Consider the following 92,430-nt stretch of genomic DNA (forward strand, 5'->3'; position numbering starts at 1 on the left):
GCCGGGTGCAACCTCACCGTCACCGTCGGCTTCCTGCTCGCGGACACGACGAAGGCAGCGGCGGAAGCCAACACCGATGCCAACTTCGCGATCGTCGACGACAACTCGATCGACCTGCCGAACGTCAAGCCGATCATCTACGACACGGCGCAGGCCGCGTTCCTCGCCGGCTACGCAGCGGCGGCGACCAGCGAGTCCGGCAAGGTGGCCACCTACGGCGGCATCAACATCCCGACCGTGACCATCTTCATGGACGGCTTCGCCGAGGGCGTGGACTACTTCAACGAGGAGACCGGCGGCGACGTGCAGCTCCTCGGCTGGGACAAGGAGAGCCAGAACGGCACGTTCGTGGGTAACTTCGAGGATGCCGCCGCAGGCAAGACCAACACCCAGAACTTCATCAACGAGGGTGCCGACATCATCATGCCGGTCGCCGGTCCGGTCGGCTCGGGCACGCTCGACGCCGTCATCGAGGCGAACGCGGGCGGCAAGGACGTCAAGGCGATCTGGGTCGACTCGGACGGCTACGAGACCGCAGGCAAGGGCGAGGAGTTCATCCTCACCTCCGTCATGAAGCTCATGGGCGACGCCGTCGAGGACGTCATCAGCACCGATGTCGAGGGCAACTTCGACAACACCCCGTACGTCGGCACCCTGGAGAACGGTGGCGTGGCACTGGCGCCGTTCCACGACCAGGAGGCCAGCGTCCCCGCCGATCTTCAGACCACGCTCGACGAGCTGAAGGAACAGATCATCTCCGGCGATATCGCGGTCGATTCGGCCGCCAGCCCGAAGTAACAGCGCACCGCACGAGAACCGCCTTCCTCCCGGGGCTTTCCGCCGGGAGGAGGGCGGTTTGCGTTCGCCGCGGGTGCATGCCCCGGAGCCGTGGCCGGTATCCTTTCCGGTGACGTCCACCGACGACAACAGAACAGAACAGGCTGGGTTGTGAAACTCGAACTGATCGGCATCACGAAGCGTTTCGGATCGCTCGTCGCCAACGACTCCATCGATCTCGTCGTGGAACCAGGACAGGTCCACAGCCTGCTCGGCGAGAACGGGGCCGGCAAGTCCACGCTCATGAACGTGCTGTACGGCCTCTACGACCCCACCGAGGGCGAGATCCGCGTCAATGACAAGCCGGTGACCTTCAAGGGACCGGGCGACGCGATGGCCGCGGGGATCGGCATGGTGCACCAGCACTTCATGCTGGTGCCGGTGTTCACCGTCGCGGAGAACGTGGCACTGGGCAACGAGGCCACCAAGGCCGGCGGGATGCTCAACCTGCAGGAGACCCGGACGCGCATCCGGCAGATCTCGGACCAGTACGGGTTCGACGTCGACCCCGACGCGGTCGTCGAGGACCTGCCGGTCGGCGTCCAGCAGCGCGTCGAGATCATCAAGGCGCTCGTCCGCGACGCCGAGGTCCTCATCCTCGACGAGCCGACAGCCGTCCTGACGCCCAAGGAGACCGACGAACTGCTCGGGATCATGGCGCAGCTCAAGGCGAACGGCACATCCATCGTCTTCATCTCGCACAAGCTCCGCGAGGTCAAGGCCGTCTCCGACGTGATCACCGTGGTCCGCCGCGGCAAGGTCGTCGGAACCGCCGACCCCAGCGCCCCGACCACGGAACTCGCGTCCCTCATGGTGGGGCGCGCCGTCAGCCTGACCCTGGACAAGAAGCCGGCCGCGCCGGGCGAGGTGACCTTCCGGGTCCGGGACCTCACCGTCCAGGCCCCCAACGGGCAGCGAGTGGTGGACGGCCTGAGCTTCGAGGTCGCCGAGGGCGAGATCCTCGCCGTCGCGGGTGTCCAGGGCAACGGCCAGACCGAACTCACGGAGGCGATCATGGGCCTCCAGGACCACGTCACCGGATCGATCACCCTCGGCGGGAACGAGCTCCTGGGCCGCAGCGTCAAGGACGTCATCCGCGCCGGCGTCGGCTTCGTCCCCGAGGACCGCAGCGTCGAGGGGCTCGTCGGGACGTTCTCCGTCGCCGAGAACCTCATCCTCAACCGGTACGACGACGCGCCCTTCGCGAAGGGACTCTCCATGTCCCCGTCGGCCATCGAGAAGAACGCCGACGAGAAGATCGCCGAGTACGACGTGCGCACGCAGTCCGCGTCCGCCGCCGCGGGCACCCTCTCCGGCGGCAACCAGCAGAAGGTCGTCATGGCCCGCGAGTTCTCGCGGCCCCTCAAACTGTTCATCGCCTCGCAGCCCACGCGCGGCGTCGACGTCGGTTCCATCGAGTTCCTGCACCGCAGGATCGTCGCGGAGCGCGACGGCGGCACGCCCGTCATCATCGTCTCCACCGAACTCGACGAGGTCCTCGAGCTCGCCGACCGGATCGCGGTCCTCTACCGCGGCCGCCTCATGGGGATCGTGCCCGGGTCCGTGTCACGCGACGTGCTCGGCCTGATGATGGCCGGCATGCCCGCCGAGGAAGCCCTGGCGCAGACACACGACATCCAAGGAGGAAACCTGTGAGCCCGCAGGACGACCGGCCGGTATCCCCGGCTCCCGACGGCGGCGCCCCGCCGACCCGCCGGGAAGCGAAGGAGGCCGCACGCCAGGACGAGGTGCGCCTCGAGAACGCCGTCGAGACGGCAGGCGGGGAGGTACCCCCTCCGGCGGTACCCGCGACGGCGGCGAGCCGCGGACCCGCGCCGGAGTCGCCCCTCCTACAGCGCATCATGACGGGGAACGCGCTCGTCGCCTTCCTGTCGGTGGTGCTGTCCCTGATCCTCGGTGGAGTGCTCATCGCGGTCACCGACCAGAACGTGGCGCGGGCGTCGTCGTACTTCTTCAGCCGCCCGCAGGACACCCTCGGTGCTGCCTGGACGGCGGCGTCGAGCGCCTACATCGCGCTCTTCCAGGGCTCCGTCTTCAACTTCGGCGGAGATTCCTTCTCCCGCATGATCTACCCCCTGACGCAGACCCTGACCGTCGCGACCCCGCTGATCTGCGCGGGGCTCGGCGTGGCCCTCGCCTTCCGGGCCGGCCTCTTCAACATCGGTGCCCAGGGACAGATCCTGATCGGCGCCACGTTCGCGGGCTGGATCGGCTTCACGCTCCATCTGCCCGTCGGCCTCCACCTGCTGCTCGTGATCCTCGCGGGCATGGTCGGCGGCGCCGTCTGGGCCGGTCTCGTGGGCCTCCTGAAGGCTCGGACCGGTGCGCACGAGGTCATCCTGACGATCATGTTCAACTACATCGCGACGAACCTGGTGCTGTACTTCCTGAGCACCCCGGCGTTCCAGCGGCCGGGTTCCACGAACCCGATCAGCCCGCAGCTCGACGCGAGCGCCCTGTACCCGCCGCTGCTCGGTCCCGCGTTCCGCCTGCACTGGGGCTTCGTCGTCGCCGTCCTGGCCACCGTCTTCGTGTGGTGGCTGCTCAACCGGTCGACCGTCGGGTTCGAGCTCCGTGCCGTCGGCGCCAACGCGAGCGCGGCCCGCACCGCCGGTGTCAACGTCAGCAGGGGCTACATCCTCGCGATGGCCATCGCCGGGGCCCTCGCCGGCCTCGCCGGCGTGGCCCAGGTCTCCGGGACCGAGAAGGTCCTCACCTCGGGCGTCGCCGCGAGCTTCGGCTTCGACGCGATCACGGTGGCACTCCTCGGCCGGTCCTCGCCGTGGGGCACCTTCGCGGCGGGCATCCTCTTCGGCGCCTTCCGCGCCGGGGGAGTGGCCATGCAGGCCTCGACGGGCACGAGCATCGACATCGTCCTCGTCGTGCAGTCGCTGATCGTCCTCTTCATCGCGGCGCCGCCACTCGTCCGTGCGCTCTTCCGCCTCCCGGCACCGGGCGCCGCGCGCACGGGCAAGGGCGGCACCCCTCACCGCAGGCCAGCCTCGACCGGAGCAGCAGCATGAGCACAGCAACCACCGCTCGCGACGAGCGCCAGAACGCAGCCGGCGACGCGGCCGTGCGGAGCTGGAAGAACCCGATCATCCTCTCCGTCGTCGCCCTCTTCGCCCTCCTCGTCTTCGCACTCGGAGCGCCGGGCAACGACGTCACGTTCAGGCTGTCGGAGGAGAACGACCCGATCGTCCTGCCGTCCATCGTGGTGTCCGCCCCGGTGATCGGCTGGATCGCGGCACTCGCGATGATCGCCCTCGCCGTCCTCGCGATCCTGCGCACGCGCTCGGGGCGGAAGATCCCCGCCTGGCTGCTGGCCGTCTTCGCCGTCCTGTTCCTCGTCGCGTTCCTGACGTGGGTCGTCGGCAGCGCCCGCACCCCCAACGTCGCCCTCTACGGTCTCCTCGCCGGATCCGTCACCCTGGCCGTGCCGCTGATCTTCGGCTCGCTCTCGGGCGTGCTGTGCGAGCGCTCCGGCGTCGTGAACATCGCGATCGAGGGCCAGCTGCTGTTCGGCGCGTTCGCGGCCGCGGTCGCGGCGTCGCTGTCCGGGAGTGCCTTCGTCGGCCTCCTCGCCGCGGCGGTGGCAGGCGTCCTCGTGTCCCTCGTCCTCGCCGTCTTCAGCATCCGCTACGTCGTGAACCAGGTGATCGTCGGCGTCGTGCTGAACGTCCTGGTCTCCGGGCTGACCGGCTTCCTGTTCTCCGCCGTGCTGAGCGAGGACGCGGAGCGGTGGAACTCGCCGCCGCGCCTGCCCGTGATCGAGATCCCGCTGCTCGCGGACATCCCGGTGATCGGCCCGATCCTCTTCCAGCAGACCATCGTGGGCTACCTCATGTACGTCGCGGTGGCCGTCGTCTACGTGGCGCTCTACCACTCGCGCTGGGGCCTGCGCACGCGCGCCGTCGGCGAACACCCCAAGGCCGCCGACACCCTCGGCGTCAACGTCAACCGCATGCGCTTCACCAACGTGCTGCTCGCGGGCGTCGTCGCGGGCGTCGGAGGATCCTTCTTCACGCTCGTCGCCGTCTCGGGCTTCGGCCGCGACATGACCGCGGGCCAGGGCTACATCGCGCTCGCCGCCCTGATCTTCGGTCGCTGGAACCCGATCGGGGCCTTCTTCGCGGCGCTGCTGTTCGGCTTCGCCACGAACCTGTCCAACGTGCTCAGCCTGCTCGGCACGCCCGTGCCGGACCAGTTCCTGCGCATGCTGCCGTACGTGGTGACGGTCTTCGCGGTCGCGGGGCTCGTCGGCCGCTCGCGGGCACCGGGCGCCAGCGGTATCCCGTACATCAAGGGCTAGGAGGCTCAGCAGCATGACCGACGACGAGATCCCCTGGGACTCCCTGGCCGCCACGGCGAGGGACGCCATGGAACGCGCCTACGTCCCCTATTCGAAGTACCCCGTGGGGGCCGCGGCCCTGCTCGAGGACGGCCGGATCATCTCCGGCTGCAACGTGGAGAACGCCTCCTACGGTCTGACCCTGTGCGCGGAGTGTGCGCTCGTGAGCGCGCTGGCCATGAGCGGCGGCGGGCGCATCCGGGCGTTCAGCTGCGTGGACGGCGAGGGCAGCACCCTCATGCCGTGCGGGCGCTGCCGCCAGCTGCTGTACGAGTTCCGGGCGCCGGACATGGTGCTCATGACCGTCAGCGGCATCCGCACCATGGACGAGGTCCTGCCGGACGCCTTCGGGCCGCAGCACCTCGCCTGATCCAGGGGCGCGGCCGGACAGGCCGCGCCCCTCCTCTTCCCCTTCCCATTCCACGGCTCCTGCCAGGAGCCGCACCACGATCCGAGGATCCCCATGACCGAAGCCTTCGACGCCGTCGACATCATCCGTACCAAGCGCGACCGGGGCACGCTCTCGCCCGAGCAGATCGACTGGACCATCGACGCCTACACGCGCGGCGTCATCGCCGACGAGCAGATGGCCGCCCTCAACATGGCGATCCTGCTCAACGGCATGGACCGCGCCGAGATCTCGCGCTGGACCGCCGCGATGATCGCCTCCGGCGAGCGCATGGACTTCTCCTCGCTCGGCCGCCCCACCAGCGACAAGCACTCCACCGGGGGCGTCGGCGACAAGATCACCCTGCCGCTGGCCCCGCTCGTCGCCGTCTTCGGGGTCGCCGTGCCGCAGCTCTCCGGACGCGGCCTCGGCCACACGGGGGGCACCCTGGACAAGCTGGAATCCATCCCCGGCTGGCGTGCGCACCTCAGCAACGAGGACATGCTGCGCCAGCTCGCCGAGGTGGGCGCGGTCATCTGCGCCGCCGGGACGGGACTGGCCCCCGCGGACAAGAAGCTCTATGCCCTGCGCGACGTCACGGGGACCGTCGAGGCCATCCCGCTCATCGCGTCCTCGATCATGAGCAAGAAGATCGCCGAGGGGACCGGGTCGCTGGTCCTGGACGTGAAGGTGGGCAGCGGGGCCTTCATGAAGGACGTCGACCAGGCACGCGAGCTCGCCGAGACCATGGTGGCCCTCGGCAAGGACGCCGGCGTGAACACCGTGGCGCTCCTCACCGACATGAGCACACCCCTCGGACTGACGGCCGGCAACGCCATCGAGGTCGAGGAGTCGGTGGAGGTCCTCGCCGGCGGCGGACCGGCCGACGTCGTCGAGCTCACCGTGCGCCTCGCGGAGGAGATGCTCGCGTGCGCGGGCGTGCACGACGCCGACCCGGCGGCCGCGCTGAAGGACGGACGCGCGATGGACGTCTGGAACAGGATGATCGAGGCGCAGGGCGGAGACCCCCGCGCGACCCTGCCCGTGGCGAAGGAGTCCGAGGTCGTCCTGGCGCCGGCCGACGGCGTGCTCGTGGGCCTCGACGCGCTCTCGGTGGGCGTCGCCGCCTGGCGGCTCGGAGCCGGCCGTGCCCGCAAGGAGGACCAGGTGCAGGCGGGGGCCGGCGTGCGGCTGCACGCGAAGCCGGGAGCCTCCGTGCGTGCGGGGGAGCCCCTGATGACCCTGCTCACGGACACCCCGGAGAAGTTCGACCGTGCACGGGACGCGCTGGCCGACGCCGTCGTGATCGCACCGGAGGGTTCCCGCCCGGCGCAGCAGCTCATCATCGACCGCATCGCCTGAGGTCCGCATCGCCTGAGTCCGGATCGCCTGAGTCCGGATCGCCTGGGTCCGGATCGCGTGAGTCCGGATCGCCTGGGTCCGGATCGCCTGGGTCCGGATCGCCTGGGTCCGGATCGCCTGAGTCCGGATCGCCTGAGTCCGGATCGCCTGAGGTCCGGATCGCCTGAGGTCCGGATCGGGCCACCTCCGGTGCGACCCCTAGGGGAACGGGCGCCGGCCTCATCCCTGGGGGTGAGGCCGGCCGCGGGCCGGATCGCCCGCAAGGGCGACGACCCGGGACGGCTGCCGCGGGTAGCGTCGACGGCAGACGCGCGGCAGCGGTTCCCGGTTCCCCCCGGCACCGCGACGGCGTCGTCCGGCCCCGTTCCGACGACCGCCTCCACCCCTGGTGGCGGGTCGCACGGGGTGTACCGGCGGAGGAGCCCCAGGATGGATGCGATCACCAGTGCCCTCGACGGCATCAGCGACGTCGTGCTGGCCGCCGCGGAGCAGCCCTGGGTGTACCTCCTGGTGCTCGTGTGCTGCGTCGTGGACGGTTTCTTCCCGCCGTTCCCCAGCGAGTCCGTCGTCGTCGGCCTCGCGTCGCTCGTCCTCACCCAGGGCGTGCCGAACCCCTGGCTGCTGATCCTGGTCGCGGCCGCGGGCGCGTTCCTCGGCGACAACATCGCCTTCCGCTTCGGCCGGGGGATCGGCACCACGCGCTTCCGGTGGATGAGGCGACCGCGCATGCAGCGGTCCTTCACCTGGGCGGGGAACGAACTCGCGAAGCGGGCCGCGTCACTGATCCTGGTGGCGCGCTTCATCCCGATCGGCCGCGTGGCGGTCAACCTCACGGCGGGGGCCACCGGGTACTCGCAGCGCCGGTTCGTCGCCCTCACGGCCCTCTCCGGTGTGGTGTGGGCCGGCTACTCCGTGGGTATCGGCGCGGTCGCGGGGACCTGGTTCCAGCACAACCATCTGCTGGGCGTCGCGGTGGCCGTCGGGATCGCCGTCGTCCTCGGGTTCCTCGTGGACCGCGTGATCGCCCTCGTCCGCGGCTCGACGCCGCTCCAGGCCGCCGTCGAGGAGCCCCAGGACTCTCCCGAGCCGGCCCGGGAGACGAGCCCTCCCTGAGGCGCATCGCGTAGGCTTGACGGCGTGACCCAGACCCAGAACGACGCTGCCATCGACATCCGGACCCTGCCGAAGGTCTCCCTCCACGACCACCTCGACGGCGGCCTGCGGCCGGCCACCATCCTCGAGCTCGCCGCCGACATCGGGCACGAGCTCCCGGCACCGGACGCCGAGTCCCTCGGGACCTGGTTCCGCGAGTCCGCGGACTCGGGATCGCTCGAGCGGTACCTCGAGACCTTCGACCACACCATCGCGGTCATGCAGACGCGGGAGGGGCTCACGCGGGTCGCCCGGGAGTTCGTCGAGGACCTGGCGCTGGACGGCGTGGTCTACGGGGAAGTGCGGTGGGCGCCGGAGCAGCACACGCAGAAGGGCCTGACTCTCGACGAGGCCGTCGAGGCGGTCCAGGAAGGCCTCGAGGCGGGTGCCGCGGCGGCCATCGCCGCGGGGCGCGTCATCCAGGTGGGCCAGCTCATCACGGCGATGCGGCACGCCGACCGCGGCCAGGAGATCGCCGAGCTCGCCGTCCGCCACCGCGACCGCGGCGCCGTCGGCTTCGACATCGCCGGGGCGGAGAACGGCTTCCTGCCCTCGCGCTTCGCCGACGCCTTCACGTACCTCGCCTCCGAGCAGTTCCCGGCGACCGTGCACGCGGGCGAGGCGGCCGGGCTGGACAGCATCCAGGACGCCCTCGTCGCGGGACGTGCGCTGCGCCTCGGCCACGGCGTCCGCATCGCCGAGGACATCGAGATCGAGGAGTCGGCGGACGACGACGCCGCCGACGGCGAGGAGGTCGGCATCGCCAACCTGGGCCGTATCGCCTCCTGGGTCCGCGACCGCGGCATCCCGCTCGAGCTGTGCCCGTCGTCGAACCTGCAGACCGGCGCCATCGCGGCCTTCGGCGACACGATCGACGCCCACCCCTTCGACCTGCTGTACCAGCTGGGCTTCAAGGTCACCGTGAACACCGACAACCGCCTGATGAGCGGCGTGACCCTGACGGGCGAGTTCGAACTCCTCGTCGGCACGTTCGGCTACGACCTCGGCGACCTGCTCGAACTGACCCTCAACGCGGTGGACGCCGCGTTCCTGCCGCTCGAGGACCGCGAAGCCCTGGCCGAGCACATCACCGCGAGCTTCGACAGGGCCGCGGGCCGGGCCGCCGCCTAGCCGCTCCGGTGACGGACGCAGCAGCGGCACGGCCAGGAGCCGCGCCCGGAAGGCCTCCGGGCGCCGCGGTCGGCCGCCTGGTGGAGGTGGTGGACCTCCTCCGCCGGCACTGCCCCTGGACGGCTGCGCTGGAGCCGGCGTCGCTGCTCGAGTACCTCGTCGAGGAGACGTACGAGCTCTACGAAGCGGTCGACGACGTCGCCCGCGCCGAGCGGCCGTCGCAGGAGCTCCTGGACGAACTGCGCGGGGAGCTGGGGGACGTGCTCTTCCAGGTGGTCCTCCACGCACAGCTGCAGGCCGAGGTCGGATCCTTCGGGCTCGCCGAGGTTGCTGAGGGGCTGACCGCCAAGCTCGTGCGGCGGAATCCCCACGTGTTCTCGCCCGACGGAGCCCTGCGCGGCGGACCGGCCGGATCGGTCGCGGACATCGTCGCCACGTGGCAGGCCGTCAAGCAGCAGGAACGCCCGGCCCGCACGTCCCCCTTCGACGGCATCCCGCACCACCTTCCTGCTCTCGCCTTCGCCGCCAAGACGCTCGCACGGGCGGGAGAGCGGGGCGACGGCGGGCCCGACCCTGCGGGCGAAGCCGGGCTGGGCCGGGAACTGCTGGAGCTGGTGCGGCGCGCCGTGGCGAGCGGCGTGGATCCCGAGCGCGCACTGCGCCGGGCCGTACTGGACTACCAGCAGGACGTCGTCGGCGGTGCGTGAGCCCTGCGACGGCGCCGCCCGCGTCACACGCGGGTGATCCACCCCACGTGCAGGACGGACGTGAACTAGGGTGGGAGCAACACCTCCGTTGCTCCGACAAAGACGTCCCAACATGATGTGAACCCCTACACTCCAACGAAGAGGAGCAAATCCATGGCCATCATCGACGCCATCCACGCGAGGGAGATCCTCGATTCCCGCGGCAACCCCACGGTCGAGGTCGAGGTCCTGCTCGACGACGACACCTTCGGCCGCGCGGCCGTCCCCTCCGGTGCCTCCACCGGCGCCTTCGAGGCCAACGAGCGCCGCGACGGCGAGAAGGACCGCTACCTCGGCAAGGGCGTCCTCCAGGCCGTCGAGGCCGTCATCGAGCAGATCCAGCCGGCACTCCTCGGGTTCGACGCCGCGGACCAGCGTGCCATCGACCAGGCGATGATCGACCTGGACGGTACGGAGAACAAGTCCAACCTGGGCGCCAACGCGATGCTGGGCGTCTCCCTCGCCATCGCCCGCGCCGCCGCCGAGTCCTCGGCCCTGCCGCTCTACCGCTACCTCGGCGGCCCGAACGCGCACGTCCTGCCGGTACCCCTGATGAACATCCTCAACGGCGGTTCGCACGCCGACTCGGACGTCGACATCCAGGAATTCATGATCGTCCCGCTCGGCGCGCAGTCCTACTCCGAGGGACTCCGCTGGGGCGTCGAGGTCTACCACGAACTGAAGTCCGTGCTGAAGGAGAAGGGCCTCGCCACCGGCCTCGGCGACGAGGGCGGGTTCGCCCCGAACCTGCCGTCCAACCGCGACGCACTGGATCTCATCACCACCGCCGTCGAGCGCGCGGGCTACACCCCGGGGACCGACATCGCGTTCGCCCTCGACGTCGCCGCCTCCGAGTTCTACAAGGACGGCGCCTACCAGTTCGAGGGCAAGGCCCTCAGCACGGAGGAGATGAGCGCCTACTACGTGGAGCTCGTCCGCGACTACCCGCTGGTCTCCATCGAGGACCCCCTCGACGAGGACGACTGGGAGGGCTGGAAGCACCTCACGGACTCGATCGGCGACAAGGTCCAGCTGGTCGGCGACGACCTGTTCGTCACGAACCCCGTGCGCCTGGCCAAGGGGATCTCGAACCAGACCGCCAACTCGCTGCTGGTGAAGGTCAACCAGATCGGCACCCTCACGGAGACGCTCGACGCCATCTCCATGGCGCAGCGTGCCGGCTACACGACGATCACCTCGCACCGTTCGGGTGAGACCGAGGACACCACGATCGCCGACATCTGCGTGGCCACCAATGCGGGCCAGATCAAGACGGGTGCTCCTGCACGGAGCGAGCGGGTGGCCAAGTACAACCAGCTGCTGCGCATCGAGGAGGAGCTCGACGACGCCGCCCGCTACGCCGGACGCAGCGCCTTCCCGCGTTTCACGGCCTAGTTGATCCGCAGTTGATCGGCAGGGCGGTTACCCTCGTTAAGCGGGTCCCGCGAGGGACCCGACGCGACCACACGCGAAAGCATTGACGAGGAGCTTCATGACTGCCCGCCGCCCCAACGTGCCGCGAGCCGGCCGTCCGACGCCTGTGGCGGAGGAACGGCCGGCTCCCGGGACGGCCAGGGGCCAGACCCCTGCCCACGGCCCGCGGACGTCCGGCTCCGCAACCCCGGCCGGTCCGGGATCGGCCGGTCGTGGCCATGTGCCGTCCCCGGGCCGACCGCGACCCTCGGGATCCGCACTGCCCGGGACCGCCGCACCGCGGACCGCAGGACCCTCCGCGACGAAGGATCCCCGCGGGGCCGGCGGAACGGCGGGAACGACGCCTGCGCGCTCTGTGCGCCAGGCCGCGGCCTCCACTCCGCCCGGAGCCTCGAAGCCGTCATCCCCGTCCGAGGCGCGGGCCGCCGAACGGTCCCAGCTCGCCGGCAGCATCCGCCGCGGCAGGCTCGGTGCCAGTCGTGCCGAGACCGCCATCCAGCCGGCGGAGGAGGCGACGCCGATCCCCGCGAAGTCCTTCTCCGGTCGCCTGCTGGCGCTCGCCGTCGTGCTCATCGCCGTGATCGTGCTGCTGGCGCCGTCCGTGAGCAGGTACCTGCAGCAGCAGGCGGAGCTCGACGCGCTCCGTGCGGACATCGCCCGGCAGCAGCAGGAGCAGGCGGACTACCGGTCGGAGCTCGCCCGCTGGGACGACCCGGCCTTCGTCCGGCAGCAGGCGCGCGAGCGCATCTTCCTCGTGATGCCGGGCGAGACCCGGTACCTGGTCAAGGGCGCCGACGGGATCGAGGACAGCACGGGCGAGGGCTCGGCCGCCGACCCGGCCGACCTGCCCTGGGTCGACTCCCTCTGGAGCTCGGTCGCCCGCGCAGCGACAGATTGAGCGGGCCGGGCGCCCCCGCGAACCGTACGCCCCGGAGCGTCCAGGAAGGAACAGCGTGACCCACCACGACCAGCATGACGAGCGCGACGAGCGCGGTCCCGAGGGACAGGATCCCCGGACCCCCAGCGCACGCGACCTCGACGTCCTCAGCCGCCAGCTCGGCCGCCCCGTGCGGGACGTCGTCGAGATCGGGGCGCGGTGCGTCTGCGGCAACCCGCTCGTCGCCACCACCGCACCCCGCCTCTCGAACGGCATCCCGTTCCCCACCACCTACTACCTCAGCCATCCCGTGGTCACCTCCGCCGTGTCGCGGCTCGAGGCCGACGGCGTCATGACCGAGATGAGCGACCGGCTGACCGCCGACGCCGGCCTCGCCGAGCGCTACCGGGCCGCCCACGAGGCGTACCTCGCCGCGCGCGACGCCGTCGGGCAGCGGGCCGGGACCGGCCCGGTCCCCGAGATCGACGGTGTCTCGGCCGGAGGCATGCCCACCCGCGTCAAGTGCCTGCACGTCCTCGTGGGCCACTCGCTCGCGGCGGGACCCGGGGTCAATCCGCTGGGCGACGAGGCGATCGCACGGATAGCGCCGTGGTGGACGCCGGAGCACTGCTCCTGCGACGGGGCCTGGGACACCACGGGGCAGGCACCCCACGCCGACCTCAGCCGGCACACCAGGACCCAGGGCCTGAGCCCCGAGGAGCTTGAGGCGAAGCGGGCGGCGCGCCGCCGCGGAGCGGAGCCGGACGGCACGGCAGACGCGAGCACGCCGGTCGACGGGGCCCATGCGGCTTCCACCACGGCTTCCACCCCGGCTTCCACCACCGCTTCAGCCCCCAGCGGCGCCACCGAGGAGAAGTAATGCGTACAGCTGCCATCGACTGCGGCACCAATTCCATCCGACTCCTGATCGCGGACATCGCGGACGGGGTCCTCATCGACGTCGAACGACTCATGCGCGTGGTGCGCCTCGGCGAGGGGGTCGACGCGACCGGCCGACTCTCGGAGGCGGCGCTCACGCGGACCTTCGCCGCGACCGAGGAGTATGCGGAGCTCATCGACCGGCACGGCAACCCGCCGGTGCGCTTCGTCGCGACGTCGGCGTCCCGCGACGCCGAGAACCGCCAGGACTTCGTCGACGGCATCCGGGCACGGCTGGGCGTCGAGCCGGAGGTCGTCTCCGGCGACGAGGAGGCGAGGCTGTCCTTCGCCGGCGCCGTGAGCGTCCTCGAGGCTGCCCGCGACGAGACGGTCCTGGTGATCGACCTCGGCGGCGGGAGCACGGAGTTCGTGGCCGGGACGGCCGGCGGCCTCATCGCCGCGCGGAGCACCGACATGGGGTGCGTCCGCTACACGGAGCGCTTCCTCAAGGACAACCCCCCGACGCCGGACCAGATCGCGGCAATGGAGGCGGAGGTCGGCCGCATGATGGACGACGCCGCGGCGCAGGTCCCCCTGGACAGGATCACGAAGATCGTCGGCGTCGCCGGGAGCGTCACCACGGTCACCGCGCACGCCCTCGGTCTCCCGTCCTACCAGCCGGAGCGGATCCACGGCGCGGAGCTGCCGATCCCGGTGGTCTCGGCGGCGGCAGCGGACCTCCTGCACATGACGCGGCAGGGCAGGGCCGCACTGCCCTACATGCACCCCGGCCGCGTCGACGTGATCGGTGCGGGAGCGCTCATCTGGAGGTCGATCGTGGAGCGCGTCGCCGACGTCACGGACGGCCGGGTCTCGACGGCGGTCACGAGCGAGCACGACATCCTCGACGGGATAGCCCTCGGCATCGCGGAGCGGGAACGGTGAGATGATGCGCACCCGACGGCGCCTCGCCGTGCGGACGGGCGCCGCCGTCGTCGTCGGCCTGGTGGCCCTGCTGCCGGCCGCGGTGCCCGCCGCGGCGGACGAGGTGCGTGCCAAGGAGTACTGGCTCGAGGACTACGGCATCGCCGAGGCCTGGAGGAGCACGCAGGGTGAGGGCGTCACGGTGGCCGTGATCGACAGCGGGATCGACGGGAACCATCCGGATCTGGCCGGTGCCGTGGTGGGCGGCACGGACGCCTCCGGCGCGGGAGATCCGCGGGGGCAGCGCGGCATCGGGGAGGTGCCCGGCCACGGCACCCTCGTCGGGACCCTCCTGGCCGGACGCGGGCACACCGACGGACCGGAGCAGGCGGGACCGTCGGCCCGGCCGTCCGGCGGCAGCACGGCGAAGGCCACGCCCGCGCGGGACCCCTTCGGCCAGTACGGCGAGGGGCCGGACGGCATCGTGGGGGTGGCCCCGAAGGCCGACCTGCTCGCCGTCTCGGTGTGGATCGAGGGGCAGAACAGCGGCCCCAACCCCGCAGGCGTGACGGTGGACGAGCAGGTACCGGCCGCCGTCCGCTGGGCCGTCGACAACGGCGCCGACGTCATCAACATGTCCCTCGGCAGTACCAGTACCGCCTGGCCGGAGAGCTGGGACGAGGCCTTCCTGTACGCGGAGCAGAACGACGTCGTCATCGTCGCCGCCGCAGGCAACCGGGCCGGGGGACTGACCCAGGTCGGCGCGCCCGCCACGATCCCCGGCGTCCTCGCGGTCGCAGGACTCGACCGGTCCGGCGTCGCGAGCGCCGAGGCGTCCTCGGAGGGCATCAGCATCGCGGTCGCCGCTCCGTCCGAGAATCTCGTCGGAGGCCTGCCCGGTGGTTTCTACGCCGACTGGTCCGGCACCTCCGGCGCGGCACCCCTCGTGTCCGGCGTCGCCGCGCTCATCCGGTCCAGGTACCCCGAGCTCTCGGCAGCGCAGGTCGTCAACCGCATCGTCGGCACCGCGCGCGATGCAGGCCGCCCGGGGTTCGACACGCTCTACGGCTACGGCGTGCTCGACGTCGCCGCCGCTGTCGGGGAGGACCTCGCGGTGCCGGAGGAGAACAGGCTCGGCAGCATGGCGGAGTGGATCCAGCTCTACCGCCGCGGGGGCACGGCGCCCACACCCCTGCCCACGCCGCCGGATCTCCCCGCGGCAGAGGTGATCCCTCCACCGCCGGTACCGACGGCCGAGGATCCGCTCGCGTCGGTCCACACCGTACCCGCCGTCGTCGTCCTCGGATCCGGCGCCCTGATGCTCGCCGTGCTGGCGGGCGGGGGGCTGCACGTGACCCGCGTGAGGAGGCGCCGGACCGGGTCCGCCGGGGACGAACCGGGCCCGGTCGTGGCGGTCCCGGGACGCGGGAACGAGCGGGGAGCGCCAGGGGTTCCGCGTCCGCCACGGAGTTAGTGAAGATTTTCACAAAGTCCGGTAGCATCGGGGACATGGCATCGAACCCACACTTCTCGGACCGCCCGCGCATCCTCGTCGTCGGCGGCGGTTACGTAGGCCTCTACGTCGCGCACAGGCTGCAGAAAAAGGTCAAGGACCACGGCGGGATCGTCACGCTGGTCGATCCGCTGCCCTACATGACCTACCAGCCGTTCCTCCCCGAGGTCGCCGCCGGCAGCATCGAACCGCGCCACGCGATCGTGTCCCACCGCAAGCACCTGCGGAAGACGGAGCTCATCTCGGGCAAGGTCACCTCGATCGACCACGCAGGCCGCAAGGCCACGATCGCCCCCACGGGCGGCGGTGACCCGTTCGACCTCGGCTACACCGACGTCGTCGTCGCTGCCGGTTCCATCACGCGTACCTTCCCGATCGACGGGCTCAAGGACCAGGGCATCGGCCTCAAGACCATCGAGGAGGCCGTGGCGCTCCGCGACCGGATGCTCGAGCGCATCGAGACGGCCTCCGTCCTGCCCGAGGGTCCCGAGCGCGATAGCGCCCTGACCTTCGTCGTCGTCGGCGGCGGATTCGCCGGGATCGAGACCATCACGGAGATGGAGGACGCGGCCCGCGACGCCGTGAAGGCCAACGGACGCCTCAGCCGCTCCGATCTGCGCTTCGTCCTCGTCGAGGCCATGGGACGCATCATGCCCGAGGTCACCGCCGAGCAGGCCGAGTGGGTCGTCGGCCACCTCCGCTCCCGCCAGATCGAGGTCCTGCTGAACACGTCGCTCTCCAGCGCCGTCGACGGCACCCTCAAGCTCATCAACATGCCGGACAAGACGCCCGCCGACGAGTTCGAGACCGACACCCTCATCTGGACCGCCGGTGTGCAGGCCAACCCCGTGGTCCGCTCCACCGACTTCCCGGTCGACGAGCGCGGCCGCGTCCGTGCCACCCCCGAGCTGCGCATCACGGGTGACGACGGACCCATCGAGCACGCCTGGACCGCCGGCGACGTCGCTGCCGTGCCGGACCTCACCGGTGGGGGAGTCGGCGGCTTCTGCGTCCCGAACGCCCAGCACGCCGTGCGCCAGGCCAAGCTCCTCGCCGCCAACATCCTGGCGGCGAACTACGGGCTGGGTGAGGTCAAGGAGTACCGCCACACCAACCTCGGCGCCGTGGCCGGATTCGGCCAGTTCAAGGGTGTCGCGAACATCATGGGCTTCGGCATGAAGGGCTTCCCGGCCTGGCTCGCACACCGCGGCTACCACGGCTTCGCGATGCCCATGTACGAGCGCAAGGCCCGCGTGATCGTCAACTGGAGCATGAGCTTCCTGTTCGGCCGCGACCTGGCCCCGATCTCGGACCTCCAGACGCCCCAGCGCCAGTTCCGCGAGGCGGCCACCCCGCCGCCGAAGAAGGACACGGCGCTGCAGAGCCAGCCGCCCACGCCGGCAGGCAAGGCCGCATCCGCGAAGGCTTCCGCCTGACGTAGCGCAGCACAGCACGAAGAACGACGGCGACCGCCTCCCCGGGGTCGCCGTCGTTCTTCGTGGAGCGTGTCCGGGAGGTCCGCGTGTCCGCGGTACGCTTGACCGGCCGGCCGGCCCCAGTAGCCCAATGGCAGAGGCAGCAGACTTAAAATCTGTTCAGTCAGGGTTCGAGTCCCTGCTGGGGCACTCCCCGTCCACGGCCCACCGTCCTGTTTCGAACCGCACGGCTGCCGTCCGTCGATAGGCAGTGGACTGAGTAGCGCCCGCTGTCAAGAGTGCGTTCCACCTCCTGTGATGAGCGTTACAAGGATGTAACCCGATTCCCTTATCTCAGACACAAAATTGCATTAGTTTTTCCTACAAGCCAGGAACACCTGGCAATCGCGTCAAAGGCGGCAAGAGCCTTTCGGTCGAGGAGACTAATTAATGACTGCATCACGCAACTCCGCGCGGTTCGGCATCGGGGAGAATGCCCCGCGCGCGGCAAAGGTCGCTGCCCTGAGCCTGGGCATCGCGCTCTTTGCCTCCGGCTGCGGTGGCGGCGGGACCACGGGTTCCGAGGCCGAGGGTGGCGACACCGAGACCACCGCTGCTGCCGGCACTTCTGCACTGGCCTGTCCCGAGAGCGAGGGCGGCACCGGTGAGGAGCAGGGCGAGAAGGGTGATCCCGCAGCCGTACCGGCCAGCAAGACCACGAGCCCGGAGCCGCTCAAGATCGGCTCCATCCTGCCGACCACCGGCACCCTCGCGTTCCTCGGCCCGCCCGAGATCGCCGGCGTCAACCTCGCCGTCGAGGAAGTCAACGCCGCAGGCGGTGTGCTGGGCCAGGACATCTCGATCACGCACCGTGATTCCGGTGACACCACCACCGACATCGCGACCCAGTCCGTGACCGATCTGCTCTCGCAGAACGTCAGCGCCATCGTCGGTGCCGCATCGTCGGGCGTCTCGAAGACCGTCATCAACCAGATCACCGGTGCCGGCGTGGTGCAGTTCTCGCCCGCCAACACCGCCGCCGAGTTCACGACCTGGGACGACCAGGGACTGTACTTCCGCACCGCTCCCTCGGACGTCCTCCAGGGCCGCACGCTCGGCAACTACATCATGACCTGTGGCGCCCAGACCGTCGGCATGATCACCCTGAACGACGCGTACGGCACCGGCCTGCAGGGCACCATCCAGGAGACCGTCGAGTCGGCGGGCGGCCAGGTCGTCGCCAACGAGATGTTCAACACGGGTGACTCGCAGTTCTCGAGCCAGGTGGACGCGATCGCCGCGGCGAAGCCGGATGCGATCGTCCTCATCAGCTTCGACGAGGCCAAGAGCATCGTCCCGCTGCTCGTCGCCAAGGGCATCGATGCCAGCACGCTGTTCATGGTCGACGGCAACACCTCCGACTACAGCGCGGACCTCGACGCAGGAACCCTCGAAGGAGCCCAGGGCACCATCCCCGGCCCCTTCACCGGAACCGGCTTCCAGGAGAGCCTCGCGACGATCGACCCGAACCTCACCAGCTACGCCTACGCCGGCGAGAGCTACGACGCCGTGAACCTCATCTCGCTCGCCTCCGAGGCCGCGGGAAGCGTCGAGGGCACGGAGATCGCGAAGCAGCTCGAGTCCGTCTCGAAGGACGGTACCAAGTGCTTCGACTTCGCGGGCTGCGTCACGCTCCTGCGCGAGGGCGAGGACATCGACTACGACGGAGTGTCCGGTCCCGTGACCTTCGACGAGAACGGTGACCCCACCGAGGCCGCCATCGGTATCTACAAGTACGACGCCGAGAACAAGCCCCAGCCGAGCCGTTCCGAGGTCGGAAAGCTCTAGTCCGGGATTCCACCCCGATCGGAAGACACACGCAGAAGGCCCCGGCCACCCTTCCCAGGAAGGCGTGGACGGGGCCTTCTCCGTGCACGGCGTGAGCCGAGGAGGCGCGGCGTCGACCGCGCGGCCCTGGGCAGGGCGGTGCAGGGTCAGGCGTCCCCCGGCCGGCGCCTGGAGAGGGCGTAGGAGGGCTCGCGGACCCTGCGGGCCCAGTCGTAGGTCCCGGCGCCGGCCAGGGGGTGCAGCACGGCGTCGAAGCGCAGGTCCTTCTCCTCACCCTGCAGGTCCAGGCGGAGCGTCAGGGTGCCGAAGTGCTGCCAGGGACCGCGCGGCGTCGCGAAGTACAGGCCGAGCTGCCACGGAGCAGCCCCCAGCGCCCGCTGGAACGCCCGCAGCGAGGAGGGCAGGCCCGAGGGGGTGAGCGTCCGGGCACCGAGCAGCACGGGGCCGTCCTCGCCGCGGTACGGCATCATCGTGGTCAGGGGAGCCCGTGAGGTGCGGAGCCGGGGGACCAGGGCGAAACGCGCAGGGAAGGACCACCCGGTCGAGGACAGCAGGACGTCCGAGAACGTCGACGGTGCCGGCGCGGTCTCCGGATGATGGATCCGCACCGCGAGGCCGACGATGTCCGGCAGCCCGTCCGGGGTCCCCACCGACCGCGAGAGGCGCGCCGTGGCCGGGCCCGTGCTCGGCTGGTCGATCCATGGGATCCCGCTGCGGAGGCCGTGGTCGTGCACCACGACGTCGCCGTCGAGCCTCAGACCGCGCGCATGGATGGGGCGGTGCCGGCGTACGTGCTTGATGCCGCGGAACAGGACCTCGAACCCCTTGCCGATCGTGGTGCTGGCCAGTCCTGCCATGTGTCCGGGGTCCCTCCGTCGTCCTGCCCGTCTCTCTTCCCCAACCTAGCGGCCATTAAACGGCTGTGGGCGGAGCCGCTGCCGGCTCCGCCCACCCCTTGCGCTCTGCGCCCGGATCACTCCCGCGCCCGGTGGATCACCGGACCCCGCTCAGGCGGTGTCCGCGAGCGTGCCGAGGTACAGCTGGATGACCTTCGGGTCCTTCATCAGTTCCCGGCCTGTCCCCGTGTACGCGTCCTTGCCCTGGTCCAGCACGTAGGCGCGGTCGCAGATCTGGAGGCAGCGGCGCGCGTTCTGCTCCACCATGATCACGGAGACCCCGGCCCGGTTGATCTCGTGGACCCGGAGGAACGTCTCGTCCTGCTTGACGGGGGAGAGGCCCGCCGAGGGCTCGTCCAGCAGCAGGACGGCCGGGTCCATCATGAGCGCGCGGCCCATGGCGACCATCTGGCGTTCGCCGCCCGACAGCGAGCCGGCCCGCTGCGCCTTGCGCTTGCCCAGTTCGGGGAAGAGTCCCGCCACGAAGTCGAAGCGTTCCTTGAAGTCCTTGGGCCGCTGGTACATGCCCATCTGGAGGTTCTCCTCGATGGTCAGCGTGCCGAAGACGTTGTTGTTCTGCGGCACGAAGCCGACGCCCCGGCTGACGAGCCGGTTCGCCTTCAGGCCCGTGAGGTCCTGTCCACGCACCACGACGGTGCCGGAGTGGACCTTCACGAGGCCGAACATCGCCTTCAGGAGTGTGGACTTGCCCGCTCCGTTGGGGCCGATGATGCCGATCAGCTCACCGCGCCGTGCCTCGATGCTGCAGCCGTTCAGGATGTTCACGCCGGGGATGTAGCCCGCGACGAGGTCGGTGACCTTGACCACCGAGTCGCCCTCGAATTCCTCTCTCACTTCGTCTCCTCATCCTTGTGCGAGCCCGCAGCGTGTGCGCCGCCGACCTCCGTGACGCCGTGGCCGAGGATTCCCTCGTCCTCCGTGCCGACGACCGACTCCTCGTCCTGCGCGAGCTCCTCCTCGAGGCGTTCGATGCCCGTGGAGTCCCCGAGGTCGACGTCGTGGTGGGCGCCGAGGTACGCGTCGATGACGGCCTGGTCCTTCATGACGATGTCCGGCGGACCCTCGGCGACGACCTTGCCCTCGGCCATGACCACGACCCAGTCGGCGATGTGGCGCACCATGTGCATGTCGTGCTCGACGAAGAGGACGGTCATCCCCTCCGACTTCAGGTTCTTGATGTGGTCGAGGAGCGACTGCGTGAGCGCCGGGTTGACGCCCGCCATCGGCTCGTCGAGCATCACGAGCCGAGGCCGGACCATGAGCGCCCGGGCCATCTCGAGGAGCTTGCGCTGCCCGCCGGAGAGCGAGGCGGCGTAGTCGTCCCGCTTCGTGTCGAGCTTGAACTTCGTGAGCAGCACCTCGGCCTGCTGAGTGATCTCGCGTTCACGCCCGCCCCAGATCCCCTTGAAGAGGGCGCGGGCCAGGCTCTCGCCCGGCTGGTCCGTCGCGCCGAGCCGCATGTTCTCCATGACGGTGAGCTTGCCCATGACCTTGGTGAGCTGGAACGTGCGGACCATGCCCATCCGTGCCACCTTGTGCGAGGCGACCTTCGCCAGGGGCTTCCCGTCGAACTCCCAGTCGCCGCTGTTCGGCACGTCGAAGCCCGTCAGCAGGTTGAACAGGGTGGTCTTCCCGGCGCCGTTGGGACCGATCAGGGCCGTGATCCTGTGCCGGGGGATCTCGAGGTGCTCGACGTCGACGGCGTTGATGCCGCCGAAGCTGCGCGTGACGTTGCGGGCGACGACGATGGGGTCGCGCTTGCGGCACCCGGGGCCGGCCGCCTCGGTGGTGATCGGCTCGGAGTCCGTCATGTGGTCGTGCGGGGCTCCCGCCGCGGGGGCCGGACCGCCACCGTCCGCCGGGACGCCTGCCGCGTGGGCACCGCCCGGACCGTCGGGGAGCCCGGCGGTGCTGCCCGTCGCGCCGTTGCTGTTGCTGTCGCCGTGGTTGCCGGTCATGCGAACGCCAACTCCTTCTTGTTACCCAGGACGCCCTGCGGCCTGAAGACCATGAGCAGCATCAGTGCGACACCCACGAGGATGTAGCGCAGCTGACCCGCCTGCGAATTGGACAGGAACGTGATGGCGCCGACCTCGATCGCGCCGTACAGGAGTCCCTGCGTCAACGACAGCACCACCCAGAAGATCATCGCCCCGATGACCGGGCCGAGGACAGTGGCCATGCCGCCGAGGAGGAGGCAGGTGTAGAGGAAGAACGTCAGCTCGGTCGCGTAGTTCGCGGGCTGGACGGCACCGCGGGGCAGGGTGAAGATGATGCCGGCGAGCGAACCGAGGACACCGCCGATCACGAGTGCCTGCATCTTGTAGGCGTAGACGTTCTTGCCGAGCGAGCGCACCGCGTTCTCGTCCTCGCGGATCCCCTTGAGGACGCGGCCCCAGGGGCTGCGCATCAGGAGCCAGACGACGAGGCACGCGAGGATCACGACGGCCCAGCCGACGACGCGGATCCACAGGTCCCGTCCGCTCATGTCGAGGGGGCCGACCGCGTAGCTGTCGTTCCTGAACGGGTTGAGCGAGTAGAACCCGCCCTCGAACGCCGCGAGTCCGTTCGCGGATCCCGTGATGTCCGTGAGGCCGTTGGTCGTGACGATGTACCGGATGATCTCGGCCGCGGCGATGGTGACGATGGCCAGGTAGTCGGCGCGGAGGCGCAGGGTGGGGATGCCGAGCACGATCGCGAAGACGACCGATGCCAGCAGCGCCACCAGGACGGCCACGGGAAGCGGAGCGTTGAAGCTGAGCGTCGAGATGGCGTACCCGTAGGCTCCGACGGCCATGAAACCGGCCTGGCCGAAGTTCAGCAGGCCCGAGTAGCCGAAGTGGACGGCGAGGCCGAGAGCGGCGAGCGCGTAGGCGGCCGTCGTCGGGCTGATCAGTTCGCCGAACGCGTTGATGAGGATGTTTCCGAAGTCCATGGGGAGCCCCTAACCTATGCGCTCTCGGCGGCCGAGGATACCCTGCGGCCGGAACAGGAGCACGAGAATCATGATCAGCAGCGCTCCCACGTATTTGAGGTCTGCCTCGAGCCAGATGGTGGAGATCTCCACGAACAGCCCGACGATGATGGAGCCGACCAGTGCACCGAAGACGGTGCCCAGGCCACCGAGCGTGACGCCGGCGAAGATGAGCAGCAGGATCTGCTGCCCCATGTTGTAGGAGACGCCGGGACGGTAGTAGGCCCAGAGGATCCCGCCGAGGGCGGCGAGCATGCCGCCCATGACCCACACGATCCGGATGACGCGGTCCACGTCGATGCCTGATGCGGCCGCGAGGGCGGGGTTGTCGGCGACCGCGCGGGTCGCCTTGCCGATGCGTGTCCGCAGGAGCAGGAACGCGACCGCCAGGATGATCACGAGGCTCACGATCAGCGACGTCAGGTTGTTGCGCGAGATCGAGATGGAGCCGAGATCGATGATCTGGCTCTGCGAGCCGGGCAGCTGCTGCGTGGCGCCACCGAAGAAGAACTGGATGATGTACCGCAGTGCCAGCGCGAAGCCGATGCTGACGATCATCATCGGGACGAGTCCCGTGCCGCGCCGGCGGAGGGGCTTCCACAGCCCGGCGTCCTGGACGTAGCCGAGGAGTCCACCGCCGAGGACCGCGAGGACGATGGCGACGGCGATCGGGAGGCCGGCGGCCGCGAAGGCGAAGGCCAGGACCGCGCCGAGGGTGACCATCTCGCCGTGGGCGAAGTTGGTGAGCCCCGTGGTGCCGAAGATCAGGGACAGTCCGACGGCGCTCAGGGCGAGCAGCAGGCCGAAGCTGAATCCGGCGAGTGCGCGTTCGGCGAGTGTCTCCAGGAACGAGGTCTGCTGGGCGACGATGCCCTCGCCGAAGAGGAACAGCGTGGTGGCGCTGGAGGTGTTGGCGAAGGTGACCTGGCGGGGATTCTCCTGCCCCTCGGCCAGGGCGATGCCCTCGGGAAGGGTGTCCTCGTCGATGGCGACCTCGTAGGTGCCCTGCTCGGGCACCCCGATGCTCCAGGCGCCGTTGGGGCCCGATGTGGCCTCCCCTTCGAATCCGTTGCCGGTGGCGGTGACGGTGACGTCGGCGATCGGACCGTCGGCACCGCGGAGCACGCCGCCGATCCGGTTGTCGAACTCCTGGGCCTGGACGGTGCCGGCGGTCCGGACCTGGTGCAGTGCCTGGTCGGGCAGCTGGGGAGACGCCTGCGCCGCAGGGGCGCCGAGCAGCACGGTGGCCAGGAGTCCGAGCACCAGCAGCAGGGACCTCCTGATCCGTGCAGGCGTCGATAGGGGAATCAAAATGGGAACCTCCACGGTGGGGGCAGGCCCGGCGGCGAGCCGACGGGATCAAGAGTTGTGACGAGTGTCACGGGCGTGGGGATCATGTTACTAGCGGCATGTTTCGTGATTTCGCAAAAGCATCGCGACGAGGTAGCGATTCGGTAACGAAAGTTTTACCAAGGGACCTTGGTGTTGTAATTCCGGCTGCCATTCCTCCCGTCCGGCCGGGTGCCCGGGAACAAAACCCCGGCCGGACCGTTGGAATTGGTAGGGTTTCAACAACACTCAGCCCCCTATTGGAGGACTACAGAAATGGCACTTGGCGGTAATCCGGTTTTCAACGGGAAGAATTTCCGTTCCGCTACCCGGGGCAACGCGGCTGCAGGCTTCGGCACCACGACCTACGCGGGTCAGACCGTCGCGAACCAGCAGCAGTTGGAGCACATGTACAACCAGCCGTCCGCCGGACCCGCGCAGACGGGCCGGATGACGTTCGACGACGTGATCGTCAAGACGCTCCTGTCCCTGGGAGTCGTCCTGGTGGGAGCCGCGATCCCTGCGTTCCTCGTTCCGGGCCTCGCCCTTCCCCTCATGGTGCTGGGTGCGCTCGGCGGTTTCGTGCTCGGCCTCGTCAACTCCTTCAAGCGTGAGCCGTCGCCCGCGCTGATCCTGGCCTACGCGGGTCTCGAGGGCCTCTTCCTCGGCGGCCTGACCATGTTCTTCGAGAGCATGTTCCCGGGCATCGCGCTGCAGGCGCTGCTCGGAACGCTGATCGTCTTCGGTGTCACCCTCGCCCTCTTCAAGAGCGGTAAGGTCCGTGCCACCCCGAAGGCCATGAAGTTCTTTCTGATCGCTATCATCAGCTACGCGGCCTTCTCCCTGCTGAACCTCGGCCTCATGGTCTTCGGTGCCACCGATGGCATGTTCGGACTCCGCAGTGCTGACATCCCGGGGACCAACATCCCCTTCGGTCTGGTCATCGGGCTCCTCGCCATCGGGCTGGCTGCCTTCTCGCTCATCGTCGACTTCACCTCGATCAGCGAGGGTGTCCGGCAGGGTGCTCCCCAGAAGTACTCGTGGACGGCCGCTTTCGGCCTCACCGTCACGCTCGTATGGCTCTACGTGGAGATCCTCCGACTCCTCGCGATCCTTCGGGGCGACGAGTAGCATCCGGACGCCCGGCCTGCCGGCCGGCTGAGGCGGATCACGAGCAGAGGGGCCCGCAACCGGGAGGTTGCGGGCCCCTCTGCTTTCCTGGAAGCTCTCAGGCGATCCGGGCCGCACCCGCACCGGGCAGGACGCTGAAGATGACCGGTGCCCGGAAACCGGCCGCGGTGAAGGCGGCTTCGACGGCGTCCCGGATGGCCGGGACGTCACCGACCCGCGCCAGGGCGATCGCGGCACCGCCGAAACCGCCACCGGTCATGCGGGCACCGATGGCTCCCGCGTCGAGCGCCGCGTCCACCGCCGTGTCGAGTTCTGCACAGGAGATCTCGAAGTCGTCGCGCATCGAGGCGTGGCTCGCCACGAGGAGCGGGCCGATCTCCGCGGGTCCCTTCTCGGTGAGCACCTTCACGGTGTCCTCCACCCGGGCGTTCTCGGTCAGGATGTGCCGGACGCGCCGGAACGTCTCCTCGTCCAGCACGCCCGCGGCCTCGGCCAGGTCCCCGACCGACAGGTCCCGGAGCGCCGGGACCCCCATGAGCTCGGCACCGAGTTCGCAGGAGCGGCGGCGCGCCGCGTATCCACCCGTGGAGTGGGAGTGGCTGACGCGCGTGTCGATGACCATGAGCTCCAGTCCGGCGCCCTCCAGGTCGAGCGGCACGAGCCTCGACTCCGTGGTGCGGCAGTCGAGGAAGACCGCATGCCCGGCCTCGCCGAGCAGTGATGCGGACTGGTCCATGATGCCGGTGGGTGCGCCCACCATGCGGTTCTCGGCGAGCTGTCCTATCGCTGCGAGCTCACGCCGGGAGACCCCGGCACCCGACAGTTCGTTCGCGGCGACGGCGACGGAGCACTCGAGCGCGGCGGACGAGGAGAGCCCGGCGCCGACCGGCACGGACGAATCCACGAGCAGGTCCATCCCGGGGCAGCGGTGACCCGACTGCTCCAGTGCCCAGAGGACGCCGAGCGGATAGGCGGCCCAGCCCTGGACGCCACCCTCCTCCAGCGAGTCGAGATCGGCCGTCACCGGAGCGTCATCGGGCGCGAACGTCGACGCGACCCGCACGATCCGGTCCGGACGCACCGCGGCCGCGACCGTCGTCGAGTGCTTGATGGCGAACGGCAGCACGAAGCCGTCGTTGTAGTCGGTGTGCTCGCCGATCACGTTCACGCGTCCCGGAGCGGACCAGAGGCCGTCCGGTTCGCCGCCGAAGCGGTCCGTGAAGGCTGCTGCGAGGTCGGTGGGGGAGTTCATGCGGGATCCTTCCGGGTGGCGGGAGTGGCGCTGCGCAGTGCTTCCGCGACCTTCTCCGGGGTGGTGTCGTTGATGAAAGCCCCCATGGCGGCTTCCGAGCCTGCCAGGAACTTCAGCTTGTCGGCGGCGCGCCGGGGCGAGGTCAGCTGGAGGTGCAGATAGCTCGCGGGCCGGAGGGCGTCGTCGATCGGAGCCTGCTGCCACGCCGCGATGTACGGCGTGGGGGTGGGGTAGAGGGCGTCCAGCCTGCCCAGGAGCTCCAGGTAGACCGTGGTGAGCTCGTCCCGCTCCTCGCCGGTCAGACCCGCGATGTCGGCCACCCGGCGGTGGGGGACCAAATGCACCTCGAGCGGCCAGCGCGCCGCGAAGGGGACGAAGGCGCTGAAGTGCTTCCCCTCGATCACCATGCGGTCCCCGGAGGCCCGCTCGGCGGCCAGGGCGTGGCCCAGGAGCGTCTGCTTCCCGCCGGAGGCCTCGAAGAACTCGGCCGCCCGGGCCGCGAGGGTCGCGGCGCGGGGCGGGATGAACGGGTAGGCGTAGATCTGGCCGTGGGGGTGCAGCAGGGTCACGCCGATGTCCGCGCCGCGGTTCTCGAAGCAGAAGACCTGCTTGATCCCGGGCATGGCGGACAGTGCCTCCGTGCGGTGGGCCCAGGCGTCGATGACGGTCCTGGCACGCTGGGGGCTGAGGGAACCGAAGGAGCCCTCGTGCGCGGAGTCGAAGGCGACCACCTCGCACCGGCCGTACGCCGGCGCCGTCGTACCCCACTCGGACGTGGCCGGGAGGTCGCCGAGATCCGGGCCGAAGGAGGAGAAGCGGTTCTCGAACACCACGACCTCGTAGTCGGTGGGGATCTCCGACAGGTTCGAGGGCGTCGTGGGGCACAGCGGGCACTGGTCCGCCGGTGGCAGGTGCGTCCGGGACTGGCGGTGCGCCGCGACGGCGATCCACTCGCCGGTCAGGGCGTCGTAGCGCGCGGTCCCGGCCGGCCCGCGCGGCGGGAGCCCGCGGGTGTCATGGGTGGCCGCCGCGTCGCGGTGCAGGGCGGCGCTGCCCTCGAGCGCATCGAAGTAGATCAGCTCTCGCCCGTCGGACAGGCGAGTCGGGGTGATGGAGGTCATGGGCGCTCTTCCAGGTGGGGGTCGGGGACGGGATCGCAGAGGATGCGGGTCAGGGCGGCGTAGTCGTCGTCGGGCTGCCGATCGGTGACCAGCACGGCAGCGGCATCGAGCGCGGAGACGCGGGCGAGGCTCACCACGCCGAGCTTGGTGGAGTCCGCGAGGATCACGAGCTTGCCGCAGGTGCGCGCGAACGCCCGGTTCGTGTCGGCTTCGGCGAGGTTGGGGGTGGTGATGCCGGCGGCGGTGTCGACGCCGTGGGCTCCCATGAAGCACAGGTCCGCGTGGAGGGACGCGATGGTGCTGGTGGCGAGGGGGCCGACGAGCGCCTTGGACGGGGTGAGCTGGCCGCCCGAGAGGAGGACCTGCGGGGCCTCGGCGGGCGAGGCCGCGTGCAGGCGGTGGAGCTCGTCCGCCAGGGGGAGCGAGTTGGTGATGACGGTCAGGCCCTGTACGCGCGACAGCAGGGGCGCCAGGGCATACGTGGTGGTCCCGCCCGTGATGGACACCGTCATGCCGGGGACCAGGAGCGAGACCGCCGCCGCCGCGATCTGCTCCTTCGCCCGTCCGCCCCTCGTGCGGTTGACGTCGAAGCCGGCCTCGACCGAGCTCAGGCTGCCGGGCCTGACCGCGCCGCCATGGACGCGGATCAGGGCGCCGCGGGCCTCGAGGGTGTCGATGTCACGCCGGACCGTCATCTCCGAGACGCCGAGTGCGAGCGCGAGTCCGCTGACCCGGACCGCGGGCTGGTGCGTGAGGCGCTCGAGGATGGCTGCGTGCCGTTCCGCTGCGAGCATGGTCCTCCTGCCTCACCCCGAGGACTCGAACGAGTCCGAACTAAAACGAACAAAACTTATCATAGGGGGAGATGCCAGTGCCGGGAACCGATCGGAGGTCGCGACAACCGGCGGTAGCATCGCAGCATGACGCACTCCCGGCTCGCCAGCGGCACCAACCACATCCTGCGGGCCGGCTCCTCGACGGTCGTCGTCGCCAGCCTCGCCGCCGCCCTGCGGTCCTACGAGCGCGACGGCGTCGCCCTCACGGAGACCTGGGGCGACGGCGACATCCCGGCCGGGGGCGGAGGAATCCTCCTGGCGCCCTGGCCCAACCGCATCGCCGGAGGCCGCTGGACCCTCCACGGCAAGGAGCAGCAGCTCGACATCACCGAACCCTCGAAGGGCAACGCCAGCCATGGGCTCCTGCGCAACACGGGCTACCGGGCCGTCGATGCCGCTCCGTCGCGCGTGGTCCTGGAGGCGGAGGTGTTCCCCCAGCACGGCTACCCGTTCCACCTGGTGCACCGGGCCACCTACGAGCTCACCCAGGAGCAGCTCACCGTCACCCAGGAGCTCACCAACCTCTCGGACGACGCCGCCCCGTTCGCGCTCGGTGCCCATCCCTACCTCAGGATCTCCGGTGTCGCGACGGAGGAGCTCACCCTGACGGTGAAGGCGCACGAGATGTTCGAAGCGGACGACCGGTCCATCCCGACGGGGAAGGTCGCCGTCTCCGGGGACTCCGACCTGCGCGAGGGCCGGCGCGTCGGGGACCTCGGCATCGACACGGCCTTCACCGCCCTGGAGCAGGTCGGCGGCCGGCACGAGCATGTTCTCGCCGCGCCGGACGGCCGGCGCGTGACGCTGTGGGCCGACGCGTCGTTCACCTACGCGCACATCTTCGTGAGCACGGTCTACCCGGGTGTGAGCACGGCCGTCGCGATCGAGCCGATGACGGCGCCGGCCGATGCCTTCAACTCGGGGGAGGGTCTTCGCTGGCTCGACCCGGGCGCGTCGTTCTCCGCCGAATGGGGCATACTGCCAGGTCTCGGATAGGGAGCGCCAGGGCCTTCTATGGAAAGATTGGCCCATGCAGCGTCTCCCCGGAGCGAATCCCCAGCGCGCCATCCAGCGCGCCGTGAGCCGCGGCGCCGCCGCGCTGCCCGACCCGCTGCCACGGCAGCCTGCTGAGCTCCGGCAACGCCCGCGACCCGACGACCGCAACGACGTCCCCTTCGCGCTGCGCGTGGCCGCGTCCTGGTCCTGGCGGCTGGGGCTCGTCATCGTCATCGGGGGCGTGCTGATCTACCTGCTCGGCAGGGTCTCCCTGCTCGTCATCCCGCTCATGATCGCAGGGCTCCTCGCCGCGCTCCTCCTGCCGCTGAAGAAGGCGCTCCAACGACGACGGGTGCCGGACGGCCTGGCCGTGGCGATCACCCTCGTCGGCTTCTTCGGACTCATCACGGCCGCACTCCTCCTCGTCGGACGGCAGCTGGCGCTGGGGTTCGGCAGTCTGTGGGGCGAGGCCCGCGCCGGCATCCAGCAGATGCTGGACTGGCTGGCGCAGGGACCCCTGCAGCTCACGGCATCGCAGATCGACCGGTACCTGCAGGACCTCGGCGACGCAGCTCAGAACAACAGCGCCTCGATCCTCAGCGGCGCGCTGTCCTTCGGGACCACGGCGGGCCACGTCGCCGCGGGCTCGCTGCTCACGGTGTTCGCCCTCATCTTCTTCCTGCTCGACGGCGGGCGCATCTGGCGCTTCGTCGTCGGACTCGCACCCGTCCGCGCCCGGGCGGCCGTCGACGGCGCGGGGCGCAGGGGCTGGACGTCCATGGCCGGCTACGTCCGGGTCCAGATGCTCGTGGCCGGCGTCGATGCGATCGGTATCGGCGTCGGTGCGGCGATCATCGGTGTCCCGCTGGCCCTGCCGCTCAGCGTCCTCGTGTTCCTCGGGTCCTTCATCCCCATCGTCGGCGCGCTCGCCACGGGGTCCGTCGCCGTCCTGCTCGCCCTGGTCGCGAACGGCTGGGTCAACGCCCTCGTGATGCTCGCGATCGTCCTCCTGGTCCAGCAGCTCGAGGGGCACGTCCTGCAGCCCCTGATCATGGGACCGGCCGTCGCACTGCACCCGCTCGCCGTCGTCCTCGCGGTGGCCGGCGGCACGCTCCTCGCGGGCATCCCGGGTGCCCTCTTCTCCGTCCCGATCCTCGCGGTCCTCAACACCTCGGTGCGCTACATCGCCCAGCGGGCGTGGGAGTACGATCCGGTCGTCGCCCCGGGTGCCCTGCCGCGCAGCGGAGGGTCCGGCATTAGCAGGCCGGCGACGACGGAGGACATGCTCCCGTCGTCACCGGCCAGCACCCCGGAACCTCCCGCCGCCCAGCCGGCGACAGCCCTCCAGGAAGAGATCTCCCAGTGACCGAGCAGACCGTAGCAACCACCCCCACCGCGACCACCGTGCTGGACTTCCCCGACGGCACCGACCTCCCGGTGACCCTCGCCGACGTCGAGGCCGCCCAGCGTACCCTCGAGGGCGTCATCGCCCGCACGCCCATCGAGCAGTCACGGGCACTCGGACGGATCACGGGATCCAGCGTCTCGTTCAAGTGCGAGAACCTCCAGCGGGCGGGGTCCTTCAAGGTCCGCGGCGCGTACAACCGGATGGCGCAGCTCACCGAGGCGGAGCGCGCCCGCGGCGTCGTCGCCGCGTCCGCAGGCAACCACGCGCAGGGCGTCGCCGTGGCCGCCGCCCGGCTCGGCATCGCCGCCCGGATCTACATGCCCCTCGGGGTGGCCCTGCCCAAGCTCGCCGCGACGCGCGGGCACGGCGCAGAAGTGGTGCTGCACGGGCACAACGTCGACGAGGCGCTCGCCGAGGCCAAGAAGTACGCCGACGAGACCGGCGCCGTCTTCGTCCATCCGTTCGACAACGTGGATGTCGTGGCGGGGCAGGGGACGCTCGGTCTCGAGATCCTGGAGCAGGTGCCCGACGTCGACACCATCCTGATGGGTGTCGGCGGTGGCGGCCTCCTCGCCGGCGTCGCCGTGGCCGTCAAGGCGCGTGCGAAAGAGCTCGGCCGGGAGATCCGCATCATCGGCGTGCAGGCCGAGAACGCGGCGGCCTATCCGCCCTCCCTGGCCGCCGATGCCCTCGTCCCCCTGACCAAGGTCTCGACGATCGCGGACGGTATCGCGGTCGGCCGCCCCGGCCAGCTGCCCTTCTCGATCATCCGGGAACTCGTGGACGACGTCGTGACCGTCAGCGAGGACTCCCTCGCGCGGGCGCTGATCTTCCTGCTGGAGCGTTCGAAGATGGTCGTCGAGCCCGCGGGCGCCGTGGGGGTGGCGGCCCTGCTCGACGGGAAGCTCACCGAGAACGGCGCACGACCCGGCAACACCGTCGTCGTGCTCTCGGGCGGCAACATCGATCCGATGCTCATGCTGAAGGTGATCCAGCGCGGACTCGCCGCGGCGGGCCGCTACCTCGTGGTGCGCATGCTGCTCGACGACCGGCCCGGCTCCCTGGCCACCATCTCCCGGATCATCGCCGAGTCGGACGCCAACGTCACCGGCGTGGACCACACCCGGGTGGGCGGATCCATCAGCATGGGCGACGTCGCGATCACCATCAACATGGAGACCAAGGGCGACGAGCACTGCGAACAGGTCCTCAGCAACCTGCGCGCGGAAGGCTTCCAGCCCCAGGTCATCCAGGGCTGAGGAGCCTCGGCGATGACACCCCTCGCCCGGCGGGCCCGGACGGGGCTGGTCACCGTGGCCGGCCTCGTCGCCGTGATGTGGGCGGCACTCCTCCTGGACGCGGTCCTCGGGAACGGCCTCGTGCGCACCCTCGGGATCGCACCGCGGCGGCTGGAGGGTCTCGACGGCGTGGTGTTCGCTCCACTGCTGCACTCCGGCGCGGGGCACCTGGCCGGCAACACCCTCCCGCTGCTCGTCCTCGGGTTCCTGGCCTTCCTCGAGGGCGCACGCCGCTTCCTCGTGGCGATCGGCGTCAGCTGGATGGCCTCGGGCCTCGGCACGTGGCTCTTCGGCGGAGGACTGACGATCGGGGCGTCGGGCGTCGTCTTCGGCCTCTTCACCTACCTCGTCACGCGCGGGTTCTACAACCGGGACTGGAAGCAGATCCTCCTCGCCGTCGTCCTGTTCGCCGCGTACGGATCCATCCTGTGGGGCATCCTGCCGGTCGTCGGTACGAACATCTCGTGGCAGGCGCACCTCTTCGGCGCGCTCGGCGGCGTACTGGCGGCGTTCCTGCTCAGACGGGAGCGGCCCGCCCCCGGAGGGACGGACCGCTCCTGGTCCGGGCAGGGCTAGCCGGCCTCAGCCGACGTACGGTGTCGCCGAGATGATCTCGACGGTGATCTGCTTGCCGTTGGGCGCGGTGTAGGTGACGGTGTCCCCGGCCTTCGTGCCCTGGATCGCGGCGCCCAGCGGGGACTTCTCGCTGTAGACGTCGATATCGGTGTCGCCGGCCACCTCGCGGCTGCCGAGGAGGAAGTTCTCGACGTCGCCCGCGATCTTCGCGGACACCATCATGCCGGGCTCGACGACGCCGTCGTCGGCGGGTGCCTCGCCCACGTGCGCGTTGTTCAGCAGATGGGTGAGCTGCCGGATGCGTGCCTCGGCCTTGCCCTGCTCCTCCTTGGCGGCGTGGTAGCCGCCGTTCTCCTTGAGGTCGCCCTCGGAGCGGGCCTGCTCGATGCGGGCCACGATCTCGGTGCGGCCGGGACCGGACAGGTGCTCCAGCTCGCTCTTGAGTCGGTTGTAGGACTCCTGTGTGAGCCAGGCGACGGGTGCGCTGTGAGTGGACACGGGATATCTCCTTCGGTACGGCCTCCACCGGTCGGGGCGGGGCGTGTGGTCGCTTCACCGGGGAAGGGCGGGGCCGTCACCACCGGCAAGCAAACACCCCGCCTCCTGGGACCGGAAGGCCGGTGCACCGGTGAAGCGGGGCGATACGTATCCCTCCAGTCTAGAGGGGGGAGGGCCATAACCCAAGAAGGTCGGCTCCCGGGCTCAGTCCCCGACGATCCAGCAGGCGTTGACGCCACCCGAGACGGCAGGCGAATCGGTGCGGACATCGACGCGATGAGCGGTGGTGCCGCCGTCGTTCACGCCCTCGTCGGCGCTGTTCGGACCGATGGTGACCACCTTCCAGCCGACCACCGCGTAGTTCTCGCTCAGCACCTGGACGGCGCACTGTGCCGTGTCCGAGCGGTCCTTCGTCACTTCGAAGTCGACGCCGGCCCGGCCCTCCGAGGAGAGGGAGAACCCGACGTCCTTGGAGGAGACGGCGGGGCTCCCGGTGGTCAGGGCGACGGCGGCGACCGCGGCCACGGCCGCCAGGACCGCCGCGACGACCAGCATCCGCACGCGGCCCATCGGCTTCTTCGGCTTGGGGGTGCCGTAGCGATTGGCTACTCTTGGTGTTGGCGTATCGGCGGAGCTCACGCTCCCATTTTACCGTCCCCACGGCGGCCCCTCCGGCCGTCCCCTTCCCGCATCGAGCCAGGAGCACGTGTTGTCGAGCCAGGACCATCCCCGCGTGTCCCAGAAGGGCTTCCGCCTCCTCGCGGTCCATGCCCACCCCGACGACGAGTCGAGCAAGGGCGCGGCCATGATGGCCCGCTACGTCGCGGCAGGAGCGGAGGTGCTGGTCGCGACCTGCACGGGAGGCGAGCGCGGCGACATCCTCAACGCGGCGATGGACGACGACCCGCATGGCAAGCGCGACCTCCCCGGCCTGCGCCGGATCGAGATGGCGCGGGCCGTCGCCGAGCTCGGCGTGCAGCAGCGGTGGCTCGGCTTCACCGACTCCGGGCTGCCCGAGGGCGATCCGCTGCCCGACCTGCCCTTCGGCTGCTTCGCGCTCCAGCCCCTCGAACGCGCGGCGGCTCCGCTCGTGAAGCTCGTCCGCGAGTTCCGTCCGCACGTGATCATCAGCTACGACGAGAACGGCGGCTACCCGCACCCCGACCACATCATGGCGCACCGCGTGGCGGTCGAGGCGTTCGACGCCGCGGGTGATCCGGAGCGGTATCCCGGGACGGGTGAGCCGTGGGCGCCGGCCAAGCTCTACTACGACCGCGCCTTCAACCCCGAGCGCTTCCGTGCGCTGCACTTCGCGCTCGAGGAGGCGGGCCTGCAGTCGCCGTACGCCGAGCGGCTCGCGCAGTGGCTGGAGGCGGACGCCGAAGGCCACCAGCCTCCCGCCCCCGTGCACCCCACCACCACCCAGATCGACTGCGGCGACTTCTTCGGGCACCGGGAGCGGGCTCTCCTCGCGCATCGGACGCAGGTCGACCCGGAGGGCTTCTTCTTCGCCGTGTCGGTCGAGCTGCAGCAGAAGGTGTGGCCGTGGGAGGACTACTCCCTCATCACGTCGCGGGTCGGGTCCTCCCTGCCCGAGGACGACTTCTTCGCGGGCATCACGCCGGAGTCCTAGGTCCGCGGTCGACTTCTATCCCGCGTAGAATTGCTGGCGGCGGGCTGCTCGGCCCGCCGCGAGCTCCGAAAGTGGTGGATGCGTGTTCCCTTCCCTCAGCCTGGCTGCAGCGACGACGCCGTCGGGCGACCCGACGCTGAAACCGGGGCTGGATCCGTCCTCGGTGACGCCCGGCACACTGGGTTTCCTCGCGACGCTGTTCGTCGTCGTCCTCGTGATCTTCCTGATCCGGGACATGGTCAAGCGCATCCGGCGCGTCCGCTACACCGCGGAGGTGGAGCAGGCCCGTGCGGAGCGGGGGATGACGGACGGTACGCCCGACGGGGAGGGTCGGTTCCGGGGCCCGGACGACATCGGCCGTCCAGGGCCGGGCGGGAAGCACGGCCCGGACAACCGCTGACGACGCTCGGGCAGGGCTGCGTGCCGGTCAGCCCCGGATCGGGTCCGTCACGGCGAGCATGATCGCGATGAAGTGGGCCGCGAAGGCCGCCACCGTGAAGGCATGGAAGAGTTCGTGGAAGCCGAAGACGCGCACCGAGAAGTTGGGGCGCTTGATCCCGTAGAACACCGCCCCGGCGATGTACAGGACGCCGCCGACGCAGATCAGGACGGCCGCGGGCACGTTCGCGGCGAAGAAGTCGGGCATGTAGAACACGGACGCCAGGCCCAGGGCCACGTAGACCGGCACGTAGAGCCAGCGCGGTGCGTGGACCCACAGGTTGCGGAACAGGACGCCGGCGATCGCGCCGCTCCAGATGATCCACAGCAGCGTCCCGGCCTTGCCGCGCTCGAGCAGCGCCCAGGCCAGCGGCGTGTAGGAACCGGCGATCACGAGCATGATGTTCGTGTGGTCCAGCCGCTTCAGGACCACCTTGACGCCGGGACTCCAGCTGCCGCGGTGGTACACCGCGCTCACGCCGAAGAGCAGCACCCCGGTCAGCGCGTAGACGGCGGAGGCGATCCGGAGTCCCGGGGTCGGGGCCAGGACCACGAGGACGATCCCGGCCGCGACGGCCAGGGGGGTGGCGACGGCATGGATCCAGCCTCGCCAGAGCGGCTTGGTCGCGATCGCGTCCGCGAGGGGACCGGCCACCGCGTCCACCGCATTCCCGAGGGCCGTGTCAGGGCTGCCGGCGGGATCCGGCGGGCCCGGGACGGGGGCGGGACGGCGCGGGGTCATGCCTCGGATTCTAGCCGATCCGGAGCTAGGTTACCCGCGGGTAACCTCGGGTCCACGGGCTCCGAACGTCCCTGGTCGGCCTGGTGTCAGGCAACTGCCGGTACGGTAGGAGGGGGCACAGGGAGCCCGCATCGAGAATCTCCTCCGGCCGGGCCGGAGCCGACCAGGGGAGGCAGCCGGGCGTGACGTGGAAGTTCCCCGAGGTCGGCTACAGCTTCTACGAGCGCAGGCTGCAGCGACACCTCGCGCCCGAGCGCATCCCGCACCACATCGGCGTCATGGTGGACGGCAACCGTCGGTGGGCGAAGCTCGCGGGTGCGCCGACGAGCCACGGGCACCAGGCCGGTGCGGACAAGATCCACGAGTTCCTGGGCTGGTGCGAGGAACTCGGCGTCGACGTCGTGACGCTGTACATGCTCTCGACGGACAACATGGGCAGGCCCCAGGAGGAGATCGACCAGCTCCTCGACATCATCGCGAACACCCTAGACCGGCTCGGCGAGAGCAACCGGGTGCGGGTGCAGCCCGTGGGCGCCCTCGACCTCCTGCCCGACGACCTCGCGGAAAAACTCGTGGGCCTCGCGGCATCGACCGAGAAGATCGACGGCCTCCACGTCAACGTCGCCGTGGGGTACGGGGGCCGGCGGGAGATCGTCGACGCCGTGAAGGAACTGATGCGCGACGCCGCGGCGAAGGGCATGTCCCTCGAGACCCTCGCCGAGGAGCTGACGGACCAGCACATCTCGTCCTTCCTCTATACGCGCGGCCAGCAGGATCCGGACCTGGTGATCCGGACGTCCGGCGAGCAGCGGCTCTCCGGGTTCCTGATGTGGCAGAGCGCGTACAGCGAGTTCTACTTCTGCGAGGCGCTGTGGCCCGATTTCAGGCGCGTCGACTTCCTACGGGCGCTGCGGGACTTCGGCCGCCGCCAGCGCAGGTTCGGGTCCTGAGAGTTCACCGGACCGTAATGATCGACATGCCGGAGAGACCTGCGCCGCGTCTCCGGACGGCGTAGGGTCTAGCCATCGGGTGGCGTTCAGATCCCCCGATGGAAGGCCGCTGATGACGCCGACGGTGCTGACAGGCATCTCGTACGAGTCGGGGAGGCCGCGACCGGCCTCCGGGCCGGATCGTCCACCCCACCCTACGAATTCGGGGTGTGCGCACCCCGGAGCGGAGTTTCTGTGGCTACAACCACCACGTCCCACCAGGACGCGACCACCGGGACCATCGACACGGCCGCGGCGGCCGGCCGTCACAGCTTCGTCCTCGACACATCGGTCCTGCTGTCCGACCCCCGCGCGATCCTGCGGTTCGCCGAACACGAGGTGATCCTGCCCGTCGTCGTCATCTCCGAACTGGAGGGGAAGCGCCACGACCCCGAGCTCGGGTACTTCGCACGGAAGGCCCTTCGGCTGCTGGACGACCTCCGGGTGGAGAACGACGGACTCGACAGGGCGATCCCCATCGGGGACGAGGGCGGGACGCTGCGCGTCGAACTCAACCACGTCTCGCCCGAGGTGCTGCCCGTGGGCTTCCGGAGCGGTGACAACGACTCGCGGATCCTCGCCGTGGCCAAGAACCTCGCCGTCGAGGGGCGGGACGTCACGGTGGTCTCGAAGGACCTGCCGATGCGCGTCAAGGCGTCCGCGATGGGCCTGCGGGCCGACGAGTACCGCAACGAATTCGTGAAGGACTCCGGCTGGACGGGCGTGGCGGAACTCGAGGCGACGGTCGAGGAGGTCAACGCCCTGTACGACCACGCAGCCGTCTTCACCCCGGGAGCGGCCGAACAGCCGGTGAACACGGGCGTGATCATGCTCTCCCCGCGCGGCTCCGCGCTGGGACGGGTCGGGACGGACAAGCAGGTACGGCTCGTCCGGGGCGACCGTGACGTCTTCGGGCTGCACGGGCGTTCCGCCGAGCAGCGCCTCGCGATCGACCTGCTGATGGACCCCGAGGTGGGGATCGTCTCCCTGGGCGGCCGGGCGGGTACCGGCAAGTCCGCCCTGGCCCTGTGCGCGGGCCTCGAAGCGGTCCTCGAACGGCGGGAGCACCGCAAGGTGGTGGTCTTCCGCCCCCTCTACGCCGTGGGCGGCCAGGAACTCGGGTACCTGCCGGGCAGCGAGAACGAGAAGATGAACCCCTGGGCGCAGGCGGTCTTCGACACGCTCGGGGCCCTGGTGTCGCAGGAGGTCGTCGAGGAGGTGATGGACCGCGGCATGCTCGAGGTGCTGCCGCTCACCCACATCCGGGGCCGTAGCCTGCACGACTCCTTCGTGATCGTCGACGAGGCGCAGTCCCTCGAGAAGAACGTGCTGCTCACGGTGATGAGCCGTATCGGGCAGAACTCGAAGATCGTCCTGACCCACGACGTCGCGCAGCGCGACAACCTGCGCGTGGGACGGCACGACGGCATCGCCGCCGTCGTCGAGATCCTCAAGGGCCACCCCCTCTTCGGGCACGTCACCCTGACGCGGTCCGAGCGTTCACCGATCGCGGCCCTCGTCACCGAGCTGCTGGAGGGTGCGGAGATCTAGGCACGCAGGACCGGGCATCCGCCGGCGTCGTCCCGCCGGCGGACGGAGGTCCGGTCCGGGCAGGGGAACCGGTGTGGACCCCGGAAGGGGTTCAGCCGACGACCCAGGGGACGTGCCGGCTCACGTCGCTGAGCTCCGGGGGCGCGGCGCGGAAGTAGTCGTCCGTCAGGTACTCGTCCACCCCGAGGATCTGGAGGTCGTGGCCGGCGCCCCACGCCGGTCCGTCGAGGGCCGTCGTCGAGACGCAGACCGCCGTGCCGAGGTCGATGGCGACACGCGTCGCGCCCGGCCCCACGAGCGGCCTGCCCGGAGCGGCGGACACGTACGAGGCGTTCGGCCGGACGGCGGCGGTGAGGACGGGCCGGCCGGCGAAGCTCCCCTCGGCGAGGTCCTGCACCTCCACGCGCTCGGCGCCGGGGAACGCCATGGCCACCGGGGCGTTGCCGGCGAGCTCGACGGGATCGAGCATCGACGACCAGCGCGGATCGGCGAACACCGCCTCGCCGTAGGCCGCCTCGGGCCGGCGCCGCACCAGCCCGGCGTCGTCGTACACGGGTGTCACGAGGCGCGGCGCCAGGAGCCACGACTTCCGGGTCGCGCTGACGTAGAGCGCGTCGCGGGAGGTCTCGTTGCCCGTCGTCGAATGCAGCAGCGAGCCGTCCGCGGCTTCCACGCGGAGCGCCGCGGGCCGGCGGAGCCAGGCCTTCAGGGGTGCGGGGGTGTCGAGGCCCTGCTCCGACGGCGCGCGCCACGTGATGGTGAACCGGAGGGTCTCCCAGCGCCAGGGGGAGGAGCGGCAGAGCGAGCGGAACGTCTCCTCGGAACTGGAACTGTGCTGGGCCGACATTGCCACAGTCTAACCGGCTGCCCCTCCCGGGATCAGGGGGTCGCGTAGCGTGGGGGCGTGATCGTCGTGCTCAGCGGATACCTGGGGGAGGAGCCCGTCGCCTTCGCGTTCCTGGCCCTCGCACTCGCGGCCTTCGTCGTCGTCGGCCTGCGGCTGGGCGTGATCGACTGGCGCACGCACAGGCTCCCGGACCGGATCGTCCTGCCCGCCTATCCCGCGGCCGTCGCCCTGCTCGGGGCAGCGGCGGGGACGGCAGGGGAGTGGTACCGGATCATCGGGATGGGAGCGGGCGGAGCCCTGCTGTGGGCCGCCTTCGCAGCGCTGCACCTGCTCTTCCGGCGGGGGCTGGGTCTCGGCGACGTGAAGCTCGCCGGACTGCTGGGCCTCTACCTGGGGTTCGCGGGCTGGCCGGGACTGTGGTGGGGACCCGTCGTCGCCGTCGTGCTGGCCGGGGCCTGGAGCCTCGCGCTCGTGGCGTCGCGCCGGGCGACCCTCCGCAGCTCCGTGCCGTTCGGGCCCTTCCTCATCACGGGAGCGGCCCTGGCGCTCGCCGTACTACGCTGAAACCCGTGGCCACCCCGGAATTCGTCCTCGCCCTGCGCAGCAAGATCGGCCACGACCCGTTGTGGCTGCCCGGCGTCGGCGGCGTGGTGTTCGACGACGCAGGGCAGGTGCTCCTCGGCCGGCGCGCGGACAACGGCCGGTGGGCCATCATCACGGGCATGGTCGATCCGGGCGAGCAGCCGGCCGTCGCGCTGCGCCGGGAGGTGGAGGAGGAGACCGGCGTCGTGGTCGAGGTCGAGCACCTGCTCGCCACCGGCGTCGACGGTCCCGTCACCTTCCCCAACGGCGACGTGTGCACCTTCCTGACCCTCGACTTCCGGTGCCGGTGGGTGAGCGGCACCGCGCGTGTCAACGACGACGAGTCCCTCGACGTCCGCTGGTTCCCGCCGGACGCGCTGCCGCCCCTCACGCCACGGCACCTCGCGCTGATCCGGCAGGCGGAGGCGTTCGACGGGCTGACCCGCTTCGTCCGCTGACGCCGCTGACGACGCCGGCCCGGCAGCCCTCCGTCCGAGGGGCTGCCGGGCCGGTGAGGGGCTCGGGTGCGTGCGCGGGGTCAGGACCCGGGCCGCTCCGAGGAGGTGTCGCGAGGCACCCCGAACTGCGGGTCCGACGGCGTGGCGGCGACGGCCACCCCTGACGAGCGTCCAGCGGACGCCGCCGCGGCACGCTCCCGCTCCAGGCGGTCCGCTTCCTCCCCGCCGATCGCCTCCCCGCGGGCGACCATGCCCGAGGTCTCGGACAGCGGGATCTCCCGCAGCAGGAGCGCGAGCACCAGGGCGATCACGAGGAACGGCACGAGATAGAGGAACACGGGGGCCAGGGACTCCGCGTAGTCGCTCACGACGGCTTCCCGCAGCTGGGCGGGCAGTGCGTTCAGGGCGGCCGGGTCGAGGGTCGAGGTCGCCTCGCCGGCGGCCTCGGGGCTCGCGCCGGATGCCGCGAACGTCTCCCGCAGCCGCTCGGAGAGGCGGCTGGTGAAGATCGCCCCGAAGACGGCGACGCCGAGCGACGCACCGACCTCGCGGAAGTAGTTGTTGGTGCTCGTCGCGACACCGACCATGGTCGGCGCCACCGAGTTCTGCACCACGAGGACGATGACCTGCATGATGAGGCCGAGCCCCGCACCGAAGAAGAACAGCATGGTGCAGATGACCCAGATCGGGGTGTCGGCGATGAGCGTGGACATCCAGAGCAGCGTTCCGAGCGTCAGCGAGACACCGATGATCGGGTACTTCCGGTACCGGCCGGTGCGGGAGATCGCGATGCCCGAGAAGATCGACGTTCCCATGAGACCGACGATCATCGGGACGAGGAGCAGGCCGGAGACGGCCGCCGAGGTGCCGGACGCCATCTGGAGGAAGGTCGGCATGAAGGCCAGGGCGGCGAACATGCCGAGGCCGAGGGTGAGCCCGATCCCGGTGCTGGTGACGAAGGTGCGGTTGCGGAAGAGCCCGAGCGGGATGATGGGATCCTCCGCGCGGCGTTCCACCAGGACGAAGCCGACCGCCGCGAGGACCATGCCGGCGCCGAACGTCCACGTGAGCGGTGAGGTCCAGCCCTCGGCGGCGTCTCCGCCGAAGTCCGTGAAGAAGATGAGGCAGGTCGTGGCGACGGACAGCAGGACGACGCCGGGGATGTCGATCCGCCGGGTGGCCTTCTTCGACGGCAGTCGCAGGGTGAACCAGGCGATGGCGAAGGCGGCGATCCCGACCGGGATGTTGATGTAGAAGGCCCAGTTCCAGGTGAGGTGGTCCACGAAGTAGCCGCCGAGGAGGGGGCCGGCGACGGCACTGAGGCCGAAGATGCCGCCGAGGGGTCCCATGTACTTGCCACGCTCGTTGGCGGGGACGATGTCGGCGATGATCGCCTGGGAGAGGATCATCAGGCCGCCACCGCCGAGGCCCTGGATGGCACGGAAGACCACGAAGGCCCAGAAGTCGGTGGCGAAGGCGCATCCGACGGAGGCGATCGTGAAGAGTGCGATGGCGAAGAGGAAGAGGTTGCGCCGTCCGAGGACGTCGCCGAACTTCCCGTAGATCGGCATCACGATGGTGGTGGCCAGCAGGTACGCCGTCGTGATCCACGTCTGGTGCTCGACGCCGCCGAGCTGGCCCACGATGGTGGGCATGGCCGTGGAGACGATGGTCTGGTCGAGGCTGGAGAGCAGCATCCCGGCGATGAGCGCCGAGAAGATGATCCAGATGCGCTTCTGCGTCAGGAGGAGCGGGCCGTCCGGCGCCGTCGTTGTACTCATGCTGGTTCCTGGTTCTGCGAGAGATCGGGAGTGGGGTCAGGAGAGGGGAAGAGGTAGCGCAGGCCGTCGACCATGCGGGAGAACACCTGCGCGTAGGTCGACTCGTTGCCCTCGGCGAAGAACTCGTCGAGGGACCGGCGGGCGAGCTCGCCGAGGACGACGGTCGCGACACGGGCGGTGGGATGACCGGCGGGCAGGCCCTCGCGCGTGGCGATGAGCTCGGTCAGGAGCTGGGACTTCGACTCCGCCCGCGCGAACATCCGCGCCAGGAGCTGTGGCTCCCGATGGAGCACGGCGGACATCGTCGCGTACTCCTCGCGCGAGATGCTGATGCGGCTGCCGAAATCCACGAACAGGGTGGTGAGGGCCTCGAGGAGGGGGACCGGCGGGGTGGTCCGGCCGGAGTCGACGAAGTCCGCCAGCAGCTCCTCCGACAAGCCCTCGTCCGCATGCCCGAGGACGGCGTCCTCCTTGGAGGGGAAGTAGTTGAAGAACGTCCGGCGGGAGATGCCGATCTCCTCGCACAGCTGTTCGACGGTGAACCCGTTGAGGCCGTGCTCGAGGGTCAGGCGGCGGGCGGTGGCGACGAGCGATGCCCGGGTCCGGCGGCGCTTGCGCTCCCGCAGTCCCAACCCGTCACTTCTTGCACTGACACTCATGGAGTACATATTTGCACTCATGCTTGCATGGTGCAAATTGACGGCGGGCAAGGAAAAGGGGGCGCACCACTGCGTGGTACGCCCCCGGTCCTCCGGCCTGCTGCGGGTCAGGCCTGCGGCGGCCGCGTCATCGACAGCACGTCGAGGGCCGAGTCCAGCTGCTCCTCGGTGAGCTCGCCGCGCTCCACGAAGCCGAGCGCGACCACGGCCTCACGCACCGTGAGCCCCTCGGCGACGGCCTTCTTCGCGATCTTGGCCGCGTTCTCGTACCCGATGTGCTTGTTGAGCGGTGTGACGATCGACGGCGACGCCTCGGCCAGGAAACGGGCCCGCTCGACGTTCGCGGTGATGCCGTCGATCATGCGGTCGGCGGAGACCCGCGTCGAGTTGCTGAGCAGGCGGATGGACTCGAGCACGTTGCGGGCGATCACGGGGATGCCGACGTTCAGCTCGAAGGCGCCGTTGGTGCCGGACCAGGCCACCGTGGCGTCGTTGCCGACGACCTGGGCGCAGACCATGAGCACCGCTTCGGCGATGACCGGGTTGACCTTGCCGGGCATGATCGAGGAGCCGGGCTGCAGGTCGGGGAGGGCGATCTCGCCGAGGCCCGTGTTGGGCCCGGACCCGAGCCAGCGCAGGTCGTTGTGGATCTTGGTGAGCGAGACGGCGATGGTCCGCAGCATGCCCGAGACCTCGACGAGGGCATCGCGGTTCGCCTGGGCCTCGAAGTGGTCGCGGGCCTCGGTGAGCGGCAGCCCGGTGTCCTCGGCGAGGAGCTCGATGACGCGCGCCGAGAACCCCGCGGGGGTGTTGATGCCGGTCCCGACGGCGGTGCCGCCCAGGGGCACCTCGGCGACGCGGGGCAGCGATGCCTGGATACGTTCGATCCCGTAGCGCACCTGCGCCGCGTAGCCGCCGAACTCCTGGCCGAGCGTGACCGGCGTGGCGTCCATGAGGTGCGTCCGGCCGGACTTCACGACGGTGCTGAACTCCTCGGCCTTACGCTCCAGCGCTTCGGCGAGGTGCGCCAGGGACGGGATGAGGTCCTTGACCAGTGCGGAGGTCGCCGCGACGTGGACCGAGGTCGGGAAGACGTCGTTGGAGGACTGCGACGCGTTGACGTGGTCGTTCGGGTGGACCGACGTGGTGCTGCCGGCCGCTTCCAGCGCCCGGGTCGCAAGGGTCGCGATGACCTCGTTGGCATTCATGTTCGACGACGTGCCGGAACCGGTCTGGTAGATGTCGACGGGGAAGTCGCCGTCGTACCTGCCGGAGACCACGTCCTCCGCTGCCGCCTCGATGGCCCGGGCGCGCTCCTCGTCGAGCACGCCGAGTTCGGCGTTCGCCGTCGCCGCGGCCTTCTTGATGCGGGCGAGGGCCTCGATGTGGGCCCGCTCGAGCGTGGTGCCGGAGATCGGGAAGTTCTCGACGGCACGCTGCGTCTGTGCGCGGTACAGGGCGTCGACCGGGACGCGCACCTCGCCCATCGTGTCGTGTTCGATGCGGTACTGCGCATCCTCCGTGCCGGGCGTCGCGCCGGTCGTGGAGCTGGAATCAGGGCTGGCTGCAGGCGTTGGAGTCATGCGGCAATTCTCGCCTTCTCCGCTACAGTGCGCCAAATCCCGACACGAGCACGGCCTTGCCCTCGTCGAGGCGGTAGGAGACGCCGATGACGGCGACGGAACCGTTCTCCACGGCCTCCGCGATGACCCGCGAGCTGTCGACGAGCCGCCCCGAGGTCTGCTTCGTGTGCTCGATGACCGTCGCGTTGATGTCGGTGATGCCCTCCCTGCGCGCCGTGAGGACGGACGGCGTGATGCGCTCCACGAGGTCGCGGATGAATCCGACGGGCATGTCCCCGGTCTCGACGGCGTTCATGGTCGCCGTGACCGCCCCGCAGCTGTCGTGGCCGAGGATGACGATCAGCGGCACGCCCAGGACGCTGACGCTGTACTCGAGCGAACCGAGGACGGCGTCGTCGATCACCTGGCCGGCCGTCCGCACCACGAAGACGTCGCCGAGGCCGAGGTCGAAGATGATCTCCGCCGCCAGGCGCGAGTCCGAGCAGCCGAAGATGACGGCGAACGGGTTCTGGTCGTTCACGAGGGCCGTGCGGCGGGAGGCGTCCTGGTTGGGATGGGAGACGTCGGAGGCGACGAAGCGCGCGTTGCCCTCCTGGAGTCGGAGCCAGGCCGCGGCGGGCGTCAGTTGCTGAGTCACGCCGCCCACTGTACTGGTCCGGTCCGTCACGATCCGTCCGTGTCGGAAGATGACAGGCGCTCGGCCTCCTCGACCGCGTTCTGCCGCACGTCCTCGATCACCGCACCGCCGAGGGTGTCGAACTCGGTGAGGGACGCCTCGCCGTTCAGGACCACCGTGGCGCCGTCGACCTCGGACGTGAGCACGGTGTCGCCGTCCGGCGCGTCGAGGAGTTCCCACTCCAGCCCGCCGATGGACCGCGTGCCCGACACCTGGGCGTCGCCCACGCGCTGCGCCAGCCAGGTGGGGTTGGCGTCGTCGGTCTGGGTCAGCTGGATGAAGCCGCTGTCCGCCGTGAGGAAGCCGACCTCCCAGAAGTCGACACCGTCGCTGCGGCCGGTCACCCAGCGGGCGTAGTTCGAGGACCAGCCGTCCGGGAGCCCCGGCGAGGCCGGCAGGTAGCCGGCGTCACCCGCGGCCTGCCTCGCGACGGTCGCGACGTCGACGTCGCGCCGGTACGTCTCGGCCGTGTAGGTCGGATTCAGGAAGTAGACGGGCAGGACGACGGCGATGGTCGCCCCGGTCGCGATCAGCATGCCGCGGGCCGTCGAGCTGGCACGCTTCGCCTGGTTCGGCGTCAGGGTGATCGGGGGGGCGTCGTCGTCCAGGTCCTCGTCGGACCGCGCGTCGCCGCCGGGCCGCGGCCCGCCCGGTACGGCCGCCTGCGCGCCGGAGGGGCGGGTCTCGGGGTCCGGGGTCGTCCGCTCATCGCTCGAATCGCTCACCCGTCCATTTTCGCTGATGCCCGGCGCCCCGCCTAACCGGAAGGGCCCGCGCGGACGCGTACGTATGCAGCGTCACAGGTCCGGGGGCGCCGGGCCAGCCTATGATGACAGCACGGAACTGATACGTCCGCGTACTGCCTGACCACCTTCGACGATGAGGATAGCCGTGTCCCAGAACGCAACGAATGCCCAGTACTCCACACTGTCTCCGGCGCTGGCCGTCGGGGACGACGAACCGGACCGGAACCTCGCGCTGGAACTCGTCCGCGTGACGGAGGCCGCGGCGATCGCGGGCGGCCACTGGGTCGGCTTCGGGGACAAGAACCTCGCCGACGGCGCGGCGGTGGACGCCATGCGCTCCCTGCTGCAGACCGTCCACTTCAACGGCGTCGTGGTGATCGGCGAGGGCGAGAAGGACGAGGCGCCCATGCTCTTCAACGGTGAGCGCGTGGGTGACGGCAGCGGACCCGAGTGCGACGTCGCCGTCGACCCCATCGACGGCACCCGCCTGACGGCGCTCGGCATCAACAATGCGCTGGCCGTGCTCGCGGTCGCCGAGCGTGGCTCGATGTTCGACCCCTCGGCCGTGTTCTACATGGAGAAGCTCGTCACCGGCCCGGAGGCCGCGGACATGGTGGACCTGCGCCTGCCGGTCAAGCAGAACCTGCACCTCATCGCGAAGGCGAACGGCAAGAAGGTCAGCCAGCTCAACGTCATGATCCTGGACCGGGACCGCCACAAGCCGCTCGTGGAGGAGATCCGCGCCGCCGGTGCGCGCACGAAGTTCATCATGGACGGCGACGTCGCCGGGGCCATCGCGGCCGCCCGGGAGGGCACCGACGTCGACGCCCTCATGGGCATCGGCGGCACTCCGGAGGGCATCGTGGCGGCGTGTGCCATCAAGTCCCTCGGCGGCGTCATCCAGGGCAGGCTCTGGCCCACCAGCGACGAGGAGAAGCAGAAGGCCCTCGACGCCGGCCACGACCTCGACCGGGTGCTCTCGACCAACGACCTCGTCACGAGCGACAACTGCTACTTCGCCGCCACCGGCATCACCGACGGCGACCTGCTGCGCGGCGTGCGCTACAGCAAGGACAAGGTCCTCACGCAGTCCATGGTCATGCGCTCCAAGTCCGGCACCATCCGCGTGGTCGACGGCGAACACCAGGCCCACAAGTGGGAGACCTACGCCCGCATCAAGGACTAGCGCCGCGGGCGCGCGGCCGGAGCGGGAACCGCCCGTGCGCCCCTATAGGCTGGTCGGATGAGCCTTTCCGTAACGCCCTGCTCCGACCGCGCCCTGTGGGACACCACCGTCGAACGGCTGGGAGGCCATCCCCAGCAGCTGTGGGGCTGGGGCCAGACGAAGGCGGCGCACGGCTGGAGCGTCGACCGGGTGCTCGTCGCCGAGGACGGTGCGGTCATCGCTGCAGCGCAGATCGTCCTCAAGACCCTGCCGCTCCCGCTGCGGAACCTGGCCTACATCCCGCGCGGTCCCCAGACCGGTCCGGGGCGGGAGGTCGAGGTCCTCGAGGCCGTCGCCGGGTACGTGCGTGCTGCCCACCGTTCCGTCGCGCTCTCCATCGAACCGGACTGGGACGCCACGAGCGGCGCCGTCCTCGCCCTGCCCGCCGCAGGCTGGAGGCCGAGCACGAACACCATCCTCATCGGGCGCACGCTCATCCTCGACCTGCACCGGTCGGAGGAGGAACTCCTGGCGGACATGAGCAAGAAGCACCGCCAGTACATCCGCAAGTCCGGGCGGGAGGGCCTCGAGATCCGGCGGGTCGTCCGCAGCGAGATCGCTGCCTGCCTCGACGTCTACCGGCTGACGGCGGAGCGCGCGGGGTTCGGGATCCACGAGGACTCCTACTACCTGGACATCTTCGACAATCTCGGCGACGCCTCGCCGGTGTACGCTGCCTTCCACGGCGAGGACGTCGTCGCGTTCCTGTGGCTCTCCTCGACGGACACCACGAGCTTCGAGCTCTACGGCGGCATGACGGACGAGGGCGAGCGGCTGCGCGCGAACTACGCGCTGAAGTGGTTCGCGATCTCCGAGATGAAGGCGTGCGGGGTCCGGCGCTACGACTTCAACGGACTGCTGAACGACGGCGTCTCCCGCTTCAAGATGGGCTGGGCGCACCACGAGGACCAGCTCGCCGGCACCTGGGACCTGCCGCTCTCGCCGTTCTACCCCCTGTTCAGCCGTGCGCTGCCGCTGGCGAAGCGCGGCATGCAGGTGGCGCGCCGGCAGGGCGGTCGCCTCCTCGGCAGGGTGCGGCAGGTGCGGGCGGGGCGCTCCTAGCGGGCAGGCGTCCCGCCGGCCGTCACGGCGAAGGCCAGGACGGGGCCGCCGGTGGCCCCGCGGGCGTCGGCCGCAGGGCGGACGACGAGCGGCGCCTCCGATGCGGCGACGAAGGCGCTGCCCCCGCGGGGGACCGACAGGGTCGAGTTCGGGGTGTCCAGCAGGATCGGTCCACTGACCGCGAGGACCACCACGGGCCCGTTCTGGACCACCGGCACATGGGCGGGAGCGACACTCGCGCCGGCCGGCAGTGGGCTGTCCCCCCGGTCGTCGTCGCCCCCTGATCCGCCCGCGGGATCCGCAGCGGGGTCCGCCAGGACGATCCGCTGGAGCTGGAACTCGTCGAAGGGCGGGCGGTACAGCTCCTGGTCGAGCAGCGAGTACTCGGGGGACAGGGACGGCGGGGCGAGGGGCTCGAACACCACGGTGGACAGCAGTTCCGCGGCGTCGACGTGCTTGGGCGTGAGTCCTCCGCGGAGGACGTTGTCCGACGACGCCATGACCTCGATGCCCAGTCCGCCGAGATAGGCGTGGATGTTGCCGGCCGGCAGGTAGAGGGCTTCCCCGGGCCGGAGCACCACGCGGTTGAGCAGCAGCGCCACGAGCACACCCGGATCTCCGGGGTACTGGGCCGACAGCTCGCGGACGGTGGCGATGTCGCCGTCGAACCCGTCGGCCCCGTCGGCCCCGGCCGGCCCTCCGCTCGCCCGGTCGGCCACCGCCGCCTCGACGTCCGCCACCACCTCCTGCGGCGCCTCGAGCAGCAGTGTGAAGGCCGTCCGCAGAGCCTCGCCGCTTCCTGCTGCGAGCTGCGCGGCCACCGTGTCGAGCAGGTCCTGCGCGGCAGAGCCGGGTCCGACGGCCGCGGCCAGGAACGTGAAGATCCCCACCGCCTCCGGCAGGGGGCGGAAGCCGCAGAGCGCGTCGAAGGACGTCAGCGCGAAGATCAGCTCCGGCTTGTGGTTCCGGTCGCGGTAGTTGCGGTGCGGAGCATCCTGCGGGACGCCGGCGGCCTCCTCGGCGTCGTACCCCGCCGCAGCCTGCGCCAGACTCGGGTGCACCTGCAGGGACAGCGCGGAACCGGCCGCGAGCACCTTGAGGAGGAAGGGCAGCCGCCCGTCGAAGCGTGCGGCAACGGCCTCGCCCAGGAGCCTGTCCGGGTCGTCGGCGATCAGGTCGTGGAGGCTGGTCCGGCCCCCGTCGGGCTGTACCACCTGCGACGGCGAGTCCGGGTGGGCACCGACCCAGAGCTCGGCCTCGGGTCCGCCCGAGGGTTCCCTGCCGAGCAGGTCCGCGATGGCGCGTTCCGAGCCCCAGGCATACGGGCGGAGGGTGTTCTCCAGGAGGTACATCGTCTTCCGTCCTTCGGCTCGGGGTGGTCGTCGGGCTCGCCGCAGTGGGTCAGGCGGGGGAGCACTCGCCGTTGTCCGACAGCAGCTCACCGAGGGTGAGGTCGTCGCCGATCGTCGCGAGTTCCTGCAGGTATTCCTCCGTGATGCCGTCGTCCGTGGTCTGCGCCGGGACCCGGACCGGAGTGTGCGCGGTGCTGTGCACGGGGGTCCGCGAGACGACGCCGGCGCGGTCGAGCTGCAGCACGCCCGCTGCCGCGGGGTCCGCGGCGCCCTGGGCGAACATGTCCTGGACGCGGCTGTGGATGACGTCGAACTCCGGGTAGGTGACGAAGTTCTCGGCGGGCGTGCCGAAGTCCGGCGGGCCGATGGTCAGGCGCCGGGTCTCCTGGTCCTTCGCCTTCAGCCCGAGGTCCACGAAGCTCGCCAGCTGGTCCTGGGGGATGTCCGTCTCGACGATCTGCGTCCCCGCCGCGGCGATCGACTCGAAGCGGGTGAGCACGGTCGCGGGATCGAGCTGGGCGATCATGGCCTGCTGGACGCACTGCTGCCGTGCGATGCGGTCGTAGTCGGTGACGAATTCCCGCGACCTCGCGTACCAGAGCGCGTGGTACCCGTCGAGGGTCTGGACGCCGGGGCGGATCCAGCCGTCGGGCGGGTAGTGGCGGATGGGATCCGTCCCGGGGATCTCCGCGGCGGTGATCGGCACCCAGCCGCCGGCGTCGATCCTGATGCCGCCCATGGCGTCCACGAGCTGCTCGAACCCGCCCATGTCGACGAGGAGGTAGGCCTGCACCTCGATGCCCAGGACCCCGCTCGCGGCATCCATCATCGCCTCGGCTCCTGGATCCTCGGCGTCGGGGTACAGATCCGCATAGTTCTGCGTCACGTCCGTGTACAGGCTGTTGATGATGCAGGGATCACCGCAGTTGTACCCGTCCGGGTAGACCTCCCAGAGCGGGGAGTCCTCGGAGAACAGGGCGTTCTGGAAGTTGCGCGGGATGCTGAACGTCACGGTCGCGCCGGTCTCGGCGTCCACGCTGATCACGGAGATACTGTCGGGCCGCCGGCCGGTGCGGTCCTCGCCGGCGTCGCCCCCCATGAGGAGGAAGTTGTAGCGCCCGTCCACGGGGTCGAAGGCCGGACCGGACTGGAAGATGGCCCCGACCGTGGAGCGGCCGACGCCGAGGACGTAGGCGCCGTAAGCGAGGGACCCGCTGGTGAGAACCATGAGGAGCGCCAGGGCGCCGGCGACCAGGGGACGGACGCCGCGATCCAGGAGGGGCATCCGGATCAGCCGCAGGGTGTTGACGAACAGCAGCGCCCAGGCGAGCGCGATACCGAGCAACGCCGCGATGAGGACGAGGGACCACCAGCGGTGGGTCAGGACGCCGACCACGAGGGTGCGGTTGGTCAGGGCCAGGACCAGGCCGGCGAGGACGAGCGCCCAGCAGGCGAAGGTGGTCCGCAGCGCACGGCGCCCGAGCCGGCGGTCACCCGCGACGACCTGCGCGGAACCCGGCAGGACGAGCGTCATGGCCAGCAGGACGAAGGCGCGCTTGGTGCGCACCGCGGGCGGCGCCACCTGCGGGTACCGCACCGGATCGGTGAGCTCGGGAGCCTGCCGGCCACCGCGGACGTGCGCGCCGGTCGTCATGCGTCGCCCGCCGTCGACGCCGCGATCCGGGACCGGAGGGCGGCGCCCTTGTCCTCGGCCGTCTCGCGCAGCGCGTCCGCGAACTCCACGAGCCGGCGGCGTAGTTCCTGCGCCTGCGGGTCGGTGCCCGCCGCGAGCATGCGGACCGCGAGGAGGCCCGCGTTCCGTGCGCCGCCGATGGACACGGTCGCGACCGGGACGCCCGCGGGCATCTGGACGATCGACAGCAGGGAGTCCATGCCGTCGAGGTAGCGCAGGGGCACCGGGACCCCGATCACGGGCAGGGGTGTGACCGATGCGAGCATCCCGGGAAGGTGCGCCGCACCGCCCGCGCCGGCGATGATGACCCGCAAGCCACGCTCGTGCGCGGTCCGCCCGTAGTCGATCATGGCCGCGGGCATCCGGTGGGCGGACACGACGTCGGCCTCGTAGGGGATGGAGAACTCGGCCAGGGCCGCAGCGGCGGCCTCCATGACCGGCCAGTCCGAGTCCGAGCCCATCACAAGGCCTACCTGGGCGTTCGTCACTGCGTTCCCTTCGGTGATTCCTGGTCGGCGGAGGGCTGGTCGGTGCCGTTCCGGAGTATCGCGGCAACCCTCGAGGCCCGGGCGCGGACGTCGGCGAGGAGCTCCCCCGGAGCTGCCAGCGCGTTCACGTGGCCGATCTTGCGGCCCGGACGCACGTCCTTGCCGTAGAAGTGCACTTTAGCCGATGGGCCTGAGGACAGCGCCGACCGGTAGGCGCCGTAGATGTCGGTGTTCGAGCCTCCGAGGACGTTCTTCATGACGGTGGAACGGCTCACGGGGTCGGTGGCACCGAGGGGGAGATCGAGGACGGCCCGCAGATGCTGCTCGAACTGGCCGGTGATGGCCCCGTCCATGGTCCAGTGCCCCGAGTTGTGGGGGCGCATCGCGAGTTCGTTGACCAGGTAGCCTGCTCCGGCTCCGGGGGTCTCGAACAGCTCCACCGCCATCACGCCGGTCACGCCCAGCGCCTCGGCGAGGCGCAGGGCCGCAGCGGTGACGGCGTCGGCGAGGTCGTCGGACAGCTCCGGCGCCGGCGCGATCACCTCGTCGCACACGCTGTCCACCTGGATGGACTCCACGACGGGCCAGGCAGCGGCTTCCCCGGACGGGCGCCGGGCCACCAGCACCGAGAGCTCCCGGCTGAAGGGCACGAACTGCTCCACCAGCAGCTCCCCGCCCGTGAACCAGGTGTCCGCGGCGGCAAGGGCGGCGGCGTCGCGCAGGACCAGGACGCCCTTGCCGTCGTACCCGCCGCGGGGGGTCTTGAGCACCACGGGCCAGCCCGTCCCGGCCGCGAAGTCCTCGACCTCGGCAGGGTTCCTGACCGCCCGCCAGCGGGGATTGGGCAGGCCCAGGTCCTCGACGGCCCGCCGCATCACCAGCTTGTCCTGGGCGTGGCGGAGCGCCGCCGGTGCGGGATGGAGGGACACGCCCTCGCGGGCGAGCTCCACGAGGAGCTCGCCCGGAACGTGCTCGTGGTCGAACGTGACGACGTCGACGCCCGCTGCGAAGGCGCGCAGCACCTGCGGGTCGCGGTAGTCACCCACCTGAGCATGGGCCACGGCGGCCACCGCGGAGACGTCGGGTCCCTCCGCCAGGACGCGGAGCTCGAGTCCGAGTTCCACTGCTGGTCCGGCCATCATGCGAGCGAGTTGGCCGCCGCCGACGACGCCTATCACGGGAAAAGTCACCATCACAGGGTACCTACGGCCCGGGCGGACCCGGTCATCGGTGTACGTACGGGTCCCCGTCGACGGTGGTCCGGGGACCGGGGAGGGGCGGCGCGATCAGCCCACGTCCAGGCGTCCTGCCAGCGGGCCACCAGGGGTTTAACAGGACGGCGTCGGTCCCGAGACCGTAAAATGGGTCGAAACACGCCATGCAAAGGTCAGCCGGGGTGGCTCGCTCTGCCGGCCGCTGTCGCGGTCGGTCTTGGAACCGCGGGGAATCCGGTCCCGCGGTGCACGGTGTCCATCCCCAGACCGCGGAGGTTGCAGTGGCAGGACTCATGGATCGGATTCGGGGCCTCGCATCCCTCTTCTGGCGCGAAGTCGCGAAGTTCGGCGCGGTCGGTGGAGTGGCGTTCGTCATAGACAACGGGCTGTACTGGTACCTGATCCACGGACCGATGAGCGGTAGCGAGGTCAAGGCACGCTTCGTCTCCGCCGGTATCGCCACGGTCTTCGCCTGGGTCGCCAACCGTTACTGGACCTTCCGGCACCGGCGGCAGCCGAATGCCGCCCGCGAACTCGTCATGTTCGTGTTCATCAACGTGATCGGCATGGGCATCGCGGCGGGCTGCGTCTGGGTCGCCAAGTACGTGTTCGACATCACCGAGCCGAGTCCGCTGTTCCTCGTCGGGATCTTCGGCACCGTGCTCGCCACCTTCGTCCGGTTCGTCGCCTACCGGTTCTGGGTGTTCAACGTGGAGCTCGACGACGAGCCCGAGTTCAGCCACGACCAGGAGCTCCTCCACCCGCGGAGCACTCCCGCAGAACCCGACGGGCAGGGGAGCCGCATGTCCGGTGGGGGCGGCGAACCGGTCAGGCAGTCCCCAGCCGGCCCGTGACGCGCTCGCCGGCCAGCAGGCGCTCCGTCACCGGGACACCCTCCTCCACGAGGACCAGCGTGCCGTCCTGCTGCCAGACGGCAAGGGCAGCAGCGAGGGCGCGGAGGAGATCCGCTCCCGGTTCGAGCAGCACCGTCGGCGCCTGACCGGCACCGGCGGGCAGGACCACCGACCGGTCCAGGTCGTCGCCCGTCAGGGCCCGCCCGTCGGCCCGCAGGAGAGGCGCGGCCGCGTCGGCGTCCGCGCCGAAGAAGGCATCACCCTGCGAGCGCACCTCCGCGGCGAAGTCGACGGCGCCACGCGGCAGCGGGCCGTCCCACCCGAGGGCGAGGGACCCGAGTGCCACGCACACGAGCTGTCGTGGCGGTTCCACCGGCGCGGAGGCGTCGGCGGACAGGACGATGTCGGCGTCGTCGGTGCCGAGGCCCGTCGCCGGGCCGCCCCCCGGCAGGACGACGAGGCAGCCGGTCCGCCAGCAGGCGAAGGCGAGGGCGAGCGACTTCCAGTGGACCGGCAGGTCGACGGCGACCGTGGTCCCGTCGGTCGCATCGAGTTCGTCCGCCAGCAGGTTGGCGCTCTTGGCCACCCAGTTGTCGAAGACACGGCCCGAGAGCTCGATCCGACCCTCCTGTCCGTGCCAGACGAGGCGGGGGGAGGAGGAGCTGACCGAGCGCATGCGGGCGAGGATCCCTGCAGGTGTCTGTGGCATGATGCTTCTTCCGGTTCCGGGGGCGGTACTCGCGACGCGCCGATGAAGACAGGTAGTCGGCGCGGCGTGGCGCACGTGCTTGTGCGTCTCCGACTGTATAAGATCCCCGCCCCCGCTTGACGTTCCTCGACTTACACCGGTGTAATTAGGCATCGGATTTGTTCCAGCAGCGGGGCGCGAGGGTCGACCCATGCTGATGTTGGAACGGCAACACCGGGAAGGCTCACCATGGGGCAGGCAGAACGCATTCAGGAACAACCGGACATCGCAGCGCAGGCCTCGGCCCGCTACGGTTCGCGGGGCGTGCCCGCGGACTGGTTCCTGGATCCTGCCGACCCCCTCGCGGGGGAGCGGTATCGCGAGCGGACCTCCTCGGCCCTCGAGGACCAGGCGACCGCCTTCCTCGCCGCCCACGAGGCCCTCGCCGGTCTCCCCGATGTCGAGGAGCGCCCGAGCAGCCTCCTCGTCCTTCCCGCCCTGAACCCCGACCTCCCGGGCGTCCTGCCGGACGTGCAGGACGATGGACGGCACCAGTCGGCGTCGACCCAGCCCGTGTGGATCGGTCTGCCGCTGGCGCCGGGGAACGTCGACGACGACGGCGAACTGTCCTGGCAGGCCGACGCACTCTGCGCCCAGACCGATCCCGAGGCCTTCTTCCCCGAGAAGGGCGGCTCCACCCGCGACGCGAAGAAGGTCTGCGGCGCGTGCATGGTGAAGTCGGAGTGCCTCGAGTACGCGCTGGAGAACGACGAGCGGTTCGGCATCTGGGGTGGGCTCTCCGAGCGCGAGCGGCGCAGGTTGCGGAAGCGAGCGGTCTGATTCCGCCCCACCTCCGCGTCACCGCCGTCGTCGTAGCCCACAACGGCGCCGAGTACCTTCCACGCACCCTCGAAGCCCTCGCACGCCAGACCCGCCCGGCTGATTCCTGCGTCGGTGTCGACACCGGCTCCTCCGACGACTCCGCATCCATCCTCCAGCTCCGGCTGCCGGCGGGAAGTCCCGTGGTGGGGGCTCCCGCCCGTGCCGGGTTCGGGGCGGCCGTGCGCGCCGCCGTGGCGGAGATCCCCGCCGTACGGGACCCCCGGGCCGGCAGCGGCCAGGACTGGCTGTGGCTGCTCCACGACGATTCCGCGCCCGAGCCGGAAGCGCTCGCCGAGATGCTCCTCGCCGTCGAGCGTGCTCCCTCGGTCACCGTGGCGGGCACGAAGCAGGTGGCCTGGGACGACCGCCGCGAACTCGTGGACGTCGGGCTCTCCATCAGCAGGTGGGCCGAGCGGCTGACCCTCATCGACCTGAACGAGCACGACCAGGGCCAGTACGACGCCCGGAGCGACGTGTTCGCCGTCAACTCCGCCGGCATGCTCGTGCGCCGCGACGTGTGGGATGCCCTCGGCGGCTTCGACCCGGCCCTTCACGGCGTGGGCGACGATGTCGACCTGTGCTGGCGGAACCGCCTGGCCGGCCACCGCGTGGTGGTGGTCCCGGGCGCCGTCCTCCGCCACGCCGGATCGAGGCCGCATCCGCTCTCCACGCCGCATGCCGCGCGTGCCGCCGAGGTGTACCTGAGGCTCAAGCACGCCGCTCCATGGAACGTCCCCCTGCTCGCCGTCGGCGCGGTGCTGGGCGGATTCGCCCGCCTGCTCCTCGGACTCCTGGCGAAGGACCCCGGCCATGGCACCGGCCAGCTGCTCGGCAGCCTCGCCGGGGTGGCCCGCCCCCTGCAGCTGTGGCGCTCCCGCCGCTCCGTCGCGCGGAGCCGCCGGCGCCCGCGCTCGATCGTGCGGCCCCTCGTCACCTCCCGCCGCGAGGTCTGGTCCCACCGGAAGTCGGTGCTGGACGCCTTCACGTCGCGCGGCTCCGATCCGGAAGGGTTCCCGCCGGCGGAGGAGTACGTGCCGTCCGGGAACAGCGACGACGACTTCGCGGCCCTCGCCCCGCCCGCCCGTCCATGGGGCGGCGCCGGCGCCGTGGTCGCCCTGGTGCTGCTCCTCGCTGCAGCCCTCCTCGGGCTGCACCGGCTCGTCGGGGCAGCGGCGCTGGCAGGCGGCGCGCTGGTACCGGTGGCCGAGACGCCACGGGCGGTCTGGGACAGTGCGACGGCCTGGTGGACAGGCCTCGGTACCGGATTCGCCGCCCACGGGTCGCCGTTCGCCTACGTCCTGTGGCTGCTCTCGCTCCTGGGGTTCGGTTCGGCGAACACCGCCGTCGTCGTCACCGTGGTCTGCGCCCTGCCCCTGGCAGGGCTCTCCGCATGGATCGCCGCGGGCGCCCTCACCCGGTCGCGCGGGCTGCGGCTGTGGGCCGCACTGTTCTGGGGAGCGGCGCCGGCCCTGCAGGTAGCCCTCGGCAGCGGGCGCCTCGGCGCGCTGATCGCCCACATCCTGCTGCCCCTGGCCCTGCTCGGAGTCGTCCGGGCGGTCGGAGGTGCCCTCCCGGCGCGCCCCCTGCCGGACGGCGTCATCGTTCCGGGCATCGACGGGACGCGCAGCTGGACAGCGGCGGCCGCCGCCGGCCTGGTGCTCGCGGTCGCCTGCGCGTCCGCGCCGTCCCTTCTCCCCGTCGTGATCCCCGGCGGGCTCCTCGCACTGGCCCTCGGCCGGCGGCGTACCCGTACGCTCTGGTGGACGCTGCTGCCGATCCTGGCGGTGCAGCTGCCCTACGCCCTGTCCGCACTGCAGGATCCGCGGGGATTCCTCGGCGATCCCGGAGTGCCTGCCCCCTTCGACCCTGGCGCTCCGTGGCAGCAGCTCCTCGGCTTCCCGGTGTCCTTCGATCCGTTCCTCCCGCCTGCCGCGGCCGGCTTCCTCGGCGCAGGTCCCTGGGCGCTCGTCGTCGCCGTCGTGATCGGCGGGCCGGTCCTCGTCCTTGCAGCCTTCGCGCTGTTCGTCCCGCGCGGGCGCGGACGGATGGTGCGATCGTCCTGGCTGGTGGCGGTCCTCGCCCTCGCCGTCGCGGCCGTTCTGCCGCTGATGCCCGTCGCGGTGGGCACGTCCGCCCTGATCCAGGTGTTCCCCGGCCCGCTCGTGTCCGCCGTGTCGCTGTGCCTGCTGGCCGCGGCCCTCTCGGGGATGCCCGGGGCGCAGCACGCCGATGTTGCGCCGGCCCCGCCGCGCCGGCGCCTCGCCGGGTTCGCCGGCGGCCTCGTCCTCGCGGTCGGCCCGCTGGTCGGCCTCGGACTGTGGCTCGTTCCCGACGTGGCGACCCCGCCCCCAGCCTCGGCCGAGCCCGTGGTGATCCCGGGCGCTCCCGTCGAGGAGGCCACGGATGCGCCGGCCACCACCGACCTCGGTACCGGTATCGGGCTGCGGCCCGTCGCCGAGCGGCCGCTGCCGGCCACGGCGGCCGACCGCGGCACGGGGCCGGAGCAGATCCGGACGCTCGTGATCACCGTCGACGACGAGGACGACGTCACCGCCGCACTCATGCGCGGATCCGGCACCACCCTCGACGACCTCAATCCGCTCTACGCCGCCCGCGTGGTGGGACCCGGTGGCGCGGTGCTGGACGACAGCGGATCCGCACGCACCCTGCGCACCACGGCCGCCGTCATCGTGGGCGCCACCGGTGCCGATCCACGGGCGGACCTGCGCGACCTCGGGGTCGCGTTCGTGGTCCTCCGGCAGCCCGAGACGGCCGGGGAGTTCCTCAGCAGCCGCATCGACTCCGTCCCCGGCCTCACCGCGGTCGGTGACACGGACGCAGGGCGGCTGTGGCGCGTGTCCTCCGCGACGCTCGACGACGGCACGGAGGACACCGGCGAGCGCACCGCCCGGGTCCGGGTGGTCGCCGCCGACGGTCGGACGGAGGCCGTCGTCGCGTCCGGAGCGGTGGACGCCGCCGGGAGCATCCCCCCGGGTGGCGAGGGCAGGACGCTCGTCCTCGCCGAGCAGGCGGATGCCGGCTGGCAGGCCACGCTGGACGGCCGCATGCTCGAGGCGACGTCCGAGGGCTGGCGGCAGGCATTCGTGCTTCCCACGACAGGCGGCGCGGTGGCTGTCTCGTACGTCAGCCCGTACCGGCCCTGGGTGGAGGCGGTCCAGGCGGTCGTCCTCGTCCTGACGATGCTCCTGGCCATCCCCGTCCCGTCCCGGCCCCGCGTCGTCCGTCCCCAGGGTGGCGGACGTTCGCAGCCGGGCGTCCGCCGTCGCCCGGACGGAACCGACGCGTGGGACGCCGGGACGGACGACGTGCACGTCGACGACCCCCAGCCCGTGACGAGTGGAAGAGGCCCGATGTGATCCGGGGACGCAGGCGCGACACCACGGCGGAGGGCACGCAGGACCGGGCCCGCACGGGGAACGGAACGTCGACGGACACTCCGGAAGCCGGCGAGCAGGGCGGGATCCGCCCCGACGGGAGCGGTACGCCGGTTCCCGGGACCGGCGACTCCGAGCGCCCGGCGGGCCCACCGGCGTCGGATGCCGCCCGGGCCGCCGTCGCCGCCCGGGCCGTCGCCCGCGACAGGGCTGCCGGGACCGGCACCGCCGCACGCCGCCGCGCCCGCCTGGGCACGGCAGCGGCCGCGGCCACGGGCGTCGTCCTGCTCGCGGCGACAGCCGCGATCGCCGCGGGCGTCGCCGACCCGCTGGTCGGGCAGCCGGGCGTGGCCGTCGCCGTCCCCCCGGCGGTCGTCCCTGCGGGGGATCTCACCGCGGTCTGCCCCGCACCGCCCCGCCTGCTCGCATCGGCCGCCGGAGAAGCCGACCCCGAGTTCGGCCCCGCCTCCGCGACCGCCAGGACGACCGTGAGTGCGATGGTCCTCAGCGACCTCGGCGCGACCCTCACCGGAAGTGGGCTCCTGCCGGTCGGTGGGGGTGCCCCTCTGGCGCTGATCGAGGACTTCGCCCCCGAGGTGTCGCTCGGTTCGAGCGGTCCGGCCAGCAGCAGCGAGGACGGCCTGACCAACCGCCTGGCGGGTGTCTCCCGCGGCGTGCGGGTCGATGCCCCCTCCGTGTTCCGGGCGCAGCCGCAGGGCGGCCTCGTACCCGTCGCCGCCGCCACCTCCACCTACACGGCCACCGACGGCGACCTCCGCGGCCTCGCCGCGACGGGCTGCCAGGTGCCCTCCAGCGACTTCTGGCTCCTGGGGGCGTCGACGACCGCCGGGCAGTCCGCGATCCTCACCCTCACGAACCCGACCGGCACGGCGGCGACCGTCACCCTCGAGCTGTACGGGCAGGACGGTCCGATCGAGGCGGCCGGGACACGGGGGCAACTGGTGGCACCGGGTGAGACCCGCCAGATCGTCCTCGCCGCACTCGCCGCGAACCAGGAGCGCGTCGCCGTGCGGGTCCGCAGCGACGGGGGACGCATCTCCGGCGTCGTCCAGCAGAGCGTCCTCAGGGGCCTCACGCCCGGAGGGGTCGAACTGCTCTCGCCGGCCGTCGCGGCCGGGACCACGCAGGTGGTGCCCGGCGTCGTCGTGCAGGACGCGGCGACGGCGCGCAGCATCCGCGAGCAGGAGGGGTACGGTGCCGCCGCCCCCGAACTGCAGGTGCTCGTCCCCGGGTCGAGCGACGCCGTGCTGGGCATCACGGTCTACGGGCGGGACGGCGAGGTCGCGCTTCCCGGCGGGGGAGTCGTGACGGCCGCCGCCGGCTCGGTGACGGCGATCCCGCTGGACGCCCTGGCCGAGGGCAACTACACCGTCGCCGTGACCTCGGACGTCTCGGTGGTCGCGTCGGCACGCGTCGTCCGGGGGACTGACGACGGGAAGCCGGTCGACCTCGCCGGTGCCCCCGCTGCCGCCAGGCTGGGCAACGACTCGGCGATGGCCCTCGCGGAGGGCGTCGACACCTCCCTGGTCCTCGGTGCACCGAGCGGCAGGAGCGAGGTGACGCTGACACCCGTCGCGGCCGACGGCGCGCTCGGCGAGCCGGTGGTGATCGGCATCGCGGGAGGGACCTCCGTCACCGTGCCGTCGTCCTCCCTCGGCCGCAGCCCTGCGGCCGTCCTCGTCGATGCGACGGGGGATCCTGCCTACGGAGCGCAGGTCATGGTCCTGCCGGGAGCACGCGCCGGGATCTCCGTGGCGAGCATCCCGGCCGGTGTCACGGCCCCGCAGAGCATCGCGGTGGAGCTGGGCTACTAGGCCGGTCTGCCCGGACTAGGCCTGCGAGCGACCGTAGGCGGGGTCCACCGCCTCCGGGGCGAGTCCCATGAGTTCCGCGGTCTGCTCGACGACGACGTCGTGGATGAGTTCGTTCACCGGCATGAGTGCCCTGGCCGCCATGAGGATCGGGTGACGGTAGATCGTGATGACCGCCGGCCGACCGGGCGCCGCGGGGGAGCAGGAACCGAGGAGGCCCCGCAGGGTCTCCGGCGTCATGTCCTCCAGGCCGTCCGGGATCTCCTGCACCACGATCTGCAGGTCCTGGATCCGCTCACCCCACAGGCGCTCGAGCCGTTGCGCCGACTCCATCACCCAGTCGTCGAACTGCTCCGACCTGGACCGCGAACCGGGGAGGTGCTGCGGCAGCACCTCGCCACGCATCCCGCGTCCCCTGCGATTACGCCGGCGTTCGTAGAACGACCGCGCCGGGCGCCCCTCGGAGGACGTCGGATCGGTCAGCTCGACCGAAAAAGTGGAAGCATCCTGCATGTAAAGACTGTAAGCCTTCGACACCGCGCCCGCACGCCCGGAAGCCCGGATCCGAGGGGATGCACACGGGCGGGAAGCGCGTCCTGACGGCCGCCGCACCCAAACCCCGGTAGGCTTGCCGATCGTGGGATCACTCCGTCAATGCTCCAGATCAGCCTGCCAGCGGCCGGCGGTGGCCACACTCACCTATGTCTACGGGGATTCGACCGCGGTGCTGGGTCCCCTCGCGACCTACGCAGAACCCCACACCTACGATCTCTGCTCCGTCCACGCGGAGCGCCTGACGGTGCCCCGTGGCTGGGAGGTCGTCCGCCTCACGCTCCCGGACGCCGTGCCGGAACACAACTCCGACGATCTGCTGGCCCTGGCCGACGCGGTCCGCGAAGCGGCCGCCGAACCCGCTCCGGACCAGCCGACCCCCGGGCAGCGCGGCAGCAGGCCGCCGATGGAGCCCCCGGCCGGCGTCACCGGCCCCCGCCGAGGGCACCTGCGGATCCTGCGGGAGCCCTGACGCGGCGCCCTGACGCCGATCGTGCGGAGGCGCGTTCTTCCGGGCACGCCCCGCGGGCGCGGTAGACTCGTACCCACGATCCCCCTCCTCCCGAGCGAAAGCTTCCCCATGGCGAACCTTCCAGCACGGCTGCTCGACGTCCTCCGCTGCCCCGTCACCGGGTCGACGCTCGAACAGGACGGCGCGGTCCTCCGATCGACGGCCCCGGGACCCGGCGGCGAAACGCTCACGTACAGGCTCGACGAGGGCATCCCGGTGCTCCTCCCCGCCGAACTCCCCGGTGCCGCCTCCGCCCCGTAGGGCCGGAGCCGACGCCCTCCCCCGAACCTCCGAACTCCAGCTAGGAACAGCACACCATGACGTTCGACTACAAAGTTGCCGACCTCTCGCTCGCGGAGGCGGGCCGCCACCAGATCCGGCTCGCCGAGCACGAGATGCCCGGGCTCATGGCGCTGCGCCGCGAATACGCCGACGCGCAGCCCCTCGCCGGAGCCCGTATCGCCGGCTCGCTGCACATGACCGTCCAGACGGCCGTCCTCATCGAGACCCTGACATCCCTCGGGGCCGAGGTCCGCTGGGCGTCCTGCAACATCTTCTCCACGCAGGACGAGGCCGCGGCGGCCGTCGTCGTGGGCGACGGCACCGTCGAGGAGCCCGCCGGGGTCCCCGTCTTCGCCTGGAAGAACGAGACGCTCGAGGACTACTGGTGGACCGCCACCCAGATCCTGACGTGGCCGCGCCAGGCCGAGGGCCTCGGCCCCAACATGATCCTGGACGACGGCGGCGACGCCACGATGCTCGTCCACAAGGGTGCCGAGTTCGAGGCGCTCGGAGCGGTGCCGGCAAACCCGCAGGAGGGCGACGCCGACTACTCGCACGAGTACACGGTCTTCCTCGACACCCTCCGCTCCACGATCGGATCCGAGCCACTGAAGTGGACGACCATCGCCGCGGGGATCAAGGGCGTCACCGAGGAGACGACGACGGGCGTGCACCGCCTGTACCAGCTCGCCGCGCAGGGCAAGCTCCTCTTCCCGGCGATCAACGTGAACGACTCGGTCACGAAGTCGAAGTTCGACAACAAGTACGGCATCCGCCACTCGCTGCCCGACGGCCTGAACCGGGCCACGGATGTGCTGATCGGCGGCAAGGTCGCCGTGGTCTGCGGCTACGGCGACGTCGGCAAGGGTGCGGCGGAAGCCCTCCGTGGCCAGGGTGCCCGCGTGATCGTCACGGAGATCGATCCGATCTGCGCGCTGCAGGCCGCCATGGACGGCTACCAGGTCGCCACGCTCGAGACCGTGCTCGGCCAAGGCGACATCTTCATCACCACCACCGGGAACAAGGACGTCATCATGGCCCGTCACATGGCGGGCATGAAGCACCAGGCGATCGTCGGCAACATCGGCCACTTCGACAACGAGATCGACATCGCCGGGCTCGCGCGGATCCCCGGCGTCGAGAAGATCGAGATCAAGCCGCAGGTCCACGAGTGGGTCATCCCGGCCGGCGAGGCCGAGGGTGTGGAGAAGCACTCGATCATCATGCTGTCCGAAGGCCGCCTGCTGAACCTCGGCAACGCGACCGGTCACCCGTCCTTCGTCATGAGCAATTCCTTCGCGAACCAGACGATCGCCCAGATCGAACTCTTCACCAAGTTCGAGCAGGAGGACGCCGAGGGCAACCGCGAGTACGAGAACGAGGTCTACGTCCTGCCCAAGATCCTCGACGAGAAGGTCGCCCGCCTGCACCTCGACGCCCTCGGTGTCGAGCTCACGGAGCTGACCAAGGGGCAGGCCGAGTACCTCGACATCGATGTGGCCGGCCCGTACAAGTCCGAGCAGTACCGCTACTGAGGCCTGCGGACGCCCGATCTCCCGGCCGCTGCCGGCGCCCTGACGGGTACCGGCAGCGGCCGGATCGTTGTCGAACTGCATCCGGGGTACGCCGGGAAATCCGGCCTGTCGCGTAAAATCGCTTGGGGAGCAACGTCGAGGGGCAGGGGCATGCGCATGAAGCAGGAGTCGAGCAGGGCCGGTGCGCACCGGAAGGGCTGGAAGATCGCAGCCATCGGTGCAGCGGCGGTCGTCGTCGTCGGAGGCGGTGTTGGCATCGCCACGGCATCCCCGTGGAACGATCCTGCCGCCGGGTCCACCCCTGCCCCGTCGTCCCCGTCCTCCTCGTCCCCGGTGGCGGCCCCGGCCCCTGATGGGACATCGTCCGCCGCCCCGCGTCCGACGGTCTCCGCCGCCCCGGACGGCGACTACACCGTCGGCGTCACCCCCACCGACAAGGCCTCTGCGGTCAACCCCGCGACCGTCGCGGCCGTCAGCGTCGAGGGCGCGACCCTCGACGCCGTCGAACTGGTGCCCCGGGAAGGCGGCACGCCGATCGCCGGGACCCTGTCCGACGACGGCACGCGCTGGACCGCCACCGAACGGCTCGCCTTCGACACCGAGTACGAGTTCTCCTACACCGTGCTCGACGCAGCGGGAGACCCACAGCGGGCGACATCGACGTTCGCCACCGTCGAACCCGCCAACGAGGCCGACGCCGCGATGTTCCCGCTCGACGGCAGCACCGTCGGCACGGGCCAGCCCCTCGAGTTCACCTTCAGCGAGCCGGTGACCAACCGGGACGCGGTGGAGAAGGCCGTCACCGTCACCAGCACGAGCAACCAGCCCGGAGCGTTCTACTGGTTGTCCGACACCAAGGTCCGCTACCGTCCCGAGGAGTTCTGGGCCCCGAACAGCACCATCACCGTCGAGCTGAACCTCTTCGGCGTCGACCTCGGCAACGGCATGATCGGGAACGCCGACAGGACATTGACGATGAAGACGCACAACACGCGCCTCGCCGTCGTCGACAACGACACCAAGATGATGAACGTCTACCTCGACGGCAGGCTGGACCGCACGTTCCCCATCACGCTCGGCACCGACGAGTGGCCCTCCACCGAGGGCTACATGGTGGTGATGGAGCACTACGAGTCCACCCAGTTCCGGGCCGAGTCCATCGGCCTGGAGCCCGGCGACCCCGCCTACTACCCGCCGACGGTCGTGAACCACGCGAGCAGGCTGAGCAACGGCGGTGCCTTCGTCCACGAGGCCCTGCCGGCAGCCCAGGTGGCGCTGGGCAGTTTCAACGTCTCGCACGGCTGCATCGGCATGTCCCCCGAGGGCGCGGAGTACTTCTACAACACCTTCGGCCCCGGCGACGTGGTGCAAATCCTGAACACCGGTTACGGTCCCATGTACGTCTGGGACGGCTTCGGCGACTGGAACGTGCCCTGGAACGAGTGGACCGACCAGCCGTAGGCACCGGCCGATCCCGGACAGGCTCCGCAGGCTAGCCGAAAGGCAGCGTGTGGAGCCTTTTCGCTGTCGCCTCGGTGCGTTCGCGCTGGCGCATCATCGCCGCATAGTCGCGGTCCCGCCGCGATGCGATGACGGCGTGCAGGAACTCCTCCGGAGAGGTGTCCGCGGGCGGAGGCGGTGAGACGTGCCGGCTCGCCTCGGACGCGAGGTCGACGGACAGTGCGTACCGCGCCTGGGGGGTGAGCTTCGGCGCCTGCGCGAGGAACGTCGACATCCGCCGGGCCAGGGCGTCGGGGAGGCGCCCGATGTCCGCCGTCCCGGACCAGGTACGGAGCCTCGGCGGCATGACGGCGAGTGCCCGCGGTTTCACGACCACGCGCTCGCGCATGGCGTAGGTGCCGGCGAGCAGATCGCCGAGCCGCTTTGACCTGTCGTTGAAGAGGGACACGAGGAAGGCGAGCGATCCGCCGAGGAGGTAGATCTCCAGGATCGCCAGCATGCCGCGGATGAAGGCGTGCCGGAAGCGGATGGCCCCACCGTCGTCGCGCACGATCCGCAGGCCCATCACGAGCCGTCCCAGCGACTTGCCGCGCGTGAGGGTCTCGACGGTCACCGGGACGACGACGAGCAGGAGCACCACGACGACGAGCAGGAGGGCGGTGGTGAGCGCCGGATCGAGGGCGCCGCCGAACACGTTGCCGATCAGCAGCGCGAGGAGGATCCCGATTCCGAACTGTGCGACGACGTCGATCAGGATGCTCAGCCCCCGGGCGGCGAACCCGGCCGGCCTGAGTTCGAGGACGACGGCCTCGCCGGTGACGATCGAACTCATGTGACCCCCTGGACGCGTGCTGCTGGAGCGTTGCGGCGCACGCCGGCTGCGGCGCCGCCGGGCCCAGCCTATCGCTGCGCCACCCCCGAGGGGCGTCGCCGGGCCGCGGGACCGGCAGGGTGTCCGCAGGGTGCGTCGGGGCGGGCGCTCCGGTCCGCGGGGACTATAGGGTTGGGCGCATGGACGTGGACGCATTCATCGCCGTGCACCGCGGCGACTGGCAACGCCTGGACGAACTCGTCGGTCGCCGCCGGCTCGACGGCGCCGAATCCGACGAGCTGCTGGTGCTCTACCAGCGCGTCTCCACGCACCTGTCCATCATCCGTTCCGTGGATCCCGAGAGCGCCCTGTCGGGGTCCCTGTCCACGCGCCTCTCACGGGCCCGCACGCGCTTCACCGGCGCGAGGTCCAACACGCTCGAGGACATCGCCACCTTCTTCGTGTTCGCCCTGCCGGCCGCGTTCTACCGCATCCGGTGGCTCACGGTGGCGGTGGGGGTGCTGTTCCTCGCCGTGACCTCGCTGTACGCCCTCTGGGTGGGGACGCCCGGGGTCATCCAGGCCCTGGGCCCGGAGGAGGACCTCCGGCGCTACGTGGAGGAGGACTTCGTCGACTACTACTCCGAGAACCCGGCGGCGTCCTTCGCGGGGCTCGTCTGGACGAACAACGCCTGGATCGCGCTCCAGGCCGTCGCCTTCGGCGTGACGGGCATCTGGCCGGCCTTCATCCTGTACCAGAACGCACAGGGCCTGGGTATCGCCGCGGGCACGATGGCGTCCTACGACAAGTTCGACGTGTTCCTGCTCTACATCCTGCCGCACGGCTTCATGGAACTCACCGCCATCTTCATCGCGGCGGCCGCCGGCCTGCGGATCTTCTGGTCCTGGGTGGCTCCCGGACGGCGCTCCCGGTCCGTGGCCCTGGCGCAGGAGGGGCGTGCCCTGATCACGGTGGCGCTCGGACTGGTCCTGGTGCTGCTCGTCTCCGGTCTCGTCGAGGGTTTCGTGACGCCGAGCGGGCTGCCCCCGTGGCTCCGGCTCACCATCGGCTTCCTGGTCCTCGCCGCCTACTGGGCCTACACCCTGATCCTCGGGCGGCGGGCGGTCGCGGCGGGGCACCGCGGCGACCTCGGCGCCGTCGACCGGGGGGACGCCGTCATCACGGCCTGAACCCGCGATCGCCGGCGTGCGGGGAGTCTCCCGGGCGGGCCCGCGTCCGGCCGGTAGTGTCGAAGACGCCGGACCAGGGCCGGCAGCACCAACCGAGGAGACATCGATGGCCGAGACCGACAGCACCCGTTCAACCGCCTCCACCGGGCACGGCCCGGACCACGACGGAACGGCCCCGCGCCCTTCCGCTCCGGGCGCGGAGGACGCCGTGCGCGACGACGCGACGGCATCGGACGGCGCGGAACCGCCCACCCGGATGATCCCGGCGGTGCAGGACGGCCCCACCGGCCACGGGACCGGCTCGCATCCGGACGGCTCCGAGGCGGATCCCGAGGCGAGGGACCCCGAGGCGCACGGCCCCGGGGCCGCAGGCGGGACGGCCGTGGACGACGCCCCCGGGACGCCGTCCGGTGCCCACCCGTTCCACGGTGCCGATCGGACTCCCGGGGACGGGAGCCGCGCGACCCCGGCCGCCGGGGAGCCGTCGACGGACACCGCGGCGCTCTCGGTGCGCCCCACCGACACGGAAGCGGCACGGCGCGCGGCCGTCCGCGACCAGGCGGTAGCGGCGAAGCCCGCCCTGGCGCGCTTCCTCCAGGTCGTCGTCGCCCTCTTCTTCCCCGTCATCGTCGTGGCGGCCGCAGTCCGCGCCGTCGCGTCGTCGTCCTTCCTGTGGCTCGAATACCACCGGCCGGGCTTCCCCGCGGACGCGTACGGCTTCTCGCTGGACGACCGCATGACCTACGGCTCCTACGCGCTCGACTACGTGCTGAACTTCGCTCCCGCGCGCTATCTCGGCGGCCTAGTGACGGCCGACGGCGAGCCCCTGTTCCTCGAGTCCGAAGTCGGCCACATGGCGGACGTGAAGCGCGTGCTGGGCCTGTCCTTCTTCGTGGCCCTCGTGCTCCTCGTGCTGGCCGTCCTGGCCTGCGTCTACCTCGCGCGGCGGTACCGGGGCGGCATCCGGCGCGCGCTGTTCTCCGGCGCCGTCCTCACGCTCGTCGGCATCGCGGTCCTGACGGTCCTCGCGGTCCTCGCATGGCAGACGTTCTTCACGCAGGTCCATGCCCTGTTCTTCGCCGACGGCTCGTGGACCTTCCGGGTCGACGACACCCTGATCAGGCTCTTCCCCGAACAGTTCTGGACGGACTCGGCGCTCACCGTCGCGGTACTCGTGCTGGCGGCGACCGTCCTCACCCTGGTCCTGACCTGGCCCACGAAAGCCCGGCGGGAGCGCTCGATGCTGGCGCAGGACGCCCTGCGGTCCCGCTACCAGGACGCCCTCGACGCCTCCTAGCGGGATCTGCGGGGCGCCGCTAGCGCTTGGCGTACAGCCCCTCCAACGCCTCCGCGTGGTCGGCGACGACGGCGGCCCGCTTCAGCTTGAGGGTGGGCGTGAGGTGGCCCGACTCCACGGTGAACTCCGCGTCCAGCACGGTGAACCGCCGGATCTGTTCGGCCTGCGACACCGTGGCGTTCGCGGCGTCGACGGCCCCCTGCAGTTCGGCGAGGACATCGGCGTCGGTCACGGCCTGCCCGGCGGTGAGGTCCGGCTTGCCGTGGGCTGCCGCCCACGGACCGAGCGCCTCGCGGTCGAGGCTGAGGAGGGCGCCGATGAAGGGCCTGCCCTCGCCGACCACCACGGCCTGCGACACGAGCGGGTTCTCCCGCAGTGTCTCCTCGAGGGGGCCGGGCGCCACGTTCTTGCCGCCCGCCGTCACCAGCAGGTCCTTCTTGCGGCCCGTGATGGTGAGGAAGCCGTCCTCGTCGAGGGAGCCCAGGTCGCCCGTGCGGAAGTACCCGTCGGCGGTGAAGGCCTCCGCCGTCGCCTGCTCGTTGCGGTAGTACCCGGCGAAGATGCCGGTACCGCGGACCTGGACCTCGCCGTCGTCGTCCAGCCGGACGCTCGTGCCCGGCATGGGGATGCCCACCGAGCCCACCCGCGTGAGCGGAACGGTGTTGACCGTGCACGGCGCCGTGCTCTCCGTCAGGCCGTAGCCCTCCTGCACCAGAATGCCGGCGCCGCGGAAGAAGTGCGTGAGGTGCTCGCTGAGCGGGCTGGCGCCGGAGACCGTGTAGGTGACCTCGCCGCCGAACACGCTGCGCAGCCGGGGGTAGAGGATGCGGTCGAACACGGCGTGCGACGCCCGCAGGACGGCCGAGGGCCCGCGGCCCCCGCGTGCGCGGGCATCGACGGCACGGGAGTAGGCGACGGCGGTGCGCTCCGCCGCGGCGAAGAGCCGGCCCTTGCCCGCCTCGGCGGCACGCTGCCCGGCCGTCGCGTGGATCTTCTCGAAGATGCGGGGGACGGCGAGGAGGAACGTGGGCCGGAAGGTCGTCAGGTCCTCCAGCAACTGCGCGGCGGAGCCGGAGTGCGCCAGCTTGATGCCGCCGGTGAAGCAGACCACCTGCACGGCGCGCGCCAGCACGTGGGCGAGCGGCAGGAACATCAGCGTCCTCGCGTTCTCCTGCTGCAGGAACTCGGGCAGGAACTCCAGGGTGTTGACGGCGAAGAGCGCGAAGTTGCCGTGCGTGATCACACAGCCCTTGGGCCTGCCGGTGGTCCCCGAGGTGTAGACGATCGACGCGGCGTCGGCGAGGCCCCGGGAGGAGCGTGCAGCCTCGAGCGCCCCGTCGGACACGGCCTGACCGGCGGCGCCGAACGATGCGAGGGTGGCCTCGTCGCCGAGGTCCTCGGTGGTCAGGCGCACCACCGTCGTCGCATCGGACCGGCCCGCCCGGGCTGCGGCGTCACGCACGATGTCCGCCTTGTGCCCGTCCTCGACGAAGACGACGGCGGGCCGGGCGTCCTCGAGGATCCACGCCACCTGATGCGCGGAGGACGTCTCGTAGATCGGCACGGTCACCGCTCCGGCGAACCAGATGGCGACGTCGGCGACGGTCCACTCGTAGCGGGTCTTCGACATCACGGCGACGGCGTCGCCGGGCTGCACGCCGCGCGCCATCAGCCCCTTGGCCAGCGCGGACACCTGCGCCAGGAACTCCGAGGCCGGGACGTCCCGCCACCGCCCGTCGGATCGCAGGGCGAACAGGGCCCTCGCCGGGTCGGCGTCGTGGGTCCTCAGGAGGAGGTCGGTGGTGTTGCTGGTGGCCGGGAGGTCGACCAGGAGTTCCGTGATGGCTTCGCGCACCATTGCTCGCTTTCGTTCCGGTGGCCGGGAGGTCCCGGCCTAGATCCAGCTCGGCAGCCACATGCGCATGCGCCACTGGTCGTAGGGGATGATCTCTGCCGTCCAGATGGGCAGGAAGTACGCCGAGAGGGCCACGGCCGCAGCCAGGAACACCCCCACGAGCACGATACCGCGCCGTCTCCGGGCGGCATCCGCGGCAGGGCTCCCCAGCACGAGGCCGAGGCAGTAGACCAGCGCCAGCACGAGATAGGGCTCGAACGCCACCGCGTAGAAGTAGAAGGTGGTGCGTTCCGGGTACAGGAACCAGGGCAGGTAGCCGGCGGCCACGCCGGTGAGGATCGCGGCGGCACGCCAGTCGCGGCGGCCGAGCCAGAAGAACACGAGCACGAGCAGGGACAGGGCCGCGGCCCACCAGATCAGCGGGTTGCCGAGCACGGTGACGGCCTGCGAGCAGGCGTCCTCGCCGCAGCCGGCCGGCTTCTCGTAGAAGAACGACGTCGGGCGTCCCATCACGAGCCAGGACCACGCGGACGCCTCGTAGGGATGGTCGGAGCCGAGGCCCTGGTGGAACGTGAACGCGCTACGGTGGTACTCCGCGAGCGATCGCAGCGGGTCCGGCACCCAGCCCCACTGCTCCGACGGGTTGCGCTCGGCCCACCTGCGGTCGTACGCATCCTCCGAGAGGAACCAGCCCGTCCACGTGCCGAGGTACGTCAGCGCGGCCACCGGCACGAGGCAGGCGAAGGCGAGCAGCCCGTCCTTGACCGCGCCCCCGAGGACCCAGTGGTGCACCCCGGCGATGCGCCGGGCGCTCATGTCCCACGCGACGGTCATCAGGCCGAACGCCGCGATGTACGGCAGGGCCGACCACTTGGTGCCCAGGGCCAGCCCGAGGCAGAAGCCGGCGGCGAGGCGCCAGGGCCGGAGGCCGAGGAAGGGGCCCCAGGACAGCTGGGCGGGGGTCGCCCTCCCGTCGTCGTTCCGCCCGACGATCGAGGCCAGGCGGCGGGCGAGGCGCCGTCGTCCGTCGTCCCGGTCCAGGAGGAGCGCCGCGAACGCGGCCAGGAGCCAGAAGCTCAGGAAGATGTCGAGCAGAGAGGTGCGTGATTCCACCAGGTGGTGGCCGTCGACGGCGAGGAGGAGGCCGGCGGCCGCACCGAGCAGCGCCGAGCCGAACATCCGCCGGGCCACGACGGCGAGCAGGAGGACGGACAGCGTTCCGACGGCGGCGGCGGAGAAGCGCCAGCCGAACGCGTTGTCGGAACCGAACAGCAGCATGCCGACGGCGATCATCCACTTGCCCACGGGCGGGTGCACCACGTAGTTCGGGGCGTCGAGGAGGACGCCGGGGTCGCCCGCGTTGAAGGAGTCGTCGGCGTCCTCCGGCCATTCCCGCTCGTAGCCCGACTGCAGCATCGAGTAGGCGTCCTTGACGTAATAGGTCTCGTCGAACACGAGGGATCCCGGCTCACCGAGCCGGGCGAACCGCAGGACACCGCCGAGCAGGGCCATGGCGAGGGGAAGGATCCAGGCCACCGACCCACCCGGGGCGGCTGCGCCGAGGAGGCGGGCGGCCAGGGCGTCCCGCGAGAAGGCGCGCGCCGGCGCGACCACCCGGGCTCCGCCGAACGTCGGACTGTCCCCTCGGGGGCGGACGGCGGTGTGGCTCACCCTGTCATGCTACCGGCGGTGCCCCCGCGTGCTCGGCAGGCCCGGCGGGCTGTCCAGGACGGCTCGGGTACTGCGGCGGCTAGGCTGGTCCGGTGAGCCAGCCACGCGACGACGCCCCCGACCTGACCGAGGAGGACCCCGCCGGGTCCGAGGACGGGTACCCGGAGGGGACCCCGGACGACCGGGGGTCCTCCGAGGTGCTGCCGGGCAGCGCCGGCGAGGAACCGGCGCGTGCGTCCGCCGCCTACCGGGGCACGGCCGGGGACGGCAGCGGGCGCGGACGTATCGTCCTCGCGGCGACCCCGATCGGCAACATGGGGGATGCGACGGAGCGCCTGATCGGACTGCTCCGGTCGGCCGATGTCGTCGCGGCCGAGGACACCCGCCGCCTGCACCGCCTGGTGCAGGCACTCGGAGTCACGGTCACGGGCCGGGTCATCAGCTACCACGAACACAACGAGGCGGAGCGCACGCCCGAACTCCTCGACCTGGTGCGGGACGGCGCCACGCTGCTGATGGTGACGGACGCGGGGATGCCCTCGGTGTCCGATCCGGGCTACCGGCTCGTCGAGGCGGCGGTCGGGGAGGGGCTCGACCTGACGGCTGTGCCCGGTGCCTCGGCCGTCCTCGCGGCCCTCGCCCTGTCCGGCCTGCCCACGGACCGGTTCTGCTTCGAGGGGTTCCTGCCGCGGAAGCCCGGCGTGCGCGCGGGGCGCCTGGCCGACCTGGCGTCGGAGCGCCGCACCATGGTGTTCTTCGAGGCGCCCCACCGCCTCGAACCGATGCTGCGCTCGCTGCAGCAGGCCTTCGGCTCGGACCGCCCGGCAGCAGTGGCCCGCGAGCTGACGAAGGTGCACGAACAGGTGGTCCGCGGTTCGCTCCTCGAGCTGCTGCAGTGGGCCCAGGACACCGAGGTGCGGGGGGAGATCGCCGTCGTCGTCGCAGGTGCGCCGGAGGCGCCGCCGTCGCGCCCTGAGGACCACGTCGCGGAGGTCAACACGCTGATCGGGGGCGGGATGCGCCTGAAGGACGCCGTGGCCGCAGTGGCCTCCGATAGCCGGGTCAGCAAGCGGGAGCTGTACGCGGCGGTGATCGCCGCCCGCTGAGGATACCCGGACCGGGGTTTGTGCAGTCGACCAAAGCCGGTGGCACGTGGTCGTGCAGCCTTCACTGGACACCCTTTCTCCGCCGGGTCTAGCGTGAACGGGAATGTCCCCCTCGGGACGCGCCCCGAACACTTCGCGAAGGAGCTAGGTATGGCTGTCACCGCCGACCAGGAGAAGGCAGTACTCGACAAGGTGCCCACCGGGCTCTTCATCGGCGGGCAGTGGCGGGCGTCGTCGTCCGGTGCCACGTTCGACGTCGAGGACCCGGCCACCGGGCGCACCCTCCGAACCCTCGCGGATGCGACGCCCGAGGACGGTATGGCCGCGCTCGACGCAGCAGCCGCGGCCCAGGCCGACTGGGCCCGGACCGCGCCGCGCGAGCGGGGGGAGATCCTGCGACGAGCCTTCGACCTGGTCACCGCGCGGGCCGACGAGTTCGCGCTGCTGATGACCCTCGAGATGGGGAAGCCGCTCGCCGAGGCCCGCGGCGAGGTGACCTACGGGGCCGAGTTCCTGCGCTGGTTCTCGGAGGAGTCCGTCCGCATGTCCGGCCGGTACTCGACCTCCCCCGACGGCAGGTCCCGGCTGCTCGTGAGCAAGAAGCCCGTGGGGCCGTGCCTGCTCATCACGCCGTGGAACTTCCCCCTGGCGATGGCCACCCGGAAGATCGCCCCCGCGATCGCCGCCGGGTGCACCATGGTGCTCAAGCCCGCGAACCTCACGCCCCTGACCTCGTCGCTGTTCGCCACCGTGCTGCAGGAGGCCGGCCTCCCCGCCGGAGTCCTCAACATCGTCAACACCACCACCGCGGGGGCCGTCACGGGTCCCCTCATCGAGGACCCGCGCCTGCGCAAGCTCTCCTTCACGGGTTCGACGCCGGTGGGCCGCAGCCTCCTCGCGGCCGCCTCGCAGAACGTGCTGAGGACCTCCATGGAACTCGGCGGCAACGCGCCGTTCCTGGTGTTCGAGGACGCCGACCTCGACGCGGCGGTCGACGGTGCGATGCTCGCGAAGCTGCGGAACATGGGCGAGGCCTGCACGGCGGCCAACCGGTTCATCGTGCACGAATCGGTCGCGGACCGCTTCGCAGCCGCGCTCGCCGAGCGCATGGAGGGCATGACCCCCGCACGCGGCACGGAGGAGGAATCCACGCTCGGCCCCCTGATCGACCAGAAGAGCCGGGACAAGGTGCACGAACTGGTGAGCGCAGCGGTCGGGGGCGGCGCACAGGCCGTCACGGGCGGATCGCCCGTGACCGGCGACGGCTACTTCTACCAGGCCACGGTGCTCACGAACGTGCCCCGGTCCTCGCGGATCCTGCAGGAGGAGATCTTCGGGCCGGTGGCCCCCATCATCACCTTCAGCACCGAGGACGAGGCCGTGGAGCTCGCCAATGACACCGAGTACGGGCTCGTGGCCTACGTCTTCACGCGCGACCTCAACCGCGGGCTGCGCATCGGGGAACGCCTCGACACGGGGATGCTGGGGCTCAACGCCGGTGTCGTGTCCAACGCCGCCGCCCCCTTCGGCGGCGTCAAGCAGTCCGGTCTCGGCCGTGAGGGCGGCGCCGAGGGGATCGAGGAATACCTGTACACGCAGTACGTCGGCATCGCCGATCCCTACGCCTCCTGATCCGGGAGGTCCCCGGGCACGATCCGCACGGGAGCAGCGAGGGCCGGCACCCGTCGGGGTGCCGGCCCTTCGTACGCCCGCGGCCCGGGTCAGCGGCGCACGGTGCCCCGGAAACGGTTCAGGAGCGACTGCGGGAACAGCCGTGCCCTGACCCTGGTGGGCCATGAGCTCCCGCTGCGGAGCGCGCGGGTGACGGTCTCGACGTCGTCCCACTGCGGAGCCGCCACGGGTCGGGCGAGCATCGTCACCGGGAGGGAACTCCCGCCGCGTCCTCCGGCGTACCCGTCGACAGGACGGACGACGTCGGGGTGCTCGGCGTACTCCTCGTACTCGTAGGCCGTCCGGAGCCTGGTGAGCGACGCCACGGGGGAGCCGGCCAGGCGGGCGTCCCGGCCGAGGCGGCCGGCGAAGGTCCGGGGGGTGTCCGTCGGCTCCAGCGGGTAGCCGTAGTCGCCCGCCAGCTCCGTCGTCTCGGCCCACGCCGCGGTGGCTGCCCCGGTGCCGTCCGGGGTGTCCGCGGCCACCGACCTGCGGCGGGAGCGGGTCCTCGCCGAGCGGAGGAGGAGCGGCAGGAGGGCGAGCAGCGCGATGCCGGCGACGGCGAGCAGGCCTGCGACCGGCTGCGCCTCGTCCTGCGCCCCGCCGGCCTGCGTACCGTCCTCGGCGTCGGCGGTCTCCTCCGCGGAGCCGGTCCGTCCGCCGGCGGGAAGCCCGCCGGGGTTCAGGGCGTCCGTGTCGTCCGCACGCGGTCCCACCGGCGCGAAGGCCTGCTGGGCATAGGTGGGTACGACGCCGCGGGACGGCGTGGGTTCGAACTGGACCCAGCCCACACCCTCGAAGTACAGCTCCGGCCACGCGTGGGCGTTGCGGGAGTCGACCACGAATTCCCGGAGCTCGGTGCCGGCGGGGCCCTGCTCCGTGTCGCCCGTGGGACTTCCGGGCGTGTAGCCGACGGCCACCCGGCTCGGGATCCCTGCCGCCCGCGCCATGACGGCCATCGTTCCCGCGTAGTGGACGCAGTACCCGGATTTGGACTCGAGGAAGCGCGCCATCACGTCCATGCCGCTGCCGTCGTAGCCGCCGTCGACCGGCGCCTCCACGGAGTAGGTGAACTGGGGGCCGCGGAGGTAGTTCTGGATCGCGAGCGCCTTGTCGTACGGGTTCACGAAGTCGCCGGCGACCTCGTCCGTGGTGGTGCGGACGATGTCAGGGGTGTCGTCCGGCAGCTCGGTGAACACCTCGGGCACGGAGTCGGACTCGGAGGGGCGGATGGAGCCCAGGCCCTCGCGCGTGAGGGCGGCCGATCGGCTCTGCACCAGGTAGCTCTGGCGTGCCGTCGAGCCCCCGTCCGTGGCGAGGATGGAGAGATTCGCCGGATCCCAGGCCCACCTGCCGGACAGGTCGGTGACACCCTCGGGTGCGTAGGGGGACAGGAGCCATGGACTCGCATAGCTCTGCGTCGTGATCCGGGTGAAGACCGTGGTGCCGTCGGGGACGGATCCGGGTGCGCCCTGCTCCGCCCCGATGTCGCGGACACCGCTCTCGCGCCCGTCGAGCCTCTGGTCCGGCTCCCACCGCCGGCCGCTGAAGTCCTCGAGGGTCACCGCCCGCAGGTACAGGGGGGTGTCCGAGTTCGTCGAGTAGGCGATGCGCCCGAACCCTGTCGGGTTGCGCAGGTCGTTGCCGAGCGTCACCGCCGGGTTGAGCCCGGTGGCGTTGCCCCACACGTTCATGCGCGCACCCTGCGGGAAGGCCCCGGAGGTGAAGCCGGGCACGAACAGCGGCAGGATCACGGTCACGGCCAGGGCCGAGGCTCCGATGATCACGCTCCGCCCCGCGAACCCCGAGGACGCCCGCGCGCCGCCCGACGCGAGCCGGTTCTCACGCCACTGCGCCAGGGCCAGGAGCAGCAGGTACGCCAGCGCGGTCAGGAGGAAGGCGGACATCCCGACGCCGTTCGGCTTCACGACGGCCGGTGCGATCAGGACGGTGAAGAGCGCGAGCCCGCTCGCGGCGGGCATGCGCAGGGTCGTGGCGCAGACGTCCACGAGGATCGCGATGAGCCCCAGGGCGGCGCACACGATGAGGAAGATACCGGCGCCGGGCAGCACCGGGGCCACCTGGGAGACGACGGTCTCCTCGGCCTGCGCGAGGAGGCGCTGGAGCTCGAGCGAGGTGCCGTGACCCGGGACGATCGCGAGGATGCTCTGCCGCGGGAAGAACTGGGCGGTGAGGGACCCGACGAGCGCCAGGACGCCCACGAGCGCCGACAGCACCCCGCTCAGGCGGAGCGTCCGGGTCAGCGCCATGGCGAGGAGTACCGGTACGAGCGTGCGCACCACGGGCAGGAACCAGGTCCACGCGTCCACGACCCCGTTGAGGCTCGTCGCCGCGGCGAGCACGGCCAGGAGGGAGGCGCCCGTGACGGCCCAGTGCCATGGATCGGGAAGGGACGGCCGTGCTGCGGCCGACGCCGTCGGAGCAGGCACGTCCGCGGCGGCGGGGCGGTCGAGTGTCGAGGTCATGCTGGTCCCCTGGTGGTGTCGCGGGAAGGTCGGTGCGGCGCGGGTGGACGGGTCGCGGTGGGGGAGGTCCCGGCCGGCGCAGGGCCGTCCGCGGTCCCGAGTCCGGCCCACACGGTCGGCAGCTGTGCCGCGGGGGAGGCCGCGGTCGCGTGCCAGCCGGCATCGCGCAGGATGGCGAGTTGCCGCTGCGCATCGGCGGGCCGTTCGGACGCGATGATGGCGTAGGACGCCGATCCGTAGTCCGACGCGGAGGCGAGTGCCCTCGCCTCCTCGATCGTGATGACGCCGAGGACCGCGACGAGCGGCCCGCGGTGGCGTGTGGCGGCGAGCTTGTCGAGCAGGTCGTCCCCGAAGGCGGAGTGCTGTGCGTGCTGGGGTGCTTCCGGTGCCGAGCGGCGGATCCGGCGCGCAGCATTACGCGCCGCCTCGCCCGCCCGCACCACGCTGCTGCCGGCGCGCTCCTCCAGCTGCTGGCGGCGTCCGGCCTCCGGGGCGAGTTCGAGGGCCGCGAGTCCTTCCGCGATACCGGCGACCGCACCCGGTCCCTGGTGTTCCTCGTCGGTCGGGAACGGTGCGGACCGTGAATGCAGCAACGCGGGCGCACCCTGGTGGTCGAGGAACCGCAGGGCGTAGTTGCGCTCGAGCAGGTGGGCACTGACCGACATCGCGGCGGTGACGGCCCACTCGAAGGTCGGGGAGGTGGACAGCCCGTTGCCGGCGACCCCGTCGAAGACCGTGCTGAATCCGGTGCCGAAGCTCGAGTGCCGCTGGTCCAGGAGCAGGGTGGCCTGCGGTGTGGTCACCGATTCCTCCTGCCGCACCATGAGTTCGTTGTGGCGCGCCGTCGCGGCCCAGTGGACCCGGCGCAGGGAGTCCCCGTGCCGGTACTCGCGCGTCATGACGTCGTCGTCGCTCGGATTCGCCTGGCGGCGTGTGGCCGCCATGCCGTCGCTGCCGCGGGACCCGGCGAGGGTGGTGCCCAGCAGTTCGAGGGGTGCCGGTGTGACCACGAGGTCGTCCGCCCCGCCGAGGACGTGCCGCGACTTCCCCAGACCGAAGGGATCGGTGAACTCCGCGGTCACGGGCCCGATGGGGTAGACGCCCCGCGACGCGGACCGGAGCCGGTACTCGTACACCGAGGTGCCCTCGCGCGTCGGGTTGCGCGAGGGGTAGGTGAACCGGGGGGCCTGGCCGAAACGGGCCGGGAGCAGCTCCTCCATCGCGATGCTCGCACCCCCCGCGACGGTCGCCGCGAGGGAGAGCGTGACCGTCGTCGTCGACCCGATCTCCATGGACTGCGGCTGGAAGCGGCGGCTCACGGTGAAGCGGGGCTTGACGAGCCGGAGCACGACGATCGACGCCAGCGGCAGCGCCAGCAGGAGCACCCCCACGTACAGGAGGTCGCGGCGTCCCAGGACCTGCGCGGCCAGCAGTGCGACGACGGCGGTGGCGACGAAGCCCCACCCGCGCACCGTCAGGATGCGTGAGGGGAGCTTGTCGAGGAGGGCCATCAGGATTCCGTCGGTGCTAGGAGGGGAGAAGGCGGGAGGAGGGCGGGATCGGCGACGTCGGCACAGTCACCGCCGCTGCACCTCGCGGGCCACCGGCACCCGCGCGAGGACGTCCTGCACGATCGTCGATGCCGTCTCGCCGGCGCTGGTGGCCTTGCGGTCGAGCAGGAGGCGGTGGGCCAGGACGGCGTCGGCGATCGCGGCGACGTCGTCGGGCAGGACGAAGTCGCGGCCCTCGAGCGCCGCTCCGGCCTTCGCGGCGCGCAGGAGCTGCAGCAGCGACCGGGGACTCGCGCCGAGCCGAAGCCGCGGATGGTCCCGCGTGGCACGGCCGATGGCCACGGTGTAGTCCTTCACCGCGGGCGAGACGTACACACCCCGCACCTGGCGCATCATGCCGGCGATGTCCGTGACGCTCGCGACCGGGCGGATCGCCTCGAGCGGCGACACCGACTGGTGGGTCTCGAGCATGTCCGCCTCCGCACGGGCGTCCGGGTAACCCATGGAGATCCGCGCCATGAAGCGGTCGCGCTGGGCCTCGGGAAGCGGATAGGTGCCCTCCATCTCGATGGGGTTCTGCGTCGCGACCACCATGAACGGCTCGCCGAGGGCATGGGTGTGCCCGTCCACGGTCACCTGGTGCTCCTCCATGCATTCGAGGAGCGAGGACTGCGTCTTGGCCGAGGCGCGATTGATCTCGTCGCCGATGACGATATTCGCGAACACGGGCCCCGGCCGGAACTCGAACCGCCGGGAATCCTGGTTGAAGATCGACACGCCGGTCACGTCGGAGGGCAGCAGGTCGGGCGTGAACTGGATGCGGTTCACCGTGCAGTCGATCGTCCGGGCGAGCGTCTTGGCGAGCAGGGTCTTGCCGACGCCCGGCACGTCCTCGAGGAGGAGATGCCCCTGGGCGAGGAGGACGGTGAGGGCGAGCCGGGCGGCGTCGGGCTTACCGTCGATGACCGTGTCGATGGAGGAGAGGATGCGGGTGCTGATGTCGTGGAAGGTCGCGCCGGGCACGTCCGCCGGTGCCGCCAATCGTGGATCCGCTGCTATCTCGGCGATGTTGTGCTGTACGTCCATGGGCACCTTCCATGCGTGCGGCTGCGGCGGCAGGCGGCGACCGGGACGGCCGGGCAATCGACACGCAGGTGACAGCCGTGGCCGGTCCGGCTCGGGGCAGGACAGACCCGGTTGAATGATTCAACAGATTACTAGCTCAACTTGCTCCCCGGGGGATAAGTTCCGCGCCGGAACTAGGCTTGAAGCATGTGTACCAGTGCAGCAGCCGTCCGTCACCCCTACGCGGCCGGGGAGACACCACCGGCCTATCGGGAACAGGACACCCCGGGCGCCTCGGCCGCCGCGGACGACGGCACGGCCGATCCGGACGCTCCGGCCGTCCGGCGGCGGCGCAAGGGCGGCTACCCGCCGCTGCCGGAGCCGCTGCCCGTCCCCGTCCTCGACAACCACACGCACTTCGACTTCCGCGAGGGGCCCGTGCAGGTGACGATCGCCGAAGCCCTGGACGCGGCCGAGGCCGCCGGGGTCAGGGGCGCGGTGCAGGTCGGCACCGACCTCGAGTCCTCCCGCTTCACCGCCGCCGTCGTCGAGCAGGACCGGCGGCTCCTCGGTGCCGTGGCCCTGCACCCCAACGATGCTCCGCTGCTCGCCGCGGAGGGGGCGCTCGGTGCCGCGCTCGAGGAGATCGAGCACCTCGCCGCCGGCCCGCGCATCCGCGCCCTGGGGGAGACCGGGCTGGACTACTTCCGGACCGGCGAGGACGGGCGCGGCAGCCAGCTCGTGTCCTTCCGCAGCCACATCGACATCGCCAAGCGGCTCGGCAAGGCACTCCAGATCCACGACCGCGATGCACACGACGACGTCGTCCGGACGCTGCTCACGGACGGAGCCCCCGACCGGGTCGTCCTGCACTGCTTCTCGGGGGACGCGGACCTCGCGCGGACCTGCAACGAGCACGGCTGGTACATGTCCTTCGCCGGGACGGTGACCTTCAAGAACGCCGACACCCTGCGGGAGGCCCTGCTCGTCGCCGACCCGGCGCTCGTCCTGACCGAGACCGATGCGCCGTTCCTGACGCCCCACCCCTACCGCGGCCGGCCCAACGCCTCCTACGCGGTGCCCTACACGGTCAGGGCCATGGCGGGCATCCTGGGGACCGACCTCGACGCCCTCTGCGCCCGGCTGACGGCGAACACCGAGGCCGTGTACGGCAGCTGGACCTGATCCGGCAGCCGGGTCCACCGGCCCCCGTGTCGGTGCCAGGTAGCGGGAGCGGGTAGTACCGGGGCCGGTTTCCGAGTACCCCTTCCGCGAAGTCGGGTGGAGGGCACTCGTGCCCTGCGGCGTCCTTCTTCGTAATGTTCTCGACGGGGAGCATCGCCCGCCCGCCATCGCGCCGTGGCCGGCATGCCCTTCCAGCACCGTCCTTCTCGTGAGACCGGAAGACGGCGGTGTGCCCGACGGCTTCCCTCCCCAGCCGGGAAGCCGTGCCTCCGCGGGTCGGTGGCGCCGGAACCCTCCTGAGACCAGGGTTCGCACGAGGCGTCGCCGGCCCGCGGGGCGGACGACGCCGGCCGGGCGCCGCGCAGCGGGGACCGGGCTCCCGGACCGATACGATTGCAGGGTGACAACGCCCCCCGCCGCACACCAGCCCGCGCCCCTCTTCGGAGCCGCAGACATCCGGCGACTGGCGGCCGAGGTGGACATCCGTCCCACGAAGACCCTGGGGCAGAACTTCGTCATCGACGGCAACACCATCCGCCGTATCGTCGCGGCCGCGAACCTCGATGCGGGCGAGACCGTCCTCGAGGTGGGCCCGGGACTCGGGTCCCTGACGCTCGGCCTGCTCGACGCCGCAGAGCGCGTCGTCGCCGTCGAGATCGATCCGGTCCTGGCCGGGAAACTGCCCGACACGATCGCCCGCTGGCGGCCCGACCGCACGGCTGCCCTCGACGTCGTCCTCGAGGACGCCCTGCGCGTGACGGAACTGCCGCACCCGCCCACGGCGCTCGTCGCCAATCTGCCGTACAACGTCGCCGTCCCCGTGGTCCTCAACCTCCTCGAGCGTTTCCCGTCCCTCCGGCACGGGCTCGTGATGGTGCAGGACGAGGTGGCCGACCGGCTCGCTGCTCCTCCCGGCTCGAAGACCTACGGCGTACCGTCCGTCAAGGCGGCCTGGTACTCGAGCATGGCGAAGGCGGGGGTCGTGGGCATGAACGTGTTCTGGCCGGCACCGAAGATCGCCTCGGGCCTCGTCCGCTTCACGCGCAGGGAGCCGCCCGCGACAAGCGCCACCCGGGAGCAGGTGTTCGCCGTCATCGACGCCGCGTTCGCCCAGCGCCGGAAGACCCTGCGGGCGGCGCTCGCAGGCTGGGCGGGGAGCCCCGTCCTCGCGGAGGAGGCGCTGCGCGCCGCCGGCGTGGACCCGACCGCCCGCGGCGAGGTCCTCGACATCGTGGCGTTCGCGCGCATCGCGGAAGCCCGCGCGATGGCCGCGGACTCCCCGGCATGAACTGAGCGGGTGGGTTAGGTTGGTGGGTATGGTCCCGGGCAGAACAGTCGACAAGCGCTCCGGTGCCCGTTCCGTCCGCGTGAAGGCCCCCGGGAAGATCAACGTCGCCCTCCGGGTCGGTCCTCCGCGCGAGGACGGGTACCACGGGATCGCCAGCGTCTTCCTCGCGGTCTCCCTGTACGAGGAGGTCACCGCCACGGAGGTCCCCGGCGACGGCATCAGCGTCACGGTGAACGCCGCGGGTACCCTCAACCTCCCCGCCGACTCGATCCCGCTCGACCGGACCAATCTCGCGGTCCGCGCCGCGGAGCTCCTGGCCGAGGTCAGTCCGGGCCGTTCGGGGGTCCACCTCGACATCACCAAGCGTGTCCCCATCTCCGGCGGGATGGGCGGTGGCTCCGCCGACGCCGCTGCTGCCCTCCTGGCCTGTGACGCCCTGTGGGGGAGCGGCTTCTCGCGCGACGAGCTGGCCAAGATCGCCGTCGACCTCGGCGCCGACGTGCCGTTCGCGCTCGTCGGCGGCACCGCCGTCGGGCTCGGCGTGGGCGACCAGCTCACTCCCGCCATCTCCAAGACGCCCCTGCACTGGGTGCTGGTGACCTCGAACTACGGGCTGTCCACACCCGAGGTCTACCGGCGGCTCGACGACATCCGGCTCCGGAACGGGGTGGAGCCCGATCCCCAGCCGTCCATCGATGCCGCGATCCTCGGGGCCATGCGTGCCGGGGACGCCCTCGGACTGGCCCCGCTGCTCCACAACGACCTCCAGCAGGCGTCCCTCGAACTCGCTCCCGGGCTGGGCGATATCCTTGAGAGGGGCAAGGCCGCGGGCGCGCTGGCCGGGATCGTCTCCGGCTCCGGACCGACGATCGCCTTCCTGACGCAGAGTTCCGGCCACGCGGCCGAACTCGAGTCCCTCCTCGGCACCGAGGGACTGCAGGCGTCGTCCGTGCACGGCCCGGCACACGGGGCGCGCATCGCCACAGATTTCGCGGCCTGACCGCGCTCTCCCGTTCCAACCGAAAGCAGCATCTCCTTGGCACACCTCCTCGGCGCGGAAAACCTCAGCGTCGCCTTCGTCACCCGCACCATCCTCGACAACGTGTCCCTCGGACTCGAGGACGGCGACCGCATCGGCATGGTGGGTCGCAACGGCGACGGCAAGTCCACCCTCATGCGCCTGCTCGCCCAGCGGAGCGCCCCCGATTCCGGCCGTGTGACCAAGCGGCGCGACGTCTCCGTCGGCTATCTGGACCAGTCGGACGTGCTCGACGGCGACCTCGAGGTGGGGCAGGCCATCGTCGGCGACCAGGCGGACCACGAGTGGGCCTCGAACCCGAAGATCCGCGACGTCATGGGCGGGCTCGTCTCCGAGGTCGACTGGCACGCCAAGGTGTCCTCGCTCTCCGGCGGGCAGAAGCGGCGTGTGGCCCTCGCCAAGCTCCTCATAGGCGACGACGACGTCATCATGCTCGACGAGCCCACCAACCACCTCGACGTCGAAGGCGTCGCCTGGCTGGCGCGGCACCTCCAGCAGCGCTGGCGGGCCACCGAGGGGGGCCTGCTCGTGGTGACCCACGACCGCTGGTTCCTCGACGAGGTCTGCAACCACACGTGGGAGGTGCACGACGCCATGGTCGACGATTTCGACGGGGGCTACGCCGCCTACGTCCTCGCGCGCGCCGAGCGTGACCGCATGGCCGCCGTCGTCGAGTCCAAGCGCGTGCAGCTCGTGAAGAAGGAGCTGGCCTGGCTGAGGCGTGGCGCCCCCGCCCGCACCGCGAAGCCGAAGTTCCGGATCGAGGCCGCGAACGAACTGATCGCCGACGTGCCGGAACCGCGGGACTCCCTCGCGCTCAGCAAGATGGCAATGTCCCGCCTCGGCAAGGACGTCCTCGACCTCGAGGACGTCAGCCTCACGATCGACGACGGCGAGGGTTCCGAACGGCGGCTGTTCGACAGGATCACGCTCCGGCTCGCCCCGGGCCAGCGCCTCGGACTGGTGGGCGTCAACGGGTCCGGCAAGACCACGCTGCTGCGGCTGCTCAACGGCGAGCTGCAGCCGAGCGCCGGCAAGGTCAAGAAGGGCAAGACCGTGCAGACGGCCGTGCTCTCGCAGGAGGTGCGCGAACTCGACGATGTCAACGACAGCCGGGTCATCGAGGTGATCGAGTCCGAGAAGCGCGTCTTCGCCGTCGGCGGCAAGGAGGTCTCGGCGAGCCAGCTCGTGGAGCAGCTCGGGTTCACCAACGAGAAGCAGTGGACGCGCGTCAGCGAACTCTCCGGCGGCGAGCGCCGCCGCCTGCAGCTGCTCCGGCTGCTCGTGGGGGAACCGAACGTCCTGATGCTCGACGAGCCGACCAACGACCTCGACACCGACACGCTCTCGGCGATCGAGGACGTGCTGGACGGCTGGCCCGGAACACTCGTGGTGGTCTCGCACGACCGCTATCTGCTCGAACGCGTGACCGACAGCCAGATGGCGCTGCTCGGCGACGGACGCCTGCGCGACCTGCCCGGCGGCGTGGACCAGTACCTCGACCTGCGCAACGCCGCCGGCCCGATGACCGCGACGGGAAGCGCCGCGTCCCCCGCCGTGAGCGGTGGTTCCTCCTCGGGATCCTCGGAGGCGGAGCTGCGGCAGGCCCGCAAGGACCTCGCCCGCATCGAACGGCAGATCACCAAGGTGGACGCTCAGAAGGGCAGGCTGCAGGAGCAGATGAACGCCGCCGGGGCGAAGCCCGACGCCGATTTCGAGCACATCGCGGGACTTAACGCGCGCCTGCAGGAGCTGCAGTCGGAGATCGAGGACCTCGAGGGCCAGTGGATGGAAGCCGCCGAGGTCCTGGGGGAGTAGGGCTCCGCGGTGCGGACGACGGGAGGAAACACGATGGGTCGGAAGGCCGTCCTCGCCCTGGTGGCGGTGCTCGTCGTCTGCCTCGGCGTCGTGCTGTTCCTGCCTCGGCCGGCAGGCACGCAGGCCGGACACGGGCAGGACGACGTCCAGGCGGATGCGTGCGGGAACGTGCGGTCGGGAGAGATCGCACCGGCCGCCCGGTCCCTGCCGGCCTCCGGCGGCCCGGCCCCCGCCGGTCTTCCGCCCATCAGGGGCGAGCGTCCCGCCCTCGGCATCGCGACGGAGGCCGGATTCGGCTCGCCGGCGCAGTGGGACGAGGCCGCCCGGGCCCTGGGTGAGAGCCCGTCCCTGATCATGGCCTACTCCGATTTCACGGCGCCCCTACCGGTCGCGGGCCTGGAGGCCGTCGCCGCGCGAGGGGCCACGCCGGTGCTGACGTGGGAACCGTGGGAGCCCGCAGCCGGTCCGGGACAGACGCGCTTCGCGCTGGCCGGCATCGCGGCCGGCCACCACGACGCCTACCTGCAGCAGTGGGCCGCGAGCATGCGTGCCTACGGGAGACCCGTCCTGCTCCGCTTCGCGCACGAGATGAACTCCCCCTGGTATCCGTGGGGGGCGGGTACCAACGGCAACACGCCCGCCGACTACGTCGCCGCGTGGCGCCACGTACACGGCCTGTTCGACGCCGCCGGCGTGGACAACGTCTCGTGGGTCTGGAACCCCGAGGCCCCGGACTGCGACTCGCGGCCCCTGGCGGCCTTCTACCCGGGGCACGACTATGTCGATGTCGTCGGCCTGGACGGGTACAACTGGGGTACCTCCCGCGAGAACGAGACGTGGCGGACCCCGGAGGAGATCTTCGCCGAAGGGCTGCACCAACTGCGCCGGCTGGCGCCCGGCAGCCCCGTTCTGATCGGCGAGACGGCCTCGACCGACGAGGGCGGTTCGAAGCCGGCCTGGACGGAGGAACTGGTGGAGTATCTCGCCGCCCAGCCCGATGTGCAGGCCTTCGTCTGGTTCGACCACGACAAGGAGTCCGACTGGCGCTTCGCCAGCAGCGACGCGTCACGCGAGGCTCTTCGCGCTGCTCTCGCCTCGCGGTGATGCCGCTGGTGGCGATCGCCCTGCCGTCCCCCGCCGTCGGCACACGCGCCCCGTGAACGTCGAGTTAATTCTGGTCACATCCGTGCCACGGAGCGCCGCACCCAAGTAGCGGTCACGCTTCGCGTGCCGACTTCGTCCCCGACACCCGGACACCACCTCCGTCCGGCGCTGCCGCGCAACCCGTCCCGGCGGCCCCTTGCAGCAAACGCGCAGGTCAGGCCGCGGATCACTGTCGGGGGCGTGGTGTCCCTCGACGCCGGGGGATCCTGCCCCGGCCCTACCGGGCGTCGTCGCCGGCGGTGGCGCGCGGGTCCCGACACGCGGACGGACTCGCAGGAAAACGCAGGTAGGACCAAGTAGGAGCGGCATTTTTTCGGGTAGCACCCGCGTAGCACAGGGGCTGTCACATCGCCCTACCCTCGAATGAGAAGGGTCCTGATGATTCGCCGGGACCAGGCGCCCCGTCTGCACGCGGTCCAGCTGCTGCAGGACGGAGGATGCCCCTCGCCCGATGACGTGCACTCCGCCAGCCGTCCGATCCTGCCCAAGGACACCCATGCACCTTCCGTATGCCGTCAGCACCGCCTCCACCCCCGAGGCGGGTCTCGATGCCCTCCGCACCTCCTGGTCCGCCTGGACGGCCAGCCTCGACTGGACGGATGTCAGCGCCTTCTGGGCCGAGGTCTCCCCGTACTTCCCCGTCGCCGTGGCCGGGGCCATCGTCTGGGGCCTCTGGCTCTACCGGTTCATCCTGTCCCATCGGGCCAAGCCCATCGTCACCGACCACCGGGCGACGACGTCCGTGGTGGTGCCGTCCTTCCACGAGGATCCCGACATCCTCATGAGCGCCCTCGAGTCGTGGCGAGCACAGCACCCCGACGAGATCATCATCGTCCTCGACGTCGAGGACCTCGATGCCTACGCCCGCATCGAAGCCCTGCAGGACCCCACGATCACGCCGATCCTCTTCCACCACGTGGGCAAGCGGTCCGCCCTGGGCGCAGGGATCCGCCTCGCGAAGCACGACATCCTGGTGCTCACCGACTCGGACACCTGGTGGCAGCCGGATCTCCTGCGGAACGTCCAGATGCCCTTCATCGATCCGCTCGTCGGTGCGGTGGGCACCCACCAGACGGTCTACATGCGGGAGACGAGCGTCTGGAGGCGCATCGCCGACTGGCTCGTGAACCTCAGGTACCTCGACTACGTCCCCGCCATGGGTGCGGCCGGCGCCGTCCCGTGCATCTCCGGCAGGACGGCCGTCTACCGTCGATCCGCCGTCCTGCCCGTCCTCGAGCACCTCGAGAACGAGTACTTCCTCGGGAAGCGCTGCATCTCGGGCGACGACGGACGGCTCACCTGGCTCGTCCTCGCCTCCGGCTACAAGACCGTGCACCAGTCGACGGCACGCGCGCTGTCCATGTTCCCCGCCAGCTTCCGGGCCTTCGTGAAGCAGCGCGTGCGGTGGAGCCGCAACTCCTACCGCTGCTACCTGACCGCCATCGGTACGGGCTGGCTCTGGCGGGTCCCCTTCATCACGAAGGTGACGGTCCTGCAGATCCTGCTGACGCCGGTGACCATGGGCCTGACCATGTTCTACCTGATCTTCAACCGCCTGGACTTCACCGTGCTCGGCGTCTCGGCCGCGGTGTGCTGGCTGCTCCTCGGCCGCGGGATCCGCGGCATCTCCCACCTCCGTCGCCACCCCCGCGACATCCTCATCCTGCCGGTGCTCGCCTTCGCGGTCATCCTCGTGGCCCTGCCCATCAAGCTCTACGCCTTCGCCACCATGAACAAGCAGGGCTGGCTGACGCGGCACGCGAACCAGATCGGCGGCGACGGCCAGGACGCCGTCAGCCTCGAGACCGGGACCGCCGCCAAGAGCGGACAGGAGATCGTGGCATGAGCAGCAGGAAACCCGTCCTCCTCAGCCTCCTCGCCCTCGTCTTCATCGCGCTCGTCGGCGCCGGCTTCATCGCGGCGGGCAACCTGTGGAAGAAGTCAGAGGCCGACGCCGTCGGGCGGAACGAGATCGCCGCCAACGGCAACATCCAGGGCGAACTGTATACGGGCGACCCCCGCAGCGAGGCCAGGATCGTCCAGAGCGAGGAGGAGCGCCTCGTCTACGTCCGGACCATCGCCTCCGCGGCGCGGTGGCGCGTCGACGGCCTCGAAGGGCCGTACCGCCTCCACACGGGAGCCACCAATACCCTCGTCCTGCCGGCCCGCACCATCCCGTACACCGCGGCGGACCTCCTGCAGCTCGCACCCGACACCTTCAAACAACTGGCATCGTCCACGTACATGCTCACCGAGAACATCGTGGTGCTTCCCGGCGCGACGCTCTCGTTCAGCGGGGGAGAGGGCATCACCGTCCGCCTGGAGAGCAACAAGGACGCGTTCGTGTCGATCGTCGCGCTCGGCGGGTCGCTCGCGGTCGCGGGCACCGAGGAGTCGGACGTCGAGATCACCAGCTGGAACGGCGCCGGAGCGGACACCGACACGGCCGACGGGCGTGCCTACGTCCGCGTCATCGGCGGCCACGCCTCGTTCTCGCACGCCACCGTGTCCTCGCTCGGATTCTGGAGCGGCAACACGGGCGGTCTCGCCCTGACCGGGACGGACACGGCCGGCACCTTCCAGGACTCGCCGGCGACGGCCGAACCGGCCGCGCCCGCCGGTGCCCGCCTGCTGCCGGAGGAGGACCTCAAGTCCCTCGCCGACCAGACGGACCTCGACTACAGCGTGGTGACGGCGGGCATCGACAACCTGACCGTCCGGGACAACGCCTTCGGCCTCTTCGTCACCAACGCCCGCGACGTCGCCATCCGCGACACCACCATCAGCGGGAGCCTCGTCGACGGCCTGGTGCTCCACCGGTCCGTGACCGATGCGACCATCACCGGCACGACGTCCTCGGACAACGCGGTCGACGGCATCAGCGTGGGACGCTCCAGCACGCGCGTCCAGCTGCAGGACGTGACGGCGAGCGGCAACGGCCGGAACGGGGTCTCCCTCGACGGACAGCCGCTCGCGGACGGCCCGAACGCCGTCGGGACCGCCGTGGTCACCTACGGCGGGAACCGTGTGGTCAAGAGCACCGTCGTCGACAACGGCCGCTACGGCATCGAGGTCAGCGGCGGCAACAACCTGCGCGTGACGGGCAATGCCATCCGCGGCAACGAGGTCGGCGTGGTGGTGAACTACGGCGCCACGGGCGTGAGCATCATCGACAACGAGATCCGGGACCAGGAGCTGCAGGGCGTCGCCGTCCGCGACACGGGTGCGACCGCCGACATCCGCCGGAACACCATCTCGGGCGGCGACACCGGCGTGTACATCCGGGACGCGTCGGCCGCGGTCAGCGGCAACACCATGTCCTCGCTGTCCGGGCACGGCGTCTCCCTGGTCGGCAGCGTGCCCGACACCAAGGTCAGCGGGAACGACGTCGGCGGCTACGGCACGGTGGCGATCTGGGACGAGACCTCCACGGGCGCCGTCGTGGAGGAGAACGAGCTGCTGAACTGGCACCCGGCGCCCACCGTCCACAGCGTGGTGAACTCCGTCTTCCAGCCGCTCACCTTCGTCTGGCTGCTGCTCGGCGCGCTGCTCGTCGCGACGGCCTTCACCCGCAAGAGGCACCTGCGGGTCCGCACCATCCGCAATCCCTACGAGGAGCGGGTCCCGCTCACGGCCCTCAGCCGCGGGATCGTGCGCATCGACGACGTCCGGCGCACCCGGTGAACCGCCGGGGAAGGATCACCGCGCTGGTCCTCGCCGCCCTGGCGCTCGTCGTGGCCGCCGTCGTCGTGGTCGTGGGACTGAACGGGTCCGGTGGCAAGGGGGTCGGCCGCGACCAGGACCCGCGGCCCCGGCCGACGGTGGATGCTCCTCCGGCGCCCGCGCCGATCGAGACACCGGCGGAATGCCCGGAGCCGACGGTGCGGGTGGCCAACTCGACGGATCTCGGGAACGCGCTCGACGCCGCGCGGCCGGGCGACGTCATCGGCCTCGCGGCGGGCGTCTACACCGGCAATTTCACGGCGACCGCCACCGGGACCGCCGAGGAGCCCATCACCCTGTGCGGTGACACCGAGAGCATCCTCGACGGCGGCACCACCGACGACGGCTACGTGTTCCACCTCGAGGACTCCGCCTACTGGGTGCTGCAGGGGTTCACGGTGCGCAACGGCCAGAAGGGGGTCATGGTGGACCAGAGCACCAACACCCTGATCACCGGTCTCACGGTCACCACGACCGGGGACGAGGCGATCCACCTGCGGAAGTTCAGTACCGACAACCGCGTGATCGGCAACACGATCAGCGACACCGGTCTGCGGAAGCCCAAGTTCGGCGAGGGCGTCTATGTCGGCACCGCCGAGAGCAACTGGTGTGACATCAGCAACTGCGAACCGGACCGGAGCGACCGCAACGAGATCTCCGGGAACACGATCTCCGGCACGACCTCGGAGAACGTGGACATCAAGGAAGGCACGTCGGACGGGATCCTGCGGGCCAACAGCTTCGACGGCTCCGGGATCGTCGAGGCCGACTCCTGGGTGGACGTCAAGGGCCGGGGCTGGATCATCGCCGAGAACACCGGCGCCGACTCGCCCCAGGACGGGTTCCAGACCCACGAGATCGTGGACGGCTGGGGCACCGAGAACGTCTTCCGCGACAACGTGGCCCAGGTCAACGGGCCCGGCCTGGGCTACTCGCTGAAGCCCGTGCGCGACAACGTGGTCGAGTGCAGCAACACCGCCGCCGGTGCAGGAGAAGGGCTGTCCAACGAACCCTGCACATCCGGCTGACCCGGCTTCCGTCCCGCACCGCTTCCCTCCCGTATCCACCGACAATCCGCGCTATTCCTACCGGAAAGAGGACCAACGATGAACAGTTCCCATGAGAACGACCAGCCCGCACCCCGCGTGACCGTGATCGGCACCGGCTACCTCGGGGCGACCCACGCCGTCTGCATGGCCATCATGGGCTTCGACGTCCTGGGCGTCGACGTGGACCAGCGCAAGATCGACATGCTGTCCGCCGGCACGGTGCCGTTCTTCGAGCCGGGGCTGCCCGAGAAGCTCGAGGAGGCGCTCGCGTCCGGCCGCCTGCGCTTCAGCACCGATTTCGACGAGGCGGCGTCCTTCGGCGACGTGCACTTCGTCTGCGTCGGAACGCCGCAGGCGCCCGACTCCTCCGCAGCGGACCTCCGCTACGTCGATGCCGCGTTCACGGCGCTGGCCACGCGCATCGACCGGAAGGCCCTGCTCGTGGGCAAGTCGACGGTGCCGATCGGTACGGCCGCGCGCATCACGACGATGGTGCAGTCCATCTCACCGCTCGGCGCCGAACTCGAACTCGCCTGGAACCCCGAGTTCCTGCGCGAGGGCTTCGCCGTCCAGGACACGCTCTTCCCTGACCGCCTCGTCTTCGGCGTCAGCTCCGACTGGGCCGAGCAGCAGCTCCGCCGGGTCTTCGAGCCCATCCTCGACCTCGACACGCCGCTGATCGTCGCGGACCTGGCGACCTCCGAGCTGGTCAAGGTCGCGGCCAACTCCTTCCTCGCCACGAAGATCTCCTTCATCAACGCGATGGCGGAGATCTGCGAGGCCACCGGCGCCGACGTCAACCACCTCGCCAAGGCCCTCAGCCTGGACGACCGCATCGGCGGCCGCTTCCTCAAGCCGGGACTAGGATTCGGTGGAGGCTGCCTGCCCAAGGACATCCGGGCCTTCAAGCACCGCGCCGAAGAGTTGGGCGTCGGACAGGCCGTCAGCTTCCTGGGGGAGGTCGATTCGATCAACAACCGTCGCCGCGTGCGCACGGTGGACCTGATCCGCGAACTGGCCGGCGGATCCCTGGCCGGCGTCCGCGTCGCGGCCCTCGGTGCGGCGTTCAAGCCCAACTCCGACGACGTCCGTGACGCCCCCGCCCTGGACGTCGCCCGCCTGCTGTACCTGGAGGGCGCGATCGTCTCCGTCTACGACCCCGAGGCGAACGCGAACGCCCACCGTGCCTACCCCGACCTCAACTACGTCGGCTCCATGGCCGAAGCGGTGGACAAGGCCGACGTCGTCGCCCTGCTCACCGAGTGGTCGGAATTCCGCAATGCGGATCCCGACACCCTCGGCGCCCTCGTCAGCCACCGCCGGATCCTCGACGGGCGGCATGCGCTGAACGCCAACGACTACACGTCGAAGGGCTGGCAGTACCGGGCCCTCGGACGGCCGGCGCAGGCCGCGACGGTGGAACTCGCGAGCGACGTGCGCGACGAGACGCCGACGCTGGCCGGGTAGGCGCGAGCGACGGAACGGCCGGGGGGGGGGGGGGGGGGGCTCCCCGGGCCCAAGCTGTTCTCCTCCCCTCTTATCGCCGGGAAGGGTGTTTACTCCCCCGGCCGCCACC

The 92,430-nt window shown here is 71.0% G+C and carries 79 protein-coding genes and 1 tRNA gene (1 of these 80 only partly in view); 51 read left to right on the plus strand and 29 right to left on the minus strand.

All coding sequences use genetic code 11. The features are described 5' to 3' along the window. The 17 genes from ACX80U_RS04640 to ACX80U_RS04720 all read left to right on the plus strand — a co-directional run. A protein-coding gene (locus ACX80U_RS04640) for a BMP family lipoprotein (RefSeq protein WP_459267575.1) crosses the window boundary here: on the plus strand, positions 1-798 show its 3' portion. It extends 315 nt beyond the left edge of the window; 798 of the gene's 1,113 nt are visible here — the last part of the coding sequence; its start codon lies beyond the left edge, outside the window; its stop codon occupies positions 796-798. A 150-nt stretch (positions 799-948) separates the two neighbouring features. Beyond that, positions 949-2,493 carry an ABC transporter ATP-binding protein gene (locus tag ACX80U_RS04645; protein WP_459267576.1) on the plus strand — a complete coding sequence of 515 codons (1,545 nt, stop codon included), beginning with the start codon at positions 949-951 and terminating at the stop codon, positions 2,491-2,493. After that, complete coding sequence (locus ACX80U_RS04650; protein ID WP_459267577.1) at positions 2,490-3,881, plus strand: ABC transporter permease; 1,392 nt, start codon at positions 2,490-2,492, stop codon at positions 3,879-3,881. The genes ACX80U_RS04645 and ACX80U_RS04650 overlap by 4 nt, the downstream gene beginning before the upstream one ends. Continuing rightward, positions 3,878-5,170: an ABC transporter permease gene (locus tag ACX80U_RS04655; protein ID WP_459267578.1), complete on the plus strand. Its 1,293-nt coding sequence runs from the start codon at positions 3,878-3,880 to the stop codon at positions 5,168-5,170. The genes ACX80U_RS04650 and ACX80U_RS04655 overlap by 4 nt, the downstream gene beginning before the upstream one ends. A 13-nt stretch (positions 5,171-5,183) precedes the next feature. Continuing rightward, positions 5,184-5,579, plus strand: coding sequence for a cytidine deaminase (locus ACX80U_RS04660; RefSeq protein WP_133082751.1), 396 nt, complete (start codon positions 5,184-5,186; stop codon positions 5,577-5,579). A 93-nt stretch (positions 5,580-5,672) separates the two neighbouring features. After that, the gene (locus ACX80U_RS04665; protein WP_459267579.1) at positions 5,673-6,959 is read left to right on the plus strand and encodes a thymidine phosphorylase; all 1,287 of its coding nucleotides are present in this window, start codon (positions 5,673-5,675) and stop codon (positions 6,957-6,959) included. A 429-nt stretch (positions 6,960-7,388) separates the two neighbouring features. Then, a complete protein-coding gene (locus tag ACX80U_RS04670) occupies positions 7,389-8,072 on the plus strand; it encodes a VTT domain-containing protein (RefSeq protein ID WP_133082753.1) in 684 nt (227 codons plus the stop codon). A 24-nt stretch (positions 8,073-8,096) separates the two neighbouring features. Continuing rightward, positions 8,097-9,242, plus strand: a complete 1,146-nt coding sequence (locus tag ACX80U_RS04675; protein WP_133082754.1) for an adenosine deaminase — start codon at positions 8,097-8,099, stop codon at positions 9,240-9,242. A gap of 8 nt (positions 9,243-9,250) precedes the next feature. Then, entirely contained in the window at positions 9,251-9,949 is a 699-nt protein-coding gene (locus tag ACX80U_RS04680; RefSeq protein WP_459267580.1) for a MazG nucleotide pyrophosphohydrolase domain-containing protein, read from the plus strand. Between the two features lie 153 nt (positions 9,950-10,102). Beyond that, positions 10,103-11,383, plus strand: a complete 1,281-nt coding sequence (gene eno, locus ACX80U_RS04685) for a phosphopyruvate hydratase (RefSeq protein WP_133081978.1) — start codon at positions 10,103-10,105, stop codon at positions 11,381-11,383. Positions 11,384-11,480: 97 nt separating this feature from the next. Continuing rightward, a complete protein-coding gene (locus tag ACX80U_RS04690) occupies positions 11,481-12,320 on the plus strand; it encodes an FtsB family cell division protein (RefSeq protein WP_459267581.1) in 840 nt (279 codons plus the stop codon). A 55-nt stretch (positions 12,321-12,375) separates the two neighbouring features. Next, positions 12,376-13,179 carry a DUF501 domain-containing protein gene (locus tag ACX80U_RS04695; RefSeq protein ID WP_459267582.1) on the plus strand — a complete coding sequence of 268 codons (804 nt, stop codon included), beginning with the start codon at positions 12,376-12,378 and terminating at the stop codon, positions 13,177-13,179. After that, complete coding sequence (locus ACX80U_RS04700; protein ID WP_459267583.1) at positions 13,179-14,123, plus strand: Ppx/GppA phosphatase family protein; 945 nt, start codon at positions 13,179-13,181, stop codon at positions 14,121-14,123. The genes ACX80U_RS04695 and ACX80U_RS04700 overlap by 1 nt, the downstream gene beginning before the upstream one ends. A gap of 4 nt (positions 14,124-14,127) precedes the next feature. After that, the gene (locus ACX80U_RS04705; protein ID WP_459267584.1) at positions 14,128-15,576 is read left to right on the plus strand and encodes a S8 family serine peptidase; all 1,449 of its coding nucleotides are present in this window, start codon (positions 14,128-14,130) and stop codon (positions 15,574-15,576) included. 35 nt (positions 15,577-15,611) lie between these two features. After that, positions 15,612-17,051 carry an NAD(P)/FAD-dependent oxidoreductase gene (locus tag ACX80U_RS04710; protein WP_459267585.1) on the plus strand — a complete coding sequence of 480 codons (1,440 nt, stop codon included), beginning with the start codon at positions 15,612-15,614 and terminating at the stop codon, positions 17,049-17,051. 116 nt (positions 17,052-17,167) lie between these two features. After that, positions 17,168-17,240 (plus strand) — tRNA-Leu (locus tag ACX80U_RS04715). A 240-nt stretch (positions 17,241-17,480) separates the two neighbouring features. Next, on the plus strand, positions 17,481-18,878 hold the full coding sequence (locus ACX80U_RS04720; RefSeq protein WP_133081984.1) for an ABC transporter substrate-binding protein: 1,398 nt from the start codon (positions 17,481-17,483) through the stop codon (positions 18,876-18,878). 146 nt (positions 18,879-19,024) lie between these two features. Here the strand turns inward: ACX80U_RS04720 and ACX80U_RS04725 are convergent, their stop codons facing one another. The 5 genes from ACX80U_RS04725 to ACX80U_RS04745 form a co-directional block, all read right to left on the minus strand. Beyond that, a complete protein-coding gene (locus ACX80U_RS04725; RefSeq protein ID WP_459267586.1) occupies positions 19,025-19,735 on the minus strand; it encodes a hypothetical protein in 711 nt (236 codons plus the stop codon). 150 nt (positions 19,736-19,885) lie between these two features. Beyond that, positions 19,886-20,629: an ABC transporter ATP-binding protein gene (locus tag ACX80U_RS04730; RefSeq protein ID WP_133081986.1), complete on the minus strand. Its 744-nt coding sequence runs from the start codon at positions 20,627-20,629 to the stop codon at positions 19,886-19,888. Next, positions 20,626-21,606: an ABC transporter ATP-binding protein gene (locus tag ACX80U_RS04735; protein ID WP_459267636.1), complete on the minus strand. Its 981-nt coding sequence runs from the start codon at positions 21,604-21,606 to the stop codon at positions 20,626-20,628. The genes ACX80U_RS04730 and ACX80U_RS04735 overlap by 4 nt, the downstream gene beginning before the upstream one ends. Before the next feature lie 143 nt (positions 21,607-21,749). Then, positions 21,750-22,730, minus strand: a complete 981-nt coding sequence (locus tag ACX80U_RS04740) for a branched-chain amino acid ABC transporter permease (RefSeq protein WP_133081987.1) — start codon at positions 22,728-22,730, stop codon at positions 21,750-21,752. Between the two features lie 9 nt (positions 22,731-22,739). Continuing rightward, on the minus strand, positions 22,740-24,080 hold the full coding sequence (locus tag ACX80U_RS04745; protein ID WP_459267587.1) for an ABC transporter permease subunit: 1,341 nt from the start codon (positions 24,078-24,080) through the stop codon (positions 22,740-22,742). Between the two features lie 294 nt (positions 24,081-24,374). On the opposite strand from ACX80U_RS04745, the gene ACX80U_RS04750 reads away from it, so the two are divergent. Next, positions 24,375-25,229 carry a Bax inhibitor-1/YccA family protein gene (locus ACX80U_RS04750; RefSeq protein WP_459267588.1) on the plus strand — a complete coding sequence of 285 codons (855 nt, stop codon included), beginning with the start codon at positions 24,375-24,377 and terminating at the stop codon, positions 25,227-25,229. A gap of 97 nt (positions 25,230-25,326) precedes the next feature. On the opposite strand, the gene galK is transcribed toward ACX80U_RS04750, so the two are convergent. The 3 genes from galK to ACX80U_RS04765 are packed head-to-tail and all read right to left on the minus strand — an operon-like array spanning position 25,327 to position 28,396. Next, positions 25,327-26,481: a galactokinase gene (galK, locus tag ACX80U_RS04755; RefSeq protein WP_459267589.1), complete on the minus strand. Its 1,155-nt coding sequence runs from the start codon at positions 26,479-26,481 to the stop codon at positions 25,327-25,329. After that, complete coding sequence (gene galT / locus ACX80U_RS04760; RefSeq protein WP_459267590.1) at positions 26,478-27,602, minus strand: galactose-1-phosphate uridylyltransferase; 1,125 nt, start codon at positions 27,600-27,602, stop codon at positions 26,478-26,480. The genes galK and galT overlap by 4 nt, the downstream gene beginning before the upstream one ends. Next, on the minus strand, positions 27,599-28,396 hold the full coding sequence (locus ACX80U_RS04765) for a DeoR family transcriptional regulator (RefSeq protein WP_133081992.1): 798 nt from the start codon (positions 28,394-28,396) through the stop codon (positions 27,599-27,601). Before ACX80U_RS04765 ends, galT begins: the two co-directional genes overlap by 4 nt. Before the next feature lie 126 nt (positions 28,397-28,522). Between ACX80U_RS04765 and ACX80U_RS04770 the strand changes: the two genes are divergently transcribed. From ACX80U_RS04770 to ACX80U_RS04785, 4 genes are read left to right on the plus strand one after another with little or no spacing between them, the layout of a single operon-like run. Further along, complete coding sequence (locus ACX80U_RS04770; protein ID WP_459267591.1) at positions 28,523-29,434, plus strand: aldose 1-epimerase family protein; 912 nt, start codon at positions 28,523-28,525, stop codon at positions 29,432-29,434. A 34-nt stretch (positions 29,435-29,468) separates the two neighbouring features. After that, positions 29,469-30,800 (plus strand): AI-2E family transporter, encoded by a 1,332-nt coding sequence (locus ACX80U_RS04775; protein WP_133081994.1) that lies wholly within the window; start codon positions 29,469-29,471, stop codon positions 30,798-30,800. Positions 30,801-30,841: 41 nt separating this feature from the next. Beyond that, entirely contained in the window at positions 30,842-32,101 is a 1,260-nt protein-coding gene (gene ilvA / locus ACX80U_RS04780; protein ID WP_133082267.1) for a threonine ammonia-lyase, read from the plus strand. Positions 32,102-32,113: 12 nt separating this feature from the next. Then, the gene (locus ACX80U_RS04785) at positions 32,114-32,716 is read left to right on the plus strand and encodes a rhomboid family intramembrane serine protease (protein WP_459267592.1); all 603 of its coding nucleotides are present in this window, start codon (positions 32,114-32,116) and stop codon (positions 32,714-32,716) included. A 6-nt stretch (positions 32,717-32,722) separates the two neighbouring features. Here the strand turns inward: ACX80U_RS04785 and greA are convergent, their stop codons facing one another. Together greA and ACX80U_RS04795 are read right to left on the minus strand one after the other, a co-directional pair. After that, entirely contained in the window at positions 32,723-33,214 is a 492-nt protein-coding gene (gene greA, locus ACX80U_RS04790) for a transcription elongation factor GreA (protein ID WP_133081996.1), read from the minus strand. 204 nt (positions 33,215-33,418) lie between these two features. Beyond that, positions 33,419-33,853 carry a DUF4307 domain-containing protein gene (locus ACX80U_RS04795; RefSeq protein WP_459267593.1) on the minus strand — a complete coding sequence of 145 codons (435 nt, stop codon included), beginning with the start codon at positions 33,851-33,853 and terminating at the stop codon, positions 33,419-33,421. Between the two features lie 70 nt (positions 33,854-33,923). Here ACX80U_RS04795 and mca point away from each other — a divergent pair, with 70 nt between their 5' ends. Both mca and ACX80U_RS04805 read left to right on the plus strand, forming a co-directional pair. Continuing rightward, a complete protein-coding gene (mca, locus tag ACX80U_RS04800; protein WP_459267594.1) occupies positions 33,924-34,847 on the plus strand; it encodes a mycothiol conjugate amidase Mca in 924 nt (307 codons plus the stop codon). 82 nt (positions 34,848-34,929) lie between these two features. Continuing rightward, complete coding sequence (locus ACX80U_RS04805) at positions 34,930-35,247, plus strand: hypothetical protein (RefSeq protein ID WP_459267595.1); 318 nt, start codon at positions 34,930-34,932, stop codon at positions 35,245-35,247. 27 nt (positions 35,248-35,274) lie between these two features. On the opposite strand, the gene trhA is transcribed toward ACX80U_RS04805, so the two are convergent. Next, on the minus strand, positions 35,275-36,027 hold the full coding sequence (gene trhA, locus ACX80U_RS04810) for a PAQR family membrane homeostasis protein TrhA (protein WP_133081998.1): 753 nt from the start codon (positions 36,025-36,027) through the stop codon (positions 35,275-35,277). A gap of 182 nt (positions 36,028-36,209) precedes the next feature. Here trhA and ACX80U_RS04815 point away from each other — a divergent pair, with 182 nt between their 5' ends. After that, a complete protein-coding gene (locus tag ACX80U_RS04815; protein WP_133081999.1) occupies positions 36,210-36,977 on the plus strand; it encodes an isoprenyl transferase in 768 nt (255 codons plus the stop codon). 279 nt (positions 36,978-37,256) lie between these two features. Then, positions 37,257-38,567: a PhoH family protein gene (locus tag ACX80U_RS04820; RefSeq protein WP_459267637.1), complete on the plus strand. Its 1,311-nt coding sequence runs from the start codon at positions 37,257-37,259 to the stop codon at positions 38,565-38,567. A 91-nt stretch (positions 38,568-38,658) separates the two neighbouring features. Here the strand turns inward: ACX80U_RS04820 and ACX80U_RS04825 are convergent, their stop codons facing one another. Then, positions 38,659-39,414 carry a hypothetical protein gene (locus ACX80U_RS04825; protein ID WP_459267596.1) on the minus strand — a complete coding sequence of 252 codons (756 nt, stop codon included), beginning with the start codon at positions 39,412-39,414 and terminating at the stop codon, positions 38,659-38,661. A gap of 57 nt (positions 39,415-39,471) precedes the next feature. Here ACX80U_RS04825 and ACX80U_RS04830 point away from each other — a divergent pair, with 57 nt between their 5' ends. Further along, positions 39,472-39,978 carry a prepilin peptidase gene (locus tag ACX80U_RS04830; RefSeq protein ID WP_459267597.1) on the plus strand — a complete coding sequence of 169 codons (507 nt, stop codon included), beginning with the start codon at positions 39,472-39,474 and terminating at the stop codon, positions 39,976-39,978. Between the two features lie 5 nt (positions 39,979-39,983). After that, a complete protein-coding gene (locus ACX80U_RS04835; RefSeq protein ID WP_459267598.1) occupies positions 39,984-40,454 on the plus strand; it encodes an NUDIX hydrolase in 471 nt (156 codons plus the stop codon). An 80-nt stretch (positions 40,455-40,534) separates the two neighbouring features. Here the strand turns inward: ACX80U_RS04835 and ACX80U_RS04840 are convergent, their stop codons facing one another. The 5 genes from ACX80U_RS04840 to ACX80U_RS04860 all read right to left on the minus strand — a co-directional run bounded on the left by ACX80U_RS04840 (position 40,535) and on the right by ACX80U_RS04860 (position 45,878). Then, a complete protein-coding gene (locus tag ACX80U_RS04840) occupies positions 40,535-42,235 on the minus strand; it encodes an MDR family MFS transporter (protein WP_459267599.1) in 1,701 nt (566 codons plus the stop codon). After that, positions 42,232-42,915: a TetR/AcrR family transcriptional regulator gene (locus tag ACX80U_RS04845; protein ID WP_459267600.1), complete on the minus strand. Its 684-nt coding sequence runs from the start codon at positions 42,913-42,915 to the stop codon at positions 42,232-42,234. The genes ACX80U_RS04840 and ACX80U_RS04845 overlap by 4 nt, the downstream gene beginning before the upstream one ends. Before the next feature lie 86 nt (positions 42,916-43,001). Next, the gene (locus tag ACX80U_RS04850) at positions 43,002-44,477 is read right to left on the minus strand and encodes a class II fumarate hydratase (protein WP_459267601.1); all 1,476 of its coding nucleotides are present in this window, start codon (positions 44,475-44,477) and stop codon (positions 43,002-43,004) included. Between the two features lie 22 nt (positions 44,478-44,499). Then, complete coding sequence (locus tag ACX80U_RS04855; protein WP_133082007.1) at positions 44,500-45,114, minus strand: carbonic anhydrase; 615 nt, start codon at positions 45,112-45,114, stop codon at positions 44,500-44,502. A 26-nt stretch (positions 45,115-45,140) separates the two neighbouring features. Beyond that, entirely contained in the window at positions 45,141-45,878 is a 738-nt protein-coding gene (locus ACX80U_RS04860) for a DUF4245 family protein (protein WP_133082008.1), read from the minus strand. Between the two features lie 154 nt (positions 45,879-46,032). Here ACX80U_RS04860 and glpX point away from each other — a divergent pair, with 154 nt between their 5' ends. Continuing rightward, entirely contained in the window at positions 46,033-47,085 is a 1,053-nt protein-coding gene (glpX, locus tag ACX80U_RS04865) for a class II fructose-bisphosphatase (protein ID WP_133082009.1), read from the plus strand. Between the two features lie 57 nt (positions 47,086-47,142). Then, positions 47,143-48,186: a lipid II:glycine glycyltransferase FemX gene (locus tag ACX80U_RS04870; RefSeq protein WP_459267602.1), complete on the plus strand. Its 1,044-nt coding sequence runs from the start codon at positions 47,143-47,145 to the stop codon at positions 48,184-48,186. Here the strand turns inward: ACX80U_RS04870 and manA are convergent. Genes manA through ACX80U_RS04890 form a run of 4 tightly spaced genes read right to left on the minus strand, consistent with a single transcriptional unit; the run spans position 48,183 to position 52,909 of the window. Beyond that, positions 48,183-49,538, minus strand: a complete 1,356-nt coding sequence (gene manA / locus ACX80U_RS04875; RefSeq protein WP_459267603.1) for a mannose-6-phosphate isomerase, class I — start codon at positions 49,536-49,538, stop codon at positions 48,183-48,185. The genes ACX80U_RS04870 and manA overlap by 4 nt on opposite strands. A gap of 49 nt (positions 49,539-49,587) precedes the next feature. Then, a complete protein-coding gene (locus ACX80U_RS04880; RefSeq protein ID WP_459267604.1) occupies positions 49,588-51,192 on the minus strand; it encodes an LCP family glycopolymer transferase in 1,605 nt (534 codons plus the stop codon). Further along, entirely contained in the window at positions 51,189-51,692 is a 504-nt protein-coding gene (gene purE / locus ACX80U_RS04885) for a 5-(carboxyamino)imidazole ribonucleotide mutase (RefSeq protein WP_133082270.1), read from the minus strand. Before purE ends, ACX80U_RS04880 begins: the two co-directional genes overlap by 4 nt. Before the next feature lie 23 nt (positions 51,693-51,715). Further along, positions 51,716-52,909: a 5-(carboxyamino)imidazole ribonucleotide synthase gene (locus ACX80U_RS04890; RefSeq protein WP_459267605.1), complete on the minus strand. Its 1,194-nt coding sequence runs from the start codon at positions 52,907-52,909 to the stop codon at positions 51,716-51,718. 317 nt (positions 52,910-53,226) lie between these two features. Here ACX80U_RS04890 and ACX80U_RS04895 point away from each other — a divergent pair, with 317 nt between their 5' ends. Beyond that, positions 53,227-53,787 (plus strand): GtrA family protein, encoded by a 561-nt coding sequence (locus ACX80U_RS04895; RefSeq protein ID WP_459267606.1) that lies wholly within the window; start codon positions 53,227-53,229, stop codon positions 53,785-53,787. Here ACX80U_RS04895 and ACX80U_RS04900 read toward each other — a convergent pair. Then, complete coding sequence (locus ACX80U_RS04900) at positions 53,762-54,496, minus strand: TIGR03089 family protein (RefSeq protein ID WP_459267607.1); 735 nt, start codon at positions 54,494-54,496, stop codon at positions 53,762-53,764. The two genes, ACX80U_RS04895 and ACX80U_RS04900, sit on opposite strands and share 26 nt — an antisense overlap. Positions 54,497-54,724: 228 nt before the next feature. Here ACX80U_RS04900 and ACX80U_RS04905 point away from each other — a divergent pair, with 228 nt between their 5' ends. From ACX80U_RS04905 to ACX80U_RS04915, 3 genes are read left to right on the plus strand one after another with little or no spacing between them, the layout of a single operon-like run. After that, a complete protein-coding gene (locus ACX80U_RS04905; protein WP_459267608.1) occupies positions 54,725-55,315 on the plus strand; it encodes a WhiB family transcriptional regulator in 591 nt (196 codons plus the stop codon). Further along, entirely contained in the window at positions 55,315-58,734 is a 3,420-nt protein-coding gene (locus ACX80U_RS04910; RefSeq protein WP_459267638.1) for a glycosyltransferase, read from the plus strand. Before ACX80U_RS04905 ends, ACX80U_RS04910 begins: the two co-directional genes overlap by 1 nt. Then, positions 58,731-60,587, plus strand: coding sequence for a DUF5719 family protein (locus tag ACX80U_RS04915; protein WP_459267609.1), 1,857 nt, complete (start codon positions 58,731-58,733; stop codon positions 60,585-60,587). Before ACX80U_RS04910 ends, ACX80U_RS04915 begins: the two co-directional genes overlap by 4 nt. Positions 60,588-60,602: 15 nt before the next feature. On the opposite strand, the gene ACX80U_RS04920 is transcribed toward ACX80U_RS04915, so the two are convergent. Further along, complete coding sequence (locus ACX80U_RS04920) at positions 60,603-61,097, minus strand: metallopeptidase family protein (protein WP_133082017.1); 495 nt, start codon at positions 61,095-61,097, stop codon at positions 60,603-60,605. A 124-nt stretch (positions 61,098-61,221) separates the two neighbouring features. Here ACX80U_RS04920 and ACX80U_RS04925 point away from each other — a divergent pair, with 124 nt between their 5' ends. From ACX80U_RS04925 to ACX80U_RS04940, 4 genes are all read left to right on the plus strand, one after another. Then, the gene (locus ACX80U_RS04925; RefSeq protein WP_133082018.1) at positions 61,222-61,608 is read left to right on the plus strand and encodes a DUF3499 family protein; all 387 of its coding nucleotides are present in this window, start codon (positions 61,222-61,224) and stop codon (positions 61,606-61,608) included. 108 nt (positions 61,609-61,716) lie between these two features. Then, positions 61,717-61,908: a Trm112 family protein gene (locus ACX80U_RS04930; protein ID WP_133082019.1), complete on the plus strand. Its 192-nt coding sequence runs from the start codon at positions 61,717-61,719 to the stop codon at positions 61,906-61,908. A gap of 56 nt (positions 61,909-61,964) precedes the next feature. Continuing rightward, positions 61,965-63,464 carry an adenosylhomocysteinase gene (gene ahcY, locus ACX80U_RS04935; protein WP_208740674.1) on the plus strand — a complete coding sequence of 500 codons (1,500 nt, stop codon included), beginning with the start codon at positions 61,965-61,967 and terminating at the stop codon, positions 63,462-63,464. A 150-nt stretch (positions 63,465-63,614) separates the two neighbouring features. Continuing rightward, on the plus strand, positions 63,615-64,925 hold the full coding sequence (locus tag ACX80U_RS04940) for a L,D-transpeptidase (protein WP_459267610.1): 1,311 nt from the start codon (positions 63,615-63,617) through the stop codon (positions 64,923-64,925). Positions 64,926-64,956: 31 nt separating this feature from the next. On the opposite strand, the gene ACX80U_RS04945 is transcribed toward ACX80U_RS04940, so the two are convergent. Further along, positions 64,957-65,757 carry an RDD family protein gene (locus tag ACX80U_RS04945; protein WP_459267611.1) on the minus strand — a complete coding sequence of 267 codons (801 nt, stop codon included), beginning with the start codon at positions 65,755-65,757 and terminating at the stop codon, positions 64,957-64,959. A gap of 179 nt (positions 65,758-65,936) precedes the next feature. Here ACX80U_RS04945 and ACX80U_RS04950 point away from each other — a divergent pair, with 179 nt between their 5' ends. Further along, positions 65,937-66,926 carry a stage II sporulation protein M gene (locus tag ACX80U_RS04950; RefSeq protein ID WP_459267612.1) on the plus strand — a complete coding sequence of 330 codons (990 nt, stop codon included), beginning with the start codon at positions 65,937-65,939 and terminating at the stop codon, positions 66,924-66,926. Positions 66,927-67,032: 106 nt separating this feature from the next. Continuing rightward, positions 67,033-68,223 (plus strand): TIGR01906 family membrane protein, encoded by a 1,191-nt coding sequence (locus ACX80U_RS04955; RefSeq protein WP_459267613.1) that lies wholly within the window; start codon positions 67,033-67,035, stop codon positions 68,221-68,223. Positions 68,224-68,242: 19 nt separating this feature from the next. Here ACX80U_RS04955 and ACX80U_RS04960 read toward each other — a convergent pair whose 3' ends face one another. Then, positions 68,243-70,078, minus strand: coding sequence for an AMP-dependent synthetase/ligase (locus tag ACX80U_RS04960; RefSeq protein ID WP_459267639.1), 1,836 nt, complete (start codon positions 70,076-70,078; stop codon positions 68,243-68,245). Between the two features lie 39 nt (positions 70,079-70,117). Further along, entirely contained in the window at positions 70,118-71,749 is a 1,632-nt protein-coding gene (locus ACX80U_RS04965; RefSeq protein ID WP_459267614.1) for a dolichyl-phosphate-mannose--protein mannosyltransferase, read from the minus strand. Positions 71,750-72,033: 284 nt separating this feature from the next. Between ACX80U_RS04965 and rsmI the strand changes: the two genes are divergently transcribed. Together rsmI and ACX80U_RS04975 are read left to right on the plus strand one after the other, a co-directional pair. Continuing rightward, positions 72,034-72,855, plus strand: a complete 822-nt coding sequence (rsmI, locus tag ACX80U_RS04970; RefSeq protein ID WP_459267640.1) for a 16S rRNA (cytidine(1402)-2'-O)-methyltransferase — start codon at positions 72,034-72,036, stop codon at positions 72,853-72,855. A gap of 150 nt (positions 72,856-73,005) precedes the next feature. After that, positions 73,006-74,487 (plus strand): aldehyde dehydrogenase family protein, encoded by a 1,482-nt coding sequence (locus ACX80U_RS04975; RefSeq protein ID WP_133082024.1) that lies wholly within the window; start codon positions 73,006-73,008, stop codon positions 74,485-74,487. An 89-nt stretch (positions 74,488-74,576) separates the two neighbouring features. Here ACX80U_RS04975 and ACX80U_RS04980 read toward each other — a convergent pair whose 3' ends face one another. From ACX80U_RS04980 to ACX80U_RS04990, 3 genes are all read right to left on the minus strand, one after another. After that, complete coding sequence (locus ACX80U_RS04980; RefSeq protein ID WP_459267615.1) at positions 74,577-77,012, minus strand: transglutaminase family protein; 2,436 nt, start codon at positions 77,010-77,012, stop codon at positions 74,577-74,579. Next, positions 77,009-78,523, minus strand: a complete 1,515-nt coding sequence (locus tag ACX80U_RS04985) for a DUF58 domain-containing protein (protein ID WP_459267616.1) — start codon at positions 78,521-78,523, stop codon at positions 77,009-77,011. The genes ACX80U_RS04980 and ACX80U_RS04985 overlap by 4 nt, the downstream gene beginning before the upstream one ends. Before the next feature lie 66 nt (positions 78,524-78,589). Further along, a complete protein-coding gene (locus ACX80U_RS04990; RefSeq protein WP_133082027.1) occupies positions 78,590-79,609 on the minus strand; it encodes an AAA family ATPase in 1,020 nt (339 codons plus the stop codon). A gap of 186 nt (positions 79,610-79,795) precedes the next feature. On the opposite strand from ACX80U_RS04990, the gene ACX80U_RS04995 reads away from it, so the two are divergent. The 9 genes from ACX80U_RS04995 (at position 79,796) to ACX80U_RS05035 (ending at position 92,321) form a co-directional block, all read left to right on the plus strand. Further along, positions 79,796-80,773 carry a TatD family hydrolase gene (locus tag ACX80U_RS04995; protein WP_459267617.1) on the plus strand — a complete coding sequence of 326 codons (978 nt, stop codon included), beginning with the start codon at positions 79,796-79,798 and terminating at the stop codon, positions 80,771-80,773. A 400-nt stretch (positions 80,774-81,173) separates the two neighbouring features. Next, a complete protein-coding gene (gene rsmA / locus ACX80U_RS05000; protein ID WP_459267618.1) occupies positions 81,174-82,061 on the plus strand; it encodes a 16S rRNA (adenine(1518)-N(6)/adenine(1519)-N(6))-dimethyltransferase RsmA in 888 nt (295 codons plus the stop codon). 28 nt (positions 82,062-82,089) lie between these two features. After that, complete coding sequence (locus ACX80U_RS05005; protein ID WP_459267619.1) at positions 82,090-83,061, plus strand: 4-(cytidine 5'-diphospho)-2-C-methyl-D-erythritol kinase; 972 nt, start codon at positions 82,090-82,092, stop codon at positions 83,059-83,061. A 36-nt stretch (positions 83,062-83,097) separates the two neighbouring features. Further along, entirely contained in the window at positions 83,098-84,918 is a 1,821-nt protein-coding gene (locus tag ACX80U_RS05010; RefSeq protein ID WP_459267620.1) for an ABC-F family ATP-binding cassette domain-containing protein, read from the plus strand. A 33-nt stretch (positions 84,919-84,951) separates the two neighbouring features. Continuing rightward, complete coding sequence (locus ACX80U_RS05015; protein ID WP_459267621.1) at positions 84,952-86,022, plus strand: glycoside hydrolase family 26 protein; 1,071 nt, start codon at positions 84,952-84,954, stop codon at positions 86,020-86,022. Between the two features lie 556 nt (positions 86,023-86,578). Next, complete coding sequence (locus tag ACX80U_RS05020) at positions 86,579-87,928, plus strand: glycosyltransferase (protein WP_459267622.1); 1,350 nt, start codon at positions 86,579-86,581, stop codon at positions 87,926-87,928. Next, positions 87,925-89,766, plus strand: a complete 1,842-nt coding sequence (locus ACX80U_RS05025; protein WP_459267623.1) for a right-handed parallel beta-helix repeat-containing protein — start codon at positions 87,925-87,927, stop codon at positions 89,764-89,766. Before ACX80U_RS05020 ends, ACX80U_RS05025 begins: the two co-directional genes overlap by 4 nt. Then, a complete protein-coding gene (locus ACX80U_RS05030; RefSeq protein WP_208740685.1) occupies positions 89,763-90,833 on the plus strand; it encodes a right-handed parallel beta-helix repeat-containing protein in 1,071 nt (356 codons plus the stop codon). Before ACX80U_RS05025 ends, ACX80U_RS05030 begins: the two co-directional genes overlap by 4 nt. A 78-nt stretch (positions 90,834-90,911) precedes the next feature. After that, positions 90,912-92,321 (plus strand): nucleotide sugar dehydrogenase, encoded by a 1,410-nt coding sequence (locus ACX80U_RS05035; protein ID WP_133082035.1) that lies wholly within the window; start codon positions 90,912-90,914, stop codon positions 92,319-92,321. Positions 92,322-92,430: the final 109 nt, after the last annotated feature.

The sequence above is a fragment of the Arthrobacter sp. TmT3-37 genome, assembly GCF_054510835.1.

Bases quoted from the DNA above. Each gene is read 5' to 3' on its own strand.
- ACX80U_RS04655 (WP_459267578.1), top strand. From the start codon at position 3,878: ATGAGCACAGCAACCACCGCTCGCGACGAGCGCCAGAACGCAGCCGGC.
- ACX80U_RS04660 (WP_133082751.1), top strand. From the start codon at position 5,184: ATGACCGACGACGAGATCCCCTGGGACTCCCTGGCCGCCACGGCGAGG.
- ACX80U_RS04665 (WP_459267579.1), top strand. From the start codon at position 5,673: ATGACCGAAGCCTTCGACGCCGTCGACATCATCCGTACCAAGCGCGAC.
- ACX80U_RS04670 (WP_133082753.1), top strand. From the start codon at position 7,389: ATGGATGCGATCACCAGTGCCCTCGACGGCATCAGCGACGTCGTGCTG.
- eno (WP_133081978.1), top strand. From the start codon at position 10,103: ATGGCCATCATCGACGCCATCCACGCGAGGGAGATCCTCGATTCCCGC.
- ACX80U_RS04690 (WP_459267581.1), top strand. From the start codon at position 11,481: ATGACTGCCCGCCGCCCCAACGTGCCGCGAGCCGGCCGTCCGACGCCT.
- ACX80U_RS04700 (WP_459267583.1), top strand. From the start codon at position 13,179: ATGCGTACAGCTGCCATCGACTGCGGCACCAATTCCATCCGACTCCTG.
- ACX80U_RS04705 (WP_459267584.1), top strand. From the start codon at position 14,128: ATGCGCACCCGACGGCGCCTCGCCGTGCGGACGGGCGCCGCCGTCGTC.
- ACX80U_RS04710 (WP_459267585.1), top strand. From the start codon at position 15,612: ATGGCATCGAACCCACACTTCTCGGACCGCCCGCGCATCCTCGTCGTC.
- ACX80U_RS04720 (WP_133081984.1), top strand. From the start codon at position 17,481: ATGACTGCATCACGCAACTCCGCGCGGTTCGGCATCGGGGAGAATGCC.
- ACX80U_RS04725 (WP_459267586.1), bottom strand. From the start codon at position 19,735: ATGGCAGGACTGGCCAGCACCACGATCGGCAAGGGGTTCGAGGTCCTG.
- ACX80U_RS04735 (WP_459267636.1), bottom strand. From the start codon at position 21,606: ATGACGGACTCCGAGCCGATCACCACCGAGGCGGCCGGCCCCGGGTGC.
- ACX80U_RS04740 (WP_133081987.1), bottom strand. From the start codon at position 22,730: ATGGACTTCGGAAACATCCTCATCAACGCGTTCGGCGAACTGATCAGC.
- ACX80U_RS04750 (WP_459267588.1), top strand. From the start codon at position 24,375: ATGGCACTTGGCGGTAATCCGGTTTTCAACGGGAAGAATTTCCGTTCC.
- galK (WP_459267589.1), bottom strand. From the start codon at position 26,481: ATGAACTCCCCCACCGACCTCGCAGCAGCCTTCACGGACCGCTTCGGC.
- galT (WP_459267590.1), bottom strand. From the start codon at position 27,602: ATGACCTCCATCACCCCGACTCGCCTGTCCGACGGGCGAGAGCTGATC.
- ACX80U_RS04765 (WP_133081992.1), bottom strand. From the start codon at position 28,396: ATGCTCGCAGCGGAACGGCACGCAGCCATCCTCGAGCGCCTCACGCAC.
- ACX80U_RS04770 (WP_459267591.1), top strand. From the start codon at position 28,523: ATGACGCACTCCCGGCTCGCCAGCGGCACCAACCACATCCTGCGGGCC.
- ACX80U_RS04775 (WP_133081994.1), top strand. From the start codon at position 29,469: ATGCAGCGTCTCCCCGGAGCGAATCCCCAGCGCGCCATCCAGCGCGCC.
- ACX80U_RS04785 (WP_459267592.1), top strand. From the start codon at position 32,114: ATGACACCCCTCGCCCGGCGGGCCCGGACGGGGCTGGTCACCGTGGCC.
- trhA (WP_133081998.1), bottom strand. From the start codon at position 36,027: ATGACCCCGCGCCGTCCCGCCCCCGTCCCGGGCCCGCCGGATCCCGCC.
- ACX80U_RS04825 (WP_459267596.1), bottom strand. From the start codon at position 39,414: ATGTCGGCCCAGCACAGTTCCAGTTCCGAGGAGACGTTCCGCTCGCTC.
- ACX80U_RS04840 (WP_459267599.1), bottom strand. From the start codon at position 42,235: ATGAGTACAACGACGGCGCCGGACGGCCCGCTCCTCCTGACGCAGAAG.
- ACX80U_RS04845 (WP_459267600.1), bottom strand. From the start codon at position 42,915: ATGAGTGCAAATATGTACTCCATGAGTGTCAGTGCAAGAAGTGACGGG.
- ACX80U_RS04850 (WP_459267601.1), bottom strand. From the start codon at position 44,477: ATGACTCCAACGCCTGCAGCCAGCCCTGATTCCAGCTCCACGACCGGC.
- glpX (WP_133082009.1), top strand. From the start codon at position 46,033: ATGAGGATAGCCGTGTCCCAGAACGCAACGAATGCCCAGTACTCCACA.
- ACX80U_RS04870 (WP_459267602.1), top strand. From the start codon at position 47,143: ATGAGCCTTTCCGTAACGCCCTGCTCCGACCGCGCCCTGTGGGACACC.
- manA (WP_459267603.1), bottom strand. From the start codon at position 49,538: ATGTACCTCCTGGAGAACACCCTCCGCCCGTATGCCTGGGGCTCGGAA.
- ACX80U_RS04880 (WP_459267604.1), bottom strand. From the start codon at position 51,192: ATGACGACCGGCGCGCACGTCCGCGGTGGCCGGCAGGCTCCCGAGCTC.
- purE (WP_133082270.1), bottom strand. From the start codon at position 51,692: ATGGGCTCGGACTCGGACTGGCCGGTCATGGAGGCCGCCGCTGCGGCC.
- ACX80U_RS04895 (WP_459267606.1), top strand. From the start codon at position 53,227: ATGGATCGGATTCGGGGCCTCGCATCCCTCTTCTGGCGCGAAGTCGCG.
- ACX80U_RS04900 (WP_459267607.1), bottom strand. From the start codon at position 54,496: ATGCCACAGACACCTGCAGGGATCCTCGCCCGCATGCGCTCGGTCAGC.
- ACX80U_RS04905 (WP_459267608.1), top strand. From the start codon at position 54,725: ATGGGGCAGGCAGAACGCATTCAGGAACAACCGGACATCGCAGCGCAG.
- ACX80U_RS04920 (WP_133082017.1), bottom strand. From the start codon at position 61,097: ATGCAGGATGCTTCCACTTTTTCGGTCGAGCTGACCGATCCGACGTCC.
- ACX80U_RS04930 (WP_133082019.1), top strand. From the start codon at position 61,717: ATGGCGAACCTTCCAGCACGGCTGCTCGACGTCCTCCGCTGCCCCGTC.
- ahcY (WP_208740674.1), top strand. From the start codon at position 61,965: ATGACGTTCGACTACAAAGTTGCCGACCTCTCGCTCGCGGAGGCGGGC.
- ACX80U_RS04940 (WP_459267610.1), top strand. From the start codon at position 63,615: ATGCGCATGAAGCAGGAGTCGAGCAGGGCCGGTGCGCACCGGAAGGGC.
- ACX80U_RS04945 (WP_459267611.1), bottom strand. From the start codon at position 65,757: ATGAGTTCGATCGTCACCGGCGAGGCCGTCGTCCTCGAACTCAGGCCG.
- ACX80U_RS04950 (WP_459267612.1), top strand. From the start codon at position 65,937: ATGGACGTGGACGCATTCATCGCCGTGCACCGCGGCGACTGGCAACGC.
- ACX80U_RS04955 (WP_459267613.1), top strand. From the start codon at position 67,033: ATGGCCGAGACCGACAGCACCCGTTCAACCGCCTCCACCGGGCACGGC.
- ACX80U_RS04975 (WP_133082024.1), top strand. From the start codon at position 73,006: ATGGCTGTCACCGCCGACCAGGAGAAGGCAGTACTCGACAAGGTGCCC.
- ACX80U_RS04980 (WP_459267615.1), bottom strand. From the start codon at position 77,012: ATGACCTCGACACTCGACCGCCCCGCCGCCGCGGACGTGCCTGCTCCG.
- ACX80U_RS04985 (WP_459267616.1), bottom strand. From the start codon at position 78,523: ATGGCCCTCCTCGACAAGCTCCCCTCACGCATCCTGACGGTGCGCGGG.
- ACX80U_RS04990 (WP_133082027.1), bottom strand. From the start codon at position 79,609: ATGGACGTACAGCACAACATCGCCGAGATAGCAGCGGATCCACGATTG.
- ACX80U_RS04995 (WP_459267617.1), top strand. From the start codon at position 79,796: ATGTGTACCAGTGCAGCAGCCGTCCGTCACCCCTACGCGGCCGGGGAG.
- ACX80U_RS05005 (WP_459267619.1), top strand. From the start codon at position 82,090: ATGGTCCCGGGCAGAACAGTCGACAAGCGCTCCGGTGCCCGTTCCGTC.
- ACX80U_RS05015 (WP_459267621.1), top strand. From the start codon at position 84,952: ATGGGTCGGAAGGCCGTCCTCGCCCTGGTGGCGGTGCTCGTCGTCTGC.
- ACX80U_RS05020 (WP_459267622.1), top strand. From the start codon at position 86,579: ATGCACCTTCCGTATGCCGTCAGCACCGCCTCCACCCCCGAGGCGGGT.
- ACX80U_RS05025 (WP_459267623.1), top strand. From the start codon at position 87,925: ATGAGCAGCAGGAAACCCGTCCTCCTCAGCCTCCTCGCCCTCGTCTTC.
- ACX80U_RS05035 (WP_133082035.1), top strand. From the start codon at position 90,912: ATGAACAGTTCCCATGAGAACGACCAGCCCGCACCCCGCGTGACCGTG.